Annotated in this window: 123 protein-coding genes, 1 tRNA gene and 1 other RNA gene (2 of these 125 cut by a window edge); 64 read left to right on the top strand and 61 right to left on the bottom strand. The window is 69.7% G+C overall.

The genetic code is table 11. The features are described from left to right. From BUE16_RS11935 to BUE16_RS11925, 3 genes are all read left to right on the top strand, one after another. On the top strand, positions 1 to 64 hold the 3' portion of the coding sequence (locus BUE16_RS11935) for an HVO_2753 family zinc finger protein (protein ID WP_073309961.1). The gene continues 122 nt to the left of window position 1, outside the view; only the last 64 of its 186 coding nucleotides appear in the window; the start codon falls outside the window, past its left edge; it ends in the stop codon at positions 62 to 64. 2 nt (positions 65 to 66) lie between these two features. Continuing rightward, entirely contained in the window at positions 67 to 333 is a 267-nt protein-coding gene (locus BUE16_RS11930) for an elongation factor 1-beta (protein ID WP_073309959.1), read from the top strand. 187 nt (positions 334 to 520) lie between these two features. After that, positions 521 to 967, top strand: a complete 447-nt coding sequence (locus BUE16_RS11925; RefSeq protein ID WP_200778429.1) for a universal stress protein — start codon at positions 521 to 523, stop codon at positions 965 to 967. A gap of 63 nt (positions 968 to 1,030) precedes the next feature. Here BUE16_RS11925 and BUE16_RS11920 read toward each other — a convergent pair whose 3' ends face one another. From BUE16_RS11920 to BUE16_RS11890, 6 genes are all read right to left on the bottom strand, one after another. Further along, a complete protein-coding gene (locus tag BUE16_RS11920; protein WP_073309957.1) occupies positions 1,031 to 2,047 on the bottom strand; it encodes a biotin--[acetyl-CoA-carboxylase] ligase in 1,017 nt (338 codons plus the stop codon). After that, positions 2,044 to 2,496 (bottom strand): universal stress protein, encoded by a 453-nt coding sequence (locus tag BUE16_RS11915; protein ID WP_073309955.1) that lies wholly within the window; start codon positions 2,494 to 2,496, stop codon positions 2,044 to 2,046. The genes BUE16_RS11920 and BUE16_RS11915 overlap by 4 nt, the downstream gene beginning before the upstream one ends. 65 nt (positions 2,497 to 2,561) lie before the next feature. Next, positions 2,562 to 4,043, bottom strand: a complete 1,482-nt coding sequence (locus BUE16_RS11910) for a bifunctional metallophosphatase/5'-nucleotidase (RefSeq protein ID WP_073309953.1) — start codon at positions 4,041 to 4,043, stop codon at positions 2,562 to 2,564. Positions 4,044 to 4,132: 89 nt separating this feature from the next. Continuing rightward, positions 4,133 to 5,848 carry a YcaO-like family protein gene (locus tag BUE16_RS11905; protein ID WP_073309951.1) on the bottom strand — a complete coding sequence of 572 codons (1,716 nt, stop codon included), beginning with the start codon at positions 5,846 to 5,848 and terminating at the stop codon, positions 4,133 to 4,135. A 106-nt stretch (positions 5,849 to 5,954) separates the two neighbouring features. After that, the gene (gene tbsP, locus BUE16_RS11900; protein WP_073309949.1) at positions 5,955 to 6,773 is read right to left on the bottom strand and encodes a transcriptional regulator TbsP; all 819 of its coding nucleotides are present in this window, start codon (positions 6,771 to 6,773) and stop codon (positions 5,955 to 5,957) included. Between the two features lie 366 nt (positions 6,774 to 7,139). Next, positions 7,140 to 9,215, bottom strand: a complete 2,076-nt coding sequence (locus tag BUE16_RS11890) for a hypothetical protein (protein ID WP_073309945.1) — start codon at positions 9,213 to 9,215, stop codon at positions 7,140 to 7,142. Between the two features lie 141 nt (positions 9,216 to 9,356). Here BUE16_RS11890 and glyA point away from each other — a divergent pair, with 141 nt between their 5' ends. The 3 genes from glyA (at position 9,357) to BUE16_RS11875 (ending at position 12,657) form a co-directional block, all read left to right on the top strand. Continuing rightward, a complete protein-coding gene (glyA, locus tag BUE16_RS11885) occupies positions 9,357 to 10,604 on the top strand; it encodes a serine hydroxymethyltransferase (protein WP_073309943.1) in 1,248 nt (415 codons plus the stop codon). Between the two features lie 120 nt (positions 10,605 to 10,724). Continuing rightward, complete coding sequence (locus BUE16_RS11880) at positions 10,725 to 11,609, top strand: tetrahydrofolate dehydrogenase/cyclohydrolase catalytic domain-containing protein (protein ID WP_073309942.1); 885 nt, start codon at positions 10,725 to 10,727, stop codon at positions 11,607 to 11,609. Positions 11,610 to 11,694: 85 nt separating this feature from the next. Further along, the gene (locus BUE16_RS11875) at positions 11,695 to 12,657 is read left to right on the top strand and encodes an alpha/beta hydrolase (RefSeq protein WP_073309939.1); all 963 of its coding nucleotides are present in this window, start codon (positions 11,695 to 11,697) and stop codon (positions 12,655 to 12,657) included. Between the two features lie 28 nt (positions 12,658 to 12,685). Here BUE16_RS11875 and BUE16_RS11870 read toward each other — a convergent pair whose 3' ends face one another. After that, complete coding sequence (locus tag BUE16_RS11870) at positions 12,686 to 13,465, bottom strand: DUF7117 family protein (protein ID WP_073309937.1); 780 nt, start codon at positions 13,463 to 13,465, stop codon at positions 12,686 to 12,688. 142 nt (positions 13,466 to 13,607) lie between these two features. Between BUE16_RS11870 and BUE16_RS11865 the strand changes: the two genes are divergently transcribed. From BUE16_RS11865 to BUE16_RS11855, 3 genes are all read left to right on the top strand, one after another. After that, entirely contained in the window at positions 13,608 to 14,015 is a 408-nt protein-coding gene (locus BUE16_RS11865; RefSeq protein WP_200778428.1) for a VOC family protein, read from the top strand. A 121-nt stretch (positions 14,016 to 14,136) separates the two neighbouring features. Continuing rightward, positions 14,137 to 15,078 carry a DUF1028 domain-containing protein gene (locus BUE16_RS11860; protein ID WP_073309933.1) on the top strand — a complete coding sequence of 314 codons (942 nt, stop codon included), beginning with the start codon at positions 14,137 to 14,139 and terminating at the stop codon, positions 15,076 to 15,078. Between the two features lie 5 nt (positions 15,079 to 15,083). Beyond that, entirely contained in the window at positions 15,084 to 15,461 is a 378-nt protein-coding gene (locus BUE16_RS11855) for a hypothetical protein (protein WP_073309930.1), read from the top strand. A gap of 89 nt (positions 15,462 to 15,550) precedes the next feature. Here BUE16_RS11855 and BUE16_RS11850 read toward each other — a convergent pair whose 3' ends face one another. After that, the gene (locus BUE16_RS11850) at positions 15,551 to 16,057 is read right to left on the bottom strand and encodes an adenylyltransferase/cytidyltransferase family protein (RefSeq protein WP_079991625.1); all 507 of its coding nucleotides are present in this window, start codon (positions 16,055 to 16,057) and stop codon (positions 15,551 to 15,553) included. After that, on the bottom strand, positions 16,050 to 16,538 hold the full coding sequence (locus BUE16_RS11845; RefSeq protein WP_073309928.1) for a Mov34/MPN/PAD-1 family protein: 489 nt from the start codon (positions 16,536 to 16,538) through the stop codon (positions 16,050 to 16,052). Before BUE16_RS11845 ends, BUE16_RS11850 begins: the two co-directional genes overlap by 8 nt. 138 nt (positions 16,539 to 16,676) lie before the next feature. On the opposite strand from BUE16_RS11845, the gene BUE16_RS11840 reads away from it, so the two are divergent. Continuing rightward, positions 16,677 to 18,593, top strand: coding sequence for a DHH family phosphoesterase (locus BUE16_RS11840; protein ID WP_073309926.1), 1,917 nt, complete (start codon positions 16,677 to 16,679; stop codon positions 18,591 to 18,593). A gap of 39 nt (positions 18,594 to 18,632) precedes the next feature. Here BUE16_RS11840 and BUE16_RS11835 read toward each other — a convergent pair whose 3' ends face one another. Beyond that, positions 18,633 to 20,369 (bottom strand): phospholipase D-like domain-containing protein, encoded by a 1,737-nt coding sequence (locus BUE16_RS11835; RefSeq protein WP_073309925.1) that lies wholly within the window; start codon positions 20,367 to 20,369, stop codon positions 18,633 to 18,635. Positions 20,370 to 20,472: 103 nt separating this feature from the next. On the opposite strand from BUE16_RS11835, the gene BUE16_RS11830 reads away from it, so the two are divergent. Next, positions 20,473 to 20,712, top strand: a complete 240-nt coding sequence (locus BUE16_RS11830; protein WP_073309922.1) for a hypothetical protein — start codon at positions 20,473 to 20,475, stop codon at positions 20,710 to 20,712. A 43-nt stretch (positions 20,713 to 20,755) separates the two neighbouring features. Here the strand turns inward: BUE16_RS11830 and BUE16_RS11825 are convergent, their stop codons facing one another. After that, positions 20,756 to 22,069 (bottom strand): HEAT repeat domain-containing protein, encoded by a 1,314-nt coding sequence (locus tag BUE16_RS11825; RefSeq protein WP_073309920.1) that lies wholly within the window; start codon positions 22,067 to 22,069, stop codon positions 20,756 to 20,758. A 130-nt stretch (positions 22,070 to 22,199) separates the two neighbouring features. Between BUE16_RS11825 and BUE16_RS11820 the strand changes: the two genes are divergently transcribed. Together BUE16_RS11820 and dpsA are read left to right on the top strand one after the other, a co-directional pair. Further along, the gene (locus BUE16_RS11820) at positions 22,200 to 23,033 is read left to right on the top strand and encodes a carbon-nitrogen hydrolase family protein (protein ID WP_073309918.1); all 834 of its coding nucleotides are present in this window, start codon (positions 22,200 to 22,202) and stop codon (positions 23,031 to 23,033) included. A 69-nt stretch (positions 23,034 to 23,102) separates the two neighbouring features. Continuing rightward, a complete protein-coding gene (gene dpsA / locus BUE16_RS11815; protein WP_073309916.1) occupies positions 23,103 to 23,651 on the top strand; it encodes a DNA starvation/stationary phase protection protein DpsA in 549 nt (182 codons plus the stop codon). A 117-nt stretch (positions 23,652 to 23,768) separates the two neighbouring features. Here dpsA and BUE16_RS16725 read toward each other — a convergent pair whose 3' ends face one another. After that, positions 23,769 to 23,942: a hypothetical protein gene (locus BUE16_RS16725; protein WP_159435762.1), complete on the bottom strand. Its 174-nt coding sequence runs from the start codon at positions 23,940 to 23,942 to the stop codon at positions 23,769 to 23,771. An 82-nt stretch (positions 23,943 to 24,024) separates the two neighbouring features. After that, positions 24,025 to 24,864 carry a hypothetical protein gene (locus BUE16_RS11810; protein WP_073309914.1) on the bottom strand — a complete coding sequence of 280 codons (840 nt, stop codon included), beginning with the start codon at positions 24,862 to 24,864 and terminating at the stop codon, positions 24,025 to 24,027. A gap of 184 nt (positions 24,865 to 25,048) precedes the next feature. On the opposite strand from BUE16_RS11810, the gene BUE16_RS11805 reads away from it, so the two are divergent. Continuing rightward, entirely contained in the window at positions 25,049 to 26,146 is a 1,098-nt protein-coding gene (locus BUE16_RS11805; RefSeq protein WP_073309912.1) for an NADH:flavin oxidoreductase/NADH oxidase, read from the top strand. A gap of 81 nt (positions 26,147 to 26,227) precedes the next feature. After that, on the top strand, positions 26,228 to 27,190 hold the full coding sequence (locus BUE16_RS11800; protein WP_073309909.1) for a DUF7547 family protein: 963 nt from the start codon (positions 26,228 to 26,230) through the stop codon (positions 27,188 to 27,190). A 10-nt stretch (positions 27,191 to 27,200) separates the two neighbouring features. Here the strand turns inward: BUE16_RS11800 and BUE16_RS11795 are convergent, their stop codons facing one another. The 3 genes from BUE16_RS11795 to BUE16_RS11785 are packed head-to-tail and all read right to left on the bottom strand — an operon-like array spanning position 27,201 to position 29,176. Further along, entirely contained in the window at positions 27,201 to 27,596 is a 396-nt protein-coding gene (locus BUE16_RS11795; protein WP_073309907.1) for a hypothetical protein, read from the bottom strand. Between the two features lie 6 nt (positions 27,597 to 27,602). Beyond that, positions 27,603 to 28,022, bottom strand: a complete 420-nt coding sequence (locus tag BUE16_RS11790) for a PhlB family protein (RefSeq protein ID WP_073309904.1) — start codon at positions 28,020 to 28,022, stop codon at positions 27,603 to 27,605. After that, positions 28,019 to 29,176, bottom strand: a complete 1,158-nt coding sequence (locus BUE16_RS11785; protein ID WP_073309902.1) for a thiolase family protein — start codon at positions 29,174 to 29,176, stop codon at positions 28,019 to 28,021. Before BUE16_RS11785 ends, BUE16_RS11790 begins: the two co-directional genes overlap by 4 nt. 154 nt (positions 29,177 to 29,330) lie before the next feature. On the opposite strand from BUE16_RS11785, the gene BUE16_RS11780 reads away from it, so the two are divergent. The 3 genes from BUE16_RS11780 (at position 29,331) to BUE16_RS11770 (ending at position 30,517) form a co-directional block, all read left to right on the top strand. Beyond that, positions 29,331 to 29,744: a DUF7548 family protein gene (locus BUE16_RS11780; RefSeq protein WP_073309899.1), complete on the top strand. Its 414-nt coding sequence runs from the start codon at positions 29,331 to 29,333 to the stop codon at positions 29,742 to 29,744. A 74-nt stretch (positions 29,745 to 29,818) separates the two neighbouring features. Continuing rightward, positions 29,819 to 30,133, top strand: an RNA gene (ffs, locus tag BUE16_RS11775) — signal recognition particle sRNA. A 111-nt stretch (positions 30,134 to 30,244) separates the two neighbouring features. After that, positions 30,245 to 30,517, top strand: coding sequence for a DUF7111 family protein (locus tag BUE16_RS11770; protein ID WP_073310071.1), 273 nt, complete (start codon positions 30,245 to 30,247; stop codon positions 30,515 to 30,517). A gap of 49 nt (positions 30,518 to 30,566) precedes the next feature. On the opposite strand, the gene BUE16_RS11765 is transcribed toward BUE16_RS11770, so the two are convergent. After that, complete coding sequence (locus BUE16_RS11765) at positions 30,567 to 31,955, bottom strand: NAD(P)/FAD-dependent oxidoreductase (protein ID WP_073309897.1); 1,389 nt, start codon at positions 31,953 to 31,955, stop codon at positions 30,567 to 30,569. Between the two features lie 153 nt (positions 31,956 to 32,108). Here BUE16_RS11765 and BUE16_RS11760 point away from each other — a divergent pair, with 153 nt between their 5' ends. Then, a complete protein-coding gene (locus BUE16_RS11760; RefSeq protein ID WP_073309895.1) occupies positions 32,109 to 33,134 on the top strand; it encodes a zinc-dependent metalloprotease in 1,026 nt (341 codons plus the stop codon). Positions 33,135 to 33,160: 26 nt separating this feature from the next. Here BUE16_RS11760 and BUE16_RS11755 read toward each other — a convergent pair whose 3' ends face one another. Further along, positions 33,161 to 33,382 (bottom strand): hypothetical protein, encoded by a 222-nt coding sequence (locus tag BUE16_RS11755; RefSeq protein ID WP_073309893.1) that lies wholly within the window; start codon positions 33,380 to 33,382, stop codon positions 33,161 to 33,163. Continuing rightward, complete coding sequence (locus BUE16_RS11750) at positions 33,382 to 33,774, bottom strand: nuclear transport factor 2 family protein (RefSeq protein WP_073309891.1); 393 nt, start codon at positions 33,772 to 33,774, stop codon at positions 33,382 to 33,384. Before BUE16_RS11750 ends, BUE16_RS11755 begins: the two co-directional genes overlap by 1 nt. 102 nt (positions 33,775 to 33,876) lie before the next feature. Here BUE16_RS11750 and BUE16_RS11745 point away from each other — a divergent pair, with 102 nt between their 5' ends. Then, positions 33,877 to 34,275 carry a hypothetical protein gene (locus BUE16_RS11745; protein ID WP_073309889.1) on the top strand — a complete coding sequence of 133 codons (399 nt, stop codon included), beginning with the start codon at positions 33,877 to 33,879 and terminating at the stop codon, positions 34,273 to 34,275. 193 nt (positions 34,276 to 34,468) lie between these two features. Here BUE16_RS11745 and BUE16_RS11740 read toward each other — a convergent pair whose 3' ends face one another. The 4 genes from BUE16_RS11740 to BUE16_RS11725 all read right to left on the bottom strand — a co-directional run bounded on the left by BUE16_RS11740 (position 34,469) and on the right by BUE16_RS11725 (position 39,034). Beyond that, positions 34,469 to 35,986, bottom strand: coding sequence for an RtcB family protein (locus BUE16_RS11740; RefSeq protein WP_073309887.1), 1,518 nt, complete (start codon positions 35,984 to 35,986; stop codon positions 34,469 to 34,471). Between the two features lie 80 nt (positions 35,987 to 36,066). After that, positions 36,067 to 37,236, bottom strand: a complete 1,170-nt coding sequence (locus tag BUE16_RS11735; RefSeq protein WP_073309885.1) for a DoxX family protein — start codon at positions 37,234 to 37,236, stop codon at positions 36,067 to 36,069. A 74-nt stretch (positions 37,237 to 37,310) separates the two neighbouring features. Beyond that, positions 37,311 to 37,775, bottom strand: a complete 465-nt coding sequence (locus tag BUE16_RS11730; RefSeq protein ID WP_073309883.1) for an archease — start codon at positions 37,773 to 37,775, stop codon at positions 37,311 to 37,313. A gap of 35 nt (positions 37,776 to 37,810) precedes the next feature. Continuing rightward, positions 37,811 to 39,034 (bottom strand): DUF502 domain-containing protein, encoded by a 1,224-nt coding sequence (locus BUE16_RS11725; protein ID WP_073309881.1) that lies wholly within the window; start codon positions 39,032 to 39,034, stop codon positions 37,811 to 37,813. Positions 39,035 to 39,163: 129 nt separating this feature from the next. Between BUE16_RS11725 and BUE16_RS11720 the strand changes: the two genes are divergently transcribed. Next, positions 39,164 to 39,637, top strand: coding sequence for a GNAT family N-acetyltransferase (locus tag BUE16_RS11720; protein WP_073309879.1), 474 nt, complete (start codon positions 39,164 to 39,166; stop codon positions 39,635 to 39,637). 246 nt (positions 39,638 to 39,883) lie between these two features. Here the strand turns inward: BUE16_RS11720 and BUE16_RS11715 are convergent, their stop codons facing one another. Continuing rightward, positions 39,884 to 40,996, bottom strand: a complete 1,113-nt coding sequence (locus BUE16_RS11715; RefSeq protein WP_073309877.1) for a pyridoxal-phosphate-dependent aminotransferase family protein — start codon at positions 40,994 to 40,996, stop codon at positions 39,884 to 39,886. Between the two features lie 170 nt (positions 40,997 to 41,166). On the opposite strand from BUE16_RS11715, the gene BUE16_RS11710 reads away from it, so the two are divergent. After that, a complete protein-coding gene (locus BUE16_RS11710; RefSeq protein ID WP_079991623.1) occupies positions 41,167 to 42,384 on the top strand; it encodes a cystathionine gamma-synthase in 1,218 nt (405 codons plus the stop codon). Between the two features lie 215 nt (positions 42,385 to 42,599). After that, complete coding sequence (gene asd / locus BUE16_RS11705) at positions 42,600 to 43,640, top strand: aspartate-semialdehyde dehydrogenase (protein ID WP_073309876.1); 1,041 nt, start codon at positions 42,600 to 42,602, stop codon at positions 43,638 to 43,640. Positions 43,641 to 43,703: 63 nt separating this feature from the next. On the opposite strand, the gene BUE16_RS11700 is transcribed toward asd, so the two are convergent. The 3 genes from BUE16_RS11700 to BUE16_RS11690 all read right to left on the bottom strand — a co-directional run bounded on the left by BUE16_RS11700 (position 43,704) and on the right by BUE16_RS11690 (position 44,610). Then, entirely contained in the window at positions 43,704 to 43,883 is a 180-nt protein-coding gene (locus BUE16_RS11700) for a hypothetical protein (RefSeq protein WP_073309875.1), read from the bottom strand. A 92-nt stretch (positions 43,884 to 43,975) separates the two neighbouring features. Then, the gene (locus BUE16_RS11695) at positions 43,976 to 44,317 is read right to left on the bottom strand and encodes a hypothetical protein (protein WP_073309874.1); all 342 of its coding nucleotides are present in this window, start codon (positions 44,315 to 44,317) and stop codon (positions 43,976 to 43,978) included. A 113-nt stretch (positions 44,318 to 44,430) separates the two neighbouring features. Beyond that, complete coding sequence (locus BUE16_RS11690; RefSeq protein WP_073309873.1) at positions 44,431 to 44,610, bottom strand: hypothetical protein; 180 nt, start codon at positions 44,608 to 44,610, stop codon at positions 44,431 to 44,433. 88 nt (positions 44,611 to 44,698) lie between these two features. Here BUE16_RS11690 and BUE16_RS11685 point away from each other — a divergent pair, with 88 nt between their 5' ends. Beyond that, positions 44,699 to 45,304: a CFI-box-CTERM domain-containing protein gene (locus BUE16_RS11685; protein WP_073309872.1), complete on the top strand. Its 606-nt coding sequence runs from the start codon at positions 44,699 to 44,701 to the stop codon at positions 45,302 to 45,304. A gap of 9 nt (positions 45,305 to 45,313) precedes the next feature. On the opposite strand, the gene BUE16_RS11680 is transcribed toward BUE16_RS11685, so the two are convergent. The 4 genes from BUE16_RS11680 to BUE16_RS11665 all read right to left on the bottom strand — a co-directional run bounded on the left by BUE16_RS11680 (position 45,314) and on the right by BUE16_RS11665 (position 51,407). Beyond that, positions 45,314 to 45,886 (bottom strand): hypothetical protein, encoded by a 573-nt coding sequence (locus tag BUE16_RS11680; protein WP_073309871.1) that lies wholly within the window; start codon positions 45,884 to 45,886, stop codon positions 45,314 to 45,316. Further along, positions 45,883 to 46,374, bottom strand: coding sequence for a hypothetical protein (locus BUE16_RS11675; protein ID WP_073309870.1), 492 nt, complete (start codon positions 46,372 to 46,374; stop codon positions 45,883 to 45,885). Before BUE16_RS11675 ends, BUE16_RS11680 begins: the two co-directional genes overlap by 4 nt. Before the next feature lie 128 nt (positions 46,375 to 46,502). Then, positions 46,503 to 48,224, bottom strand: a complete 1,722-nt coding sequence (locus BUE16_RS11670) for an Nramp family divalent metal transporter (RefSeq protein ID WP_143165428.1) — start codon at positions 48,222 to 48,224, stop codon at positions 46,503 to 46,505. 144 nt (positions 48,225 to 48,368) lie between these two features. Beyond that, entirely contained in the window at positions 48,369 to 51,407 is a 3,039-nt protein-coding gene (locus BUE16_RS11665) for an FAD-binding and (Fe-S)-binding domain-containing protein (protein WP_073309869.1), read from the bottom strand. Between the two features lie 172 nt (positions 51,408 to 51,579). On the opposite strand from BUE16_RS11665, the gene BUE16_RS11660 reads away from it, so the two are divergent. From BUE16_RS11660 to BUE16_RS11625, 8 genes are all read left to right on the top strand, one after another. Beyond that, the gene (locus BUE16_RS11660) at positions 51,580 to 51,951 is read left to right on the top strand and encodes a VOC family protein (protein WP_073309868.1); all 372 of its coding nucleotides are present in this window, start codon (positions 51,580 to 51,582) and stop codon (positions 51,949 to 51,951) included. 96 nt (positions 51,952 to 52,047) lie between these two features. Beyond that, positions 52,048 to 53,352, top strand: a complete 1,305-nt coding sequence (gene aceB, locus BUE16_RS11655; RefSeq protein WP_073309866.1) for a malate synthase AceB — start codon at positions 52,048 to 52,050, stop codon at positions 53,350 to 53,352. Positions 53,353 to 53,471: 119 nt separating this feature from the next. Then, the gene (locus BUE16_RS11650; protein ID WP_073309864.1) at positions 53,472 to 54,188 is read left to right on the top strand and encodes a fumarylacetoacetate hydrolase family protein; all 717 of its coding nucleotides are present in this window, start codon (positions 53,472 to 53,474) and stop codon (positions 54,186 to 54,188) included. Positions 54,189 to 54,272: 84 nt separating this feature from the next. Further along, complete coding sequence (locus BUE16_RS11645) at positions 54,273 to 55,235, top strand: D-2-hydroxyacid dehydrogenase (RefSeq protein ID WP_073309862.1); 963 nt, start codon at positions 54,273 to 54,275, stop codon at positions 55,233 to 55,235. 63 nt (positions 55,236 to 55,298) lie between these two features. After that, positions 55,299 to 55,829, top strand: a complete 531-nt coding sequence (locus tag BUE16_RS11640) for a helix-turn-helix domain-containing protein (protein ID WP_073309860.1) — start codon at positions 55,299 to 55,301, stop codon at positions 55,827 to 55,829. Positions 55,830 to 55,991: 162 nt separating this feature from the next. Further along, positions 55,992 to 57,209, top strand: coding sequence for an alanine--tRNA ligase-related protein (locus tag BUE16_RS11635; protein ID WP_073309857.1), 1,218 nt, complete (start codon positions 55,992 to 55,994; stop codon positions 57,207 to 57,209). 123 nt (positions 57,210 to 57,332) lie between these two features. Further along, positions 57,333 to 58,496, top strand: coding sequence for an acyl-CoA dehydrogenase family protein (locus BUE16_RS11630; RefSeq protein WP_073309855.1), 1,164 nt, complete (start codon positions 57,333 to 57,335; stop codon positions 58,494 to 58,496). Between the two features lie 4 nt (positions 58,497 to 58,500). Continuing rightward, on the top strand, positions 58,501 to 59,028 hold the full coding sequence (locus BUE16_RS11625) for an HAD family hydrolase (protein ID WP_073309853.1): 528 nt from the start codon (positions 58,501 to 58,503) through the stop codon (positions 59,026 to 59,028). Positions 59,029 to 59,095: 67 nt separating this feature from the next. Here BUE16_RS11625 and BUE16_RS11620 read toward each other — a convergent pair whose 3' ends face one another. Continuing rightward, the gene (locus BUE16_RS11620) at positions 59,096 to 59,332 is read right to left on the bottom strand and encodes a DUF5822 domain-containing protein (RefSeq protein ID WP_073309851.1); all 237 of its coding nucleotides are present in this window, start codon (positions 59,330 to 59,332) and stop codon (positions 59,096 to 59,098) included. 126 nt (positions 59,333 to 59,458) lie between these two features. On the opposite strand from BUE16_RS11620, the gene panB reads away from it, so the two are divergent. Then, positions 59,459 to 60,271 (top strand): 3-methyl-2-oxobutanoate hydroxymethyltransferase, encoded by an 813-nt coding sequence (gene panB / locus BUE16_RS11615; RefSeq protein ID WP_073309849.1) that lies wholly within the window; start codon positions 59,459 to 59,461, stop codon positions 60,269 to 60,271. A gap of 172 nt (positions 60,272 to 60,443) precedes the next feature. Here the strand turns inward: panB and BUE16_RS11610 are convergent, their stop codons facing one another. Then, positions 60,444 to 61,235, bottom strand: a complete 792-nt coding sequence (locus BUE16_RS11610; protein ID WP_073309847.1) for an alpha/beta fold hydrolase — start codon at positions 61,233 to 61,235, stop codon at positions 60,444 to 60,446. 170 nt (positions 61,236 to 61,405) lie between these two features. On the opposite strand from BUE16_RS11610, the gene BUE16_RS11605 reads away from it, so the two are divergent. From BUE16_RS11605 to BUE16_RS11595, 3 genes are all read left to right on the top strand, one after another. After that, the gene (locus BUE16_RS11605; protein WP_073309845.1) at positions 61,406 to 61,660 is read left to right on the top strand and encodes a DUF7127 family protein; all 255 of its coding nucleotides are present in this window, start codon (positions 61,406 to 61,408) and stop codon (positions 61,658 to 61,660) included. Beyond that, entirely contained in the window at positions 61,657 to 63,918 is a 2,262-nt protein-coding gene (locus tag BUE16_RS11600) for a CDC48 family AAA ATPase (RefSeq protein ID WP_073309843.1), read from the top strand. Before BUE16_RS11605 ends, BUE16_RS11600 begins: the two co-directional genes overlap by 4 nt. 327 nt (positions 63,919 to 64,245) lie before the next feature. Continuing rightward, positions 64,246 to 65,265: a sensor histidine kinase gene (locus BUE16_RS11595; RefSeq protein WP_073309841.1), complete on the top strand. Its 1,020-nt coding sequence runs from the start codon at positions 64,246 to 64,248 to the stop codon at positions 65,263 to 65,265. A 140-nt stretch (positions 65,266 to 65,405) separates the two neighbouring features. On the opposite strand, the gene BUE16_RS11590 is transcribed toward BUE16_RS11595, so the two are convergent. Both BUE16_RS11590 and BUE16_RS11585 read right to left on the bottom strand, forming a co-directional pair. Further along, positions 65,406 to 65,714: a hypothetical protein gene (locus tag BUE16_RS11590; protein WP_073309839.1), complete on the bottom strand. Its 309-nt coding sequence runs from the start codon at positions 65,712 to 65,714 to the stop codon at positions 65,406 to 65,408. Between the two features lie 115 nt (positions 65,715 to 65,829). Further along, positions 65,830 to 66,903 (bottom strand): Mrp/NBP35 family ATP-binding protein, encoded by a 1,074-nt coding sequence (locus tag BUE16_RS11585; protein ID WP_073309837.1) that lies wholly within the window; start codon positions 66,901 to 66,903, stop codon positions 65,830 to 65,832. 171 nt (positions 66,904 to 67,074) lie between these two features. Between BUE16_RS11585 and moaA the strand changes: the two genes are divergently transcribed. The 18 genes from moaA to BUE16_RS11495 all read left to right on the top strand — a co-directional run bounded on the left by moaA (position 67,075) and on the right by BUE16_RS11495 (position 83,347). Continuing rightward, complete coding sequence (gene moaA, locus BUE16_RS11580; protein WP_073309834.1) at positions 67,075 to 68,085, top strand: GTP 3',8-cyclase MoaA; 1,011 nt, start codon at positions 67,075 to 67,077, stop codon at positions 68,083 to 68,085. A gap of 56 nt (positions 68,086 to 68,141) precedes the next feature. After that, positions 68,142 to 68,819 carry a hypothetical protein gene (locus tag BUE16_RS11575; RefSeq protein ID WP_073309832.1) on the top strand — a complete coding sequence of 226 codons (678 nt, stop codon included), beginning with the start codon at positions 68,142 to 68,144 and terminating at the stop codon, positions 68,817 to 68,819. A gap of 96 nt (positions 68,820 to 68,915) precedes the next feature. Next, positions 68,916 to 69,209: a 50S ribosomal protein L21e gene (locus BUE16_RS11570; protein ID WP_073309830.1), complete on the top strand. Its 294-nt coding sequence runs from the start codon at positions 68,916 to 68,918 to the stop codon at positions 69,207 to 69,209. Between the two features lie 5 nt (positions 69,210 to 69,214). After that, positions 69,215 to 69,571, top strand: a complete 357-nt coding sequence (locus tag BUE16_RS11565; protein WP_073309828.1) for an RNA polymerase Rpb4 family protein — start codon at positions 69,215 to 69,217, stop codon at positions 69,569 to 69,571. 115 nt (positions 69,572 to 69,686) lie between these two features. Continuing rightward, entirely contained in the window at positions 69,687 to 70,376 is a 690-nt protein-coding gene (locus tag BUE16_RS11560) for a DUF655 domain-containing protein (protein ID WP_073309826.1), read from the top strand. A 70-nt stretch (positions 70,377 to 70,446) separates the two neighbouring features. Beyond that, a complete protein-coding gene (locus tag BUE16_RS11555) occupies positions 70,447 to 71,307 on the top strand; it encodes a 16S ribosomal RNA methyltransferase A (RefSeq protein ID WP_073309824.1) in 861 nt (286 codons plus the stop codon). 23 nt (positions 71,308 to 71,330) lie between these two features. Beyond that, on the top strand, positions 71,331 to 72,554 hold the full coding sequence (locus BUE16_RS11550; protein WP_143165427.1) for a mechanosensitive ion channel family protein: 1,224 nt from the start codon (positions 71,331 to 71,333) through the stop codon (positions 72,552 to 72,554). After that, positions 72,547 to 73,188 (top strand): HemK2/MTQ2 family protein methyltransferase, encoded by a 642-nt coding sequence (locus tag BUE16_RS11545; RefSeq protein ID WP_073310065.1) that lies wholly within the window; start codon positions 72,547 to 72,549, stop codon positions 73,186 to 73,188. Before BUE16_RS11550 ends, BUE16_RS11545 begins: the two co-directional genes overlap by 8 nt. Before the next feature lie 59 nt (positions 73,189 to 73,247). Beyond that, a complete protein-coding gene (locus tag BUE16_RS11540; protein ID WP_073309822.1) occupies positions 73,248 to 74,276 on the top strand; it encodes a 5-methyltetrahydropteroyltriglutamate--homocysteine methyltransferase in 1,029 nt (342 codons plus the stop codon). Next, the gene (locus BUE16_RS11535; protein WP_073309820.1) at positions 74,273 to 75,355 is read left to right on the top strand and encodes a methionine synthase; all 1,083 of its coding nucleotides are present in this window, start codon (positions 74,273 to 74,275) and stop codon (positions 75,353 to 75,355) included. The genes BUE16_RS11540 and BUE16_RS11535 overlap by 4 nt, the downstream gene beginning before the upstream one ends. A 182-nt stretch (positions 75,356 to 75,537) precedes the next feature. Next, positions 75,538 to 75,975 carry a dCTP deaminase/dUTPase family protein gene (locus BUE16_RS11530; protein WP_073309818.1) on the top strand — a complete coding sequence of 146 codons (438 nt, stop codon included), beginning with the start codon at positions 75,538 to 75,540 and terminating at the stop codon, positions 75,973 to 75,975. A 67-nt stretch (positions 75,976 to 76,042) separates the two neighbouring features. Then, positions 76,043 to 76,780 (top strand): enoyl-CoA hydratase/isomerase family protein, encoded by a 738-nt coding sequence (locus BUE16_RS11525; protein ID WP_073309817.1) that lies wholly within the window; start codon positions 76,043 to 76,045, stop codon positions 76,778 to 76,780. A gap of 125 nt (positions 76,781 to 76,905) precedes the next feature. After that, on the top strand, positions 76,906 to 77,916 hold the full coding sequence (locus BUE16_RS11520) for a ribose 1,5-bisphosphate isomerase (protein ID WP_073309815.1): 1,011 nt from the start codon (positions 76,906 to 76,908) through the stop codon (positions 77,914 to 77,916). A 71-nt stretch (positions 77,917 to 77,987) separates the two neighbouring features. Continuing rightward, positions 77,988 to 78,899, top strand: a complete 912-nt coding sequence (locus tag BUE16_RS11515; RefSeq protein WP_073310064.1) for a carbohydrate kinase family protein — start codon at positions 77,988 to 77,990, stop codon at positions 78,897 to 78,899. Positions 78,900 to 78,984: 85 nt separating this feature from the next. Beyond that, positions 78,985 to 80,529 carry an acyl-CoA carboxylase subunit beta gene (locus tag BUE16_RS11510; RefSeq protein ID WP_073310061.1) on the top strand — a complete coding sequence of 515 codons (1,545 nt, stop codon included), beginning with the start codon at positions 78,985 to 78,987 and terminating at the stop codon, positions 80,527 to 80,529. A gap of 1 nt (position 80,530) precedes the next feature. After that, on the top strand, positions 80,531 to 80,806 hold the full coding sequence (locus BUE16_RS11505; protein ID WP_073309813.1) for an acc operon protein: 276 nt from the start codon (positions 80,531 to 80,533) through the stop codon (positions 80,804 to 80,806). 163 nt (positions 80,807 to 80,969) lie between these two features. Beyond that, a complete protein-coding gene (locus BUE16_RS11500) occupies positions 80,970 to 82,835 on the top strand; it encodes an acetyl-CoA carboxylase biotin carboxylase subunit (protein ID WP_073309811.1) in 1,866 nt (621 codons plus the stop codon). A gap of 140 nt (positions 82,836 to 82,975) precedes the next feature. Continuing rightward, positions 82,976 to 83,347, top strand: coding sequence for a nuclear transport factor 2 family protein (locus tag BUE16_RS11495; RefSeq protein ID WP_073309808.1), 372 nt, complete (start codon positions 82,976 to 82,978; stop codon positions 83,345 to 83,347). Positions 83,348 to 83,392: 45 nt separating this feature from the next. Here BUE16_RS11495 and BUE16_RS11490 read toward each other — a convergent pair whose 3' ends face one another. From BUE16_RS11490 to cofD, 6 genes are all read right to left on the bottom strand, one after another. Beyond that, entirely contained in the window at positions 83,393 to 84,496 is a 1,104-nt protein-coding gene (locus BUE16_RS11490) for a DUF63 family protein (RefSeq protein WP_073309805.1), read from the bottom strand. 96 nt (positions 84,497 to 84,592) lie between these two features. Further along, the gene (locus BUE16_RS11485) at positions 84,593 to 84,787 is read right to left on the bottom strand and encodes a 30S ribosomal protein S17e (protein WP_073309803.1); all 195 of its coding nucleotides are present in this window, start codon (positions 84,785 to 84,787) and stop codon (positions 84,593 to 84,595) included. 64 nt (positions 84,788 to 84,851) lie between these two features. Next, positions 84,852 to 85,628: a DUF447 domain-containing protein gene (locus tag BUE16_RS11480; protein WP_073309801.1), complete on the bottom strand. Its 777-nt coding sequence runs from the start codon at positions 85,626 to 85,628 to the stop codon at positions 84,852 to 84,854. Continuing rightward, on the bottom strand, positions 85,625 to 86,518 hold the full coding sequence (locus BUE16_RS11475; RefSeq protein WP_073309799.1) for a triphosphoribosyl-dephospho-CoA synthase: 894 nt from the start codon (positions 86,516 to 86,518) through the stop codon (positions 85,625 to 85,627). The genes BUE16_RS11480 and BUE16_RS11475 overlap by 4 nt, the downstream gene beginning before the upstream one ends. After that, complete coding sequence (locus tag BUE16_RS11470; protein ID WP_073310059.1) at positions 86,515 to 87,348, bottom strand: tRNA-dihydrouridine synthase; 834 nt, start codon at positions 87,346 to 87,348, stop codon at positions 86,515 to 86,517. The genes BUE16_RS11475 and BUE16_RS11470 overlap by 4 nt, the downstream gene beginning before the upstream one ends. A gap of 11 nt (positions 87,349 to 87,359) precedes the next feature. Then, positions 87,360 to 88,352 (bottom strand): 2-phospho-L-lactate transferase, encoded by a 993-nt coding sequence (gene cofD / locus BUE16_RS11465; RefSeq protein ID WP_073309797.1) that lies wholly within the window; start codon positions 88,350 to 88,352, stop codon positions 87,360 to 87,362. A 109-nt stretch (positions 88,353 to 88,461) separates the two neighbouring features. Here cofD and BUE16_RS11460 point away from each other — a divergent pair, with 109 nt between their 5' ends. Beyond that, entirely contained in the window at positions 88,462 to 88,962 is a 501-nt protein-coding gene (locus tag BUE16_RS11460; RefSeq protein ID WP_073309795.1) for a gamma carbonic anhydrase family protein, read from the top strand. A 14-nt stretch (positions 88,963 to 88,976) separates the two neighbouring features. Here the strand turns inward: BUE16_RS11460 and BUE16_RS16420 are convergent, their stop codons facing one another. From BUE16_RS16420 to BUE16_RS11435, 6 genes are all read right to left on the bottom strand, one after another. Further along, positions 88,977 to 89,189, bottom strand: a complete 213-nt coding sequence (locus tag BUE16_RS16420; RefSeq protein WP_143165426.1) for a hypothetical protein — start codon at positions 89,187 to 89,189, stop codon at positions 88,977 to 88,979. Positions 89,190 to 89,353: 164 nt separating this feature from the next. Then, the gene (gene ndk / locus BUE16_RS11455; RefSeq protein ID WP_073309793.1) at positions 89,354 to 89,830 is read right to left on the bottom strand and encodes a nucleoside-diphosphate kinase; all 477 of its coding nucleotides are present in this window, start codon (positions 89,828 to 89,830) and stop codon (positions 89,354 to 89,356) included. Continuing rightward, a complete protein-coding gene (locus tag BUE16_RS11450; protein ID WP_073309791.1) occupies positions 89,827 to 90,003 on the bottom strand; it encodes a 50S ribosomal protein L24e in 177 nt (58 codons plus the stop codon). Before BUE16_RS11450 ends, ndk begins: the two co-directional genes overlap by 4 nt. A 4-nt stretch (positions 90,004 to 90,007) precedes the next feature. Continuing rightward, a complete protein-coding gene (locus BUE16_RS11445) occupies positions 90,008 to 90,232 on the bottom strand; it encodes a 30S ribosomal protein S28e (protein WP_073309789.1) in 225 nt (74 codons plus the stop codon). Positions 90,233 to 90,238: 6 nt separating this feature from the next. Next, positions 90,239 to 90,601 (bottom strand): 50S ribosomal protein L7Ae, encoded by a 363-nt coding sequence (gene rpl7ae / locus BUE16_RS11440; protein ID WP_073309787.1) that lies wholly within the window; start codon positions 90,599 to 90,601, stop codon positions 90,239 to 90,241. Between the two features lie 227 nt (positions 90,602 to 90,828). Further along, the gene (locus BUE16_RS11435; protein WP_073309785.1) at positions 90,829 to 91,503 is read right to left on the bottom strand and encodes a cyclase family protein; all 675 of its coding nucleotides are present in this window, start codon (positions 91,501 to 91,503) and stop codon (positions 90,829 to 90,831) included. Between the two features lie 86 nt (positions 91,504 to 91,589). Here BUE16_RS11435 and BUE16_RS16990 point away from each other — a divergent pair, with 86 nt between their 5' ends. Then, positions 91,590 to 91,754 carry a hypothetical protein gene (locus BUE16_RS16990; RefSeq protein ID WP_200778426.1) on the top strand — a complete coding sequence of 55 codons (165 nt, stop codon included), beginning with the start codon at positions 91,590 to 91,592 and terminating at the stop codon, positions 91,752 to 91,754. A gap of 1 nt (position 91,755) precedes the next feature. On the opposite strand, the gene BUE16_RS11430 is transcribed toward BUE16_RS16990, so the two are convergent. Together BUE16_RS11430 and BUE16_RS11425 are read right to left on the bottom strand one after the other, a co-directional pair. Continuing rightward, on the bottom strand, positions 91,756 to 92,463 hold the full coding sequence (locus BUE16_RS11430) for a GNAT family N-acetyltransferase (protein WP_079991619.1): 708 nt from the start codon (positions 92,461 to 92,463) through the stop codon (positions 91,756 to 91,758). Between the two features lie 173 nt (positions 92,464 to 92,636). Next, positions 92,637 to 92,966, bottom strand: coding sequence for a 4Fe-4S dicluster domain-containing protein (locus tag BUE16_RS11425; protein WP_073309781.1), 330 nt, complete (start codon positions 92,964 to 92,966; stop codon positions 92,637 to 92,639). 100 nt (positions 92,967 to 93,066) lie between these two features. Here BUE16_RS11425 and tmcA point away from each other — a divergent pair, with 100 nt between their 5' ends. Together tmcA and BUE16_RS11415 are read left to right on the top strand one after the other, a co-directional pair. Next, positions 93,067 to 95,427: a tRNA(Met) cytidine acetyltransferase TmcA gene (gene tmcA, locus BUE16_RS11420; RefSeq protein WP_073309779.1), complete on the top strand. Its 2,361-nt coding sequence runs from the start codon at positions 93,067 to 93,069 to the stop codon at positions 95,425 to 95,427. Between the two features lie 75 nt (positions 95,428 to 95,502). Beyond that, positions 95,503 to 95,994 carry a DUF456 domain-containing protein gene (locus BUE16_RS11415; RefSeq protein ID WP_073309777.1) on the top strand — a complete coding sequence of 164 codons (492 nt, stop codon included), beginning with the start codon at positions 95,503 to 95,505 and terminating at the stop codon, positions 95,992 to 95,994. A gap of 37 nt (positions 95,995 to 96,031) precedes the next feature. Here the strand turns inward: BUE16_RS11415 and BUE16_RS11410 are convergent, their stop codons facing one another. From BUE16_RS11410 to BUE16_RS11375, 8 genes are all read right to left on the bottom strand, one after another. After that, positions 96,032 to 96,877, bottom strand: coding sequence for a BKACE family enzyme (locus BUE16_RS11410; RefSeq protein ID WP_073309775.1), 846 nt, complete (start codon positions 96,875 to 96,877; stop codon positions 96,032 to 96,034). After that, a complete protein-coding gene (locus tag BUE16_RS11405; protein ID WP_073309773.1) occupies positions 96,874 to 97,068 on the bottom strand; it encodes a hypothetical protein in 195 nt (64 codons plus the stop codon). The genes BUE16_RS11410 and BUE16_RS11405 overlap by 4 nt, the downstream gene beginning before the upstream one ends. A gap of 98 nt (positions 97,069 to 97,166) precedes the next feature. After that, positions 97,167 to 97,568, bottom strand: coding sequence for a hotdog domain-containing protein (locus BUE16_RS11400; protein WP_073309771.1), 402 nt, complete (start codon positions 97,566 to 97,568; stop codon positions 97,167 to 97,169). A gap of 109 nt (positions 97,569 to 97,677) precedes the next feature. Next, positions 97,678 to 98,733: an amidohydrolase family protein gene (locus BUE16_RS11395; RefSeq protein ID WP_073309769.1), complete on the bottom strand. Its 1,056-nt coding sequence runs from the start codon at positions 98,731 to 98,733 to the stop codon at positions 97,678 to 97,680. Further along, positions 98,730 to 99,977 (bottom strand): HD domain-containing protein, encoded by a 1,248-nt coding sequence (locus tag BUE16_RS11390; protein WP_073309767.1) that lies wholly within the window; start codon positions 99,975 to 99,977, stop codon positions 98,730 to 98,732. The genes BUE16_RS11395 and BUE16_RS11390 overlap by 4 nt, the downstream gene beginning before the upstream one ends. Positions 99,978 to 100,077: 100 nt before the next feature. After that, positions 100,078 to 101,253 carry an HD domain-containing protein gene (locus BUE16_RS11385; protein ID WP_073309765.1) on the bottom strand — a complete coding sequence of 392 codons (1,176 nt, stop codon included), beginning with the start codon at positions 101,251 to 101,253 and terminating at the stop codon, positions 100,078 to 100,080. A 77-nt stretch (positions 101,254 to 101,330) separates the two neighbouring features. Continuing rightward, on the bottom strand, positions 101,331 to 101,780 hold the full coding sequence (locus BUE16_RS11380) for an Lrp/AsnC family transcriptional regulator (protein ID WP_073309763.1): 450 nt from the start codon (positions 101,778 to 101,780) through the stop codon (positions 101,331 to 101,333). A 68-nt stretch (positions 101,781 to 101,848) separates the two neighbouring features. Further along, a complete protein-coding gene (locus BUE16_RS11375) occupies positions 101,849 to 102,667 on the bottom strand; it encodes an inositol monophosphatase family protein (RefSeq protein ID WP_073309761.1) in 819 nt (272 codons plus the stop codon). A 180-nt stretch (positions 102,668 to 102,847) separates the two neighbouring features. Between BUE16_RS11375 and BUE16_RS11370 the strand changes: the two genes are divergently transcribed. Then, positions 102,848 to 103,162: a hypothetical protein gene (locus BUE16_RS11370; protein ID WP_079991618.1), complete on the top strand. Its 315-nt coding sequence runs from the start codon at positions 102,848 to 102,850 to the stop codon at positions 103,160 to 103,162. Between the two features lie 127 nt (positions 103,163 to 103,289). After that, on the top strand, positions 103,290 to 103,541 hold the full coding sequence (locus tag BUE16_RS11365) for a hypothetical protein (protein ID WP_073309759.1): 252 nt from the start codon (positions 103,290 to 103,292) through the stop codon (positions 103,539 to 103,541). A gap of 111 nt (positions 103,542 to 103,652) precedes the next feature. Here BUE16_RS11365 and BUE16_RS16985 read toward each other — a convergent pair whose 3' ends face one another. From BUE16_RS16985 to BUE16_RS11350, 3 genes are all read right to left on the bottom strand, one after another. Then, on the bottom strand, positions 103,653 to 103,826 hold the full coding sequence (locus BUE16_RS16985; RefSeq protein ID WP_200778425.1) for a hypothetical protein: 174 nt from the start codon (positions 103,824 to 103,826) through the stop codon (positions 103,653 to 103,655). Positions 103,827 to 104,265: 439 nt separating this feature from the next. Then, positions 104,266 to 104,349: transfer RNA gene (locus BUE16_RS11355), tRNA-Leu, on the bottom strand. A gap of 86 nt (positions 104,350 to 104,435) precedes the next feature. Continuing rightward, positions 104,436 to 104,717, bottom strand: coding sequence for a hypothetical protein (locus BUE16_RS11350; RefSeq protein WP_143165425.1), 282 nt, complete (start codon positions 104,715 to 104,717; stop codon positions 104,436 to 104,438). 120 nt (positions 104,718 to 104,837) lie between these two features. Between BUE16_RS11350 and BUE16_RS11345 the strand changes: the two genes are divergently transcribed. The 3 genes from BUE16_RS11345 to BUE16_RS11335 all read left to right on the top strand — a co-directional run bounded on the left by BUE16_RS11345 (position 104,838) and on the right by BUE16_RS11335 (position 107,485). Then, complete coding sequence (locus tag BUE16_RS11345; RefSeq protein WP_073309753.1) at positions 104,838 to 105,323, top strand: DUF309 domain-containing protein; 486 nt, start codon at positions 104,838 to 104,840, stop codon at positions 105,321 to 105,323. Positions 105,324 to 105,410: 87 nt separating this feature from the next. Continuing rightward, the gene (locus BUE16_RS11340; protein WP_073309751.1) at positions 105,411 to 106,547 is read left to right on the top strand and encodes a M42 family metallopeptidase; all 1,137 of its coding nucleotides are present in this window, start codon (positions 105,411 to 105,413) and stop codon (positions 106,545 to 106,547) included. Between the two features lie 53 nt (positions 106,548 to 106,600). Further along, positions 106,601 to 107,485: a M14 family metallopeptidase gene (locus BUE16_RS11335; RefSeq protein WP_073309749.1), complete on the top strand. Its 885-nt coding sequence runs from the start codon at positions 106,601 to 106,603 to the stop codon at positions 107,483 to 107,485. A gap of 45 nt (positions 107,486 to 107,530) precedes the next feature. On the opposite strand, the gene BUE16_RS11330 is transcribed toward BUE16_RS11335, so the two are convergent. Then, positions 107,531 to 107,806 carry a hypothetical protein gene (locus BUE16_RS11330; protein ID WP_073309747.1) on the bottom strand — a complete coding sequence of 92 codons (276 nt, stop codon included), beginning with the start codon at positions 107,804 to 107,806 and terminating at the stop codon, positions 107,531 to 107,533. Between the two features lie 161 nt (positions 107,807 to 107,967). Between BUE16_RS11330 and BUE16_RS11325 the strand changes: the two genes are divergently transcribed. Continuing rightward, positions 107,968 to 108,438: the start of a zinc-binding metallopeptidase family protein gene (locus BUE16_RS11325; protein ID WP_073309744.1), read on the top strand. It continues 594 nt past the right edge of the window; the window shows 471 of its 1,065 coding nt (coding positions 1-471); its start codon is at positions 107,968 to 107,970; its stop codon lies off the right edge, out of view.

The following is a 108,438-nucleotide window of genomic DNA, read 5'->3' as shown; positions in this document are numbered from 1 at the left end:
CGCCAAGTGCCGCAAGCAGAGCAACCTCTTCGAGTGTCCCGACTGCGGCTTCCGGGGGCCCTGACGATGGGGAAGGTCGCCGCGAAGATGAAGGTCATGCCGAACAGCCCCGAGATCGACCTCGACGATCTCCAGCAGAAGCTGGAGGAGTCGCTCCCGCAGGGCGCCGAGATCCGCAACGTCGAGCGCGACGACGTCGCGTTCGGTCTCGTCGCGCTCCTCCCGATGGTGGTCGTCCCCGACGACGCGGGCGGCACCGAGGCCGTCGAGGAGGCGTTCTCGGGCGTCGAGGGCGTCGAGAGCGTGAAGGTCGAGGAAGTCGGCCGACTGTAGTCGCGGACGCAGGTTCTCGGGCCGGCTTCGGCCCCCGTTTCTGTGTTCCACTCCTCCGCCAGCGACGGCCCGGAGCGCCGGAGGGGTCCCATTCGCGTTACGAATCGAAACACGAAACCGCGAGACGCCGACCCGATCGTGCGAAGGCTTAATGCGACCCCGGCGTCTGGGTACGTCAGACAGTCACATGGGGATGTACGATCGGATCCTCGTTCCGACGGACGGCTCCGACGGCGTCGAGCGTGCGGTCCGCCACGCGGTCGACCTCGCGGTCCAGCACGGGGCGACCGTCCACGCGCTGTATGTCGTCAACTCCGCCTCCTACGCCGGGATGCCGATGGAGTCGAGTTGGGAGGGGATCGACGAGATGCTCCGGGGCGACGCCGAGGACGCCGTCTCGCTGGTCGAAGCGCTCGGCGACGACTACGAGGTGCCCGTCGAGACGGCGGTGATCGACGGCTCGCCGAGCGCCGAGATCGTCCGCTACGCGGAGGCGAACGACTGCGACCTGATCGTGATGGGCACCCACGGCCGCGGCGGTATCGACCGCCTGCTGCTCGGGAGCGTCGCCGAAAAGGTCGTCCGCGGATCGAGCGTGCCGGTGCTCACGGTTCGGGTCACCGACGCGACGTAGCACGCACCCGCTGCGTCGGCGCCGCGGCTGCGGAGACGGCCGCGGGGTGACGACTGCGACGCCTCAGCGGGTGACCGGCCGCAGGTGTTCGCAGTCGCCCGCGGTCACTCGTGTGGTCTCCTCACCCGTGTCAACGAGGAGCGCGCCGGGGAACTCGATCCCGATCGCCTCGCCCTCGACGACGCCGCTGGGCGTCTCCACTCTGACGCGCTGGCCGACGGTGTCGGCGTGCTCCTCCCACGCCGACACCGCCCCGCGGAGGTCGTCGCGGAGGTCGTCGAACTCCTCGAGGACCCGCTGGACGAGCAGGCGACGGTCGACCGGCTCGCCGCGCTCGGCGAGGAGGCTCGTCGCGTCGGCCGACGGGGGGAGGTCGTCGGGGCGGATGTTCGCGTTGAGGCCGGTGCCGATCGCGAGCCACGAGACGCGGTCGGCCTCCCCCTCCATCTCGGTGAGGATCCCGCAGAGCTTCCGGCCGCCGCGCTCGGTATCTTCGGCGCTGTCGGGCGCGTCGCCGCCGACGAGCACGTCGTTGGGCCACTTGATCCGCGCGTCGACGCCGGCCTCTCGACAGGCTTGCGTCACCGCGACCGCCATCGCGAGCGTGTACGCCGGCGCGTGCGCCGGCGGCACGTCGGGACGCACGAGCAGCGACAGCCAGATCCCGCCCGGCGGCGAACACCACTCGCGGTCGAGCCGGCCGCGCCCGCTCGTCTGCTCGTCGGCGACGACCGCGATGTCGTCGGCGCCCGCGGCCGCGAGGTCGCGAGCGCGGTCGTTCGTAGACGCCACGCTGTCGTGGTACTCGACGGCGAACGGGGCGTCGAGACCGAACGCGATCGCCTCGGCGGAGTACCCGGACGCGTCGGCCAAGACGTAGCCGTCGTCGGTGCTCTCGACGACGAGGCCGGCATCGCGCAGCGCCTCGACGTGGTTCCAGACGGCCGCGCGCGAGACGCCGAGCCGTTCGGCCAACGCCGGCCCGGAGACCGGCCCGTCGGCAAGCGCGTCGAGGAGCGCGCGGCGGGTCGTCGGAACGCCGACTGAGCCGCCGTCCCGGTCGCGGTCCTCCCCCGTCACGGCTCGGTGCGTCCGCCGTCCGCGGACGCGAGTTCGGTCGATGTCCCGTTCGCTCGAACCGTGATGACCGTCGCGTTGAGCTTGCCCTTCAGGTACGTCTCGATGTCGGGATCGGAGAACAGCTTCTGGAGCGTTCGCCGCCAGCGGCTTGCCTGCTTGGCGCCGATGACGACCACGTCGGCCTCCTCGGCGGCGACTTCGTCGAGGATCGTCTCCTCGACGAGAAAGCCCCGGCGGACGACGTACCGGACGCTCGGCAGTCGGCCGAACTCGCGCTGGACCGCGCGCTTGAGATCGGTTCGGGTGACTTCCCGGCCGTCCTGGTACAGATCGACGTGGAGGACGGTCAACTCGGCGTCGCGCTCGTCGGCGATGCGGATCGCCTCCGATAGCGTCGCCTTCGAGTGTTTCGAGAGCGGGTATCGCACCGGCACGACGACCAACGTCATTGTCGTCGGGACGCGCCGGCGCGTGTAAACACTTCCTCTTGGCGCGCCGCTGGTCGCCGCGGCGATTACTCGTCGCCGACGGGGTCGCCGGCGCCGGCCGTCGCGTCGGTTGGGGCGTTCTCGGAGGAGTCGCCGGGCGTCGCTTCCCGAGCGTCGCCGGTGGCGACGCGCCGGATCCGTCCGTCGATCTCGGGGGCGACCCCGTGTTCGCGCACGTACTCGGCCAGCACCTCGTGTTGGATCCCGTGCTCGCCGGCGCGGTGGCGCTCCTCGATAGTCGGGAACTCGTGGTCGGAGTGGAGCAGGTACCCCGGCGTCGCGACGCGGTACAGCCGGTCCGGATCGATCGCGTCGCCGCCGACGCTCGCGTCGACGAGCTCCTCGCGCTCGTCGTCCCAGACGACGCGCGCGCCGCTGAGGTGGCCGTGCCACCAGTCGTCCTCGCCGAAGTCGACCACGGAGGCGGACATCTCGGCGAACGCCGCGCGGAGCTCCGCCCCCGTGAGCTCGACGACGACGACCGGCTCCTCGAACGGCAGCACCGACAGCAGGTCCGCGAGCGTTACGTCGCCGACCAGGTCGTCGCCCAGCCGGAGCCCGCCGGCGTTCTGCAGGCCCACGTCGGCGTCCGCGGCCCACCGGTAGGCGTCGGCGACGAGGTTGCCGAGGCGACACTCGCCGCCGTGGACCGTCTCGTCGGTGCGGACGATCGGCTCGTCGACGCGGCCGACGACCTCGTCGAGGCCCGCCGCAGTGATGCGCTCGCGCAGTCCGTCCGCGAGGCGATCGTCGACCGGCGCGTCGGCGGGGCTGTGACGCCGCACGCTCGCGCCGTCGTCGTCGAGTGTCACCTCAAGCACGGTCTCGCCGTTGACGCCCGGGCGGGTGCACAGCACCCCGTCCACTTCCTCTGCGCGCTCGCTGTGGATATGCCCGCCGAGCACGAGGTCGACGCCGTCGACGCGCGCGAGGTCGTCGTCGCCGCCGCCGAGGTGGGAGACGGCGACGACGTAGTCGATACCCTCGCCGTCGGCGCCGTCGCCCCCGACCGAGGCTTCCATCGCGGCGACCGCATCGCGGGCGGCCTCGTACGGGTCGGTGAACGTCATCTCGGCGGCCGAGGGGTTCAGCGAGTCCGTGTTCGGGTCGGTGACGCCGAGGAAGCCGACGCGGTCGCCGTCGACGCGCTCGACGGTCCACGGGACGACGCCCTCGGCCTCGCCGAACGGCTCGCCCGACTCGTCGCGGACGTTCGCCGAGACCCACGTCTGCGGGGAGTCGGCGACGATCGCGCGGGTCGCGTCGGTGCCGAAATCGAAGTCGTGGTTGCCGAACGTCTCCACGTCGGTGCCGACGGCGCCGAAGAAGTCGACCGCCTGCCGGCCCTTCGACACCGTCGCCGCGACCCCCGGTGAGGTGTTGTCGCCGGACCCGACGACCGCGGCGTCGGCGCCGTCGAGGTCGGAGATCAGGCCAGCGAGTCGACCCGCCCGCTCGGGGTCGTCGTAGACGTTCTCAATGTCGGAGTAGTGGACGAACCGGGGCATTCGAGTGGGTGAGTGGTGTGCGGTGGCAGGCAAGAACGCTCCGGGTTGGGTCGACCGTCGCGGGAGGCTGGCGGCTCGCCGTCCCCTCGCTACGGGAATGGGTGGTACGCCTTCTCCGGCTCCGGTTCAAAGCCCATCGACGACGAGACCGCCGCCAGCCGGTCGCCGAAGAACGGCTCGCCGGTGAACAGCGGCTGCGCCTCCGGGACGAGCACGCGCACGCCCTCGAAACCGAGCGCGGCCACGTCGCGGGTGGTGAGGCGCGCGGCGTACGCGTTGAGGCCGGCGGTCGAGAGCCGGTCGACGAGGGCCTCGACCTCGGTGACGCCGTCGAGTTCCGCGTCGTCGTCGGTCACGTCGGCCGCGGGGAGCGTCACCTCGGGGGAGACGAACTCCCGGACGCGCTCGGGGAAGTCGGCGTACGAGCCGATGGCGCCCTCCTCGTCGCTCGCCCGCTCGGGCCCCATCGCTCGCAGCTCCATCCAGTTTTGCAGCGCCTCAGCGAGCGCGCTCCGGGCGGCCGCCGCGGCGTCGAGGTCGGCGGCCGACCCCATCGCGAACCGCGGCCACTCGCCCGTCTCGGCGTCGCGGTGGACCGCAGCGCCGACGACCGGCACGTCCACGTCCTGCGTGAGCAGCAGCGTCGTCACGGAGAGGTCCTCGGCGTGCGCCCGCTTGTGCAGCGTCTCGAACCGCTCGTCGTCGACGGTCAGCCCCATCGGATCGAACGTCGAGTACCACGACAGCATCGAGGCGTCGCGCTCGACCGCCTCGTACAGCCCCGACAGCAATGCCTCGGCCGTCGAGTTTCCCAGCCCGAGCCCCGTCGTGATCGCCGGTGCGAACCGCTCCTCGGGGGGCGGGAACACGACGAACGCCGCCGGCAGCGACGCCGACTCGCGGGTCGCCAGATCGATCCCGGGGACCCACGAGATGTGGTCGTCCGGCTCGGGCGTCTCGGCGCCGTCGGGGCGCACGAACCGGTCAACCGGCACCGCGTCGACGACGCCGGCGGTCGGCGCCGACCTGAACGACGACGCGCGGTAGGTGCCCGCGCAGTAGCGTTCGAGCCCCTCGCCGATCGCCTTCGCGTACGCGGCGTCCCAGTCGGCGGCGACGCCGGCGGCGAACTCGGCGCAGCGGGCGTCGGCGAACGCCGCGGTGTCGGTCGTCCGCGCGATGTAGTACGGCGCCGGCATCGACTCGCGCTCGCCCACGTCGGTGACGACTCCGAGCCGATCGTCGACCGCGCGGTCCATCCGGTCGACGGCGTCGTCGAGGTCGACCGGCTCCGCGGGCGCGCAGATCTCGAACCCCGTCGGCGCGGCGCCGCAGTCGCACCCCGGCGATGGCAGGAACGTCCGCTCGGGCCCGTCCACCTCGGTGACGGTGCCGGCCACGTCGGCGCCGGAGAGGTGTTGGATGGCGCGCCGGCCCGCCAGGGCTCCTGCGAACCGGACGGCGCTGCGGGTGCCCTGCGGCGTCGCATCCGTCGAGGGGACGTTGGCCCGCACCCGGTCGCGCAGGCAGTCGTAACAGCCGCTGTCGGCGGAGAAGACGGTGACCGCGGCGTCGAGCCCCTCGATCGCGCGCCCGCCGATCCCGCCGACCTCGACGGCGACCCAGTCGTCGACGAGCCGCGTGGCGGTGCGGAAGGCGTCGTCGCCGGTGGTGCCCACGACGACGGCGAAGTCGAAGCCGTCCAGGAGGCCGGCCTCCACCTCCATCACGTTCGCCTCGATGTCGGCGAAGGCGCCCCGAAGCGGCTCGACCGCGGGGTCGGGACCGACGATGGCGATGTCCATGCCCCGCTCGTGGAGTGAGTCGCACAAAAAGGTGGCCGGTCGCCGCGGCGTGGCCCGGAGTGCGGCTCGTACGACGGCGCCGGATGCGGGGGTCCGGAGTCGGCGCTCAGTTCAGCAGCCGGTGGGCGACGCTGGCGAGTTCGTCGATGTCGGCCTCGCGCAGGCGGTCGTCGCCCAGCTTCAGGCGCAGGCGCGGGCGGCCAACGTCGATCGGTACCTTCTCGGTGTCGATGAGGCCCAGATCCTCCAGGTGGGTCTTCGTCCGCGAGAACGTCGCCTTGGAGGCGATCCCGATGTCCTCTCCCCACTTGCTGATGTCGTACAACAGCACGTCGTTTTTCGCGGCGACGAGCAGCGAGATCGTCACCTCGTCGAGGCCGTCGCCGTCCCCGCGGGCGGTCTCCAGCGACGCGAGCACGGCGTCGAAGTCGGCGCGGACCGGCTCGCCGATGTCCTCATCGAGCGTCGAGCGGACCCGAGACAGCGCCGGCGTGCGGAGGTTGAACGCCGTCGCGTCCGCCCACCGGCCGTGGTATGTCTCGTAGGCGTCTGCGGCGAAGGAGTCGTCGTCGGCCGCGAGCGCAGCGACATGCTCGTCTGCGGTGACGATCGCATACAGCTCGTCTTCCCCGACCACGAGCGTGTTGTCCGCGCTGGCTTCGATCTCCCGCAGGGTCATCGTCCCGGCGTCGATCAGGTCCGCGGCCTCGCCGGCGATGAGGAAGTCGTCCATCACGTCTTTGAGGAGGCGGCCGTCGGCGAGGACGTTGAGCGTCGGAAGCTCCCCCTCGTAGTCGGCGCCGACATCGATCAGCGACTCGACGACCGCCGCGTTGGGGTCGACAATTACCAGCTCGCCGGTCGACCGTTCGAACAACGCCCGGAGTACGTCATCCACGGATCGCTTGAACACATTTGTGGTCATGACTAGTTACTGCATCGCCAGAGAGCTATTTAATACTAACGGGAAAATCGGGGAATCAAGCCTGCTACGGAAAGAATACGGGAAAATATAGAGCATATAAAAGACGGGGTGGATGTTAACTTCTGACATGGATATAATCGTAATATGTCACGAATCGCGAACCTGAGTCGCACGGTGGGGTCGGTGGTGACGACCGCTCTCACCCGTCACCCGCGGACGGTGGTGACCGCCGGGCTGGCGGTTGTGCTATTCTTGTCGTCGGATACCGCGGGGGCCGCCGAAATCGGCGCGGGATCCACGTCGGTCGGCGACGTGTCGGGCGGTCCCTGACGGTCGCTCCCGGCTCCCGTTTCAGGCAGCGCCGACTTATCGGTCACCGAATTCGGCCGCGAGCGCGTCCGACCAGCGGAGCGACCCGTCGAACAACACGGGGTTGTCCGCGTACGAGAGGAACTCGGCCAGCTCCGCGCGATCGACGGTGAACGCCGTCGTCGCCCCGAGCAGGTGCGTCTCGTCGCTGTCCTGGAGATACGGGCGGAAGAATCCTCCGGTCATCCAGGGCGCGCCCATTGAAACGGTCACGTCGAAGCGACCGTCGTTGCGGCGCGTCACCGCCACGTCGGTGCCGACGATGTCCTCCGACTGCGTCAGGACGTGCGTCCCGTCGCCGACCACGGCGTAGTCCTTCCCGGTCATGATCTGCCGCCGCGATTTGTCGAGCGCGCGCTCCATGCAGTAGCCGTTGACGAGCAGTCGGGCGAACATCGTCCCCACGGTGGCCGCCTGACTGTCGAGCACCTCGTTGAATGTGACCGCGCCCGCGACGCTCCCCTTTCGGATGAGTTCGATCCCCTCGTGAAAGGAGCCGCAGGCGTTCAGGAAGAACGTCTGCGCGTTCGACGCCGAGAGGCTCGACGCCGAGAGGTAGCCGTCGGCACACCGGAGTCCCTCGCGCTCGCAGTGACCGATGTAATGGACGAGGTCCGTCCGCGACTCGAACACGGTCGCGAGTTCGTCGACGGTGAGGTGCTCTTCGAGCGTGACGTCTAGATAGAGTGCGGCGGCGCGCTCGCGGTAGTGGTCGGCGACCTCGTCGTGCTCCTCGCGCATGTCGCCGTCGTTCAGAATGGCGACGATCGAGATCGGCTCTCCAGGGGCGTCGAGGTACAGCGACCGGTTCTCGTACGCCTCGGGGACGGTCTTGAACGCGTCGATAGGCACGCCGTCGGCGAGCCAGCCGTGGGTACGTGCGGGTCCGAGCGACGGCTGTACCAACTCGACCGACGCCACGTCGCCGGCGTCGCGCCGGTAGAACGCAGACAGCGAAGTGTCCAGCCACTCGGTCTCGTCCAGTCCGGTCGACTCCGCGACCCGAACGTGCGGGACGTTCGCGAGGAGGTACGACAGCGTCGGCGCGTGCTCGTACCGCGGGTCGATCGACATCGACAGGTGCCACTCGGGGAATCGGTCGGCGACGGCGTCGAACGGCGCCGCGAGGTAGGCGTCCACCCGCTCGGCCGGCGGTGCGGTGTACAGCGCCTCCGCGTCGAGTCCGAGGTCGTCGATCGCCGACGCGACAGAGAGGCCTGACCCGTGGGGACCCGCTTCCCGCACGACGCAGTCCAGATAGAACACCCGTTCGAGCAGCGAGGTCACCTCGTCTTGCAACGTTGGAAGCCGGTCGAGCGTACGCGTCGTCTCGGGGGTCTCGATCCGCGGCGGCCCGTCGGCACTCACAGCGACCTCGGCGCCGACGTAGTGTGCCAGCGGCGACACCACGAACAGGGAGGCGAGATCGGGGGGTACGACGACGCGCGCGTCGGAGTCGCCGCGGGCGTCGCGCACCGACTCCGGGATCGACACGGACTCGCCGAACGCGATGCGCGGCGGCCGACCGCGCATGCTGTTGAACGACCGGTCTGCGGTCGCGGTACGGTGGCCCGCGGGGAACGCCGACAGCGCGGCGGCGACGCCCGTCGGCGTCCGCGGCACCGTCACGGTCCCGGGGTCGTCGCGGACGCCGCCGCCGAACCCGATCTCGACCGCCGTCTCGCCAGGGAAGCGAACGCGGAGTCGCTCGTACCCTGGCTTTTCGATCGCCGCCGGGCCGTCGAAGCGGACGTACGCGTCGACGCGGCTGTCGACGCGGAGGACGTACGAGCCCTGCGGGAGCGACAACGGGCCGGTCCCGCTGCCGAGGTCGAACAACTCGCCGGTGTCGATGTCGCGCGCCGGGGCGTAGACGGGCGGGAACCCGAGCGACCGCGCCGACCCGGCCACCGTCGCGTCCGGCTCCCACGTGTCGCCGAGCCCGAGCGCGCCGATCCCGGCGTCCAGCGACGGGGCCGCCGCGCAGTCGGCCCACTCCTCCGCGCGGACGGTCAAAGACTGCTTGGCGGCGTCGACCGCGCGGAGCCCATCATCGGTTCGTTCTACCTGCATTCGAACTGCTCGCACGTCGGAAGTGGCCCCATTTAGCCTTATCGTCGCCGTCGCTGTCGTCATCCCCGTCTCCGTGCCGTCGGCGGCGGCGGTCCATGCGCGTACGCATGGCTTTTTGTGACCGCTGACCGGACCCAAGGTATGGAGTATTCCGAGGTCCGCGAGACCGACCCCGCGGTCGCAGACGCCCTGGAGGGCGAGGTTCGCCGCCAGCAGGACACCCTGGCCATGATCGCCTCCGAAAACCACGTCTCCGAGGCCGTACTGGAGGCGCAAGGTAGCGCGCTCACGAACAAGTACGCCGAGGGCTACCCCGGCAAGCGCTACTACGCGGGCTGTGAGTTCGCGGACGACGTGGAGGAACTCGCCATCGAGCGTGCGACGGAACTGTGGGGGGCCGAGCACGTCAACGTCCAGCCCCACTCGGGCACGCAGGCGAACATGGCGGTCTACCTCGCGACGCTGGAGCCGGGCGATAAGATCCTCTCGCTGGAGTTGGAGCACGGGGGGCACCTCAGCCACGGCCACCCGGCGAACTTCACGGGCCAGCTGTTCGAGGTCGAGCAGTACGACGTCGACACCGAGACAGGCTACATCGACTACGAGGCGCTCGCCGAACAGGCCGACGAGTTCGACCCCGACATCATCGTCTCCGGGTACTCGGCGTACCCGCGGGAGGTCGAGTGGGAGCGCATCCAGGCGGTCGCCGATGCGGTCGACGCCTACCACCTCGCTGACATCGCCCACATCACCGGGCTCGTCGCCGCCGGTGTCCACGACTCGCCCGTCGGCGTCGCCGACTTCGTCACCGGCTCGACGCACAAGACGATCCGCGCGGGCCGCGGCGGGATCGTCATGTGCGGCGAGGAGCACGCCGGCGACATCGACGCGGCGGTCTTCCCCGGCGGGCAGGGCGGCCCCCTCATGCACAACATCGCGGGCAAGGCCGTTGGCTTCGGAGAGGCGCTGGACCCGGCGTTCGACGAGTACGCACAGCAGGTGGTCGACAACGCCGAGGCGCTCGCGGAGTCGTTCGCGGACAACGGGCTGGAGGTCGTCTCCGGCGGTACCGACACCCACCTCGTCCTCGTCGACCTGCGCGAATCCCACCCCGACACCTCCGGCGGCGACGCCGAGGAGGCGCTCGCCGAGGCCGGCATCGTCCTCAACGCGAACACCGTCCCCGGCGAGACGCGCTCGCCGTTCGACCCCTCGGGTATCCGCGCGGGCACCCCGGCGCTCACCACCCGCGGCTTCGACGAGGCGGCCCTCCGGGAGGTCGGCGACCTCATCTACCGCGTCGTCGACAACGTCGGTGACGAATCGGTGATCGCGGAGGTCCGAGAGCGCGTCGGCGAACTCACCGACGCGCACCCGCTGTACGAGTAGGTCCCGCCGTCGATCCGGCCGGCCTTCGAATATCCACGTTTGTGCTGTTTTCTAGCACTAGAACGCGGCTGTTGTGCACGAATCCGAGGATACTTACGCCTCGCCGTTCCCTCATCGACCATGACCGATATCGACGGGAACGCCGTCGCCGCGGAGATCCGGTCCGGCGTCGCAGACTGCGTGGAGACGCTGCAGGCCGAGGGCGTCGACCCCGCGCTCGCGACCGTGCTGATGAGCGACGACCCGGCCAGCGAGACGTACGTCTCGATGAAGCAGAACGACTGCGAGGAGGTCGGGATGCGGGGCATCCACGTCGACGTCGACAACGACGCACCCGCCGAGGAGCTGTACGACACCATCGACGACCTCAACGCCGACGACGGGGTCCACGGCATCCTCGTCCAGATGCCCGTCGTCGACCACGTCGACACCCGACGTGTCCTCCGTTCGGTCAACCCCGCGAAGGACGTGGACGGCTTCCACCCGGAGAACGTGGGTCGCCTCGTCGCCGGCAACCCGCGATTCAAGCCCTGCACGCCTCACGGCATCCAGCGCCTGCTCGCGTCGGCGGACGTGGACCCTGAGGGGAAGGAGGCGGTCGTCGTTGGGCGCTCCGACATCGTCGGCAAGCCCATGGCGAACCTCCTGTTCGGCCGCGGCGAGGGCGGCAACGCCACGACCACGGTGTGTCACTCCCGGACCGACGACCTCGCCAGCCACACCCGGCGCGCGGACATCGTCGTCGCCGCCGCCGGCATCCCGGAGTTCATCACCGCCGACATGGTGAGCGAGGGCGCGACCGTCATCGACGTGGGGATCAACCGCATCGAGCGCGACGGGGAGTCGACCCTCGTCGGAGACGTGGACTACGACGAGGTGCACGAGAAGGCCGGCGCGATCACTCCCGTTCCCGGCGGGGTCGGCCCGATGACACGCGCGATGCTGCTGTACAACACGGTGAAGGCCGCGAGCGAACAGCACGGCGTCGAGATCGAACTGCCCTGATCGGGGCTCGGTCGCGCTCCGTTCTCGCCGTTTCCGACCGATCTCCGGCAACCGATTTATTCTCCGGTCCTCGGTACCGTCCCACATGGACCGCGACGAGGATCTCGACCCCGAGGCGAGGGAGCTGTTGGAGACGATGGACGACGCGGACGTCCCGGACCTGCACGACCTCTCTCCGCGGGAGGCCCGCGAGTTCTTCTCCGACTGGCGCGGCGAGCCGACGAACGTCCCGAATCTGGCGACGGTCACGGACCGCACAGTTGCCGGGTATGGCGACGGGCCGGAGGTCCCGATCAGGGTGTACACGCCCGAGGGCGAGGGGCCGTTCCCGGTGCTCGTCTACTTCCACGGCGGCGGCTGGGTGATCGGCTCGCTCGACACGGTCGACGGGATCTGCCGGGTGCTCGTCGATGAGGCGGACTGCGTCGTCGTCTCGGTCGACTACCGGCTCGCTCCGGAACACCCGTTTCCCGCGGGGTTGGAGGGCGCGATCGCGGCGACCGAGTGGGTCGCGGACGATCCCGAGGCGGTGGACGGGGACGGTAGACTCGCCGTCGGCGGCGACAGCGCGGGCGGCAACCTCGCGGCGGCGGTCGCCCTGCACGCCCGTGAGACGGGCGGCCCGGTCATCGACCACCAGACGCTCCTCTATCCGGTCGTGGACCCGACCGGCGACTGGCCGTCCTACGAGGAGAACGTTGAGGGCTACTACCTCGAACGGGAGGACATCGACTACTTCCGGCGACACTACTGGCGGAGCGACCTCGAACTCGCGAACTCGTACGCGTGCCCGTTGGCGGCGTGCAGCCACGCCGATCTCCCGTCGGCAACGGTCGTCACTTGCGGGTTCGACCCGCTGCGCGACGAGGGGGTCGCCTACGCCGAGGCGCTCGCGGACGCCGGCGTCCCCGTCGACCACCTCCACTACCCGTCGCTGATCCACGGCGTCGCAGGGATGCTCGGCGAACTCGGTGTGAGTGCGGCCCGCGAGGTACTGGCGGACACGGCCGCGGCGCTCCGCGAGGGGTTCGACCGGAGCGACGGGTGAGGCGAGCGGTCGGCCCCGCAGTGCGGCCTCACTCGGTGTCTTCGAGGCGTTCTCGGGCGCTCGCCAGCGCCTCCGGGTCGTCGGCGATGAGGTACCGACCCAACTCCACAGCGGCGGCGACGAGCGCGTCCGCCTCCGCGGGTGCCACGTCGCCATCCAGCGCATCCACCCGCTTCGCGCGGTCGCGGATCGCGCCGAGCGTCCGGCTCGCCTCGGGATCTGGGTGCTCATCGAGGTACGTCGACACGTCGGTTCGATACTCGAGCACCGCCTCGACGGCGGCGAGGCCGCGCGCCTCGTGCATCCGCGGGGGCACCTCGCTCGCGTCCGGGCGCTCGCCCGTGTCGGCCGCCCGCAGGAGGCTGGTGAGGTACCACTCCTCGTCGTCGGTGACGCCGGGGCTTGCACCCTCTGGGGAGCGGTCTCCGTCGCGGATCGTCGCGTCCGCGCGGCCGCCGCCGGGACCGGCGAGGCGACCGTACACGTCGGCGGCGTGGCGCAGCTCGGCGGCCGCGAGGTACGCGTCGTCCAGCGGCGCGAGGTCGCCGCCGCGGATGAATCCCCGCTTGCGGAGGTAGCTGCGGCACTCGGCTTTGATCTCGTCGACGAGGTCCGCGAGCGGGGTGTCGTCGAGGCGGACGAGCACCGGATTCAGATCCAACTCCGCGGGCGCGTCGGTGTGTCTGCGGCGCTCGCCGGTCCCGACGCTCCGGAGACTTCCGCAGTCGGGGCAGGCGACGCTGCCCGTCTCGAAGTACGACCAGCGAGTCCCGCACTCCGTGCACTCTCGTTCGCCGCGGACTTCCATGGCCCCACGTATCGGGGGTACAGTGAAAAACGCCTCGTCGCCGCCGGGGCGGGCACGTCGCCACCCCGGATCGGCCTCGGGGTCTCGGGACCGAACTCGGGCAGCCGGTACAGCCTTGGTCGGGGGCGACGACGGGCCGGTCGTGACTCCGAATTCGTTCTTCCACGTGGCGCTGAAGGCCGACGACGTCGACGCGACGGCGGCGTTCTACGAGGAGGCGCTCGACGGGACCGTCATCGAGCGCGGCCACGCCGACGACGGAGAGGGCGCGACCGCGGTCGAACACGTCGCCCTCGAGGTGGCCGACAAGCGCGTGTACGTCTTCGACCGGGCGCCCTACGAGGCGACCGGCGACGTGGAGTCGATGCCGAACGGGCTGCTCCACTTCGGCTTCGTCGTCGACGACGTGGATGCCGCCCGCGAGGCGATAGACGCCGTCGGTGCCGGCGTCGACTGGGTGATGGGTCCCGAGCGCTTCGGCGACCTCCGGATCGCGTTCCTCGCCGATCCCGCCGGGACCATCGTCGAGCTGATCGAACACGTGTCATGAGCGTCTCTCCGCCGCTTCGCGCGTGGAACTCCCCCCAGTGGGAGACGCAACCGTCCTCGGATATGCCCTCGTCTGGGGCACCCCGGCATGCTTTTGCCGTCGCCGCCGCAGGTGCCATCGAATGACGTTCTCCATTGCAGCGCGCGACCCCGAGACGGACGCGGTCGGGGTCGCGGTCCAGTCGAAGTTCGTCTCCGTCGGCGCCGTCGTGCCGTTCGTCGCTGCGGACGCGGGCGCGGTCGCAACCCAGAGCTTCGCCAACGTGGCGTACGGCCCGGACGGGCTCGATCTCCTCCGGGAGGGGCACACCGCCGCCGAGGCGATCGAGGCGCTCACCGACGCCGACGACGAGGCCCCACAGCGACAGATCGGGGTCATCGGGCTCGACGGCGAGCCGGCGGCGTTCACCGGCGAGGAGTGTTTCGAGGTCGCCGGCGACCGGCAGGGGACGGACTACACGGTTCAGGGGAACATCCTCGAGAACGAGGCGACGCTTGACGCGATGGCCGAGGCGTTCGAGGTGAGTGAGGGAGGACTCCCGGACCGGCTCATCGCGGCGCTGCACGCGGGTAACGACGCCGGCGGCGACTCCCGCGGCGAACAGTCGGCCGCCCTGTACGTCGCCAAGCCGGAGGGCGGCTACGGCGATCGCACCGACCGCTGGGTCGACGTTCGCGTCGACGACCACGAGTGTCCCATCGACGAGCTAGAGCGGGTGTTCAAACTGTACGACGTGACGCTGCTCGCCCGCGAGGAGCCCGACGATCCCGCGGCGCTGTCCGGCGACGCGGCACTGGCGGTGTCGGGGACGCTCGCGGATCTGGGGTTCCTCGACGCGGAGCCGGGCACCTCGTTCGGGGAGGACGAGCGGGCCGCGCTCGAGGACTTCCGCGGCATGAACAACTTCGAGAACCACTCGCTGACGGTCATCGAGGACGCCCTCGCGCGGGGGTGGGAGGAGGCGGCCGCGGACGACCGCGGTGCCGCCGGGAACGATGAGGACGGCGAATCACGGATGGTCGACGCCATCTGGTACGGACTTCAGCGCTACGACCGCCTGTAATCCCCGTGTCCGTCCCCGTTCTCGTCGCCGTGGACGCCGTCGCTGTCGCGGTCGCCCCGAACGCGCAGCTTCCGGCGTTCCAGCTGCTCACCGTCGTGCTCGCGTTCGTCGGCGCCGGCGTCGCGCTCGCGGCGGGGGTCGGTCTCGTCGCCGTCTACGTCCGCCTCGGCGACGGCGTCGACGCCGCGGTCACGCGGCGGGCGTTCGGACTGTGGGCCGCGGGCGCGCTCCTCCTCGCCGCTGGCACCCCGGCCGTGTTCCGTGCGTCGCTGTCGGCGGCGCCGACGCTGCGCGCGCTCGCGCTCGTTGCCGTCGCGGTCGGCGCCCTCGCCGTCGGCGCCGCGCCGATGTACCTCTGGCAGGCGACGCTCTCGGACGCCTGAAATCGCCGGTCTCGGCGTCGGCTTCCTTCGGATTTCTCCGGTTCGGCCGGCGTTGCCCGCGCCGCTGGCGGGACTTCTCCGGGTCCGAACTATTCCGGTCCAGAGTGCGACCGCCGCCCGCGCTCGCGCAGCAGTTTGTCGATGATATCGCCCGTCGAGAGGAGTTCTCCCTCGTAGCGCGGCTCGCGGGCGGTCGCGCGCGTCACCTCGGCGTCGATGCCCTCGGCCGCGAGCGCGTCGGCGATGGCGGACTCGTCGTGGTGCTGGTCGAACCCAAGGACGATCACGTCCGGTCCGATCTCGCGGACCGGCACGAACAGGTCCTCCGGGTGCCCGAGGTGCGCCTCGTCGACGACCTCCAGCGCGCCGATCATGTCCCGACGCTGTCGGTCGGGGCACACGGGCTTCGACTTGTGGGTGACGTTGTCCCGGCGAGCCACGATGACGTGGAGCTCGTCGCCGCGTGCGGCCGCGTCCTTGAGGTAATGGAGGTGTCCGGGGTGGAGGATGTCGAAGGTGCCCTGCGCGAGCGCGATCCGCGGGGAGTCGGCGCCGTCCTCGCCGTCGTGCCGGCTCCCGTTGGTCCCCTCACTCATCGTACAACTCCGCGTCGATGTCCGTCTGGTCGAAGTCGAAGAACGCCTCGTCCTCGGGCAGCGCCACGTCGATCACATCGAGGTCGCGGGGGTCTCCGTCGGAGTCGAACGCCCGCCAGCAGTCGCGCTCGTAGGGCGCACCGACGATGATGTGCACGTCGCCGGCGTGAAACGTCGCACGGTCCGCGTCGGAGGGTCGGAGGACGCCGTTGGGGTGGGAGTGGATCGAGCCGACGGCCCGCGAGGAGTTCGGCTTCATGTGTTCGCGGACGGTCGCGGACTCCGGCGTCGAGGTCGTGCCGGGGATGACGAGCACGTCGGTGATGACCTGTCCCGACCGGTTGAGGCCGAGGTCGCGCGCGTCGGTCGCTCGGAGGAAGCCCATGTACTCGTTCGGATGGGTGTCCCGGGAGGCCTCGAGCGCGAACGCGAGGGTGTCGGCCGCGATGCCGAGCAGTTCGCTCGACCGGAACAGTCGCATTGTCAGATCTCCGGTCGGGCGTCAACTAAGCGTGTCGATGGGAGCGCCGTGGCGGGCGACTCAGGGCTGCCGTCGTCGGATGCCCGCCGCTGGAGCGATACTACAACCCTTAACACCCGCCGTCACCCACCTGTCGGTATGAGTGATTCCGCCGCCGGTGACTCCGGCGAGAACGGGGAGGGGGATTCTCGACCCGTGGTCTACGATCTTGATCCCGCCTGTACGCTCGCCGACGTGGACGTGGGCGCGCGCTACCGCGCGGAGGTCAACGGCGTGGTCGACTACGGTGTCTTCGTCGACATCTCCGAGAACGTGTCAGGCCTGCTCCACGAGTCGAATCTCGACGGCGAGGCGTTCGCTGTCGGCGACGAGGTGGTGGTCGTGCTCGAAGAACTGAAGGAGAACAGAGACGTGTCGTTCGACCTCGCGGCCGTCGGTCTCGCCGATGCGAACGTTCTTTCGGTCGAACACGAGCCCGAGATCACCACGATCGCTGACGCCACGGTCGGCGACGCCGTGACCATCGAAGGGACGATCACCCAGATCAAACAGACCGGCGGCCCGACGATCTTCCACGTCGCCGACGAGTCGGCCGTGCTCGCGGCGGCGGCCTTCGCGGAGGCCGGCGTGCGCGCGCACCCCGCGGTCGAGATCGGCGATGTCGTCCGCGTCTCCGGCACCGTCGAAACCCACGACGGCGCCAATCAGCTCGAAGTCGACGATATCGCCGTGCTCGACGGGGAAACCGCGGCCGCGGCGCGCGAACGCCTCGACGAGGCGATGCGCGAGCGCGCCGAGCCCGAGGCGGTCGAGCCGCTCGTCGACTGGCCGGCGTTCGAGAAACTCCGTCCCGGACTCGAGGACCTCGCGCGCACGCTCCGCCGGACGGTGCTCGAGGGCCGACCGATCCGCATCCGACACCACGCTGACGGCGACGGCATGTGCGCGGCGATCCCGGTCCAACTGGCGCTCGAGAACTACATCGAGGAGGTCCACGAGGGCGACGACGCCGCGCGCCACACGCTCAAGCGCCTCCCGAGCAAGGCCCCCTTCTACGAGATGGAAGACGTGACTCGGGACCTCAACTTCGCGCTTGAGGCGCGCGCCCGTCACGGGCAGAAGCTCCCGTTCCTCCTCATGCTCGACAACGGGTCGACCGAAGAGGACGTGCCCGCCTACAAGAACCTCGCACACTACGACGTGCCGATAGCAGTCGTCGACCACCACCACCCGGATCCCGACGCGGTGAACGACCTGCTCGACGCCCACGTCAACCCCTACCTCCACGACGAAGACTACCGAATCACGACGGGCATGATGTGCGTCGAACTCGCGCGGCTCATCGATCCGACCATTACCGACGAGCTCCGGCACGTCCCTGCGGTCGCGGGGCTGTCAGATCGCTCGAAGGCGGAGGTCATGGACGAGTTCGTCGACCTCGCGGAGACCGCCGGGTACGACCGCACGGACATCGAAGACATCGGCGAGGCGCTCGACTACGCCGCCCACTGGCTGCGCTACAGCGAGGGGAAGACCCTCGTGAGCGACGTGCTCAACGTCGGCAGCGACGACGACAGTCGCCACCGCGAGCTCGTCGAGTTCCTCTCGACGCGCGCCGAGCGCGACGTTGCGGAACAACTTGACGCCGTCGAACCGCACGTCGAACACGAGCGACTCCACTCCGACGCACACCTCTACCGCATCGACCTGGAGAACTTCGCAAAGCGCTTCACCTACCCCGCCCCAGGGAAGACGACCGGTGAACTCCACGACCGGAAGGTACGCGCGACCGGCGAGCCGGTCATCACGATCGGGTACGGCCCGGACTTCGCCGTCCTGCGCTCGGACGGCGTTCGCCTCGACATCCCGCAGATGGTCACCGAGCTGAACGAGGAGGTCGGCGGCGGCGGCGTCTCCGGCGGCGGACACCTCGTCGTCGGCTCCATCAAATTCGTCGAGGGGCGCCGCGAGGACGTGATCGACGCGCTCGTCGAGAAGATGGCCGACGCCGAACTTGACGAGGAGCTGTCGACGACGGTCGAACTCGACGACTGACGACGCGAGGCGGACCGGCTTCAGCCGCCGCGTCGATCCTCACCCGATCGGTCCGCGTCGACCCTCCGAGGCGTCGTCGAACGACAGTCGCCGTCGGACGAACAGCACCGCGCCGGCCACCGCACCGACGGCGCCGATGGCGAAGCCGGGCGGGAGGTCGCCCGAACCGCCGGTTCCCGCGCGCCAGTCGGCCGCGAAGGTCCCGCGGTAGTAGTCGGCGACGTCCTCCCCCTCCAGGGCGATGACGACCTCGCGGTTCTCGCGCGCACTCGTCGGGTTCCAGTTGAGCGACCCGACCAGCGCCACGTCGTCAGCGACGACACCCTTCGCGTGGATCTTCCCGTAACGGCCGGCCGGTTCGGCGACGCGCGCCTCTAGGGGGACGCCGGCGTCGGCCGCCCAGCTGTTCAGCGAGGCCGCCAGCGCGGCGTTCTCGTCGGCGACGTACCAGGCGTTCGAGAGAAGCAGCCGCACGCGAACGCCGCGGCGGGCGGCGCGGCGAAGCGACGCCACCATCGGTCCTCGTTCGACGGTGGGCTGAATCACGTCGACGGTCGCCTCGGCGTCGTCGACGACCTCCACGACCGCCGCCCGCGCGTTCCCCGGCGCGGTGAGCAGGCGGACGCGCTTGACGTGAACGTCCGCGGGTGCGTGACGGGCGGGGTACGACCCGGTCGCCGGGTCGACCTCCTCGAACGGCCTCCCGGTTCGGTACCGGCTCCACGGGACGGCGTCACGCCACCCTGCGTCCGCGCGAAACAGGTCGGCGAGGGCGTCGGCCGCCCGCGGCGAGCGAAGCTCCACACCCCACCCACGGCTGTCGGCGCCGCCGGTACCGCTCGGCTTCCAGTTCTCAGTGAGCACGACCGCAGTGTCGTCGGCGACCGCGTACTTCGCGTGGTGATACCGGAACCGCGCGTGCGGCCCCGCCAGCACGCGAACGTCGATGCCCGCCGCGGCCAGCGAGTCGAGCAGTGCTGCTTGACGCGCGGAGACCCCGCCGACGGGACCGCCTTCGAGGAGCACGCGGACCGTGGCGCCGCGCTCGCGAGCGGCGATCAACTCGCGAGCGACGCGCCGTGAGCCGAACGTGTACCCGGCCAGAAGGACCCGCTCGTCGGCGCTTCGGATCGTCGTGAGCGGCGCCGCCGGCGTGTCGGGCAGCACGAACGCCGTCGCGTCCGCCGATCCGAGCGCCAACGGGTCGCGGTGAGCGAGTCCGACCGGGCGCCACCGCGATCCCCCCACGTCGTCGCCGCCGGCGGCTCGCTCCCACCGCTCGCCTTCGGGCGCGCGGCCGTACTCGACGGCGTCGACGACCGACCCGTTCTCCCCGCCGCGCCTGAGTACGACCCGCTCGCCGGCGTTCGACAGCCGGAGGCCGCGGGGGACGACGCGCCCCGCCGGCGGTGCGACCAGCGCCTCGGGGTCGGCGGTCGCGACGACCGGGCCGGCCCGCCGCTGTTCGATCGCAACGGCGCCTTCCCCGTCGCCGACGCTCCAATTCCCCGGCGGAAGCGACAGGAGGAGGTACTCGCCGGCGTCGTCCGTGGCGACCGGGTTCGCGAGGAGCGCGACGATCCGCGGTGCGGTGGCCCCGGTGGCTTCCCTCGCCGTGTCCGCGGTTGCCCCGGTGTCCGTGTCCGCGGTGGCCCCCGCTCGCGTCGCGTTCGTCGCCGGCTTCGGGTCCTCGACGGCCGCCGTAGCCACCGCCGCGGGCGTCGCCGCCGCGACGAGCACGAGAACGGACGCGACGACACCCAGGAACCGTTGCACGTGGGGCGCTGGTGCCGGTATCGCACTTCAATTCTCGCCTCATCGAGGCGCGCCCGCGGACGGCATTCGGTGCGTTTTTGCTCCGACGACGGCGGGTGACGGTATGGTCACCATCGCCGAGGGAGTCAGGCTCACAGGCGCCGCACTTGGGGCCGTCGGCGGCGCACTCGTTGCACTGGAGTTCTTCCAGGTTCCGTCGTACGTCACCTACGAGGAGGAGTGGGACAGCTACGATATCGACATCGCGCCCGCGACGGTCACCGAACATACGAACCTCGGGCGCGTCGGCGGGCTGCTCGTCTCGCTGGGATTCACGCTGCTGTTCATCGGGGAACTGTTGTAGCAGTCGGCTGCGAAACGCGCCAGCGGCACCGTGGCGAGCGCGCCTACGCGGCGACTTCCTCGCCATCGTCGGCGACGGCGAGCGCGTCTCGGGCCTTTTGTGCCTCCGTCTGCACGATGAACGCCCGGTCGTCGTCGAACTCGGCAGCCGCCTCCAGGGCAGCCTCGGTGCCGATCTGGCGCAGCGCCCACAGGGCGGCCGCGCGGACGTTGTCGCTGTCGTCGTCGGCCGCGGCGTCAGCCAGCGGGTCGACGGCGCGGGCGTCGCCGATGAGCCCGAGCGCGCGGGCGGCGTACGGCCGGACCTCGTCGTTCTCCATGGCGAGCTTGTTCGCGAGCGGCTGGACGGCGTCCTCGTGACCGATCTCGCCGAGCGCCTTGAACGTCACCTTCTGGAGGGTTGGATTCGAGTCGGAGTCGACGTACTCGACGAGCGTCTCGACGGCGTCCGTTGCTGCCATCTTGCCGAGCGCGCGGATCGCGGGCTGGTCGCGTTTCTGTGCGCGCTGATGCATCGCCTCGAAGGCGCCCCGGTCACCCATGCGCGTGAGCGCGTCCAGGCAGTGCTCTTCCATGAACTCCGACTGCAGCGAGTCCAACGCGAGCAGCACCATCTCGACGTTCCCCCGCTGTTCGTGCTCTTTCAGCGCCGACAGCTCCGGCGGGAAGTCCTTGTAGTGCCCGAGCACGTCGTAGAAGCCCTGCGCCTGGAGCTGTTCGTGGGTCTCGAGGTCGTCCCACTCTTCTGCGTCGTCGACGCCCGTCTCCAGCGCGTCGGTCGCCTCCAGCAGCGCGGCGATCGTCTCGGCATCCTCGTCGGGGTCGAGACCCGCGTCCTCGATGGCCGCGACCGCATCGTCGAGCGCGTCGGCGAGGCTCTCGGGGTCGTCGTCGCCTGCGCGGTTCAGGTCGGTATCGAGCGTGTCGGTCACCGCGGCGAAGAAGTCGTCGACGACGCCGGGGAGGGTAGCCTCGCCCGAGTCGGTCCACCGCGTGTCGGCGATTCTCGCCCGCGCGGACTCGATGTCGTCGACCGTGTCGGAGGCGTACGGGCCGCGCTGCTCCTCGAGGTCGTCGCGCTGATCGGACAGGCGCGACTCCACCTCCTCGCGCGGGTCCACCGCGTCCTCGTCGTCCTCGTCCGGTTCCGGGAGGTCGGCCCGCTCCAGGTCCGCCTCGATCCCGTCAAGATCTGCTTCGACCTCGTCGAGGTCGCCCTCGGTCTCGGCGGCATCGAGCGCCTCGGCGGTCTCGTCCAGCCTGGCGTCCAGGTCCTCGGCGGACACCTCGGGGACGAGTTCCGTCTCCTCGGCGTCCTCGGGGTCGCCTGACTCCTCGGCCGGGTCGTCGTCGCTCATGGCCGACGATGGGTGTGTCGGCTACAAGGGCGTTTCCATATTCCGGGCCGGACCGGACGCGGGCGGAACGCGGACGGCCCGTGGGAGGAGGACCGCCGTCGTTTTGCGGCCGGGGGACGAGTGGTTCGGCGTGCCAACCGTCGCCGTCCCCCAGCTGTCGGTCGCCGATCTGGACCCCGCGACGAACCTCGACGCCGTCACCGAGCGCGTCGCCGCCCTGCCGGACCGCGTCGATGTCGCGGTGTTCCCGGAGTACGCGCTGACGGGCTTCGTCGCCGACGAGCGCGCCTGCGATGCCGCGCTTGAGCGCGACGGGCCGGAACTCGACCGGGTCCGGTCGGTCGCGGCCGCACACGACCTCGCGGTCGTCGCGGGCTACCTCGAACGCGGTGCGGGCGACGACCGGCTGTACAACGCCCTCGCGTACGTCGCCCCCGACAGCGACACGACTGTCTATCGAAAGCGACACCTCTGGGCTGGCGAGGCCGACGTGGTGACCGCCGGCGACGAGCGGGTCGTCGTCGAGACGCCCGCGGGGTCGACTGGGCTCGTCACCTGCTACGACCTGAACTTCGTCGGCGACAGCGCAGCGTTCGCCGCCGAGCGGGTCGACGCGCTGTTCGTCGCCGGCGCGTGGCCGGCGGCCCACTCCGAGAACTGGCGGCTCCTCCTGCGTGCCCGCGCGCTCGACGGCGTTCGCTGGGTCGTCGGTGCGGGTCGGACCGGCGCGCGCAACGTGCCGGACGCCCCGCTGACGGAGTACGCTGGGCGGTCCGCGGTGGTCCGCCCCGACGGGCACGTCGCGGCGGCGCTCAGCCGCGGCGAGCGCGACCTCGTCGCCGATCTGGACCCCGCGGTGCTCGCCGAGCAACGGGAGTTCATCCCGGTCCTCGAAGCGACCGAGAACGACGGTTCGACCCGTCGGAACTCCCGTCCCGGTTCGAGAAACAAGAACGGTGTTTAGGTATTCCAAAAGAAATCTTGTCGTGAGGTGGGGTTTTATGTGTCTGGCGAGCGTACGTTTGGGTACAGTATGAGTACGCAAAAGCGTGTGCTGAAGTCCGCGGGCGATGTCGAGGGAAGCGAAGCGCTTCGGATGGACGCCGACAAGGCAGCGCAGATCATCGACGCGCTCAACACAGACCTCGCGGCGACGTACGTCCTGTACCACCAGCTCCGCAAGCACCACTGGAACGTGGAGGGCGCCGAGTTCCGCGACCTGCACCTCTTCCTCGGCGACGCGGCAGAGAACGCGGAAGCGTTCGCCGACGAGCTCGCCGAACGCGTGCAGGCGCTCGGCGGCGTCCCGCACGCGTCCATGACGACGCTGCAGGCAGAGGCGCCCATCGAGCCCGAAGACGAGGACGTCTACGACATCCGCACGTCGCTGGCGAATGACATGGAGCTGTACGGCGAGATCATCGAGACGCTGCGCGAGCACGTCGAACTCGCCGACGGTCTCGGTGACCCCGCGACCGGCGAGATCCTCCGCGAGAACATCGTGCAGGTCGAGGAGGACGCCCACCACATCGAGCACTACCTCGAGGACGACACCCTCGTCACCGAGGGAACGATGCAGTAAGCCGGGACGCGACGGACACCAAGGTCGATTCACGGTCGATCCGTTCTTTTCGAACCGCCGCGTCAATAGCTGCGGGTATCGATCAGAGACCCCCAGAACCCGCACCGACCCCAGTGCTCACCGCTCCAGATCGACCGTCAGGTCCGTCGAGATCCACCCGTCCGCGTTGCCGTTCTCGGTGAAGACCGTTCGGTCGGGACACGTCCGGAGGGCGGCCACCGGGGCTTCCGAAGTGAAATCGGGCTCGGACGACGCCTCGTCGTTCCGCTCCGCGAGCACATCGTGAGTCATTACCGTTCTCTCGTGGACCCGTCGACATATAGGTTTTGGATGGCCTAAACAGTAGGCCGACCTAAACCGCCGGCGCGGTCGGTCACTCGTCGCGACCGATCCCGCACCCGGATATGGTGTCGCACTCGACGCCGCGCTCCTCCAGTGCGTCGACGACTGCATTCATCCCGATCGCGTCGCTGGCGATGTGACCGGTGACGACGAGAGTCTTCCCCGTGTCGCCGAACTCCTCGCGCAGGTCGGCGGTGTCGCCGGCGCCGACGTGGATGTAGAGGACGGTGTCGACGCCGTGCTCGAAGTACGCGCGGGCGACCGAGGCGCCCCCGTTCGTCCCGCCGGCGTGGTGGACCGCCACCTCGCCGAGGTCGTTGTCCGGGTCGCCGACACGGAGGCGCACGTCGGTCTCGGCGGCGTGGAGCTCCGGGATGTCGCTCAGGGCGTCGACGAACTCGCCGGCGGTCGCGTCGTCCGCGAGCCCGTCGGCGACCTCGCGGAACACCCGGCGGCCGTACTCGTCGGGCGCGAGGTGGGTGTTGAGGTACGGCTGGTCGAGCAGCTCCGCGACGCTGGGGTCATGTCGGTAGTTGCTGGAGTGGCCGCCGTGGTCCATCCGCGAGCGCAGGTCCGCGACCGCCTCCTCGGCGACCGACTCGGGGACGCCGTGGTCCGTCATGAACTCGACTTGCGTGTCGAGCACCTCGGGGAAGTCGAGGCGGGCGCTCATCCCCGTCGGGTGGTGCGCGAGCGCCAGGTCGTACCCGCGGTCGTGGGCCAACTGGATCTCGGGCGATTCGAGGTCGATGCCCACGAGCGCGGACTCGATGTCCTCGCCGGGGACATAGACGGTGCTGTCGGCGGGGGGCTCGTCCCAGTCGACGAGGTCGAGACTGATCTGCATGATCTCCTCGGTCGAGAGTCCCATACGCGCCCCTGTCGAAGCAGGGGTGAAAAGCCGCAGGAACCGGAAGCCTGCGCGGGGCCTCATGTCCGCATGCGGGGACCCGGACCGCCGTCGGCATCGGTCGACGCCGCCCCGTCGCCGACCGGTAGTGGCAATCCCCGCTGTCGCCGCCAGCCGTTTGTACCGCCCCGGTCGTACCGAGGACATGGTCGATCACCTGTTCTCCCCGCTCACGCTGCGCGACACGGAGGTTCCGAACCGCGCGTTCGTCTCGCCGATGTGCCAGTACTCGGCGACCGAGGGGCTGCCCTCGGACTGGCACCTCGTCCACCTCGGCTCGCGCGCCGTCGGCGGGGCGGGCCTCGTGATGGCCGAGGCGACCGCCGTCTCGCCCGAAGGCCGCATCACGCCGCAGGACACCGGGATCTGGACCGACGAACAGGCCGACGAGTGGGCTCGGATCGCCGAGTTCGTCGCCTCGCAGGGGTCGGTCCCGGCGATCCAGTTGGCCCACGCCGGCCGGAAGGCCTCGACGCATCGCCCCTGGGACGGTGGCGACCCTGTCTCCCTCGAGGAGGGGGGCTGGGAGGTGGACGCGCCGTCGGGACCGTACCCTCGCGACGGCGACGAACACCCGACGAACAGCCTCTCGTCGGCGGAGATCGACGGCGTGATCGAGGACTTCCGGGTGGCCGCCGAGCGCGCGCTCGACGCCGGCTTCGAGGTCGCCGAAGTGCACGCCGCTCACGGCTACCTGCTGCACGAGTTCTGCTCGCCGGTCGCGAACGACCGCGACGACGAGTACGGTGGCTCCTTCGAGAACCGCACGCGCCTCGTGCGCGAGGTGACCGAGGCGGTCCGCGAGGTGTGGCCCGACGACAAGCCCGTGTTCGTGCGCATCTCCGCGACCGACTGGATCGACAACCGCGAGTCGTGGGACGTGGAGCAGTCGGCGCGGCTCGCCCCGCTGCTGGCCGAGGCCGGCGCCGACCTCCTCGACGTGAGTTCGGGCGGCATCTCGCCCGCACAGGAGGTGCCGTACGCCGGGCCGAGCTACCAGCTCCCGTACGCGGAGACTATCCGCGAGCACGTCGCCGAGGTCGGCGCCGACCTCGCCGTCGCCGCCGTCGGCGGCATCACGGAGCCCACGCAGGCCGAGGAGATCGTCGCCAATGGCCGCGCCGACGCCGTGCTCATGGCACGCGAGTTCCTCCGCTCGCCGTACTGGCCGCTGCACGCGGCCGACGAACTCGACGAGGAGGTCGAGTGGCCGGTGCAGTACCGGCGCGCGAAGCCGCGCTGAGCGGCCGCGATACCCAGTCGTTCCCGACCGCGTCCGTCAGCGTGTGAACTCTTTTGCCGGGACGCAACAAAGAGCTCCGCTATGAGCCAGTCCTCCCGCGGTCGCGACGACGACGACCTCGAGACGCTCGTCTCCGAGTTGGAGGCGACGCTCTCGGACCTCCGCGCCGAACTCGTCGAGCGCGAGCGCGCGGAGCGACGCACGGACGAGCGGGGCGAATCGGGCGAACGGTCGACCGCCACCCGCTGGGAGCGCCGTGATCGCGGTCGGCGCCCGCCGCGTCCCCCGTCTCCGGGGGAGCTGTTCCGGTTCACGAGCGACTACACCATCCCGACGGTCGTGGCGCTCCTCGAAGCGACGATCGAGGCGCTGGAGCTCCTCCGGGGCGTGATCGACCTCGCCGCGCCCGGCGAGGCGACGGATCGTCGTCGCCCGCGCGGCTCTCGACGCGGGCGTCGTGACCCTCGCGACCTCGCCCGCTCCGTGTTGTCGGACGCGGTCGCCGGGGGCGTCAGCTCCGCGACCGACCGGGCGGCCACCGACGCGGCGGACGCGCTGGAGCGCCTCCGCGAGACGCTCTCGGAGGCGGACATTCCCGAGGACGAGGAGAGTCGCGATCTGGTCGCCGACGCGCGCGAGTTGAGCGCGGAGTTGGAGCGTTGGGTCCGCCAGTCCCGCGAAGCGGTCGACCGGGAGCGCGCGCGGGAACGACGCGCGGACCGCGGAGACGACGATGGAGCCGCGCTCGACGATGGAACCGCGGTCGACGACGGTCCCGTCAGCATCGAGGTCGGCGAGCCCGGCGAGCCCGGCGACCCCCGAGGGGGCGGCGACCGCCCCGCTGCCGACCACGAGACGAGCGCCGCGACCGAACCGGCCGCCGAAGACGAGGGCGCCGCCCCCGAGGTCGACGTGGACGCGGAGTTGGAGTCGATCAAGCGGGAGGTCGGGAGGCAAAACGAGGGGGACGGAGACGACACCAACGGTACCGAAGCCGCCGGCGACGGCGACGGTGACGACGCGGGCGACGGCCGGGCGGTCTGATTCGTCCCGGTCAGGCGTCGTCGGGCCGGTTCGCGTACAGTTCGACTACACCACCGGCGAGGCCGAGGAGGACGACCGCCGGCCAGCCGAGCAGCAGCCATCCGAGCGGGGTCGGACCGACCGGACTCGGCGTCGTCGCAGGCGCAACGTACCGTAGCCAGGTCGCAAGCGCGGCGCCCAGGAACGCGACCGTGGGTACCGCCGTCGGCGCGACGAGCCCGCGGGCCGCGCGCGCCCACCCGGCGACGGCGCCCGTGACGACCGCGCCGACGACCAAGTACGCGGCGGTCCCCGGGGCCGGGTCGGTCACGTCGAACAGCGCCAGCGCGCCCCTGACAGCGAGCAGCGAGACGGTGGCCCCGACGCCGACGGCGGTTCGCGTGCCGAGTCGCGAGGCCTCGGACACGGGCCGCTACTCCACCGGGCGGAACCGGAAGCCGTCCCACTCCTGGCTGTCCGGGTGGCGGATGCCCGCCTCGGGGTCCCGGAGCTTTTCGCAGTACACCGGTTCGACCTCGTCGCCGATGTCGATGTCGCCGGTCGTCGCCTGGCCGATGGCGCGGACGGGCTCGCCGTCCACGTCGAACTCGACGACCGCGACGTGGTTCGGCTCGCGCACACCCGGCGGCGTCGCCGTCGACGTGGTCCAGGTGATCACCTCGGCGGTGTGCTCGCTGAGATCGACCGTCCCGACCGGCGCCTCGCCGCCCGGGCCGACCGGGTGGGCCGGATAGGTGATCGAGCCGTCCGGGTAGCGAGCGGCCTCGAAGGCCGGGGCGTCGTCGCCGGCAGTGCCGACGGCGTCCTCGTCGAGAGTCGCGTCGTCGCTCATGCGTCCACCTCCTCGAGGATCGCGGTGGTAACGCAGTTCCCGAACCCGCCCACGTTGCACGCGAGCCCCACGTCGGCCTCGACCTGCCGCTTTCCGGCCTCGCCGCGCAGCTGCTGAACGATTTCGTACGCCTGCGCGACGCCGGAGGCGCCCAGCGGGTGCCCCTTCGACTTCAGGCCCCCGGAGGTGTTGATCGGCAGCTCGCCGTCGCGCTCGGTGCGGCCCTCCTCGACGGCCTTCCAGCCCTCGCCCTTCTCGGCGAACCCGAGGTCCTCGAACTGGAGGAACTCGAGGATCGTGAACATGTCGTGGAGCTCTGCCACGTCTACGTCGTCCGGGGACAGGTTGGCCATCTCGTACGCTTGCTCGCTCGATGCGACGACGCCACGCATCGTCGTCGGGTCCGCGCGCTCGTGGACGACGTGGGTATCGGTCGCTCCGCCGATGCCCGAGACGCGGATGTACTCGTCGGCGTGCTCCTCGGCGACGGAGACGGGACAGAACATGAGCGCCGCCGAGCCGTCCGTGATCGGACAGAAGTCGTACAGCCGCAGCGGGTCCGCCACGATCGGGGAGTCGAGCACGGTGTCGAGGTCGACCTCCTTGCGGAACTGGGCGTGTGGGTTGTCGACGCCGTTCTTGTGGTTCTTCACGGCGACTCTCCCGAGGCTCTCGCGCGGTGCGTCGTACGTGTCGAGGTACAGGCGCGCGGTGAGGCCGGCGAAGCTGGGGAGCGTGAGGCCGTGTTTGTACTCGCAGGGGTGGGTGAGCGAGGCGATCACATCGGTCGCCTCCGCGGTCGTCTTGTGGGTCATCTTCTCGCCGCCGACGAGCAGCGTCATGTCGGAGGCGCCCGAGGCGACGGATTGCCACGCGGCGTAGATGCCCGCGCCGCCCGAGGAGGAGGTCTGGTCGATGCGGGCGGTGTAGGCCGGTACCGCCTGCAGGTCGTGCGCGAGCGCGTTCGGCACGCCCGTCTGTCCCTCGAATTCGCCGCTGGCCATGTTCGAGACGTACAGGTGCTCGACGGCGTCCGCAGCGACGCTGGCGTCGTCGAGACACGCCTGTCCGGCCTCCGCCAGCAGCTCTCGTATCCACGCGTCGCGCTGCCCGAACTGGGTCATAGACGCGCCGATGATCGCAACGTCTTCCATACTGGTCCGTCCGCGGGGGAGCACTTCGGCGTTCCCCTTCGGCCGACACGGCGCGGAGCCCGCACTCGTCGCGGCTTCCCGGCCGCCGGCAACCTCACCCACGCGGCGGCCGGAACGCTGGCCGTTAAGTACGGCCCGGCCGGTATCCGACCGTATGAACCTCGCCGAGTCCGCGCCGGTCACGGGCGTCGCCGCCTGCATCGCGCTGCTTCTCGTGTTGGCCGCGCCGTTCGTCCTCATCGCCGACACCGGAACGGGGCTGAACGTCTACTACGCTTCGGGCAGCGTCGGCGCCGCGGGCGTGGCGTTCCTCGCGGTGCTGCTGGTCGTCGTCTTCCTCTCCGGGCGACAGAAGCGGCGCCCCGCCGACACCGTCGCCGGCGTCGCGCTCGTCGCCGGCGTCGGGCTGCTCGCGCTCGCGCTCGCGTGGGCGCTCGCGGTCGACGTGCAGAACCTCTACTCGTTCCCGCAGTCGGCGACGTGGATCCTCTGGCACCGCTGGCTCGTCGTCGGCGTCGCCGCGCTCGTCCCGCTCAGTGCGGGCGCGTTCGCCAGAGCCGTCGTGTAACCGCCGGCTGTCGATTCCGACCGCCCGACGGCGGACCGGACCGCAAGGCCCTTAAGTCACACCGAGCTATCTCGGAATGGACTAGGTCGGGCAGTTAGGCCCTGCTCGTCTCCCGCAATAGAGTCTTCAGCGGGGACCGAACGCCGGAGGCGTCCGGGGCGCCCACCGCGGGCCTCGGAAGCTGACGGAGAAGCCTCGTCCGCCGGGGACGACGGTCCGCCGGGACGCACCCGCAGGGGTGCACTCCCACGGTTCGCCGGTGGCACCGGGCCAGGCGCGGAAGCGAGCAGCCCACCGCCGGACGTCCGTCGCTCGTCGGGTCGCGGGGCGGAGTCAGCGACCGGGATTCCCCTCGGTGGAACTCCCGGGCAACTCCGGCCCGTCCGCTATTCATCTCGTATTTCGACCTCGCGAGCGACACCGCTCACAGTCGGGCCGTCGGAGACGGCGTCGCGGGCCGGGACCGCAACCACCGAGTACCTCCCGTCCGATGGTCACGCATGAGCAGCGGAGAGGCCGACGGCACCACCGCGATGTACGAGGAGACGGAAACCGAGCGCCTGCTGACGTTCGAGCGCGACGGCCGCCGCGCGGCGGTGGCGCAGAATTTGGAGGGGTACGCGATGTTGAAGTTGCGCGACGGCGGCGCCGCCGGCGACGAACTGGAGCGCTACTACGGCTTCGACATGGCGCTGGACCACGTCGCGGAGCTGCTGGGCGTCGCGGTCACCGACCTCCCGGTGCCCGAGGACGCCGAGGACATGGGGATGTAGGCCGGTCCGGAACAGCGGCGCAGCCGCGGCGAGCGACGCCGTCCGCGGCTCAATAGGCGTACTTGTCTTCGGTCAGCTGGACGTACTGGCCGTCGCGGTTCCGCCATTTGATCCACTGGTACCGCAAGAGGAGTTTCGTCGCGCCCCAGCCGGCGCCGAACGTCTGCTCGAACATCCCGAACCCCTTCTCGGGGGCGAGCATCTCCCGGCCGATCCGGAACGTGTCGTCCCAGTCGTCCGGGCCGTAGTCGCGACACAGCTCCGCGAGCGCGACGTTGCGCAGCACCTCGTCGCCGATCGCCTCCTTCCAGCGGTCGTTGTATGCGGACACGTCTCCCGCGGCGGCCAGCTCGCCGGCGATGGCGCCGGTTCGGACGGCGACGTGGTCGCCCCCCTCGTGGAACGCGCTGGTGGTACCCATCGCCCCACCGGTCACGCAGACGCCGGCGTCGACGGGGCTGTCGATCGGGTTCGTCGAGGAGATGGGGTACGTCTCCGTGCCGTTCGTCTTGCCGGCGTCCTCAACGATTGGGAAGTCCGCCTCGATGTCGTACTCGTCGCCCCACTCGCGCTCGAGGATCCGCCGGACGTACTCGCCTCCGGAGGGGACGCGCTCGTCGTCCTCGCGGATGAGCGCGTACTCGTCGCGGTCGTCCACCTCGTCGAGGTCCATCCCGATGGGCATCGTCAGCCCGACGCGACAGACCCGGTCGGCGTTGGGGAACACCCACGGGTAGGCCGTGTGACCGGGCATGACACCCCACCAGAACGTGATGGCGCCGTCGACTTCGTCGTACACCTCCCGCGGGAACTTCCGGTACTCCTGGTAGGCAATGTGGTTGGTCTCCGTCGAGGCGAGCAGCTCGGAGGCCTTCCGTCCGTCGGGAAGGAACCGGTCGAGCACGCGGTTCGTCACCGTGCGCTGGGGGCCGTCCGCGAGCACGAGGAAGTCCGCGCCGATCTGCTCGCCGCCGGCCACCGAGAGCACGTGGCGGGCGTCGTCGCCGCCCGCGGAGCGGTCGGTGTCGACGTCCCGCACGGAGGCCCCGACGCGGTACTCGGCGCCGGCCTCCTCCGCCCGGTCGCGCATGAAGTCGTCGAAGCGCGCGCGGTGCATCGTGTAGCCGAACCCGTCGTAGCTCGATTCGATCCCGGTCGAGCGGAGCGTACAGGCTTCGTTCGGGCCGACGAACTCGGCGCGGTCCAGTTCGTCTTGGAGGACGCCCTCGGGGAACTCGTCGGGGTGGATCCCCATGATGTCCACCCAGTAGTCCAAGATCCCGGCGGCGTCCGTCGAGTCCGGGCCGAGCCCCTCCCGGTCCGCGCGGGGGACGCCCTTCTCTAGGACGACGGCGTCGGCCCCGCGGGAGGCGGCGGCGTGGGCGGCGGCCGACCCCGCCGGTCCGCCGCCGACGATGGCGACGTCGACTCGTTGCATGCTCCGATCGGGCCGCGGATCGCTCTTAAATCGTCCGAACCGGACCAGCGAGGGATCGTCTCCGCCGGACCGGTGGGGGATCGTCCCCGACCCCGTCGCGGGCGCGTCCGGGACCGGGGGAAGGCCTATGCCGTCGGCTGGCCGAGTATCGGTATGGATCTCTCACGGAGCGTCCGCGCGATCGCCGACGCGGCGGACGCCCCGGGCGGCGTCATCGACTGGGACGCCGTCGCGGAGGCGGCGAAAGGTGGCTGCGAACCGGGCGACCTGCGGATGGAGCCCGCCGAACGCGCGGCGTTCGCGGACGACGTTCGCGCGGCCCGCGACGGGCTGCGGGCGGCCTCGGGCGTCGAGTTCGATCTCCCCGACAGCATCGAAGTACAGCACCGACATCACTGGATCGACGCGAACGTCGAGACCTTCTGTCGGGTGCTCCGCCCGTTGGAGGAGACCGCGACCGGCGAGGGCGTCGTTCCAGGCGTCGCTCGGTCGCTGAACACGGGGACCATGGCAGTGACGATGGCGTTTCTCGCGCGGAACGTCCTCGGGCAGTACGACCCCCTCCTCCTGGCGGAGGCCGACGCCGACGATCACGGCCTGTACTTCGTTCGGCCGAACATCCGGCAGGCGGCGGTCGACCTGAGCGTCGGCTACCCCCGCTTTCGCCGCTGGATCGCCTTCCACGAAGTCGCCCACGCCGCCGAGTTCGCGGCCGCGCCGTGGCTACCGGGATACCTCGAAGGCCGACTCGAAGCCGGGATCGAAGATGGGGTCGGGTCGCTCTCCGACGACTCGTCACTTCTCGATCTGGCCCGCGGCGGGGGCGCCGGGGAAATCTCCACCGCCAGCGACGCGTTCGCCGACCTCAACACGGCGATGACGGCCGTCGAGGGGTACGCCGAACTCCTGATGGACCGGGCGTTCGACGACGAGTACGACGACCTGCGGGCCAAACTCGACGCGCGTCGCCAGGACGGCGACCCGATCACCGATCTGTTCAAGCGACTGCTCGGCTTCGGGATGAAGCGCCGACAGTACGAGCGGGGCGCGGCGTTCTTCAGGGCGGTCGCCGACCGGAGGGACCTCCGCACCGCCTCGCTGGTGTGGGAGTCCCCCGAGCACCTCCCGCGCAACGCGGAACTCGACGATCCCGACGCGTGGATCCGACGGGTGGTGTGACACCGGGCGCCGCGATCCGGCCGATCTTACCGCTTCGGCGAGAACTCCCCCAGCGTCCGCACGACGAACCACGTCAACGCCGCTCCAATGACGAGCGAGGCGCCGACGGCCGCCGCGATCTGTACCGGCGTCGGGTCCGCCTGCAACGACACCAGCCCCCCAGAGACGCCGATGAGGAGGACCATCCCGATCTTGAGCCGACGGTTCGTCTCATCGCGCTCCTCCTTCGTGATGCTCGGACCGACCATCAGCGATCGGCGTCCCCTGCGAGGTCGCTCGCGGCCGAGACGTGCAGGCCTGCGAACGCCCACCCGTCGTCGGTCGGGAGGAGCGTTCCACTCCAGCGCGTCTCGAATGAGTGCTCGGCGAACGCCTCGGCGTCGTACCACGTGAGCGACACCGCGTCGCTGACGGCGGCGGCTTCATCGCGCTTGACGACCCGGAGGTCGTGGCTCTCGACAGTCCACTCCTCGGTCGTCCGGGTCTGCTCGCGGAGGCCCTTCGCGACCTCGGCGTACCCCACCAGACGCTCGCTGATTCCTACCTTCACAGTCGCGGGCGATTCGACAAAAAACGGCGCGAGCGCCTCGCCCGCGCGGAGGGCGTCGTAGTACGCCCCGACCGTCTCCTCGGGTGACATCGACTACCGACTCGGGGGCCGGGGGCTTGAAATCCGCGTTCGGTCGTCGACGAACGCCCCGGTCGCCGACGGAGGCAAGTGCCGTCGCCCCGTCGGTCGAGTATGGGTTACCCGGTCACGTACTACTGTCCGCACTGCGGCACGCTCGTCGAGTTGGAGCGCGACGGCTACCTCTCGGACAAGGCGGTCACGCCGTATCCATTCGAGGGCTGGGAGTACGTCGACCCGGACGAGGCGTTCGAGGACGGCGCCGCCGACGGCGTCGCGTTCGTCTGCGGCGAGTCGCCGCCGGTGGTTCCGGACACCGATGCCGTCGAGAGCGACGATGAGGGCTGCGGCGAGCGATTCTACCTCTCGTTCGTGCGCTTCGAGGACGGGCGCGAGATCGACCCGCGCCGAGCCGATACCGACGGCGAGCGCGTCGAACTGGCCGAGGGGGGCGGGGCCAGGGGACCGCGCGGTCCCGACGGTCCCTCCGGGCCGACGGGCGGGTTCTACTGAGCGGCCGTCGCACCCGTCCACGGTCGCCGCCGCGGGGGCAACACGAACGTTCTTCAGCGATGACGGGACCACTCTCGCCGTGTCCTGACGACGGACGCGGCGCGTCCGCGGGTGTGCGACGCAGCGCGCCGCGAGCGGACGCCGCGTCGCCTGTTCGCCAGAACCACCTCACAGCGGCAGCAGCGGCGCCCGCTCACCCCTTGATGTTGCAGACGGGGAAGGTCCGCGCCACCTTGTCCCCGATGCCGAGCGCGTCGCTCACGCGGACGACCTCGTCGATGTCCTTGTACACGCCGGGCGCCTCCTCGGCGACCGTCGCGCCGGACTGCGCCTTCACGTAGATGTGGTCCTGATCGCGGAGTTCGTTCTGGACTGTCTCCCCCCAGTACTCCTGTTTCGCGGCGGTTCGGCTCATCACGCGCCCGGCGCCGTGGGCCGTCGAGCCGAAGGTCTGCGAGAGCGACTCGTCGCCGCCAACGAGCACGTAGCTGCCGGCGCCCATGCTCCCGGGAATGATGACCGGCTGTCCCACGTCGCGGTAGGCGGCCGGGACCTCCTCGCGGCCGGCCGGGAACGCGCGCGTGGCGCCCTTGCGGTGGACGTACAGCTCTCGCGCCTCGTGAGCGATAGCGTCCTCCGCCGGGACCGCGTCGCCGTCGGCGTCGACGCCGACCTCGTGGACCTCCTTTTTGGCGATGTTGTGGGCCACGTCGTAGAGCAGTTCCATCTCCAGCTCGTCGGCGTCCGCGCGGAACACCCGCTCGAACACGCGGCGCGTCCGGTGGGTGATGAGCTGTCGGTTCACCCACGCGAAGTTGATCGCCGCACACATCGCGCCGTAGTACTCGTCGGCCAGCTCCGAGCCGGCGGGCGCCGCCGCGAGCTCCTTGTCGGGGAGCCGATCGAGCAGATCGCCGTGCCGCTGTTCGATCTTCCGGAGATAGTCGGTGCACACCTGGTGGCCGAGCCCGCGCGAGCCGCAGTGGATCAACACGACGATCTGGTCCTCCTTCAGGCCGAACGAGTCGGCGACGGCCTCGTCGAACACGTCCGTGACGCGCTGGACCTCGAGGAAGTGGTTCCCCGAGCCGAGGCTCCCGAGCTGGTTCCGGCCTCGGTCCTTCGCCTTCTGGGAGACGAACTCGGGGCGCGCGTCGGGCCGACGACCCTCGTCCTCGCAGTGTGCGAGGTCGTCCTCGGTGGCGTACCCCTCCTCGAGCGCCCACTCCATCCCGCGTTCGAGTACCGCCTCGACGGTGTCGGCGTCGCCCTCGACGATCCCGCCGCCGCCGAGCCCCGAGGGGACGTTCGCGAAGAGGCTCTCGACGAGTTCCTCCTCGCTGCCCCGAAGGTCATCGTACGTGAGGTTCGTCCGCAACATCCGGACGCCGCAGTTGATGTCGTAGCCGACCGCTCCCGGCGAGATACAGCCGTCCCCCGCGTCGGTCGCGCCGACGCCGCCGACCGGGAAGCCGTACCCTTGGTGACCGTCGGGCATGCACGCGGCGTACGTCGTGATCCCCGGGAGGTGTGTCGCGTTTCGGAGCTGTTGGAGCGTCTTATCGTCGCTGATCTGTTCGAGGAGCGCGTCGCTCGCGAGCACGCGAGCGGGGGCGTTCATTCCCCCCTCTTTCGGGATCTCCCAGACGAACTCGCGGACCTTCCGGAGCTCGATGCCGTCGTACTCGCGGGTCTCTGGCGTGTCGGTCATGTGCGTAGCTCCCGTTGGCGGACGGAATAGCGTTACTACCGGTCGGTGTCGCCGGCAGTCGACGGACCGACGGGTCCGAGCTACCGGCGGTTGGCGTCCCCCGGGCTGCCGCCGGACGCACCGGAGGGGTTGGATGCGGCGCTTCGAACCGCGTCTGCACCCATCTCGGGCGCTCCGAGTTCGTTCGGGGTCCTGAACACCGCGGTGTCGATCGAGAACGGTCCGGCCCCGGTGACGAGCAGCACCGACACGAGCCCGAACAGCGAGATGTGCGCGAGCACCGGGTCGTCGGGCAAGCCGAACAGCGTCGTGGTGAACACGACGAACGCCGCCGCGGAGCTCGCGCGCGTGAATAGTCCGACCACGAGCAGGCCCCCAAGGAACAGCTCGGTCGCCGCGGCGCCGAGCACCCACAGCTCCGGGGGTACCGGCACCAGCGTCGACAGCCCGTACTGCTCGACGACCGCCAGCGCCTGCTTCGGCGCGAGCAGCTTCTCGGCGAGCGCGAGGTACATGAAGACGATTCCCATGCCGACACGAACAATCGTCGGGACGAACTGCCGATACGGGTCGAGGCGCTCCCCGACCGGAACGGCGATTCGTCGGTAAAACGGGTCGAACTGAGAGTACACCGTCTCGTCGTTCGCGGCCAGTCTCGCGATGACGTGATCGGCGCTCGGGCGACCGCCGCCGACAAGGACGATCGCGAGCAGGCCGGCGACGTACTCGAACGCGAAAAACAGCGACGGGTGCACCGGGAGCAACGCGACGTACGACACCAGGGCGATCCCGGCGACGAACCGCGTCGCCAGCCCGAACAGCAGCGCGAAGCCGACGGCGACGCCGAACAGTCTGATCGGGACCGCAGTATCGGCCGCTGTCACGAGCGGCGTGAACAGATAGCCCGCGAACCCCGCACCGACCATCGGGAGGCCAATACTGAGACGGAGCAGCCACGGCAACAAGTCGGTATAATCGGCAAGCGCGCGACGGATCGCGGCCACGTCGGATCGGAGCGGGCGGAGCCAGAGGTATCCGGCCATCGTCCCGATGACCGCGACGCCGCCGCCGCCCAGCGCGGCGACGACGACGGGCTCGGACAGCGCGGCCGTCAGGAAGGCGATCGGATCGCCACCGTTCGTGTCCGTGACGTACTCCACGTGTGCGGCGCCGACCTCCGAGAACCCCACGATGAGTCCGATGAGGGCGGCGACGTGTCCGACGACGGTGTACCGAGAGTGTAGTCGCATCGCCGTGTGTAGCAAGCGCCGGCTGGTAAGTCCTGTGACCAATTCACACGCTCCGGACGATCACGCGTCGGCGATCACACGTCGAACACGACGTACGCGCGCCAGCCGCCGTCCGTCTCCGCGAGCTCCATCTCGGAGTACGTTACGGCCTTCACGTCCCGGGCAACGACATCCGCCAGTGGGATGCCGCGAGCGCTCGCTTCGACGAGCCACCCGTCGCCGTCGGATCGGACGGTCGCGCGGTGGTCGGAAGGTAACACGGCGCGCACGTCCCGCTCGTAGATGCACTGGTCGAGGTAGTCGAACAACGCGGCCTCGGGCGACTCCGCCCGGACGCGCAGGTCGAACCGGTCGCCTCCGTCGGGTATCTCCTCGCACATGGCCGCCGTCAGCCCGTCCGCGACGGCGGCGAAGACGCCGCCCAGCGAGTCGGCGGTCGCGGCGACGGCCACGTCGGCGGTGTGGTCGCGCAGTTCGAAGCGACCGCTCGCGTCGGAGTCGGCGGTATCGGGCGCATCCCGCTGTGTGTCGTCGCTCACGGCTCGGATCGCGGTTCGCGCTCCCGGCTGTTAACCTACTCGGCGTCGTCGTTCTCTTGGCGGCCGTCTCGTGGGCCGCCGGCGCCCGCGCGCTCGGCACTATCGGGCACGTCGGACCCGCCGTCGTCTCGCCCCGGTCGCCCGACCGAGGATCGTCCCTCGGTCCCCTCGCGCGCGTCGGCCGGTCGGTCGGCGTCGCGTTCCGGCACACGCTCAGTCTCGTCCGATTCGACCTCGTAGCGACCGGCCTCGCATGCCGGCGTCGACGTTGCCTCCGTGCCGCCGTACAGCGAGTACGGTTGGCGGTCGTCCGCACCCGGCCCGTCGGCGACTTCGTCGTCGGGCGGGTCGCGCTGCGCGCGCGTCCGCCGGGCCACGTCCGTCGGCGTCTCCGACCGCGCCGGGTCGACTTGTCGGTCCCACGCCTCGTCTCGCTCGGCCTCGACCGGGTCGTCGCGGCGGACGTCGGGCGAGTTGGCCTCGGGGTCGAGCTGTTGGTCCGCGTACTCGACTCGCGAGAGGCTCCGGAGCTGTTCCTCCGAGAGGCCGCCGCCGTCGGCATCGGCGCCGTCCGCCACCGCGACGCCGCTGGTGACGACCGCGCGGATCCCCTCCTCGACGGTCATCTCCACGTCCATCACCCGGTCTGTCGGCACGTGAACGAGGTGTCCGCCCATCACCGGGTTGGGCGCTAACGGCAGGAACAGCGTCTGCATCCGATCGTGGCCGGTGGGTTCGCGGAGCGCCTCGGGCGTCTCAGTCGTGAGGAACCCGAGCGTGTACGCCCCCTCGTGGGGGAACTCGACCAGCTTCACGTCGCGGAAGTTCTGGGCGTCCTCGTTGAGCATCACGTCCGACATCTGCCGGAACGACTCGTAGACGGACCCGATCCCGGGGACGTGCGCGACGGCGGCGTCGAAGTAGTCGACGGCGATTGCCCCGTACCGCGTCGCGTTGATCAGCAACCCGACCGCTAGGATGGTCGACGCGAGCACGACCGGCGTGAGCAGTTCGATCAGCGCCTCCTTCGTGACCGAGAGCCTGACGCCCGACAGGGTGAACGCGTACCGAGCCTCGGGACTGAGATCGAGCACCAGCGTGGAGAACAGGTCGAGATACTCGTAGACGTAGCGACCGGCGACCGCGAGCACGATGAGCGAGAGCAACAACGGGACGACGACGGCCACTCCGGTGACGAACGCGCTTCGGAACGCCCTGACGACCGACCCGGTCAGCTCGTCGGGCGACCACTTCGACATTGCACATTCGAACGAACGTGGGAAGTAAAATGGTGCGGGATCCCGGTGAGCGCCCGTCGAGAACGACTGTGCGGCGACGAGCGCCGCCGACGGTGGAATTAAATGCGCTTCAGCAGTAGAGACATCAGCGTGAGTGTCAACGTCGAAAAGCGCATGGATCCCCCGGGGAACGCCGACAACGCGGCGGCCGCCTGGGCGCTGAAAGAGGAGATACGCGAGCGCGAGGGCGTCCTCAAGCAGCGGCGCGGCTTCTTCATGAACGCTTACAAGCGCGCCGCCTGCCACCTGCTTTTCGAGGACGACGAGCTCGTCGGCTTCGCCGCCACGCGACGCGACGGCTACATCCTGTTTCTGGCCGTCGCACCGTGGGTTCGGGGACGCGGCTACGGTGAGCGGCTCGTCGCCGAGGTCGCCGAGGAGAACCGTTCGGTGTCGTGTCACGCGCGGACGACGAACGAGGCGGCGCTGGCGTTCTACGAGCATATCGGCTTTCAGACCGTCCGCCGGATCGAGAACTACTACGAGGACGGCGGCGACGCGTTCTACCTGAAGCTGGGCGACGATTCCTCGCTCACCGACCGGCTCTCGAAGTTCCTCCGGTAGCGGTTTGTACCGCCGGGCGCTAGCTGCGGGTGCGCGCCTTCAGTCCCCGCCCCAGTAGACCCGCTAGGGTGCGATGACGGTGCGGAGAACCCGGGCGCGCGACACACGGCCCGCCGCGAGCCGCGATCGCGGACGCCCGGCACGAGGGTTTACCGGCCGACGCGGCACGCCGCCACGGGATGACGCCGGCTCGTTAGTGTTCCGGGCGACACGTCGCCAATCGATGAGCCGGACGGCCGTCCGGACCTACAGCCCGGCCACGTCCTCGATGGCGTCGGTCAGCGCCCGGATTGACTCCACGTCGTGCTCGCCCATGTGGCCGATGCGGAACGTCTCCTCGCCGAGTTGCGAGCCGTAGCCGTTCGAGAACACCATGTCGTACTCCTCGCTCACCTGCTCGATTGTCCCGGCCACGTCGATGCCCTGCGTGTTCTCAATGCACGCGACCGTCTGCGACTCGTACCCCTTCTCGGGGAACATGCCGAAGTGTTCGTCCGCCCACTCGCGGGTGTACTCGGCCATCTCTCGGTGTCGGGCGTTGCGCCCCTCGTGGCCCTCCTCCAGCATGTACTTCATCTGCTTTCGGTACGCGAGCATGATCGGTATCGCTGGCGTCGAGTGGGTCTGCCCCTTCCGGTCGTAGTAGTCGAGCGCGCGCTGGAAGCCGCCGTACCACGACGCCGACTCCTTCCCCACCTCGCGCTCATACGCCTCGTCGCTGACGATGCACACCGCCAGCCCGGGCGGCATCGCGAACGCCTTCTGCGTCGACGCGAAGATCACGTCGATGCCGTGGGCGTCGATGTCGACGTAGTCGCCGCCCAGCGCCGACACCGCGTCGACGACGAAGTACGTGTCCGGGTACTCGGCGGTCACGTCGCCGATCTCCTCGATCGGGTTGCGCACGCCGGTCGAACTCTCGTTCATCACAGTCGCGACCACGTCGTAGTGTTTGTCGGTCGCTTCGAGGTGCTCGCGGATGTCCTCGGGCTTGATCGCCTCCCCCCACTCGTACTCCAGTCGGTCCACGTTCTTGCCGAGTCGCTCGGCGACGTTGGCGTGGCGCTCGCTGAAGCTCCCGCACGTCGGCACGAGGATGTTCTCGTCGACGAGGTTCAGCGTTGAGGCCTCCCAGAACTCGGTCCCGGAGCCGGTGAGGATCATCACCTCGTTGTCGGTGCCGAGAAACTCCTTCGTGTCCTCGACGATGGTCGTGTACAGATCCGTCATCCGGTCCATCCGGTGGCCGAACATCGGCTGGGCCATCTCCTCGATCACGTCCTCGCAGACCTCGGTCGGGCCGGGGATGTACAGCGTCTTCTCGGGGTAATCGTTCGTGTACTCGCGTTTCTCGGTCACGAAATCACCTGATATCGATTCCTCCGGGACCGGGCGGCAAGGTGTTTGTGATTCCCCCAACGGTGGTGCCCGCCGCGGCCGGCAGCCGACGGAGCGAACAGAGGTGGGGAACGCCGGCACTCTCCGCCCGAATGGCAAGAATCACACCGACCGGTACCGTCGAGCCGGGTATGACCGACCGCAGCGACCACGGCGACGGCGACCCCGACGCGACCGACACCGACGCGGACGGACCGCAGTTCCGCATCGAGACGACCGCGATCCACGCCGGCCAGCAGCCGGAACCCGAGACCGGCGCGCTGATGACTCCCATCTACGCCAACTCCACGTACGAGCAGGACGGCCCCGGCGACCACCGCGGCTACGAGTACAGCCGCACCGGCAACCCAACGCGCACCGATCTAGAGGCGAACCTCGCGGCGCTGGAGGACGGCGAGTTCGGCCGCGCGTTCTCCTCGGGCATGGGCGCGATCAACACCGTGCTGAATCTGCTCTCCGCGGGCGACCACGTCGTGACCGGCGACGACGTGTACGGCGGCACCCACCGGATCTTCACGCAGGTGTACGAGGAGTACGATCTGGAGTTCGACTTCGTCGACACCACCGACCACGACGCCGTCCGCGACGCGATGCGCGAGGAGACTGAACTCCTGTGGGTCGAGACGCCGACGAACCCCCTCATGCGGGTGAACGACATTGCGGCCCTCGCGGACATCGCCCACGAGCACGGCGCGCTGTGTGCCGTCGACAACACGTTCGCGACGCCGTACCTCCAGCGCCCATTGGAACACGGCGCCGACATCGTGAGCCACTCGCTGACGAAGTACCTCGGCGGTCACTCGGACGTGGTCGGCGGCGCGCTGGTCACCGACGACGCCGACCTCGATGAGCGCATCGGCTTCTACCAGAACTCCGTGGGCGCGACGCCGTCGCCGTTCGACTGCTTCCTCGTCCTCCGGGGGACGAAGACGCTGCCCGTGCGGATGGACCGACACTGCGACAACGCCCGCGACCTGGCGGCGTGGCTCGACGACCACGACGCCGTCTCGCGGGTGTACTACCCCGGTCTCGACTCCCACCCGCAGCACGACCTGGCGAGCGATCAGATGGACGACTTCGGCGGCATGCTCTCGTTCGAGTTCGACGGCACGCTGGAGCAGGCGAGCACCGTCGTCGAGGAGACGGCGGTGTTCACGCTCGCGGAGAGCCTCGGCGGTGTCGAGAGCCTCATCGAGCAACCCGCAGCGATGACGCACGCCGCGATCCCGAAGGCGGAGCGCGAGGCCGCCGGCCTCACCGACGGGCTCATCCGCGTCTCCGTCGGCGTGGAGCACATCGACGACATGACGGCGGACCTCCAAGCGGCGTTCGACGCGGCGCTGGAGTAGTCGCGCTCGCAGCACCGACCCGCGGTTTCGGGCCCCCGTCCGTACCGGCCGGACGGGTCGCCGCGGACGGGCGACGATCCGTTGGCGACGAAGGCCGCGCGTCGACGGACTCTCGGCGACCCCCGGGTGTTCCCGACGGACCGCGACCGCGGCAACTCTCGCCGCTCCCACCCGTATCCGAAGCGTCTTATTCGCCTGTGACACAGGGGCACACAATGACGCATCGAGTCGGCATCCTCGGCGCCACCGGCGCTGTGGGCCAACGGTTCATCCAACTGCTCGACGGCCACCCGCAGTTCGAGATCGCCTGTCTGACCGCCAGCGAGTCGTCCGCCGGCAAGCCGTACCGCGAGGCGGCCAAGTGGCGCCTGGACTCGGCCATTCCGGAGGCCGTCCGCGACACCACCGTCCGCTCAACCGACCCCGCGGCGATCCCCGACGACGTGGATCTGCTGTTCTCGTCGCTCCCCTCGGGGGTCGCCGCCGAGATCGAGCCGGACCTGTGTGAGGCGGGCTACGTCGTCTCCTCGAACTCCTCGAACGATCGGATGGCCGAGGACGTGCCGCTCACAATCCCCGAGATCAACCCCGACCACCTCGACCTGATCGAGGTCCAGCGCGACGAACGCGGCTGGGACGGCGCGCTGGTGAAGAATCCGAACTGCTCGACGATCACGATGGTGCCGACGCTTTCGGCGCTCGACGAGTTCGGCCTGGAGCGGGCGCAGGTATCGACGCTGCAGGCGGTGTCGGGCGCGGGCTACTCGGGCGTCACCTCGATGGAGATCATCGACAACGCGATCCCCCACATCGGCGGCGAGGAGGAGAAGATGGAGACCGAGAGCAGGAAGCTCCTCGGGTCGTTTGACGGCGCCGAACTCAGCCTCCATCCCGCGGAGGTCGCCGCCTCGTGCAACCGGATCCCGACGATCGACGGCCACCTGGAGAACGTCTTCGCCGAACTCGCCGACGACCCGTGCTCCGAGGAGGTCGCCGCGGCGATGGAGTCGTTCCCGAGCGCCGACCTCCCCTCCGCTCCGGACCAGCTCATCCACGTGTTCGGTGACGACCAACCCGAGCGCCCGCAGCCCCGGATGGACCGCATGCGCGGCGACGGAATGCAGATCGTCGCCGGCGGCGTCCAGTCGACGCCCGCGGGTGTGAAGTACAATTGCCTCGCGCACAACACGATCCGCGGCGCCGCCGGTGCGTCGCTGCTCAACGGCGAGCTGCTCGCGAACGACGGCTGGATCTGAGTCGGGCCGCGAGGAGCAGGCGGAAGAGAGCGGGGGACCGGTTTGGGTCCGTCTCCGTCGGGCTCAGCGGAGCACCGCCCGATCGGAGAGGCGAATGTACGCGAACACCGCGAGCGGGACGAGCAGCGCGATTGCCGGGATGTAGACGCCCGCGGCGACGAACTTCATCACGACCAGCACCGCGGCGACGAGGATCGTCCGGTGGAGCACCGTTCCGAGGATCTGGTTCACCGGGTCGCCCATGGATCGACTTCGGCACGTAGTCGGGTAAGCGCGTCGGCGTATCGGTCGCGTCGACGGTCGAGCCGTGAGATACCGACCGAAGCGCCGTCGCGCTATTCCCGCCAGGCGACCGTGAGCCCGACGGCGATCAGGACGGCGCCGACGCCGACGAGCACGAGCTCGACGCCGCCGGACGGGTCCGCAGCCCCCGCAGCCCCCGACGCGCCTGTCGCGGCGTCGGCGGTCCGGGGGTCGGTGAGGAGCAACAGCGCCTTGTCCTGCGGGAGGACCCCAGGATAGGTGGCGTCGGCGGGCGCCTGGAAGAACCGGATCAGCGACGGGCTCGATTCGGCCGAGCCCGCAACCGCCCCGAGCGACAGCCCGAGGCCGGCGGCGATCACCCCAAGGAGGGCGATATCGAGCCCGTTGCCGATGAACGTCTCACGGACGCGCACGGCCGTACTGTCGGTCGCGTCATAGATACGTCTTGTCCCCGATCGGTGCCCGGACACGGCGACTCGGACCGTACGAGCCCCGACCCGTCGCCGAGCCGTTCACCGCGTCCGCGTCACTGCATGAGCCACGCGTCGGTGAATGTGAGGTACGCGAGGAACGCCAGCGGGAGCAACAGGCCCCCGGCGGCGACGAAGAGCCCCTCCACGAGCAGCTTCAGGACGATTGCGACCACCGAGGCCACGATGGTCGTGTTGAGGATATTCGCGCTCAGGACATCCGTGTACACGTTCACGGGCCGGCTAGACAGCCGATACCGAAAAAGAGCGCGTGAGAACCGCTGTGACGGGAGATTTTTCATGAGGGATGCGGAAGCGTGGGGCATGACAGACCGGACGGTCGACGACGGGTCGGACGGCCCGCATCCGGAGGCCGAGCAGGCGGTGGGCGACGGCCGAACGAAGTACGTCGAGGTGGTGACGGTCGGCGGCGACCGCCACGAGCACGGCGACTCGTACGTCCGCGAGGACGCGGGGGCGTTCTACGTCTCGGCGGACTCGGGATTCCCGCCGGCGAGGACGGAGGTGTATCATAAAAAGGACCTCGCGCGCGTGAGCATCGAACAGCACCACAGCGCCTGCTTCGTCACGACCGCGGTCGCAGGCGAGGAGGAGACGCTCGCGGCGCTGCGTGGGTTCCGCGACGGGTCGCTCCGGCCGTCACCGGTCGGTCGGCCGCTCGTCGCGGTGTACGAGGCAGTGAGCCCGCCGATCGCCGACACACTGGCGGCCCACCCCGACGCCCGCACCGCGCGGGTCGTTCGCCGGCTCGTCCGTGCGTGTGCGGCGCTCGCGCGCCGCCGCGAACGGGCCGGCCCGGTCGTCACCGCCGCGCTTTCCGTGCTGCTCACGGCGCTGTACGTCGTCGGGGTCGCGATCGCCGCGGCCGGCCACCTCGCGACGGCGGTCGCGGAATGCGTGGGGAACTGACCGCCCCGCTCAGTCGAAGAACCGCTTGAGGCTCTCGCGGGGACGGTAGCCGAGGCCGGCCTCCAGTTCGACGGCGAACCCCCGCTCGTCCCCGAGCGCTCCGAGTTCGCGGACGAACTCGTCGGGGTCGAACTCCTCGTCGTGGATCCGGTAGGCGTTGTTTGTCCCGTCGACGGCGTACACGCCGACGCGCGGGTTGCCGAGCCGGCCGCCGTCGTTCACGACGACCCGCTCGATCGAGTCGTACGAGAGCCACGTCACCGAGCGGGAGCGCGCGAGCACCTCGTCGACGCCGTACCGATCGAACAGATCCCGCATCGCCGTCGCCTCCCGCTTGTGCTTCTTCGCGCCGAGGCCGAACAGCGGCGTGATGAGCCCGTACTCCGCGAGGTGAACTCCGTCGGACGCGAAGAACAGCTCCGCGAGCTGCAGGGGGAACGAGCCGGTCATCCCGAAGTGGACGTGCACGTCTACCTCGATCCCCGACTCCATCTCCGGCGCCCCGTCGGGCGCCGCCGCGTCGGGGCTCCCGTCCGTCCCCGCGTCCGAGTCGGGGTCGACCGGCTCCCCGGGGGCGCTCATTGCGCACCCCCGTCGGTCTCGGGCCCGCCGCCGGCCGCGCCGTCGCGATCGTACGCGAGGTACGCGAACAGGTACGAGCCGCCGACGAACAGCAGCCCGCCGAGTACCGACATCTCGAGTGCGACGTAGACGCCTGCTGCCAGCCCGATGACGGCCGCCGCGACCGCCACCCGGGTTCGCAGCGGATACCCGGCGGAGTCGCCGGATCCAGAGGTGCTCCCTCCGGTATCGCCGCCCGTACCGCCCCCGTCGCCGCCGTCGGTCTCGACGAGGAGTTCGGAGACGTACGTCGCGACCATGAACGAGACGACCGAGACGGTGAGGGCCGCCCGCACGGACTCAGGGAGCGTCACCCCCGCGAGTTCGCGCAGCGCGAGCGGGAACCCGATCACTGCGAGGCCGCCGAGGTAGATCGCCATTCGGTACGCCACGAGCATGCCCCCAAGCTCCTCAAGCGGGCTGTCCACGGTGTGGGTGTCGTCGGTCATCGATATGTGATGTCGGGTGTCTGGTTCGGGATCGCCGGCGTTCGGCGCGTCGGGACGGGGTGCCGTGTCGGTCGTCCGCGTGTGGTGCGAAAAAACGGTCGGTCGATCGGTCGACGCGAGCGGCGGGCTCAGGCGAGCAGGCCGTTCGCCTCGTCCGCGTTGTCGACGGTGTCGCTCGACTCCATCTTCCCCTGCGCCGAGCGGTACATGGTGTACACCTGTACCACGAGCGCGAGCAGCCAGAGCACGTAGCCGCCGGCGCCGCTGCCGACAACTCCGACGGTCGTCTCGAACGTCGTCAGGCCGAACCGGCTGACAAGCTGGCTGCTGATCAGCAGGACGCTGAAGAAGCCGAAGAAACCCGTCGCCCACCACATCGCGACGACGCGCGCCCACCCGGGCTGGGTGTGCTCGGGGAGCCGCGTCGTGTTGAGGATGGTCGTGAGGGCGTTGTACGGCCACATCATCACGCCGGCGATCGCCGCGCCGAGCACGAGCAGGATCCACGGCTGCGAGAGCTGCAGCGCGATGATCCCGATCCCCCACAGGGTGAACAGCGTGAGGAGGCCGACGAAGACCCGGTTGAGGTCCCAGCCCGCCTTCCGTCCGTACATCTCGAAGATGATGTCGACGCTGTTGCGGACGAACGCCTCGAGGATCGCGTACTGTGTCGAGAACAGCGCGATGAAGATGACCACGTACAGCAACGCCGCGCTGAACGGGCCGACCGCCGGGATCACGTCCATGAGCCACATGTTGATAGCCCCGTTCTCCGTGCCGGCAGCGAACTCGGCGGTGATGGTCATCGCGATCGTCGCGACAACGAGCAGCCCGACGACGAACGTCAGGAAGTGCTCCTGCTGGGTGATCTTCCACCACGCCTTCCAGCGGCGCAGGTTCGTCCGGGTCGGCTCGAAGGTGTACCCGTCTTTGTGGACGGTCTCGATTTCGCCCTCGCCGGTCTGCAGCGGATTGAGGATGCGCCCCTGGTAGGTCGACATCCCGTACCCTTTCTCTCGTGACCAGACGCCCTGTGCGAGGTTGATGTACCCGCCGGCACCGGCGTACGCCAGCCCGCCGAGGAACACCGCGATGTCCATGTCCTGCGGGAGCGCGCCGAAGTTGAGCGCGCCGCCGGGGACGTTCGCCAGCTGGCCGGCCGAGCCGACGATGAAGATGAGCAGCACCGCGCCGACGATGGCGAGCACCATCAGCGCGAGCTGTGCCTTCTCGATGATGTTGTAGATGATCGGGCCCGCCTGGTAGGACAGCCAGATCAGGACCATCAGCCCGATGCCGATCATCGCCCAGTTATCCGTGCCCAAGCCGAGCCCCGCGGCCACGACCTTCGCCGAGCCCGCGGCCCATCCCGGCCAGCCGAGGTGGATGAACCCCGCCACGAGGAAGAACCACGGCCAGAAGGAGTGGATCCGCTCGTAGGCGCGGAAGATGCTCTCCCCGGTTGCCATCGTCCACCGCTGCAGTTCCGTGTTGATGAAGAACTGGGTGATAACCCCGACCCAGAAGGCCCAGTAGAGCCCCCAGCCGTTCTGGGCGATCAGGGTCGGCCAGAACATCGTCTCCCCGCTGCCGAGGGAGGCGCCGAGCATGATCGCGCTCGGCCCCACGATGTGTGATACCTTCGGAACCTTCGGGAGATCGGTGACCCGGTAGTTCCCGCCCTTGTCGGTCTTCGGGTACTCCGACGTCTCTGGCGCCTCGGGAAGACTCTCGTAGTCGATGTCTCGATACACCGTATCGCGGTACTCTTCGCCCTCCTCCGCCGACGCGTACACCTCATCGCTGGCGTCGGCGACACCGCCGTCCGTGCGTGGTTCGTCAGGATCCATGGTGTGCGTTGTGCTTCTTTGCTACGTGTTTTCGCATGTCACGATCCGTGGTACCGTGCCACATCTTACACGAACCGACATGTTCGATTATGTAATATAAGGTTAACGGCCAAAATGGCCGGTATCGGCGGCTCCGATTCCGCCCTAGTCGGCCAGCGCCTCAGCCACCTTCTCGATCGGGTGCGGCGGCTGTTCGCTGTCGGCGTCGCGGTCGCCTAGCTGCGACCGACAGGAGGCGCCGGGTGCGGTGACGGCTTCCGCGGGACTCTCGTCGACCGCGTCGAACAGCAGCGATCCGATCGCCTTCGAGAGCTCGTAGTGTTCGGCCTCGTAGCCGAAACTCCCGGCCATTCCACAGCAGGTGGTGTCCAGCGGGTCGACCGCGTAGCCCGCGCGCCGGAGTACGCCGACCGCGTGGTGGTCTTTGTTCAGCGACTTCTGGTTGCAGTGACCGTGGTAGGCGATCGCCTCGCCGGCTTCGGGCGGCTCCCTGAACTCGATCGCCTCATCGAGTCGGGCCGTGTCGACGTACTCTAACACGCCGTAGCTGGCCGCCGACACGGCCTCGACGGCGTCGCCGTCGAGGAGGTCGAGGTACTCGTCTTGGAACATCACGGCATCGGACGGCTCGACGAACACGACGCTGTACCCCTCCTTGACGAGGGGTTCGAGCCGCTCGACGTTCTCGGCGGCGCGCTCGCGCGCCTTCCCCAGGAACCCGCTCGAGAAGGCGGCTCGACCCGACGCGGCGAGGTCGTCGGGGACGCGAACGTGGACGCTCGCCGCCTCCAGCACCTCGACGGCGGCCATCCCCGCGCCTGGCATGCTGTAGTTCGTGTAGGTGTCCGGGAACAGGACGACCCGCGCGTCAGCCTCCGCGGCGCTCACCGCGGCGCCGCCGCGACGCTCCCACCGTTTCCGGAACGTGTCGCGCGTGAAGGTGGGAAGCTCGCGGTCGCTGGCGATCCCGAGCGTCTTCTCCATCACCGTCCGCGCGCCGGGCAGCTTCGTCGCCGCGTTGGCGACGGGCGCGAGCGCACTGCCGATCCGGCTGGCCGCGTCGATGTCCGCGAAGACGCGCTCGCGGATGCCCGCACCTTCCTCCTCGTGGTGCTCGTGTTTCACCTCCGCTTTCAGCTTCGCCAGGTCGACGCCGGTCGGGCAGTCCGACATGCAGCCCTTGCAGCCGACGCACAGCCCCAGAACCTCCTCTTGAAACCGGTCGGAGTGGATCTCGTCTTCGGACAGCTCCCCCGAGATGGCCGCCCGGAGCATGTTGGCTCGGCCGCGGGTTGCTTGGATCTCCTCTCCCGACGCGCGGTACGTCGGGCACATCACGTCGCCCTCGGTCTCCCGGCAGGTGCCGCAGCCGTTGCACAGTTCGACGAGGTGCGAGAAGCCGCCCTCGTCGTCGAAGTCGATCGCGGTCTGCGGCTCGATCGACCGGTAGTCGGCGCCGTAGCGGAGGTTCTCGCGCATGTCCGTGTCGGCTGCGGACTCAGGATAGCCGCGCTCCTCGGCGGTCTCGCCGTCGACGTAGACCACCTTTCCGGGGTTCATCCGCCACTCGGGGTCGAACGCCGACTTCAGTTCCTGGAACGCGCTCCACAGGGCTTCCCCGTACATTTTGGGGTTAAATTCGGTTCGCGCGAGCCCGTCGCCGTGCTCGCCGGAGAACGCCCCGAAGTGGTCGAGGACGAGGTCGGTCACGTCGTCGGTGATCGAGTGCATCTTCTCGATCCCCTCGCCCTCCTTCAGATTCAGGATCGGCCGGATGTGCAGCGTTCCCGACCCCGCGTGCGCGAAGTACGCCGCGGACGTGTCGTGGTCGTCGAGCACATCCTCGAACTCTTGGACGTACTCGGCTAGCTCCTCGGGCGGCACCGTCGCGTCCTCGATGAACGGGTACGGCTTCGGGTCGCCCTCCAGGCTCATCAGCAGGGGGATGGCCGCCTTCCGGAGCTTCCAGAGCTGCTCCTGTTCCTCCTCGCTGTACGCCTCCAGCACGTCGAAGGCGGCGCCGTCGGTCACGAACTCCTCGGTCGTGTCAGCCATCGCGCCCTCGAAGTCGTCCACCAACTCAGAGTCCCACTCCAGCATCAGCGCGGCCGACGCGCCGTCGGGGATCGGCTCCTCGTACTGGGCGTACTCCGTCGACTCGCGGGCGAGCCGGAACACCTCGTCGTCCATCAACTCCACCGCGCTCACGGGGTACTCCAGTGCGACGGGCACCGCCTCCATCGCGTCGACGAGGTCGTCGAAACAGTACAGCGCCAGCGCGGTCTCCTCGGGCTTCGTCACGAGCGAGACGGTCGCCTCGACGATGGTGCCGAGCGTGCCCTCGGCGCCGACGAACAGCTTCGAGAGGTTGATGACCTCCTCCCCGTCGTCGGTCTCGTAGATCACCTTGTGGAGGTTGTACCCCGACACCGACCGCTTCAGGCTCGGGTACTTCTCGTCGATCTCCTCGCGGTTCTCGTCCACGAGCCCCTCGACGGTGCGGTACAGTTCGGCCTCGATACCCCCGCCGTCGAGTATCTCCTCGTGCTCGTCGGAGCCGAGAACGACCTCACGGGTGTGGATCCGGGTTCCGTCCGCGAGCACGACGTCCAACTCCTCGGTGTAGGCGTCGGTGATCCCGTATCGCACCGAGTGGGCGCCCGTGGAGTTGTTCCCGATGCCGCCGACGACGGTCGCGCGCCCGGACGATGCCGGATCGGGCGCGAACTTCAGACCGTCCTCCGCCAGCCGCGCGTCGAGGTGGTCCTGCACGACGCCCGGCTGAACGGTCGCCTCCTGCGCCGCCGGGTCGACATCGACGATGTCGTTCATGTGTTTCGTGGTGTCGAGAACGACACACCCCGGCCCGACGGTCTGGCCCGCCAGCGACGATCCCGTCCCGCGCGGGATCACCGGGACCCCGTGCTCGGCGGCGACCTCGTGAGCCGCGATCACGTCGTCGGCGTCGCGCGGGCAGACGACGCCCGCGGGTCTCGCGCTGTAGATGGAGCCGTCGGTCGCGTACAGCACCTGCGCGTACTCGTCGAACTGGACCTCGCCGTCGACGCGGTCCCGCAGATCGGACGCCAGATCGGCGTACTCCTGCACGTCCGGCCGATCGTGTCCCAGCGAGGCGGCGGATGTCTCCCATCGGTCGTTGGCCCCCGGGTCGTGCGTTGCCATAGGAGAACTCAAGGAACAATCGTGTAAAAGATCTTTGTCAACATTTGCCACCCGGCGGTGCGACTCGGTCGTCGAACGGCCGGCCGTTCAGATCCAGCGACGCTCGGCTTGCACCGACGCCCGGGTTGCGCCGACGCGAACGATTATGTCCGTGGGTGCGCGGGTGTCGCTCATGGCGTTCATTCACGTCTGTCTCAACGTCGCCGACGCCGAGCGCGCGGCCGACTGGTACGCAGAGAACCTCGGGTTCGAGCGCTCGTGGGAGTTCACGACGCCCGACGGCGACACGAGAAACCTCTACGTCGCCGACGAGAACGGGATCGAGCTCCAGCTGTCCGACACCGAGGGCGACGACGAGTTCGAGGAGGGAACCGCTTACGACCACTTCGCGGTGAAGGTGGACGATGTCGACGCCGCGTTCGAGCGCATCGACGACCACGGCGTCGTCTCGGAGCCGGCCGACCAGCCCGCCGCGGGCGCGAGAACGGCGTTCCTGAAGGATCCGGACGGGCACACCGTCGAACTGGTTCAGCCGCTGGAGTGAGGTGACTCGGGCACCCTCGGGGGAGTCCTCCGTGGGCAATACTGTGTCTGGGACTAACGTTTATCACACTACCACGAGAGGGTGAGACCTGCATACATGAGCGTACAACGGAATTACGAACGAGAGTTCGTTCGAACGTTCTTTACGTCGCCGACGGCCGTTCAAGACGAGGACGACTCCGCCAAGATGATCCGCAGCGCCGCACAGCTCCGCGGCATCCAGGCGCCCGACGTGTGGGTGCCGGACAACGAGGACGCGACCGCGCCCTCGATGCGCGACGAGGGCGTCCAGAACATCATCGAGGTGGTCAGCGAGCACGGCGCCGACTTCCCCGGCGAGGTCCACCCCCGGGTCGTCTGGCACCGCGACGACGCCGAGAAGCGGCTGACCGGCTTCGAGTACATGCGCGAGATCGCCGACCCTGAAAACGGCGCAGTCGGCGACATCGACGGCTTCGTTATCCCGGAGGTCGGCGACATCGACGACTGGAAGAAGGCCGACGAGGCCTTCCAGCAGATCGAGGCGGAGCACGGACTGGAGGAGGGAAGCCTCTCGATGTCGGTGATCGTCGAGTCCGGCGAGGCCGAGATCGCACTGAACCGCATCCGCGACGAGATGGGCAAGCCCTCGAACACGCTGGAGCGCATGTTCATGCTCGTCGACGGCGAGGTCGACTACACGAAGGACATGCGCGCGATGACGCCGACGGGCGAGCTGCCGGAGTGGCCCGAACTCCGCCACAACACCTCAAAGGGCGCAAGCGCCGCGGGCCTGATCGCCGTCGACGGTCCGTACGACAACATCCGCGACGTGGAGGGGTACAGAGACCGGATGGAGGCGAACCGCGCGAAGGGGATGACCGGCATCTGGTCGCTCACCCCGAAGCAGGTCGAGGTCGCGAACAAGGCCCCGCTCCCGCCGAAGACCGGCACGTGGCTGTTGGAGGTCGGGGGCGATGAGGTCGAACTCGCCAGCAAGGACGGCCGTGAGGTGTACGACGGCGACGACGTGGCGTTGTCGGAGTCGGGCGGCTCGTACGTGCTCGCGATCGACGGCGACGAGCACGAGCTGACCGAGGACGAGCTCCGCGAGGAGCTGCTCGATCGCACTTCCTACGTGCCGAGCATGGACGACATCGTCGAGTCGATGGAGGAGTTCGAGGCCGCCAAGGAGGCCGGCAAGGGCGCCATCGCGATGACGCAGTCGGCGACGCTCGCCATCGACGGCGTCGAGGTCGACCTCAGCAAGGACCGCATGTGGGACGAGGCGACCTACCAGGCCGCACAGACGCCGATCACGCTGTTCCAGGACGTGCACGAGCACCGGCCTGACCAGCACGAGGCGCTCGAAGAGATCTACGGCGCCGACGTGGTCGAGCGCGCGACGCAGGTCGGGAACTGAGCGGCGCGACCGCCCCGAAGCGTGGCCCTCGCGGCCTCGTCGAACCGCCGTTGGCCGTCGGTGACCCCGCCGTCGCCGCGACGACAACGCTTTTTCGCCGTCCGCCGCCCACTCGACGCATGCGACTCGCACGTGCCCGCACCGACGACGGAGTCCGTGAGGGAGAGTACCGCGACGGAGCGCTCGTCACCGACGACGCCGAGTACAAGCTTGAGGAGGCGGACCTGCTCGCGCCCTGCGACCCGGACGCCCTGTTTTGCGTCGGCCGGAACTTCGCTGCGACGCTCGACCAGATGGACTACGAACGCCCCGAGGAGCCGGACTTCTTCATCAAGCCGCCTCACTCGGTCGTCGGCCACCACGACCCGATCCCGTATCCCGAGTGGACCGAGGAACTCACCTACGCGGGCGAGCTCGTCGCCGTCATCGACGAGCCGTGTTCCGACCTCGCGCCCGCGGAGGTCCCCGATGCCGTCCGCGGGTACACGGTCATGAACGACGTGGACGCACTCGACCAGCAGGGGCGGACCGCGCGCAAGGCGTTCACCGCCTCCGGGCCGCTGGGACCGTGGATCGAGACCGATGCGGACCCGACGGACATGGACATGTACACTGATGTTGCCGGCGAGCGGCGTCAGGAGGCGAACACCGAGCTGATGCTGTTCGACCCCCACGAGGTGGTCTCGTATCTCTCGAAGCGCTTCGAGTTCCGCGCGGGCGACTGCGTCGCGTTCGGCTCGCCGGCGAACCCCGGACTCGTCGAGCCGGGCGACACCGTCGAGATCACCTACGAGGGCGTCGGAACGCTCGTCAACGAGGTCGTCGCCGGCGACTGATCCCCGTTCTTTCGGTTCCCACGGTCGCCGCGCGGGCGGTCCGCTGTCGGCGCGATTAAGTCGGGGCCGGTCGTGGCGGCGCGCATGCGCATCGTCGTCACCCGACAGAAGATCCACGGGCACCCGGCGTCGGAGTACGTTGACCTACTCCGTGAGCGGCTCCCCGACCACGAGGTCGTTCTCGCGGACACGCCCCAGGAGGAACGCGAACAGATCCGAACCGCAGATGTGGTTACCGGCGAGGGCGCCGCCGTGGAGGAGCACCTCGACGAGGCGGCGTCGCTTCGCCTCTTTGCGGGCGTGTACGCCGGCGTCGGGCATCTCGATCTCGACGCCTTCGAGGAGGCCGGCGTCGCCGTCACGAACGCCTCGGGCGTCCACGCGCCGAACATCTCGGAGTACGTGATCGGCGCGCTCGTCTCGCTCGCGCGCGACTTCCGCCGGGCGACCCGCCAGCAGGACCGCCGCGAGTGGCGCGCGTACCCCACGCACGAGCTGTACGACTCCACGGTGACGGTCGTCGGACTGGGCGCAATCGGGACCGCCGTCGTCGAGCGACTGGAGCCGTTCGGCGTCGAGACCCTGGGCGTTCGATACACGCCCGAGAAAGGCGGCCCCGCGGACGAGGTGGTCGGCTTCGACGACCTCCACGAGGTGCTGGCGCGCACCGACCACCTCGCGCTCGCGTGCCCACTGACCGACACGACCGAGGGTCTGATCGACCGCGAGGCGCTGCGGACGCTCCCGCCGCACGCGACGCTCGTGAATATCGCCCGCGGGCCCGTCGTCGACACCGACGACCTGGTGTACGCGCTGCGGTGGAACCAGATCCGCGGGGCGTTCCTCGACGTGACTGACCCCGAGCCGCTCCCCGAGGACCACCCGCTGTGGGGACTCGACGACGCCCGGATCACCCCGCACAACGCGGGACATACGCCGCGGTACTTCGAACGGGTCGCAGACATCCTCGCGGGCAACGTCGAGCGAATCGCGGATGTCGAGGCCGCCGACGGCGACGGTCCCGAGTTGGAGAACCGCGTCGTCTGATCCGGGTTCCCGTCGTTCGCAGACGGAACACGGTTTTATCCCTCGGCGGACGTAGCAGGGGGCATGGCGAAGTACTCCACCGGCAGCGGCGGTGGCGGCGGCTCCGGCGACGCGTGCGAACTGTGCGGCCGCGAGGACACCAGCCTGTCCGAAGCGAACGTCGCCGGCGCGCGGCTGTCGGTCTGTTCCGACTGTGCGCCCCACGACGACAGTGCCCGCAGTGGCGGCTCCAGTCGAACCGGCGGGAGCGGCGGCGGCCGCGGCGGCGGCGACGAGCCGAACCGGAAAAAGCGCGCGGCCCAGAACGTCGCGAAGGCCATGGACGCCTCCACCGGCGACTCGCGTCACTGGGAGGAGGAGGGAACCGACTACGAGGAGGACCGGCTCCCGTACCTCGTGAAGGGATACGGCGAGACCGTCACTGAGGCGCGTCAGGACGCGGGAATGACCGCCGAGGACCTCGCGGCCGAGGTCGGCGTCGACGCCGAGCAGATCCATGCCGTCGAGGACGGACGGGCGGCCCGCGGCGGCGTCGGCGGGTCGACGGTTCGCGGTATCGAGCAGGCGCTCGACGTGACCCTCGTCGACGAGTAGAGCGAGGCCGACCGCAGGGAGGCCTCGGACCACGGCGGAGCGGCCCTGTGCCGCTCCGCCCACGAAGGGAGCAGGACCCCGGATCACATCAGTCGCGAACCGAGCAGTGATCGATGCTGCCGCGGGCACATGCTTTTTCGCCCCCGGCGGCGACCACCGGCCATGAGCGACTCGCTCGCGCCGGCCCAGCCCGAGGTTCGGGAGTTCAAGACGACGGTCGAATCGATCGACGGACGCGACGTGACGTTGCCCGAGACGTACTTCTACCCCGAAGGCGGCGGCCAGCCCGCCGACCGCGGCACGCTCGGCGGCGTCACGCTCGACGACGTACAGTCCCGGGGGGAGGCGGTCGTCCACACCCTCGCGGAATCGCCCGCGTTCGAGGCCGGCGACACGGTCGCGGGCGTCGTCGACGACGACTTCCGGACGTACTGCATGCGCGCCCACACTGCGAGCCACGTGCTCTACGGAGCGGGGAGGAGACTCCTCGAGGACCTGGGTTACGGGGGGTTCGGAATAACCGACGAGAAGGTCCGCGTCGACTTCGAGACCTCCACCGACATCGACGACGACGTGCTCGTCGATCTCGAACGGCTCGTGAACCGCGCCGTCTGGGACTCCCGTCCGGTCTCGTGGGAGACACGCGCAGTCGAGGACGCCCGCGCCGACGGTGCAGTCGCGTTCAACGACAAGACCGAGGCGGACGTGATGGCGGACGCCGATTCGGTCCGCGTCGTCACCGTCGAGGGCTGGGACGAGGCCGCCTGCGGCGGAACCCACGTCTCGGACACCCGCGAGATCGGGCCGGTGACGGTGCTCGACCGCTCGAACCCCGGCGAGGGCCTCACACGCGTCGAGTTCGCCGTCGGCCCCGTCGCTATCGACCGGCGATCCGAGACGCACCGCGAACTCCGTGCCGCCGCCCGGGAGGCGGGCGTCGGCGTCGACGGCGTCGCCGACGCGGTGTCGCGGCTTGCCGGCGAGCGCGACGACCTCGCGGACGACCTCGCGTCGCTCCGGGAGGAGGTGCTCGTGGGGCGCGTCCGCGAGCTCCCGGCGGTCGAGCGCGACGGCAATGAGTGGCGGATCGGCGTCATCGAGGGGTTCAACGCGAACGCGGTCGGCGAGGCCGCGCAGTCGACCGTCGGCGACGCGGCGGACGCGCCCGACGCGCCCGACGTGGTCGCCGCGGTCGGCGGGGGGCCGGCGCCGTTCGTCGTCGTCGCCGCCGCCGGCGCCGTCGACGCCGGCGAGGTGGTCGACCGCGTCACGGACGAGTTCGGCGGCGGTGGTGGCGGCGCGCCGGCGTTCGCGCAGGGTGGTGGACTCGACGCGGAGCCCGGAACGGTCGTCGAGTTCCTCGGATCGACGGACGGGTAGCCCGCCGGCCTCGGCTGTCGGGGGGCGAACCTCCGCCTCCGTCCAGGTCGCCCGCTCCGTTCCGGTCGCCTCGCCGAACCATCAGTCAGACACGCTTAACCCCCGTGCGCCGAAGCCACGGACATGGCACACGCGAACGCGGACGCGTACGCGCACTCCCCGTCGATGCTGGACGACGAGGAGCGTGCGATCCGCGAGGTGGTGCGCGAGTTCGCGGTCGAGGAGCTGCGTCCCGGCGCCCGGGAGGCAGACGAGACCGAGACCTTCCCCGAGGCGGCGTGGGACGAGCTGGCCGACCTCGATCTGACCGGGTTGACGGTGCCCGAGGCGTACGGCGGCTTCGACGCAGACCGGTCGACGTACGCGGTCGTGAACGAGGAACTCGCGTACGGCCACCTCGCGGTCGCGACCGCCCTCTCGGTCCACTGCCTCGCGACCTCCTGCATCGCGACCTTCGGCTCGAAAGCGGTGAAAGACGAATGGCTCCCCGAGATGGTCGACGGCCGTCCGGTCGGCGCCTTCTGTCTCTCGGAACCCGGCGCGGGGTCGAACCCGGCGGAGCTGACCACGACCGCCGAACGGGACGGCGACGAGTACGTCCTGAACGGCGAGAAGCAGTGGATCACGAACGGAGCCCGCGCGGGCGTCTACATCGTCTTCGCGAAGACTGACCCCGACGACGACGGCTCGATCACGCAGTTCCTTGTCCCCGCGGACTTCGACGGGGTCGAGGTCGGCAAGAAGGAGGAGAAGCTCGGCCTGCGCGCCTCCGACACGGTCGGGATGCAGTTCTCGGACGTTCGCGTCCCCGAGAAGTATCGACTCACCGAGGAAGGGAAGGGCCTCTCTGCGGCCTTCGAGACGCTCACCGGCGGTCGGATCGCGATCGCCGCGCAGGCGGTCGGGCTCGCGCAGGCCGCCTTCGACGAGGCCCGCGAGTACGCCCACGACCGCGAGCAGTTCGACGCGCCGATCGCCGAGATCGAGGCGGTCCGCAACACGTTCGCGGAGATGGGGACGAAGATCCAGGCCTCGCGCCTGCTCGTCCGCGAGGCCGCTCGCCAGTCCGACGCCGGGGAGGACCCGCGGCTCGCGGCGTCGATGGCGAAGTACTTCGCCAGCGAGTCGGCCGTCGACGTGACCAACGAGGCGGTACAGATCCACGGCGGCTACGGCTACATGAGTGAGTTCGACGTAGAGCGATTCTACCGCGATTCGAAGATCACGACCATCTACGAGGGGACGACCGAGATCCAGAAGACGATCATCGCCCGGGAGCTGCTGTAGGCCGATGACCGACGACTACGCCGAGTACGACGCCGTCGTCTTCGACCTCGACGGCACGCTCGTCAACCTCGCGGTCGACTGGGACGCCGCCGCCAGCGACGCGATCGAACTGTTCGAGCGCAACGGCCACGACGCCGCCGGGGCGGACCTGTGGGGGCTGTTGGAGCGCGCGGACGAGGCCGGCCTCCGGCCGGAGCTGGAGGCGCTGCTCGCGGACCACGAGACGCGCGGCGCCGCGGCGTCGACGCGACTCCCGCACGCCGACCACCTCCCGCTGTCGGTGCCGACGGGCGTCTGTTCGCTCAACTGCGAGGCGGCGTGCCGAACGGCGCTGGACCGCCACGACCTGGCCGGGCACGTCGGCGCGGTCGTCGGTCGCGACTCCGTCGGGACGTACAAGCCCGACCCCGACCCCCTGGTCGCGACGCTGCGGAACCTGGGCGCGGAGACGGAGCGAGCGCTGTTCGTCGGCGACTCCGACCGAGATGCAGTGACCGCCGACCGGGCTAGCGTCGACTTTCGGTGGGTCTGACTTGGGCGGATATGGGTTTCCGGTGGGTCTGACCCCCCGGTCGGGCCGCGCGGGGCCGTCGACGCGACTATTCAGCCCGGACGTTCTTTTCGTAGTAGTAGGCCGCCAGCGCCGTCAGGATCCAGATCACGGCGCCGACGCGGACGGCGAAGCCGGCGCGCGCACCCCACGTGGGAAGCGTCACGAACACGGAGAGCGAAGCGACGAGCGCGGATCCGGCGGTCACCGTGAGGACGAACGTCATCTGCATCACCCAGCCGTAGTCGACGCCTTCCGGGTCGGTGGTTTCGACGCGCTCGGGCACGCCGGAACGTTCGTGGCGAGTCGGTAAGCCGTGTCGATTCCCGCAGCGGTCTGTCGACGCTCCCCGAGGAAGCCCGCACGGGTCGAGACCACACGCATTAATCGGGGCGCCATCGATCCTCCGGGCATGGTAACCACGCGGGACATCAGAGACCGGGCAGACGACGAGCCCATCACGATGCTGACGGCGTACGACGCGCCGACCGCGGCCGTCGTCGACGAGGCCGGAATCGACGTGGTGCTCGTCGGCGACTCGATGGGTAACGCCGTGCTCGGGCACGACTCGACGCTTCCGGTCACGCTCGAGGAGGTGCAAAGCCGGACCGCAGCCGTCGCTCGCGCGACCGACGACGCGCTCGTCGTGGCCGACATGCCGTTCCTCTCGTTCGGCGTCGACGAGGCGGAAGGCATCGAGAACGCGGGCCGCATGCTGAAAGAGGCGGACGCCGACGCCGTGAAGATCGAATCCGGACCGCACACGGTCGAGCTGACGCGGCGGCTCACCGAACTCGGTATCCCCGTGATGGCACACCTAGGGCTGACGCCTCAACACGTGAACCAACTCGGCGGCTATCAGCGACAGGGAACCGACCCAGCGGCTGCAGAGCAGATGCTGGAACTGGCGCGCGAGCACGAGGACGCCGGCGCGTTCTCGCTCGTGCTCGAGCACGTACCCGCGAACCTCGCCGCGCAGGTGACCGAGGCGCTCGACATCCCGACGATCGGCATCGGCGCCGGCCCGGACACGAACGGGCAGGTGCTCGTGATCACGGACGTGCTCGGGCTCGACGAGTGGTCGCCGCCGTTCTCGAAACAGTACGCGGACCTGCGCGGAGAGATGGCGTCGGCCGTCGAGGCGTACAAACGGGAGGTCGAGCGCGGCGACTTCCCGGCCGACGAGCACAGCCACGTCGAGGACGACGTGGACGGCGTGTACTGATGGGCACCGCTCGGCGTTGTGAGGGCTGACAGGCGACTCGCGCCGCTCCCGGGTCGGTGAGTCGCGCACCCGCTGGGCGACCCGGGCTGCTCAGTTGACCACGGCGTCACTGGTATCGGCTTCGGCTGTGAACGTTCGCACGGTACTCGGGACGAGCGAACGGCGACGGCGCCTACAGGTCGTCGAGAAACGCCTCGACGGCATCGTTGAACGCGGCCGACTGTTCGACCATCGCCAAATGCGCGGCGCCGTCGAGTACCGTCAGGTCGCACACGGGGATCTCCTCGGCGAGGTACTCGTGGTAGCGCGGCGGCGTGAGTCCGTCGTGTTCGCCGACCACGGCGAGCGCTGGTGCAGGTATCTCGTCGAGCCGGTCTCGCACGTCGAACTCATGGCAGGTTCGGAAGTCCCGCTCGACGACCGCGCGACCGGCGTCGCGCATCGCCGCGCGAGACCGGTCGAGCACGTCCTTGTCGGCGTCGTGGAACAGTCGGTCTGGCTGGTGCAGGAACTCGATAGCGCGCTCGAAGTCGTCGCCCAGCCACACGAGCAGGTCGTCGAGCACGGTCAGCTTCGCGCCCGTTCCAGTCAGGACAAGCCCGTCGAGCGGGAGGTCGCGTTCGAGTGCGACCCACATCGCGACGGCGCCGCCGAGGGAGTTCCCGACGAGGACAGATGCGTCGGTCGCCTCGGCGACTGCGACGATGTCGTCCGCGTAGGCTTCGAGCGCCTCCGGACCGGGCTCAGCGTTGATGTCGTCGCTGGCGCCGTGCCCGCTGAGATCGAGCGACGTGACGGGTGTCCGTCGCGCGAGGTTCGACTGTGCTGACCACACGTCGCCCGTTCCACCGCTGCCGTGGACGCACAAGAGTCCGGGGCCGGTTGCCCCCCCGCCACGGGTCCGATACGCAGTCTCCCGGCCGTGATGATAGACGGTGTTCACGTCCGAACGTCCCTCGTTCATACCCGAACGTCTCTCGGGCGTGGTGATAAATCGGGCGGGGCGACGCCGCGCTATCCGACGGCCGAAACGATGACCCACAATCCAACCACATCCTCACGTCCCCGACGCAGTACTCCGATCCATCGGCGAAATCTTTTAATATCTTGAACGATTACATAGAGTTAGGATATATGAACCAACGCAACTCCGTCGACCGGCGCGAACGGTTCCTCCGCCGGTACGACTACGACGACGAGACCGTCATCGCGGCAGATCTGAACGCTGCCGACGAGGACGTGACCGTCGACACGGTCGACGGGACCGCGATCGTCGTGATCGGCCGCGATGGCGACCGCGATAACGAGGAGTTCGAGTTCGAGCTCCCCGGCCCGGCCGCAAGTGTTGACATCGAGAACGGCGTACTCACGATCGGGATCAGCGCATGAAGCTCACGGTCAAACCCCTGAAACAGAAGGACGCCGGACGGCGCCTAGCGGCGATCGACCGCGTTGCCGCCGACGAGCTCGGACTCTCCGGCGGCGACTACATCCGCATCGACGGTGACTCGACCGGCATCGCACGCGTGTGGCCGGGATACCCCGAGGACGACGACACGGGCGTCATCCGCATCGACGGCCAGCTCCGCCAAGAGGCCGGCGTCGGTATCGACGACCGCGTGACCGTCGAGCCCGCGGATGTCGAGCCCGCCGATCGGATCACGATCGCCCTCCCACAGCAGTTCGGAGTCCGCGGCAACATCGGCTCGATCATCCGCGACAAGCTCTCGGGCCAGCCGGTCACCCAAGGACAGACGATCCGATTCCCGCTGGGGCTGGGGCTGATGGGCGGCGGCTCGCAGGCCGTCCCGCTCAAGATCGCCTCCACCGAGCCCGCCGGAACGGTCGTCATCACTGACTCCACGGAGGTCGAGATCTCCGAGAAGCCGGCCGAACAGATCACCGAGGATGCGGCCGCGGCCGGCGCCGAGACGCCGGACGTGGCATACGAAGACATCGGAGGGCTCGATGACGAACTGGAACAGGTCCGCGAGATGATCGAGCTGCCGATGCGCCACCCGGAGCTGTTCAAGCGCCTCGGCATCGAGCCGCCGAAGGGCGTGCTCCTCCACGGCCCGCCGGGGACTGGCAAGACGCTGATCGCGAAGGCCGTCGCCAACGAGATCGACGCCCACTTTCAGACGCTCTCGGGCCCCGAGATCATGTCGAAGTACTACGGGGAGTCCGAAGAGCAGCTCCGCGAGGTGTTCGAGGAGGCCGCCGAGAACGCCCCCGCGATCATCTTCATGGACGAGCTGGACTCCATCGCCCCCAAGCGCGAGGAGGCCGGCGGCGACGTGGAGCGCCGGGTCGTGGCCCAACTCCTCTCGCTGATGGACGGGCTCGAAGAGCGCGGCGAGGTCGTCGTCATCGGCGCGACCAACCGCGTCGACGCCATCGACCCGGCGCTGCGCCGCGGGGGACGCTTCGACCGCGAGATCGAAGTCGGCGTCCCGGACCGCGACGGGCGCAAGGAGATCCTCCAGGTCCACACGCGGAACATGCCGCTGTCGGACGATGTCGACATCGACGAGTACGCCGAGACGACCCACGGATTCGTCGGCGCCGACCTCGAGAGCCTCGCGAAGGAGGCCGGGATGAACGCGCTCCGGCGCATCCGCCCGCAGATTGACTTGGAGGAAGACGAGATCGACGCCGAGGTGCTGGAGTCGATCCAGGTCACCGGGACCGACATGAAGGAGGCGTTGAAGGGGATCGAACCCTCGGCGCTTCGGGAGGTGTTCGTCGAGGTCCCGGACGTAACCTGGGACGACGTGGGTGGTCTCGAGGGCACCAAGGACCGCCTCCGCGAGACGATCCAGTGGCCCCTCGACTACCCCGAGGTGTTCGAGGCCATGGACATGGAGTCCGCGAAGGGCGTGCTCATGTACGGTCCGCCCGGAACGGGCAAGACCCTGCTCGCGAAGGCCGTCGCCAACGAGTCCGAGTCCAACTTCATCTCGGTGAAGGGGCCGGAGCTGTTGAACAAGTTCGTCGGGGAGTCCGAGAAGGGCGTCCGCGAGGTGTTCAGCAAGGCCCGCGAGAACGCGCCGACCATCATCTTCTTCGATGAGATCGACGCGATCGCGACCGAGCGCGGCCGTAACTCGGGCGACTCCGGCGTCTCCGAACGCGTCGTCTCCCAGCTGCTGACGGAGCTCGACGGCCTGGAGACGCTGGAGGACGTTGTCGTCATCGCGACGACGAACCGTCCGGACCTGATCGACAGCGCGCTGCTGCGGCCGGGGCGTCTGGACCGTCACGTCCACGTACCCGTCCCCGACGAGGGAGGCCGCCGCCGGATCTTCGAGGTCCACACCCAGCACAAGCCGCTGGCCGACGACGTGGATCTCGACACCCTCGCGCGCAGGACCGACGGCTACGTCGGCGCCGACATCGAGGCCGTCTGCCGCGAGGCGTCGATGAACGCCTCCCGGGAGTTCATCCAGTCGGTGTCGCCGGAGGAGGTCGACGACTCCGTCGGCAACGTCCGCGTCACGATGGCGCACTTCGAGCAGGCGCTCGACGAGGTGAACCCCTCGGTCACCGCCGAGACGAAAGAGCGCTACGAGGAGATCGAACAGCGGTTCCAGAGCAGCGAGCCCCGCGAAGAGGGCGAAGGCGAGTTGGGTCGCACGTTCCAATAGAACCGCTTTTCTGACGGGGGGTTTCCTCGCTCGCCCCGCTCGCTGCGGGAACTCCCCGTTGAAAACCCGTTCATGCCAAAACCGCCGCTTGCTCTGGCCTCACGGCCCTCGCTCGCGGTACTGACGCTAGTGACTTCAGCACTGCCCCGCTGCGTTAGGGTACTTTTCGCACCACTGCCGGAACTGCGGCCTACATCGGAACGACATCGCTCGTCGCGCCCACAGGACTCACCAAGGGAGCGATCTCTGATAGATATAGGTGAAGCCCTCATCGATCGGTGCGGACCTACCAAAGAGTAAGTAACCAGCCGACAGAGAAGTCGACATATGAGCGACGGCGACTCGATACCGGATGATCTCTCCTCCGAGTTTTTCCAGCAGATAGTCGAGGCAGTCGGCGTCGGCGTCGGGATATACGGACAAGACGGTCGGTATCTCTACGTGAACGACTCTTACGCTGAGCTGTTCTCAGTCACGCCGGCCGATCTGGTCGGAGTACCGATTTGGGAGGTCGCACCCGAGGTCGACCCCGACACGTTCGACGCGTACTGGGGCTCATTCGCTGACGGTGACACACGGCAGGCGGAGACTATCCATGAGTACAGTGGGAACCGCGTGCCCGTGGCAACGGTCACGACGCAGCGAACGATTGACGGGGTGCCGTACCACTTTGGGACGATCAAAGACAGTACTGAACGCAAGGCGCAGGAGCGTGAAATTCAACAGCAGAACGAACGTCTGGAGAATTTCGCCGGGCTCGTCTCGCACGACCTTCGGAATCCGCTCAACGTCGCGCAGGGCTATGTCGATATGCTACAGGCAGACGCCAACTGCGATGAGCTAACTCTCGTTGACAACGCGCTTGAGCGGATGGATTCGCTGGTGTCTGAGCTGTTACAGCTCGCACGGACGAACACACTGGTCGGGGAGACAGACCCAGTGTCGTTGTTCGACACCGTGACGAAAGCCTGGGACTCAGTCGCAACGATCGACGCCGACCTGCGGTTGGCAGGCTCCGATACGCAGATACTTGCGGATGAGTCCCGATTACGGGAATTGTTCGAGAACTTATTTCGAAATGCTATCGAACACGCCGGGGCAGATGTAGAGGTAACCGTCGAAGCACAGTCGGACGGCTTCTCAGTCGTCGATGATGGACCTGGAATTCCACCCGAAGAGCGTGATCGAGTTTTTGAGACCGGGTTCACGACGAACCCGGGCGGGACGGGATTGGGGTTGAATATTGTTCAGCAGATTGTTACCGGCCACGATTGGGAGATACAGGTTACCGAGAGTATCTCGGGGGGCGCACGATTTGCGATTACCGGCGTCAAGAGGGTAGATTAGTACGTGGTAGTGCTACATGCGCGACTCGGCTCTTCCACGGTGTTCGAAACGGGATCCGAATCGCCAGAGTTCAGTCCGGTCAATTCGTAGCAGAATCCTATCAGAAGTTCCGTCTCGACTACGCTGTTGAATGACGTCCCCTACTCCCGCTTCAATCCGCCCCGCTCCTTGATCTGCATGATACGCCGGACGTTCAGATAGATCTCCTCGGGAGAGGTGTCCTCGTCGGGATCGTACAGATCCGAGACGCGATAGAGGATCGCCGAGAGCTGTTTCGATTCACCGGAGTCGCCGTAGACGTCCTCGGCGATCGTGCGGAGAAACTCCCTCGTCTCCGCGTCGGCGACGAACTCCTCCTTAGAGTCCGGGGCGAGCTGCCAGTCGGGGTCGTCCTCCTGAATGGCCTCCGGGAGTTCGTCGGCGTCCGCGTCTCCGTCCTCGTCGCTCATACCCCGGGTTCGGCGGGCCCGCGGCTAATCACTTTCCGACTCCGTCAGACACTCCGGAAAACTGGTGTGGTCGCCACGGGGCCGTCGAGGGTCACCGCGGGGTTGCCGTCCCGAATTACTGCGTCGGAGAGTTCTGCTGTGCGCGCCGGCTCACTTTCCGGCGCTGGACGACGCCGACGTTGTTGGCCACGTTCTCGGTGACGATCTTGAACGCGTCGCCGACCTCGCCGGGTTCGTCGCTGAGGACGACCGGCTCGCCGCCGTCGCCGCCGGCGCGAACCGACGGGTCGAGCGGGATCCCCCCGAGGAACGGGAGGTCGTTGTCCGCGGCGAACTGCTTGCCGCCGCCCTTGCCGAAGATCTCGTGCTCGGAGCCGCAGTCCGGGCAGACGAACCCGGACATGTTCTCGACGATGCCGAGCACGTTCGTGTCGTGCTTGCCGAACATGCGCAGCCCCTTGTTGGCGTCGTCGAGCGCGACCTCCTCGGGCGTCGTGACGATGACTGCGCCCGTGAGCGGCAGCGTTTGGAGGATCGTGAGCTGCGTGTCGCCGGTGCCCGGCGGGAGGTCAAGCACGAGGTAGTCGAGCGCGCCCCACTCCACGTCCTCGACCAGTTGGGTGAGCAGCTTGTGGACCATCGGCCCGCGCCAGATAACGGGGTCATCCTCGCCGACGAGGAACGCCATGCTCATCAGCTTCATCCCGTACTTCTGGGGCGGGATGATCGTGTCCTGGTCGGTCGCGTGGGGCGCCTCGTCGGCGTCGACCATCCGCGGCACGTTCGGCCCGTAGATGTCCGCGTCGAACAGGCCGACGCGCGCGCCGAGCTGTGAGAGTCCGGCCGCGAGGTTCACCGCGACCGTCGACTTCCCGACGCCGCCCTTCCCGGAGGCGACGGCGATGACGTTCTTCACGTTCGGGAGCACCTCCTCGCTCGCCGAGAGGTCCGACTCGACGTTCGCGGAGATGTCGAGCGCGTAGTCGGTGTCCGCGAGCGCGTCGCGAACCCCCTCAGCGATCTCGGTCTCGTGGGGGGCGTACGGTGCGCCGAGCGCCAGCGACACCCGGATCACGCCGTCCTCGTCGTCGACCTGTACTGCGTTCACCAGGCCGAGCGAGACGATGTCATCCCCGAGGTCGGGATCCTCGACGCCCTCGAGACGCTCGCGTACGGCGGCTTCATCCATGGCTTGCCGTCGGCGAGCGCTCCGAATAAGGGTTTCCCACGGGGAAGTCCGTCGGCCGCCGAGTGCGATCGTTGTCTCTAATCGGATACGTCGGAAGTAACTATAATTAGTTACTATTCCTCCCGATCGTCCCATACGTTCAAGTACGCGCGAACGAAGGATGCTAACATAATGCCGACACCGCTGGTCGACGACTTCGGGCGGGAGGTGACCGGGGTGCGCGTCTCGCTCACGGACCGCTGTAACTTCGACTGCGTCTACTGCCACAACGAGGGGCTGGGGGACACGCGCGGCCCCATGGACCCGCAGGACGACGAGATGTCCACCGACGACGTGGTCCGCTTCCTGGAGGTCGCCGCCGACTTCGGCGTCGACGCAGTGAAGTTCACCGGGGGAGAGCCGATGCTTCGCGACGATCTCGAGGAGATCATCCGGCGCACGCCCGACTCGATGGAGACCTCGATGACGACGAACGGGACGTTCCTGCCCGGCCGCGCGGAGGATCTCGTTGACGCGGGGCTCGATCGCGTCAACGTCTCGCAGGACGCGCTCGACCCCGAGGCGTTCGCCGAGATCACCAAATCTGGCGCCTACGAGCAGGTCTTGGAGGGGGTCCGCTGCGCGGTCGACGCGGGACTCGCTCCGGTGAAGCTGAACATGGTCGTGTTCGAGCACACCGCCGGCTACGTCGAGGGGATGGTCGAGCACGTCGCCGAAAACGACGGCCTCCAGCTCCAGCTCATCGAGTACATGCCCGAGCTGACCGGCCGTCCGGAGTGGAACATCGACATCCAGCGGGTCCACGACTGGCTGTCGGAGATCGCCGTCCGCGTCGAGCACCGCGAGATGCACGACCGCAAGCGCTACTACGTGGGCGACGCTGACGCAGCGTCCGCGGCGTCGCCGGACGCCGCGGGCCTCGGCATGGTGGAGATCGTCGACCCGGTGGAGAACGACGACTTCTGCGCCAACTGCGGGCGCGTCCGCGTCACCCACGAGGGGTACCTCAAGGGCTGTCTCAACCGCAACGACGACCTCAAGTCGATGGGCGAGATGACGACCCCCGAGATCCGCGAGGCGTTCCGCGAGGTCGTCTCCGACCGCGTCCCGTACTACGGCGAGTACCTCGTCGAGAACGACCGCGGCGAGTGGGAGATCAACGAAGAGTACATCGGCGCCTGAGCGCGGCCTTCGCGGGAACCGGCATCGCTTTTTCCGCCACCGTCCTCGCTGTCACCGTGCTTTCCACCGCGTTGCTCGTCGGCGGCGCCTTCGGCGTCCGCCACGCGTTCGAGGCCGATCACGTCGCCGCCGTCGCCGCACTCGTCGGCGAAACCGACCAGCCGGGATCGACCGGCGTCGCGTGGGGGCTTGGCCACGCTGTGCCGGTCGTCGCCCTCGGGGGTGGGTTTCTCGCGCTCGGCGTGGGCGTTCCTGAGCGCGTCGCCCTCGCGTTCGAAGCGGTCGTCGCGCTCGTGCTCGTGGTGCTCGGCCTCCGGGCGGTCGTCGGGGCGCCGTCACTGGGACGCGCACTCGTCGGGCACGTTCACGGCGGCGAGAGCGACGACGGCGGTTCGACAGCCCGCCACGGTCACCTCCACGTGTTCGGCCGGGCGGTCGGCCTGACCCACTCGCACGCCGATCGCGAATCGTTCAGCGTCGGGGTGATCCACGGATTCGCGGGCAGCGGCGGCGTGGTCGTCGCCCTCGCGACGAGCGCCGAGTCCACGATCGACGGCGCGGGATTCCTCGCCGGATTCGCCGTCTCGACGATCATGGCGATGGGAGTCGCCTCGTGGGGACTCGACCGCGCGGCGGGGTACGCCGACGCCGTGCGCGTGGTCGGCGGCCTCGCGAGCGTCACCGTCGGCGTGCTCCTGTTCGCTGAGGTCACGGGGGTCGGCGTCTTCGTGTAGTCCACGGCGGCGGAGGGCCCGCCGTGTGACTCCGCCGCATCCGAGCCGCGGAACGCACCATTTATACCCGCGACAAGAGAAGACGTGTGCACGACTATGCCGAGTTCGAACGGACCCCTTCACAGCACGCGCGGAAAGCTCTCGAACGACCCCCGTGACCGCGGTACCTCACCGCCCCAGCGCGCGATCGCCGAGTTCGATGACGGCCAGAAGGTCCACCTCAAGCTGGACCCCTCGGTCACCGACGGCCGCTTCCACCCGCGCTTCAACGGACACACCGGCACCGTCATCGGCAAGCAGGGTGCCGCGTTCAAAGTCGAGATCGTCGACGGCGGCAAGGCCAAGACGATTCTCGCCAAGCCCGCCCACCTGAAGGCCCAGACCGAGTAGACCCGATGACGATCTTCAAGGAGAAGCTGAGCGAGGAGTACCTCACCGTCTCCCAGGCAAAGGAGCTGCTCAGCGCAGTCGAGGCCGATCGCGCCACCGACGAGGACCGCGAGATGCGCTACGAGCTGGCGCGCGCGGTCGACCACGTCAATCGGTTCGCGTTCCTCGACGCCGACGATTCGCTCGAACTCGTCGAGGAGCTGCTGGAGTTGGAGAAGGTCGACGAGGCCCAGGCGTACAAGCTCGCCGACCTCCTCCCGCGCGACCGGACGGAGGTCCGCGCGGTGTACGCACAGGAGCGGTACGCGCTCGACGGCGACGAACTCGACGAGATCCTCAACGTCGTCGCGAAGTACGCGTAACTCTTCGCGACGCCCCGTCACGTCGACTCGGCGGCTCGCTCGGTTTTCTTGTCGCCCCGCAGTCGTCGGCACGCGGCGACGACCTTTTATCACCTCCGCCGACCTATCGGCGGGCATGAACGACGATCGCGACTCGGGAGCCGCGAGTGACCCCCCCGGCAGCGCGGCGGAGGCCGACGACAGCGCCGCCGATTCGGACGCACAGCGCGACGACTCCGCGGACGCCGCCGCCGACGAAGGGGTGTACGCGTTCGTCCTCGAGTACCTCCCGCACGGGCGCGCGGACGACGACCGCCCGCAGCACCGGCGGCCGGCGGTGGCGTACGGGCTTGGCGAGCGCGACTTCCGGCTGTTCGAGTTCGAGCTGACCGACGACGCCGAGTTCACCATCGACGACCGCGTCGAGATCGAACCCGAGACGGCCGCCGGGATCAAGCGCGCCCGTCAGGTCGACTACGACGACCTCAACCGCGGCGCCCGCCAGGAACTGGAGTACGTGGTCGCGGACATTGTCGAGGAGAACGAGCGGCGGTTCGTCGACTTCTACAACGACGCCGAGCCGATCACCCTCCGGCTCCACCAGCTCAATCTCCTCCCAGGGATCGGCAAGAAGCTGCGCAACAACATCCTGGAGGCTCGCAAGCGCGGGCCGTTCGAGTCGTTCGCGGACCTGAGCGAGCGCGTCTCCGGGCTCCACGACCCGAAGGAGACACTCGTTGAGCGCGTGATGGAGGAACTGCGCGACGACGATCTGAAGTACCGGATCTTCGTCGGCGTCGACGCGCCGACGGCGAACAAGTCCTGAGCCGGTCGCTCGTCTCGACCGGTCGGATCGAATGGACGGATTTACCGCCCGCGACGGTCAACGGGGGGCAATGACCGACGCTACCCCGGAGTTCCGCGACCCCGACGACCTCCGGCGGCGCGCCGGGGTCCGCGGCGACCCCGACCGTGACCAGCACTTCCTCGTGGACGACCGCGTGCTCGACAGGCTCCCGTCGTACCTTCCCGAGGAGGCCGACCGCTCGCACGTCCTCGAGATCGGCGGCGGTACGGGCGCGCTCACCGACCGCTTGCTGGCCGCAGCCGACCGGGTGACGGTCGTCGAGCGCGACCGCGACCTCGCGGCGTTCCTCCGCGAGGAGTTCGCCGACGAGATCGAGGGGGGCCGACTCGAGATCCTCGCTGGTGACGCCCTCGAAGTCGACCTCCCGCCGTTCACCGCCTCCGTCTCGAACCTGCCGTACGGCGTCTCCTCGGAGATTTCGTTCCGGCTGCTCCCGCTCGGGCGGCCGCTCGTGTTGATGTTCCAGGCTGAGTTCGCCGACCGGATGGTCGCCGAGTCGGGGACCGCCGAGTACGGTCGGCTCTCGGTCTCGGCCCGGCACTACGCCGACGTGCAGGTCGTCGAGCGGATCCCGCCCGAGGCGTTCGACCCGCAGCCGCGCGTCGAGAGCGCGGTCGTCCGCTGCGCGCCGCGCGCGCCCGACTACGAGGTCGACGACGAGGCGTTCTTCCTGCGGTTCGTGAAGGCGCTGTTCACGCAACGCCGGAAGACGGTGCGCAACGCGATCCGCAACACGGCCCACATCTCGGGGATCGCGGACGCCGACGCGGTCGTGGCAGCGACTGACGAGGACGTGCTCTCGCGGCGTCCGGGAGAGCTTTCCCCTGCATCGTTTGCGGCGCTGGCGCAGGTGGCGCGAGGCGCGAGCGACATCGGCCCGGGACAGTGACGCAACACGGAACGACAACGCCGGTGGGCGGCACCGAAACTGCGAGCGTCCCCGGCGGCGACGCCGCGGCGTCGGCCGCGACCGACCTCGTCTCGTGGATCCAGTCGGCGGTCCCGACGACCGGCGCACAGATCGCGGCCACGGTGTTCGCGATGGCGGCGCTGGTCGCGCTCCTCGTCGGGATCCGGCGGATGGGCCCTCTCCTCAAGGATCGATTCGACAACAGGGACCTCGCGATCGAATCGCTCCAAGCCGCCGCGGTCGCCACGGCGGTCATCGGGTTCGGGCTGTTCGTGGTGGTCGTCTGGCGGGGCGTGTCGCTGCTCGACACCGCGGTCCCCGCCGAGGTGTTCTCCGGCCGGAACGTCGCTCGGGCGGTGTTGACAATCGGCGTTCTGGGGGGCGCCACGCTGATCACCCGCCTGACGAAGCGGACGATCCGGAAGGTCGGAACGGAGCGAAGCGCGCTGTCGGACCACCAAAGCGAGATCGCCCACCACATCGTTCAGGTCGCGGTGTACGCGGTCTCGCTGGTCGTCGTGTTCGCCGTCTGGGGGGTCAACCCCGGCAGTCTCCTCGTCGGCGCCGGCTTCGCGGGCATCGTTCTCGGGCTCGCCGCGCGCCAGACGCTCGGGGCGGTGCTGGCCGGGTTCGTCGTCCTGTTCTCCCGGCCGTTCGAGCTGGGCGACTGGGTCGTCATCGGCGATCAGGAGGGGATCGTCACCGACATCACGATCGTCAACACCCGGATCCGGACGTTCGACGACGAGTACGTGATGATCCCGAACGACATCGTCACCAACACCGACGTGCTCAACCGGTCCCGAAAGGGCCGCCTCCGCCTGAACGTCGATGTCGGCGTCGACTACGACGCCGACTTGGAGGAGGCGATCGAGATCGCCGAGGAGGCGATGCGCGATCACAACCTCGTGTTGTCGCCGCCGGAGCCCCACGCTGTGCTCACGGGCTTCGACGACTCCGCGATCGGGATGCGCCTGCGGTTTTACATCAGCAACCCAAGCGCCCGGAAGATGTGGAAGGCCCGCACTCGGGTGACGCTGGCGGTGAAGCAGGCGTTCGATGACGCCGGCATCAAGATCCCGTTCCCGCAGCGGGAGCTGTCCGGGCGCCCCGACAGCGACGAACTCGGGGCCGCCGACGGCGAGACCCCCCGTGGGGAGACGAGCGACGGCGCTCCGTCGGGCGCGGGGGACGACGGCGCATCCGCCCGAGGCGACGATGCCTGAGGCGCCCGAGGGCGGCGACGCTCACGAGGCGGACACGACGGAGACCCGCGACGCGCTCGCCGAGCGGAGGGGGCTGGACGCGCCCGTGTACGCTCCCGCGGAGGACTCCGGGCTGCTCGCCGGGGCGGCCGTCGAGCACGCCCGCGGCGTCACGCTCGAAGTCGGCACCGGCTCGGGCTGGGTCGCCGACCGCGTCCGGACGGAGGGTGACGCGACGCGCGTGATCGGGAGCGACGTGAACCCGCACGCGTGCGAGCGAGCGCACGACCGCGGCGTCGAGGCCATCCGGGGCGACCTCCTCGGGCCGTTCCGCGACGGCGCGCTCGACACCGTCCTGTTCAATCCGCCGTACCTCCCGACCGACCCCGACAACGAGTGGGACGACTGGCAGGAGGTGGCGCTGTCGGGCGGCGAGTCCGGCCGCGACCTCATCGAGCCGTTCCTCGACGACCTGGCGCGCGCGCTCGCGCCGGACGGCGTCGCGCTCCTGCTCGTCTCCTCGCTTGCGGGGTTCGCGGACGTAGTTGAGTACGCCGTCGCTCGCGGCCTCCACGCGGAGACCGTTGCCGAGGAGTCGTACCCCTTCGAGACGCTCTCGATCCTCGCGTTGCGACACCGAACCGACAGAGAATAACTCTCAGACATTCATCTGAACAAGAAGTATTATGGGTCGGAATTTCGTAGCTACTGTCGATGATCGATGTAGTCGCCACCACGCCGGGGCTGTATCCGCTCCCGGACTGGGCGAAAGACGACCTCTCCGACCTGAAGGGCCACCAGAAACACGACCTCATCGACGGCGACGAGGACGCCGCCGTCGCGGATGCGTACGCCGACGTGCGCGCCGATTTCGTCGCCGACCAGCGCGACGCCGGCCTCGACCGTATCGTCGAGGGCCAGGGCCGCTGGGACGACATGCTCGCGCACCCGCTGACGGTTCAAGAGGCCGTCGAGACGGGTGGCATCGTCCGCTACTACGACAACAACAACTTCTACCGCGACCCGCGCGTCGTCGCCGACCTCGACGCCTCCGGCGACGTGGCCGCGGAGCTGGACGCCGCCGCGGACCTGCTCGACGACGGCGACGCGCTGCAGGCGGTCCTGCCAGGGCCGTACACGCTCGCCGACCTGGCGACCGACGATCACTACGGCGACGAGGCCGAGTTCCTCGACGCCGTCGGCGACTTCCTCGCGGGCGAGGTCGAGGCGTTCCCCGCCCATGAGACGCTGTTCCTGCTGGAGCCCTCCTACGTGACGAACGCACCGGGTGAAGACCTGAACGAACTCGCGAGCAAGGCGATCGACCGCGTCGCCGGCGCGACGGACGCCGACGTGGTCGTCCAGACGTACTGGGAGGCGTTCGAGGAGACGGCGTACGCCCACCTCATGGACGCGGACGTCGACGCCGTCGGCTTCGACTTCGTCGCCGCCGACCGCGAGGCGAACCTGGAGTGCATCAACGAGCTCGGCACGGCAGACGACATCGCGCTCGGCCTCGTCGACGGGCAGAACACGCTCGTGGAGGACCCCGAGACGGTCGCCGAGCGTGTCGAGTGGGTCCACGACCAGATCCCCGCCCAGGCGTTCGACACCACCTACGTGACGCCCAACACCGAGACGTTCTACCTGCCTGTGAACAAGCACCAGGCGAAGCTCTCTGTGCTCGCTGAGGCGGCCGAGATCGCCGCTGCCGACGCCGCGGAGACGGAGGTGGAGGCATGAGCCGGAACCCCGAGAACCGCGAGCAGTTCCGCCCGGAGAGTCACGAGAGCGATCACTTCCTGCTGACGACCGTCGTCGGCTCGTACCCGAAGCCCAAGTGGCTGAACCGTGCGCGCGATCACTTCGAGGACGACGAGCACTCCTTCGGCGAGACGGAATGGGCCGAGGCGACCGACGACGCCTGTCGCGTCATCACCCACGAGCACGAGCGCGCCGGCCTCGACACCGTCGTCGACGGCGAGATGCGCCGCGAGGAGATGGTCGAGTTCTTCGCCGAGCGCATCGACGGCTACGAGTTCAACGGCCCGGTGAAAGTGTGGGGCCACAACTACTTCGACAAGCCGTCGGTCGTCGAGGGCGTCGAGTACGACGAGCCGTGGCTCGTCGACGAGTTCGAGTTCGTCGACGACGTCGCCGAGCGACCCGTGAAGGTGCCGATCACGGGCCCGTACACGCTCGCGAACTGGGCGTTCAACGAGGCGTACGACGACGACGAGGCGCTGGCGTACGACCTCGCGGACCTCGTCAACGAGGAGATCGAGAAGCTCGTCGAGGCGGGCGCCCGCTACATCCAGATCGACGAGCCCGCGCTGGCGACGACGCCGGACGACCACGCCATCGTCGGCGAGTGCCTGGAGCGCATCGTCAGCGATATCGACGACGAGGTCCGCATCGGCCTCCACGTCTGCTACGGCGACTACTCGCGCGTCTACCCCGAGATCAACGACTACCCGATCGACGAGTTCGACGTGGAGCTGTGCAACGACGACTACGAGCAGATCGACACGTTCGCCGACGGGAACTTCGCGCCGGACCTCGCGCTCGGGGTCGTCGACGCCCATGTCGCCGAGGTGGAGCCCGTCGCGGAGATCAAGGAGAACATTTTGCAGGGGCTGAAGGTGGTCCCGCCCGAGAAGCTCACGATCAGCCCCGACTGCGGGCTGAAGCTCCTGCCCCGGGAGGCCGCCTACACGAAGATGGAGAACATGGTGCAGGCCGCCCGGGAAGTCGAGGCGGAACTGGACGCCGGCGAGATCGACGTGCCGGCGGTCGAGGACGCCGCGCCCGCCGACGACTGAGGCGAGCCGGCGAAGCCGGCTCGGCGGGCCGACGGCGAAGTCCTCTGGCCGAGCCGCCACGTACGGGGCGAGACGCGAGCGAAGCGAGCGTCTCGGTGGACCGCCGCCCCGCTCGCGGGCGAGCCGCCCAGGAACGACGCGTCGCCGCCGCGCTCTTGCCCCCGGCGGCACAACCGACGTGCATGACGCTCGCCGACAGGCTCGACGGGATCGTCCACGAGGAGACGCAGGTCCGCGGGGACGGCGACCGGGTCGACCTGACGCTCGCCGGCGTCCACGAGGTCGACGTTCCCGGCGCCGTCGACTTCAGCGGGGGCGAACTCGTCGACGCCTCGCTCGCGGCGATCGACCCCGAGAAGCGCGACCAGGACGACGACTACGGCTGGTGGGACCTCGCGGCCGGCACGTACGTGATCACGCTGAACGAGTCGCTGGCGGGGGACGACCCGGTCACGCTACAGCCGAGAACCGGACTCGTCGCGCGCGGCGCCACCCATCCGTCTCTCCGGACGGCGTCGCTCCCGGCGCTCCCCCTCACGGTGAGCCGAACCGTCGACGGCGACGGCGTCGGGATCCGGCTCAAGGAGAACGCGCGCGTCTCGACGGTCCGGACGGAGTGAGTCGCGGCGACGGCGCGGGACCCGCTCGGCCCGCTCGTTTATCATCTCCCTGGCGGAACGCGACGGCGTGATCCGCTACGACCTGACGGGTGAGGTGGCGACGGTGACGTTCGACCGCCCGGAGAAACGGAACGCGCTGACGCTGGAGGGCCTCGCCGAGTTCCGCGACGCGCTCGACCGCGGCGCCGAGGAGGCGCGCGCCGTCGTGCTCCGCGGGGCCGGCGACGCCTTCTGCGCGGGCGACGACATCGCCTCGGTCGCGGGGCTCGGCGACGAGGTGGCGCCGGCGACGCTGGCGACCCGGCTGTACGACGCGCTGTTCGGCCCCGAGCGGGTCGAGGTCCCGGTGATCGCGGCCGTGGACGGCCCGGCGTACGGCGGCGGGTTCGAGATCGTCGCCGCCGCCGACCTCGCGGTCGCGACCGCGGACGCGACGTTCGCGCTCCCGGAGGCGAGCATCGGCGCCTACCCGCCGTACGCCGTCGCGCGCGTCGGCGAGGCGTGCGGCCGCAAGCGGCTGCTCGAACTCGCGCTCACCGGCGATCCGGTCGACGCCGGGACCGCCGCGGAGTGGGGGCTGTTGAACCGGGTCGTCGGCGAGGGGGACTTCGACGACGCCGTCTCGGACCTGACGGAGGCGGTCTGTGCGGCGCCCGCGCCGGCGGTCGCGCTGGTGAAGCGCTACGTCCGCGCCGCCGCCGCCGACCCCGACGAGCGCGCGCGGCTGGTCGAGGGGTTCTCCGCGGTCGCCGACGAGCCCGAGTGCCTCGCGGCCGCCGAGCGCTTCCTCTCGGGGTCGACCTGAGCGGGGCGGGAGCGCGGTCGGGGCGGCGGATCGCCGGCCGGCCGCGTGCCTGCCGGCGCGTTCCGGGCAGGGCGGCGCACGACGACCCCGACAACTGATAACCCGGCGCCCCGAACGGGGCGGTCATGACGGACGACCCCCCGCTGGCGGACGCGGTCGACGACACCGCCGCCGACATCGCGACGATGGAGATCCGGGGCGCCGCCACCATCGCGGCCGCGGCCGCGGACGCGCTCGCCGCGCAGGCGCGCGAGACGGCCGCCGACACGCCCGCCGCGTACCGGCGCGCGATGCGCCACGCGGGCCGCCGGCTGTACGACACCCGCCCGACGGCCGTGTCGCTCCCGAACGCCCTCCGCTACACCCTCGGGCGGATGGAGGGCGACGACGTGGAGGCGCTCCGCGAGTCGGTGCTGGCGGCGACGACCGCGTTCACCGACCGACTGGACCGGGCCCAGAACGACCTCGGTCGCGTGGGCGCCAACCGGCTCCGCGACGGCGACACGGTGATGACCCACTGCCACTCGACGGACGCACTCGCGTGCGTCGAGCACGCCGTCGACCAGGGGAAGGAGGTCTCGGCGATCGTCAAGGAGACGCGCCCGCGCAACCAGGGCCACATCACTGCGGCGGAACTGCGCGGGATGGGCGTCGACGTGACGCTCGTGGTCGACTCGGCGGCGCGGCGGTACCTCGACGACGCCGATCACGTGCTCGTGGGCGCCGACTCTATCGCCGCCGACGGCGGCGTCGTCAACAAGATCGGCACCTCCGGGCTCGCGGTCAACGCCCGCGAGCGGGGCGTCCCGATCATGGTCGCCGCCCAGACGATCAAGCTCCACCCCGACACGCTCACCGGCCACACCGTCGAGATCGAGATGCGCGACGAGGCGGAGGTGATCGACGCGAGCGCCCGCGAGGAGATCGGCGAGATCACCGTCGAGAACCCCGCTTTCGACGTGACGCCGCCGCGGTACGTCGACGCCATCGTCACCGAGTCAGGGCAATTCCCGCCCGAGAGCATCGTCACGCTGATGCGGGAGCTGTTCGGCGAGAGCGCCGACCGGCCGTGGGAGGCGCCCGACGGGACGAACGCGGACTCGGCGGACACGGACGCGACGGAGCCGACCACATGAGCGGGGGCGACGGCGACCGCGAGGCGAGCGGCCGCACGGGCGACGGCGACGCGCCGACCGGCGGTTCGAGCATGCTGTGCGTCGGCCACGTCAACTGGGACGTGACGCTGATCGTCGACCGGCTCCCGGCACCCGACGGCGAGGTAAAGATCCAGCGGCGCCACCAGGCCGGCGGCGGCAGCGCGGCCAACGTCGCGGCCGTCCTTGCGGGGCTCGAGTGCGACGCCTCCCTGTTCGGCTCCGTCGGCGACGATGGGTCCGGCGCGCTCGCGGGACGCGAGCTGTCGCGGGCGGGCGTCCGAACCCGCCTCGTGGAGGCGGACGGCGAGACGGCGGTGAAGTACCTGATCGTCGACGCCGACGGCGAGGTGATGGTGCTGTCGAACCGAGGAGCCAACGAGGCGTTCACCGCCGAAGATCTCCCGCCGGACGCGCTGACCGCAGACACCGATCACCTGCACCTGACGAACCAGCCGCCGGTGGTCGCGGCCGCGCTGGCCGAGCGCGCGCGCGAGGTCGACGCGACCGTGAGCGTCGCGCCGGGCCGGCAGTTCGCCGAGCGCGACTTCACCGACGCGCTCTCCCGTGCCGACCTGGTGTTCACCAACCGCCGGGAAGCGGCGGCGCTGCTGGCGGAGGACGACGACGGCGCGACGAGCTACGGCGCGCTCCGGGGGGACACGACGCTGGTCGTCACTCACGGGGGCGACGGCTCGGAGGTCCACGACCGCGCGACCGGGCGGACGCACACCCACGACGGCTTCGACGCGGACGTGGTCGACACGACAGGCGCGGGCGACGCCTTCGCCGCGGGCTTTCTCGCGGCGCGGCTCGGCGGAGCAGGGCTGGAGCGGGCGCTGGCGGTCGCGAACGCCTGCGGCGCGATCGCCGCGGGCGAGGTCGGTGCGCGCGTCGAGATCACGTGGGATCGGATCGGGGCGGTGCTCGACGACGCCGGTCGTGGCGACCCCGAGGGAGCGTAGCCTGTTACGGAACCCCTAAGGGCCGCCTCGCCGCACCCTCCACCCAACGAATGACCGCTGCGACTCGAGGTGACCGGCCGTGACGATGGAAGATCGCATCGACGAGCTCCGCGAGAAGCGCGCGAAGGCCGAGAAGGGCGGCGGCGAGGACCGGATCGAACGCCAACACGAGAAGGGGAAGATGACGGCGCGCGAGCGCATCGACTACTTCCTCGACGACGACACGTTCCACGAGTTCGACCAGTTCCGGACCCACGACACCCACGCGTTCGGGATGGAGGAAAAACAGATCCCGGGCGACGGCGTCGTCACCGGCTACGGCGAGGTGAACGGTCGCAAGACGTTCGTCTTCGCCCACGATTTCACCGTCTTCGGCGGCTCGCTCGGCGAGGTGTTCGCCGAGAAGGTGTGCAAGGTGATGGACAAGGCGATGGACGTGGGCGCGCCGGTCGTCGGCCTCAACGACTCCGCGGGCGCGCGGATCCAGGAGGGGGTGGGATCGCTCGCGGGGTACGCGGAGATCTTCCGGCGCAACACCGAAGCCTCCGGCGTCATCCCGCAGCTGTCGGGCATCATGGGCCCGTGTGCCGGCGGTGCGGTGTACTCGCCCGCGATCACCGACTTCGTCTTCATGGTGAAAGAGACGAGCCACATGTTCATCACCGGCCCGGAGGTCATCAAGACCGTCACGGGCGAGGAGGTGAGCTTCGAGGAGCTCGGCGGCGCCCAGACCCACGCCTCCACGTCGGGGGTCGCGCACTTCGCGGAAGACTCCGAGGAGGAGGCGCTCGACCACATGCGCCGCCTGCTGTCGTACCTCCCGCAGAACAACGTCGAGGACCCGCCCCGCGTCGATCCGTGGGACGACCCCGACCGCCGCGATGAGGAGCTGACCGAGATCGTCCCCGACGAGCCGCGCAAGCCGTACGACATCACGAACGTCGTCGACCGCGTCGTCGACGAGGGCTCGTTCTTCGAGACGCACGCGGACTTCGCGAAGAACATCGTCACCGGGTTCGCCCGCCTTGACGGCCACTCGATCGGCGTCGTCGCGAACCAGCCGCGCGTGAACGCCGGGACGCTCGACATCGAGTCCTCCGAGAAGGGCGCGCGCTTCGTCCGCTTCTGTGACGCGTTCAACGTCCCGATCGTCACGTTCGTCGACGTGCCCGGCTTCATGCCCGGCACCGACCAGGAGCACAACGGGATCATCCGCCACGGCGCGAAGCTGCTGTACGCCTACTCGGAGGCGACGGTTCCCCTCTTGACCGTCATCACGCGGAAGGCCTACGGCGGCGCCTACGACGTGATGGCCTCCAAGCACATCGGCGGCGACGTGAACTACGCGTGGCCGACTGCCGAGATCGCCGTGATGGGGCCGAAGGGCGCGGTGAGTATCCTCTACGACGACGAACTGGAGGACGCCGACGACCCCGAACAGAAGCGCCAGGAGTTGATCGACGAGTACCGCGAGGAGTTCGCCAACCCCTACACGGCCGCCGACAAGGGCTTCCTCGACGACGTGCTCGAACCGACGGAGACGCGCCCGCGGCTCATCGACGACCTGGAGATGCTGCTGTCGAAGCGCGAGTCGCTCCCGGACAAGAAGCACGGCAACATCCCGATCTGAGATGGCCGACGACGAACCCCCGGTCGCCGAGCGACTGACGCTCCCGGACGACGCCGACGACGAGGAGGCCGCGGCGATCCTCGCGGCCGTCGGCGCGCACGTCCGCGACTCGGAGGCGGTCGCGGCGGCCGCCGCCGCGGACGGCGAGGAGACGTGGGACGGCAAGCGCTGGGCGTTCGCGGGCCGCCTCGACGCCCTGGGCGGTCGCGGCGCGCGCGTGCCCCGCGAGGCTCCCACCGACGAATGGACGGCCAGCGGACGGACCAAGCGGTTCTGAACCGGCGACGATCCGTCTAGATACCGCCCGGTGTGCCACGCCTCGCGCCCCCACGCTCGTACTCGGATTCGAGTAGCCGTTTCGCGAGCAACGGCCGCTCTCACCCAGCGGCGATCCCGAACCGACGGTTTGAGTAGACGGCCTGCGGAAGCACCTCGCAAGAATGACCGAAACTCAGGCGTTCGACAAGGTGCTCGTCGCCAACCGCGGGGAGATCGCGGTGCGCGTGATGCGCGCCTGTGCGGAGCTCGGCATCGACACCGTCGCGGTGTACTCGGAGGCCGACAAACACGGCGGCCACGTCCGCTACGCCGACGAGGCGTACAACGTCGGCCCCGCCCGCGCGGCCGACTCCTATCTCGACCAGGACGCGATCGTCGAGGCCGCCCGGAAGGCCGGCGCCGACGCGATCCACCCCGGCTACGGCTTCCTCGCGGAGAACGCCGACTTCGCCGCGAAGGTCGGCGACGCCGAGGGCATCACGTGGGTCGGCCCGGACGCCGAGGCGATGGAGTCGCTCGGCGAGAAGACGAAGGCCCGGACGATCATGTCCGATGCCGACGTGCCTATCGTCCCCGGAACGACTGACCCCGTCACCGACCCCGAGGAGGTCACCGACTTCGGCGACGAGCACGGCTATCCCGTCGCAATCAAGGCAGAAGGCGGCGGCGGCGGCCGCGGGATGAAAGTCGTCGAGTCGGCCGACGAGGCCGCCGACCAGCTCGAATCGGCGAAACGCGAGGGCGAGGCGTACTTCTCGAACGACTCCGTCTACCTCGAGCGCTATCTGGAGAATCCCCGCCACATCGAGGTGCAGATCGTCGCCGACCACCACGGCAACGTCCGGCACCTCGGCGAGCGCGACTGCTCGCTCCAGCGGCGCCACCAGAAGGTCATCGAGGAGGGGCCGTCGCCGGCGCTGTCGGACGACCTCCGCGAGCAGATCGGCGAGGCGGCCCGCCGCGGCGTCCGCGCGGCCGACTACACGAACGCCGGCACCGTCGAGTTCCTCGTCGAGGAGGATATCGACCGCGAGGGCGGCGAGCCGCTCGGCCCGGACGCGAACTTCTACTTCCTCGAAGTCAACACCCGGATCCAGGTCGAACACACCGTCACCGAGGAGCTGACGGGCATCGACATCGTGAAAGCGCAGCTGCGCGTCGCGATGGGCGAGGAGATCGGGTTCTCACAGGACGATGTGGAATTGGAGGGGCACGCCATGGAGTTCCGCATCAACGCCGAGAACGCCGCCAACGACTTCGCGCCCGCCAACCAGGGCAGCCTGGAGACGTACGACCCGCCGGGCGGCATCGGCGTCCGCATGGACGACGCGCTCCGCCAAGGCGACGACATCGTGACGGACTACGACTCGATGATCGCGAAGCTGATCGTCCACGGGAGCGACCGTACGGAGTGTCTCGCCCGCTCGCGGCGCGCGCTCGCCGAGTACGACATCGAGGGAGTCGTCACGATCGTCCCGTTCCACCGGCTGATGCTCACCGACGAGACGTTCGTCGATGGTAAACACACCACCAAGTACCTCGACGAAGAGATCGACCGTTCGCGCTTCGCCGAGGCACAAGAGCGGTGGGGAACCGGCGACGCGGACCTGGACGGCGCCGACGACGATGAGGAGTCGACCGAGCGCGAGTTCACCGTCGAGGTGAACGGCAAGCGCTTCGAGGTGAGCCTGGAGGAGCGCGGTGCGCCCGCCATCTCGACCCCCAACGCTGGGGGCGGTGGCTCCGGCCGGATGGAGCGCCCCGACGTGGCCGAGGCGGACGACGGCGGCGAGGAGGTCGTCGTCGAGGGCGACGGCGAGGCGGTCGCCGCCGAGATGCAGGGGACCATCCTCTCGGTCGACGTGAGCGAGGGCGACGAGGTCGCCGCCGGCGACGTGGTGTGCGTGCTGGAAGCGATGAAGATGGAGAACGACGTGGTCGCCGACAAGGGCGGCGTCGTGAGCCAGGTGCTCGTTGACGAGGGCGATTCCGTCGACATGGGCGACGTGCTCGTCGTCCTGGAGTAGTCGGCGGAGTCCGCGGCGCCTCGTTCGATCCGTCGACTCGCCGCGCGCCGCCGAGGCCGTTTTGAGTTCCTGACAACCAACCGGCGATTTTCTGACGATACGAAATTCCCCGTCGCTGTCGATCGGTGATCTGATCCCGCATGGCTTCCACCAGTCTATCGGCCACCACCGAGTCAGTGCTCGACCACCATCTGGACGCGTTCATGGACCAGAACATGGACGAGATGCTGGCGGATTACACGGACGACTCCGTCGTCATCACGAACACGAGCGGAACGTTCCGCGGCCTCGACGAGATCCGGACGCTGTTCGAGGGCCTGTTCGCGGAGTTCGGACAGGGCGACGTCGAGTTCCAGTTGGACACGCGGGTCGTCGAGGGCGACATCGCGTACATCGTCTGGCACGCCGAGACGCCGGACAACAGCTACGAGTTCGCGACCGACACGTTCCACGTCCACGACGGGGCAATCTCGACGCAGACGCTCGGGGCGGTCGTGACCTCGAAGCGCTGACCGGCCGCGTCGGAGCGACCCCCTCGCGTTCGTGTTCGCCCGCGCTCAGATACCGAACGTCGCGCGCAGCATGTCGCGCGTCCCTGGCCCCATCCCCACGGCCGTCACCGCGATGAGCAGCAGCACGGCATACCGCGGGGACTCGGCGAACAGCTCTTCCTCGAAGACGGCGAGCACGAACACGGCGGCGACGAGCTTCACGACGAGGAACGGCCACGCGGCGCCGGCGGCGTCGACGATGAACTGGTTCACCGGGTGCTTGGGGACGAGATTCGGCCCTGCGCCGAGCGCGATCATGTAGTCGAGGCCGACAACGTTCGCAACGCCGTCGAGGGCGTGGGCCGCGAGGACGACGACCCCCGCGGTCCCGGTGCCCGAGTGGACCCACGGGATCCACGCCTTCGTCGCGTACCACGTCGCCGCCGTCGAGATCGCGGTTCCGGCGAGAATGACGGCGATCACCTGCGGGTAGAAGGTGACCGGATTCCCCGGCGTCGCCGCGAGCGCGACGAGGAACCCGACGGTGACGACGTTGAACGCGATCCCGGCGAGGAGGATCGGGCGCTCTATCCCGTCGAGCGTCCCGCGGCGGCTCAGCCAGACCACTGCGACCACGACCACGAGCGTGAGCGCGAAGACGGTGAAGTAGATTATCGGACTGATGAGCAGCGTATTCCACGGATATGGGAACAGCGCATCCGCCATCGCGTTGTCGGCGTCCTCGACGACGCGCAGCGCCCCCCCGAAGACGAAAAACGGGACGAGCGCGAGGAAGAAGTCGGTCGTCCGCGCGATATCGAGGCGCCGGAGCAGCAGCACGACGCCTGCGAGCGCGACCAGGAGGATCGCGACGTAGCCGGCCTCCGACACGAGCGTGTAGCCGGGGTAGGCGACGGGTTCGGCCGCGGCCGCACACTCCGTACTCGAGTAGAGGTACTCGACGGTGCTCCCGGGTCGGATCGCACACACCGCGGAGTTGGCGTCCGCCTGCACCGGGCCCCAGAAGTAGTGCCAGATGAACCCGTCGTACACCGCCTCCGGGAACGCGAGCGCGGCCGCGACGATCGCGAGCGTGGCCGCCAAGACGGCCGCGAGGTACGCCCGCTCGGGGGACGTACCGAGCCGCTCAGCGAGCGAGGAACTCGACATACCCGCACGCGACGGCCCGCGTCGTTCAAGCTGTCGGTTGCGGGCGCCGGCGCGACCGCTCGCGGGGTGCGGCTCGCGCGAGAATCGAGGTCCCGATTACGCCGAGGCCGCGCTGCTGGCCTTCTTGCGGGTGATGTAGCCGGCGATGCGGTTGCGGACGCCCTTCGACTCGACGTTCGTCAGCTGCTCGACGTGCTCCTTGTTCGTCTCGAAGTCGGTGTTGAACGACTGCGGGTACTTCTCCAAGAGCAGCGTCGCCAGCTGCTTGACGTACTTCGGTTTGATCGCCATGCCCAACGGTACAGGAAACGCGAACTAAAAGCGTTCGTTCCGGGGCGACGGCGTCGCTGGGCCGCTAGTCGCCGACGCGCGCGTCGCCGTCCTTGCCCCCGTCCCCGTTGCCGTCGCTGTCCCCATCGCCGTCGCTGTCCCCACCGCCGTCGCCGTTGCTATCGCCGTCCCCGTCCCGGTCCTCCCACGCGCTCGCCTCGCGCAGTCGCTGGAACGCCTCGCGCTCGGCGGGGCCGCCGCAGCGGTCGACCACGTCCGCGAAGTACCGCAGCCGCGCGAGCAACGCCTCGGTGTCGTACGCCGGCACGTCCACCCGAGAGGCGGCGACCGTGGCGTCGATCACGGCGCCGAACCCGCGGTTGATCGTCCGCACCGCCGTCCGCTCGACGGCGGCGTCGCTCACGTGTAGGTGCCAGTCGACCCACTCGGTGCCGCCGCGCTCGCCGGCGTTGACGCGCTCGGCGGTCACCTCCGCCCACGCGTCCGCCGAGTCGAGCATCGGCTCCGGCTCCTCGCGGACCGTCGCCGCGGCGTCGACGAAGTCCCGCGGGTCGGCGACGAACTGGACGACGCCGCCGCCGCGTTCGGCGAAGTTCCGTCGGGTTCGCGTGCGCCCCCACGTCCGCGCCCGCACCGGCGCGTCGGCGGGTCGACTGTCGTGCTCGGGAGCGTGGAGACCGAGCGCGGCGAGGTTCCACAGCCCGTTCGGGCCGAGCGTCGCGACCACCGACTCGGTGACGCCCGCGAGGTCGACGGGCCAGTCGGTCGCCGCGTCACCGTCGCCGTCGCCCCCGAAGGAGGTGTCGCCCCCGTCGACTGCGTCGCGGTCGGGGTCGCTCACACCGCCACCCCGCGTTCGAGCGCGACGAACAGCGCCGCGGCGGTGATGTCGGCCGTGGTTCCGGGGTTGACCCCGCGCTCGGCCAGTTCGTCGGCCCATGCTGCCGCCTCGTCGAGCGAGTCAATCTCCGCCGCGCGCTCGCGGACTTCGCGGGCGACTTCGGGGCCGTGTTGCGTCCGCACGAGCGTGTCGTCGGCCTCTGCGAGCAGGTCGAGGAACGCCCGGGCCGCGCGGTCGGCGATCGGCCCGTCGTCGCGGGCGATCGCCTCGGCCGCGCGGAACGTCCGCGGGAACCCCTCGACCCACTCGCGGGCGTTCGCGTCGCCGGGGGTTCCCCGCTCGTCGATCGGTTCGGCCGACTCCGCCATCACGTCGAACAGCGTCGCCTCGCGCTCGCGCAGCGCCGGCACCGCGTCGGCGCCGCGGCGCACGTCGAGCGCGTCCATCCCCGCCGGCGGGTCCGCGACCGCCACGTCGACGTGTTCGAACGCGCGGTAGAAGCCGGCGGCGTCGGCGACGGTCGTCGCCTCGCAGACCGCGGCGACGCCCTCCGGCGCGAGCGGACGGTCGTCTGCGGCGGCCGCGCGCACGAGCGGCGTCAAGAGGAGAAGACAGCCGAACTGCGTGTTTCCGCCCGACTGCTCGCTCATGCCGGCGACGGCCGTCTCGAACGCCTCCCCGATCGGGTCGCCCGCGGCCGCGCGCTCCAGCCCCGGCCGGGCGCCGACCGCGCCCGCGAGGAAGTGCTCGAACCGGAGGTCCGCGAGGTCGCGCGCGCGGTCGACGTTGCCGGGCTTCGGCGTCCCCGCCACCTCCAACAGCAGGGCGAGTTCGGCGTCGGCCGCGGGGCCGCGCCGCGAGGCGTCCGCGGCGCTCGGTCGGTCGGTCACCGCGGCACCTCCGGCCGTTCGGCATTGGTCCCGGCGGCCGCCGCGTCTGCAGTCCACTCGTCGACCGCCGCCCGCACCCGCCGGAGCACGCGCTCGTCGTCGCTCGGGCGGCCGACGCTCACCGCGTCGGCGCCCGACGCGAGGTACTCGCGGACGGTTTCTCGGTCGCGGACGCCGTTGTTCGCGATCACGACGAGTTCGGGCGCCGCGTCCTTGACCGCTCCCACGACGGCCTCCGAGTCCATCGCGTCCACGTGGACGGCGTCCGCACCGGCGTCGGCGACCGCGCGAGCCGTGTCGGCGAGGTCGACGCCGTCGACTTCCGCCCGGACCTTCACGCTCACGTCGGCGCCCGCCCGCGCCGCCGCGGCGACGTACGTCGCGAGGCGGTCGGTGTCGGCCAAGAGGGCCTCGCCGCAGCCGGCGGCACACAGTTCCGCCTGCCGGCAGTGGGCGTTCACCTCAAGGATCGCGTTTCGCTCGGCGCACACCGCGGCCGCCTCGCGGATCGCCGCCGCGCTCGTCGCGCGGACGTTCACGCCGGCGCGGAGGTCGGCGTCCGACTCGGCGAGCACATCGAGCTGCTCGGCGATCCACGCCAGCGGGTCCGCCGGACGGAACTCCGCGCGATCCCGATCGGCGACCATCCTCCGGACGGCCGCGCGGCTCTCGGCGTCGAGTGCGATGCCGCCGAGGAACGCCGCGCCGACGGACGGGGCGCCGGCGAGCGCCCAGTCGGCGTCCGACTCCCCGGACAGGCTCGCGAGCGCGAGCGGCGGGTCGACCCCGAGGTCGGCCGCTGTCGCCGGGCTCCCGTCCGCCCGCGTCACTGCTCGGTCGCTCACCCGACCACCTCCAGCGCCTCCCGACAGGCTTCGGCGACGCGCTCGGCGTCGTTCGCGCCGTCGATCCGCGTGTCGGTTCGGACGACCGGTCGGTCGAGGTCGGTGCCGTCCGCGTCGTCGAGCACGAACGCGTCGGCGAACGGGTAGGACTCGGCGACGCCGGCGGTGCTGGGCTCGCGGCCGACGCCGCGCATGAGGTCGGCAGCGGGGCCGGAGAACACCCGGTCCTCGACGAAGGGAGAGACGGCGACGACGGTCGTCTCTGCCAGCGCCTCGCGGACGCCGTCGAGCGCGAGCATCGGCCCGATGCTCGTGACCGGGTTCGAGGGACCGATGATCACCCCGTCGCGCATCGCCGCGCGGACCGCATCGGTCGCGGTCGCGGCGTCGCTCCCGCGGAACTCCACGCCCTCGACCGCGGGACCGCCGCGGTTCGCAACCCAGTACTCCTGGAAGTGCATCGACCCGTCCTCCGTGTGGACGATCGTGGCGACGGGATCGTCGCTCATCGGGACCAGATCGACGCCGAGGCCGAAGGCGTCCGCGAGCGTCCGGGTCACCTCGGTGAGGGACTGGCCTTCGTCGATGAGCGAGGTGCGGGTGACGTGGACCGCCCGGTCACGGTCGCCGATCTCCATGAACTCCGCGACGCCGGAGAATCGGCGCCAGCGAGCGATATCGCGGCCGGCGGTCTGCGCCTCGTCCGAGAGGTAGCGCGGGCCGTCATCGAGTCCGGCGGCGTCGGCGAGGCGCGCGAGTTCCGCGTGCGTCTCGGTCGTGTCGTCTTCGATCCCCCACCACCGCTCGCGGTCGAGGACGCCGCCAGCGGAGAAGAGAACGGTGTCCACGTCGGGACAGACGAGGTGGCCGCCGATCTCCACGTCGTCACCGGTGTTGCCGACGACGGTGGTGGACTCGGGGGCGAAGACGTCGGCGGCACCGTCGAGGAGCTTCGGCGTGCCGGTGCCGCCTGCGAGGAACGTGACCATGTGCGCGCTTGCACGCCGGCGGGCTTGTATGCTGTCGTTACAGCCGGGGCAGGGCGTTCACGACCGCCGACGCCACAGATTCAAGCGCCGGGGGGCCGCATCGACTCGTATGATCAGATCGTTCGACGGAATCGAGCCGACGATCGCCGACTCGGCGTACGTCGACGAGGCGTCCGTCGTCATCGGCGACGTGGAACTGGCCGACGGCGCAAGCGTCTGGCCGAACGCGACGCTTCGGGGCGACCACGGGCGCATCGTCGTCGGGCGCGAGTCGAACGTCCAAGATGGCGCGGTGCTCCACGAGGACGCCGTTTTGGAGCCGGAAGTGACCGTCGGCCACAACGCCATCGTGCACGCCGCCACGGTCGCCGAGGCTGCCCTCGTCGGCATGAACGCGGTCGTCCTCGACGACGCCCACGTCGGCGAGGAGGCGGTCGTCGCCGCCGGCGCCGTCGTCACCGAGGGGACCGAGGTGCCGCCGCGAACGCTGGTCGCCGGCGTCCCGGCCGAGCCGAAGACGGAACTCGAGGAATCGCCGACGCGGGCGGCCGCTGCACACTACACGGCGCTGGCCGACCGATACGAGGAGACCGACGAACGGATCGACTGACGAGCGCCGGACGACTACTCGTCGTCGGCTCTCGCGCCCGGCTCTCGCCTCTCGATGCGCGCGTCACGACGGCCGGCGAGGAACTCCAGCGGCGCCCCCACGACGACGAGGAGCGACACCCACCGCGTCAGCGAGACGTGCCAGTCGCTGGCCTCCAGATCCTCTGAATTCTCGAACCCCGCGAGCAAGTCGGTCCGCGTAGTCGAGAGTGCGTTCCGGGAAGACAAACCCGGCGAGAGCGAACACGACCGTCGTGAGTGAGGACGCAGTACGTTTCACGGGGATGTACGTGTCTGCCTCCGAAACCGGCGTGGTCACGTCGAGACGCGTTGCTCACGAACCGCGGCATCAAAAGAATCGACTCGCAGAAGACGAAGACGACGGGTCGCGCTCAGTTGGCGTCCTCGTACACCCACTCGGCGGTGTCGAGGTCCCAGTCGACGAGCTCCTCGTCGTCGAAGAACAGCGCGATCTCTCGCTCGTTGGCGCCCTCGTCCTCGTGGTCGGAGCCGTGGATGACGTTGTGGCCGAGGTCGAGCCCGAAGTCGCCGCGGATCGTGCCCGGGGCGGAGTCGGCGGGGTCGGTCTCGCCCATCATCTTCCGAACCTGGCGGGTGGCGTCCGCGCCCTCCCAGACCATCGCGAAGACCGGTCCGGAGGTGATGAACTCGACAAGCCCCTCGAAGAAGGGCTTGCCCTCGTGCTCGCCGTAGTGCTCGTGGGCCAGCTCCTCGTCGATCTGCATGAACTTCGCGCCGACGAGCTTCAGGCCGCGCTGCTCGAACCGGGAGACGACATCCCCGATGAGGCCGCGCTGGACGCCGTCGGGCTTGACCATCACGAACGTGCGCTCGTCTCGGTCGCTCATTCCTGGCCCTCCGCCGTCCACTCGAGGTCGCGGGCCTCGCGACCCAGGTCCGCGTTCTTTTCGCACTTCGCCGAACAGAAGTGCGTGACGCTGCCGTCGACGCCCACGAACATCGTGCCCGTACCGGGCTCGATGTCGGCGCCGCAGTAGTCGCAGTCTCGTTGCTGGGGCATTGGCTTACTGACCTCCGATGGAGTCGGCGTCGCGCTGAGTCTCGCGCAGCTGGAGGATGTCCCCCATCCGAACGGGACCCAGGACGTTCCGCGTGATGATGCGGCCCTGGTTTTCGCCCTCCTGGATGCGGCACTTGACCTGCATGGCCTCGCCGTGCATCCCGGTCTTGCCGACGATCTCGACGACCTCGGCAGACGTGGAGCCGCTCTCTTGCTCTTCAGCGGACATGGTGGGTTACCGCAGTTCCTCGACCTTACCCGCGATGTCCTCGACGTCCTCCTCGGCGTCGCCGGCTTCGGTGACGGCGGCGGCCGCGGAGCCGACTTCGAGGCCGGCGGCGTGGCCGACATCGTCCTGCGTCTCGATGAAGACGTAGGCGATGCCCTTCTCCTCGCAGAGTTCGGGGAGGTGCATGACGATCTCTTCGGGCTCGACGTCCTCGGCGATGTACACGAGCTTGGCGTTGCCGCGCTCGACCGCCTTGGTCGTCTCGTTGGTTCCTTTCTTCACGATGCCGGTGTCGCGGGCGACCTCGAGCGCGTCGAGGCTTCGCTCCGCGAGATCCGCAGGGGTCTCGTAGTCGACGTAGACTGACATTGTTGTGTGGCTTCCCGCTCGGTGGCTCGACACCTCCGCCGGTCATAAGTCCCTGACGACGGAGCGGGTCACGACCCCGAGCAGGTCGTACTGACTGTGTACTCGGGACGGCTGTATAAACGTGTTCAATGCTTCGCGCCCGTGTGAGGGCCAACCACGACACCTCCCTGCATGTGCGATCGGGGGACAGCGGCGGCCTCGATGTCCGCTCGATGCCCCCGAGCCGGTTACTCGGCGACCGCCCGCACGGGCGCGCCGTCGCCGTCGACGCGGAGCGGATACGCGCGGAGCGTGAACCGTTCGGGGAGGTCCCCAGAGAGGTCCAGATTCTCGACGATGAACGCCCCGGCCCCGAGGAGTTCGTGATGCGCGGGCGTCCCCTCGGGCTCGTCGTCTTCCGCCCGCTCCGTCGGCGTCGGGTCGGGGTTGATTGTGTCGAGTCCGACGGCGCAGTCGAGGTCGGCGACGTGGCGCGCGGCCTCGGGCGTGAGGTATGGGTGATCGAAGTAGCGTTCGTCGCCCCAGTGGTCACCCCATCCGGTTCGAAAGACGAGCATGTCCGCGTCCGGGGCGTCGTCCGGGAGCATCCTCGGTTCGATGGCCTCTCGCGTGTCGAGCCCGCGACCCTGATCTCGGTCGCGGTCGGTGGTTCCGTCCGTGAAGTCGACGAGCCGCGCGTCGAAGCGGAAGGCCGCGATCTCGTACTCGTCGAGCGTCGCCCCCTCGGGCTCCATGTGCGCCGGCGCGTCGATGTGCGTCCCGACGTGTGTCGTGAACGAGAGATGCGTGACGCGGTAGCCGTCGGACGCCATCGTCGCGCTCGCCTCGGCGGAGACGCCCGGATCACCCGGATACACCGGCATCCCGGGCTCGATTCGGCGCGAAAGGTCTACGGGCTCCATGCTGGAAGGCCGGGGGCCGAGTCCCTGAACGTGGCGAACTCGATCGCCGGTAGAGTAAATCCGTAGGAGGACCGATCCGGATCGAGATGGGCGAGTGCGCCGAGGACGACTGTGAGAGCGCGTCAGCGGTTCGCCTCCACGTGCCGTGGGCCGCAGACCGCGAGGTGTGCGTCGCTCACGCGCGGACGCTCGTCCAGCGCGACGGCGTCGTCGCGGAGCCGTTACCCGAGCACGAGGCCGAGTGGCCCTGATTCAGACGAGCGCCTTGGCCATCAGCAGTTCGTCCACGTACTCCCCGTCGATCTTGTAGTGGTCCTCGCGGACGGCCTCCTGCTCCCAGCCGTGTGCCACGAGGAACTCGGCGGCGTCCCCGTTTGTCGCGGGCACACTGTTGTACAGTTTCTCGAAGCCGTTGTCCGCCGCCCACGACTCGCCGCGCTCCAACAGCGTCGACCCGATCCCCTTGCCCCGGTACTCCGGGAGCAGCCCGACGGTCAAGACCGCCGTGTGGCTCAGCTTCTCCGCCTCCGGGAGGTCGAGGTGAACCCACCCGATGACTTCCTCCTCGACGGTCGCGACGAAGAACAGCCGCGACTGGAGTTCGTTGTGTCGCAAGACGACCTGGTCGTGCTCGATGATGTCCGCGACCGTCTCCGCCTCGATGTACACTCCCTCGCCCGCAACCTCACGGATCGCTCCGACCAGTCCGCCGAGGTCTCGCTGGGCGGCCATGCGAACGGTGTACTGGAACCCGTTCGCCCGGTGGTCGCTCGCGTCGGCCTCCTCGTAGGCGACGCTCAAGCGGTCCTCCTCCCAGGTGAGGTATCCGTCCCGGACCAGCACCGTCGCGTGGTGCCCCGCTCCAGGTGGCCGTCCTCGTCGAACGAGACCTTCCCCTCGCGGAAGTCGGGAACCCCCTTCGTCAGTACAATCGTGTTCATTGGTACCACTCACCGACATAATGTCATCCGTACGGGATATAACGTTTCCTCCCGCCGACGGCCCGGATCGGGTGGTCGCTGGAGGGTTCAGGCAGCCGCGGCGCTCACCGTGGTCCGGTGTCGTCCGGACCCGTCGTCGTCGTCAGTCGGACCGGACACCTCGCTCGATCCCGGTCGTACAGGCGCTCAGGCTCAGAGGCGACCCGCCCGGCCGGCGTCCACGTCGATAGCGTCCACGGGACAGACGTCGACGCAGATCATACAGTCGATGCACTGGTCCTCGTTGGCCGGATCGGCTTTAAGTTCGCTCTCCGGGTGACCGGGGGCGTCGACCCACTCGAACACGTCGACCGGACAGTCCTCCAGACACGCGCCGTCGGCCAGACAGATGTCGAAGTCGACGGCAACGTGCGTGCCGTGGATGCCCAGTTTCTCGGGCTCCTCGACTGGTCCCCACACCGCGTGGCCCTCGTGGTCGTCGACCTGCTCGCGGTTCTCCTCGAAGCTCGGATCAATGGGCATTGCTACCGATTGACATTATTGCATGAGAACTTAAACGTGGGTGTCGGCACCGACGCCGCCGACGGAAAGACCCAATCCCGGCCGCCGGAAATCGGGGGGTATGAACCTCGCGGCCCTCGCAGCGCGCCTCCGCGCGGAGGCGAACCGGACGAACCAGCGACGTCTGCTCGTGCTCCACGGCGAGCGCGTCGACTGCCTTGACGCCGCCTTCACCGCTATCGAAGCCGCCGGGATCGCCGACGACGAGACGACGCTGCTGTCGACGCGCGAGGGGTTCCGGTTCGAGCGCCACCGTCCCAAACACGCCTCGCGACTGCTCGGGACGACCTGTGAGGCCGTGATCCTCGACGCGTTCGCGGAGTTCTCGCCCAACGCCGTCGGCCAGTCCGTCGGCGCCGTCGACGGCGGCGGTTTGTACGTCCTGCTCGCGCCGCCGCTCGACGAGTGGCCGGACCGCCGTGACGGCTTCGACGAGTCGCTCGCGGTGCCGCCGTTCGGCCTCGACGACGTGTCGGGACGCTTCCGGACTCGACTCGTCGACACGCTCCGAACCCACCCGGGCGTCGCGATCGTTGCGGTCAGCCCCGACAACGATGACGACGACACCAGCCGCAGCGACGGCGACACCAGCCGCAGCGACGGCGACGCCGACGCGGCCCCGGAGGACGACACCACCGACGAGATCGAACGCCACGGGCTGACCGGCGACGAGGCGCCGCCGCCAGAGCCGGAACCGACAACGCCCACGAGCCCCGGGTTCCCCGCCGCCGCCTACGAGTCGTGTCTCACTCGCGACCAGTCGCGCGCGCTCTCGTCGCTGGAGCGGCTTCGCACGCCGGGCTCGGCCGTTGTCGTCGAGGCGGACCGCGGACGAGGGAAGTCGAGCGCTGCCGGCCTCGCCGCGGCGTCGTTCGCGGCCGCCGGCCGCGACGTACTCGTCACTGCCCCATCGTTCGCCGGCGCGAGCGCGCTGTTCGAGCGTGCCCGCGCCCTGCTCGCGAAGGTCGACGTGCCGCTGACGGTCGACGAGGAACGACGGATCGAGGTCGGGTCGTCGGAGATCGGATCGTCCGAGGACACGACCGGCCGAGGGCGGATCCGCTATCTCCCGCCGGCGGAGGCGGCCGACGCCGCCGGCGACGTGGACGTCGCGATCGCTGACGAGGCCGCCGCACTTCCGGTGCGCCTGCTCGCGGATCTGCTCGACGCCCCGGCGGCGGCGTTCGTCACGACCGTCCACGGCTACGAGGGCGCCGGGCGCGGGTTCTCCGTTCGCTTCCGCGACCGTCTCCACGAGTCGGACCGGCGCGTGACCGACGTGCGGATGGACGACCCGATCCGCTACGCCCGCGGCGACCCGGTCGAGGGCTGGGCGTTTCGCGCGCTCATGCTCGACGCCCGCCCGCCAGTCGAGGCAGCGATCGCCGACGCGAACCCCGAGACCGTCGACTACCGCGCCGTCGGCTCGGACGACCTGCTCGCGGACGAGCACCTGCTCTCGGAGGCGTTCGGGCTGCTCGTGCTCGCGCACTACCGAACCGAGCCGGACGACCTCGCTCGCCTGCTCGACGCGCCGAACCTCTCGCTGCGGGCGCTGACACGTGACGGACACGTCGTCTCGGTCGCGCTGCTCGCCCGCGAGGGGGGGCTCGACGCGGCGACTCGGGAGGCGATGTACGACGGGGAGCGCGTCCGGGGCAACATGCTCCCGGACGTGCTGACGAGTCAACTTCGTGACCCCGAGGCGGCCGCGCCGACGGGGCTGCGGGTCATGCGCATCGCGACTCACCACGCCGTGCGGCGTCGCGGGCTCGGCTCGAAGCTGCTCGGCGAGATCGCCGAGGAGGTCGACAACGACGTGGACTACCTCGGCACCGGGTTCGGCGCGACGCCCGAACTGCTCGACTTCTGGCGGGAGAGCTGCTACCGGACGGTTCACCTCGCAACCACGCGAAACGCCGCCAGCGGCGAGCACTCGGCGCTCATGGTGAATCCGACGAGCGACGACGGACGGGCGCTCGCGCGTCGACACGCCCGTTGGTTCCGCGAGCGTATCGGTGCCGTCCTCTCGGATGCGCTGCGGGATCTCGACCCGGACGTCGTCCGCGCCGCGCTGTCCGCCTGCGCGGCGGGCGGCGACGCGGTCGTGGACATCTCCGAGTACGAGTGGCGCCTGACTGTCGCCGCGGCGTACGGGCCCGGCCTCGCGGACGCGGCGCCGCGGCCGTTCCGACGGCTCGCGCTCGCACACCTGATCGATCGCGAGGCGGATCTCGGCGCCCGCGAGGAGCGCCTGCTGGTCCGGAAGGTGCTGCAGGCGCGCCAGTGGGAGCGCGTCGCCGACGAACTCGGCTACGTCTCGACCGCCGAGTGCATGCGGAGCCTCGGCCGGGCGCTCCAGCCCCTGGTGGACCGCTACGGCGACGAAGCGGCGTTCGCCGAGCGAGACCGGTACAAGTAGTGCGACCGGTACGACCAGCGCAGGGCGGTCGAGGGCTTGCGGGAACTTATCCCCGCCGACCGCCAGTCATGATCCATGGTCGACCTCGTCACGCTCGTCGCCGTCGCGCTGCTCGTCGCCGGCGTCGCCGGGAGCGTCGTGCCGCTGGTGCCGGCGGGGCCGCTCTCGGTCGCCGGGGTCCTCGTCTACTACTTCCTCGCGCCGGCGTCGGCGCCCTCGGTGGGGCTCGGCTGGGTCATCGTGTTCGCGCTCGTCGGGCTGGTCGCGTTCGCCGTCGAGCACCTCGGCGGCGCGCTCGCCTCGAAGGCCGGGGGAGCCGAGACGACGACGATGGTGCTCGCGGGCGTCGCATCGCTCGCGCTGTTGTTCGTGCTCGGTCCGCTCGGCATCGTCGTCGGCACCGCCGTCGCCGTGTTGGGCGCCGAACTGTACGCCGGCAAGGAGCCGGCGGCAGCCGTCCGAGCCGCCGGCTACACGGTCGCCGGCTTGCTCGCCTCGTCGGTCGCCCAACTCGTGTTGACGCTGTCGATCCTCGTCGGGTTCGTCGCGGTCGTGTTTGTCATCTGATCTGTCATTCCCTTACGTCTCGCCCCTCCCTTCCCAGTCAGCGTCGCGACTCGACGCCGAGCATGTCGCGCGCTTGTGCCGGCGACGCGATTGGGCGACCGAGTTCGTTGGCGATCCGGACCGCCCGCGCGACGAGCGCCTCGTTGGTCGCCAGCTCGCCTTTTCGAAGGTAGCTGTTGTCCTCGAGTCCGACACGGACGTGTCCGCCGAGGATCAGCGACTGCGTCGTGAGCGGGAGCTGATGCGGCCCGAACCCGATGACGTTGAACTCCCCGCTCGCCGGAAGCTGGTCGACCATCCGCTGGAGGTTCGCGGGCGAGGGCGGCGCGAGCGTCCCCGGCCCGAAGATGAGGTTCAGGTACGGCGGCTCGTCGAGGTCGTCGAAGATCCGGAACGCCTCGTTGAGATGGCCGTTGTTGAACACTTCCAGCTCCGGCTTGATCCCCCGTTCGCGCATCTCGGTGTGCAGGCCGTTGATGGTGTCGCGGGTGTTCTCGCTCGTGAGCCGTCGCCCCCGGTTCATCGGCCCCATGTCGAGGCTCGCCATCTCGGGAGCCGGATCCGTCCGCAGCGGCTCCGCGCGCAGGGCGTCGGGCGCGGCGGTGCCGCCCGTCGAGTGTTGGACGATCACGTCCTCGGTCGCGTCGCGGACGGCGTCGGTGACTTCCTGAAATCGCTCGGTGGAGAACGCGCGCTCGCCGTTGTCGCGGCGGGCGTGCAGGTGGACGACCGCCGCGCCGGCCTCCTCGACCGCCGCGGCCGCCTCGGCGATCTCTGTCGGAGTCTCCGGGAGGTCTGGGTGCGCCTCCTTCCCCTGAATGCCGCCCGTGAGCGCCGCCGTGATCACGACCGGTTTGCCGTCGAGGTACTCCTCGTAGGTCATTCGTCCCAGTCCAGTCCCGCGTGCTCGCGGAAGATCTCGCAGTCGGATTCCGGGTCCAGTCCGTAGCGCTCGTTGCAGATGTCGGCGTGCACCGGCTGGACGAACTCGTCGGCGACCGTACAGAAGGCGCGGGCGGTGTCGAACGCCCGATCGCCGTCCGACTCGCGGTACTCGAGGTGTGGACAGGCCATACGCGATGCACGGCGCCCGGTGTCATCAAAGCGAGCGTCGGTGACGCCGGCGTAACCGGGCAGCCCCCCACGACTCGAACCGGTATCGGCCCGGTCGCTCAGCCCAACACGACGCCCTCGAATCCGCCGGTGAGCACGACCTCGTCGCCGTCGCAGTGACAGACGACGTCCGCCTCGACGGCCGCGCGGTCCCCGTCACCGTCGCCGTCGCGGTCGACGGTCTCGACGGTGACCTCGCAGACGATCCGCTGGCCGGTGTAGACGGGTCGGTGGAAGTCGAACGTCATCGTCCGCGCGAGCACGTCGAGGTCGCCGCCGATCTTCGTCGGCATCGTCGCCGTCAACAGTCCGTGGACGAGCAGATGGCCGTCCTCGTCCGGCATCTCGTGGTGCTCGCCGCGGTCCTCCGAGAGGTCGGCGAACGCCTCCACCTCCTCGACGGTGAACGTTCGCTCGTATCGCAGCGTCGCCCCCGGTGACGGCAGGTCGTCGAGATCCATGCTCGCCGCATCGGCGCCCCAGGGTTTGGGCGTGTCGCTGCGTTCACCGAGTCGCCGCGATCTCCGAGTCGCCCGCGCCTGCCGACGGTGGAGGCTGCGTGCGTCGGCGCTACGGCACGACCGTCTTCACGTCCCCCTCGCCGGCGCGACGCACGACCGCGCGGACGGGGTCGCGGACGCCGGCGAGGTTGTCGGTGTCGCCGTCGAGCACCAGCAGGCGTGCGGGGCGACCCTCCGCCAGCACGCCGCAGTCGAGCCCGGCGACCGCAGCCCCGTTAACGGTCGCCATCCGCAGCACCTCGACGGCCGAGGCGTCGGTGAGCTTCGCCGCGAACGCCATTTCGCGGAACATCGAGGGGCTGTTGAGCATCACGTTGTCCGTCCCGAGCGCGACGGTGGTCCGGTCGAGCAGTTTCCGAAGCGGCGCCACGCCGACGCCGGTGACGAGGTTCGAGCGCGGACAGACGACGACCGGCCACTCGGCGTCCGCGAGTCGGTCGAGGTGGGTCTCCTCGGGGTGAACCATGTGGACGAGATGGTCGGGGTCGAGGTCCATCGCGGCGTCGATGTCCAGCGGGTCCCGCTCGCCGGCGTGGATGCCGAACAGCTTGCCAGCCCGGCGGGTGGCGTTGCGCTCGGCCTCGAAGTCGGCGTCGCGGGCGCCGCTGGCACCGAAGCCGGCGGCGAACGGGTGCTCCATCGCGTCGACCGTCTCGCGGCCGAGCACGACCGACTCGATCGCGAGTTCGTCGACTGCGGCCTCGATTGCCTCGACGCCGTCGACGCCGCCCTCGCGGAACTCCACGTGGGCGGTCGTCCCCGTCGCGTGCATGTACTGCAGCGAGCGGCGCATCGCGGCCACCTTCTCGTCCGTGTCCGTACTCCGCAGAATGCGGTGCTTCAGGCCGTCCGGCGGCGCGACGAGCTCGTCGAGGTCGAGGCCCCGGCCGGCCTCCTTCGCGACCGAGTCGCCGAGGTGCGTGTGGGCGTTGACGAACGCCGGGCAGACGATGTCGTCGCTTGCGACCGACGTTTCCTCGACCGCCGCGATCGTTCCGTCCTCGACGACGAGTCGTCCCTCGACGGCCTCGAAGTCGCGACCGACGAGGATCGTTCCCTCGTAGGTGGCGGTTTCCGCGTCGCCTCCGGCTTCGGCTCCGCTCATTCGCCTGCCCCCGCGGGGTCCGCCCCGAACTCGTCGAGCGTCGCGTGGACGCGCTGGCGCACGTCAGACACCAGTGTCCCATCGATGTCCAATCCGAGCACGTCGACGGCGGCCGTTCCCACCCGGTCGGTCGCGTCGGCGACGGTGTACACGCCCATGCGCCACTGCTGTTTCCGGGCGGTGCGCAGTGCGGTCACGAGCGGGGAGTGGTCGCCCAAGCGTCGGACTTCGGCGCCGACGAGCACCTCTGAGGTCGACTCCGTCATCGACGGTTCGGCCGGCACGTCGAGCACCACGTCCGCGGGCGACACCTCCGCGCGTGCGGCGATATCTGCCTCGAGCTCGCGGATCGCCTCGTGGTCCGCCTCGCGTAGCGATTCCGGCGTGTCGTCGTACTCGGCCCAGACGGCGCGCTTGAACAGGTCGCGCCGATCGTAGCGGTCGGCGAAGGTCTCGGTCTCCGGGGTCATCCGCAGTGCGGCGATCAGGTCGTGGTCGTCCATCCGACGGACGCGCTCGGCGGAGATGTCGGGCGTCGCGAGCAGCCGCTCGGTCGCCCGCCGGAGCATCGCCTTCGAGATGCGCGCGACGGGATGGGCGTACACGGTCGGGGTCATCAGCGCGCGCGCCATCAACAGCGACTCGGCGGTCTGGACGTTCCCCTCGTCGAGCACGAGGTCGCCGTCGGCGAACGTCAGCTCGCGGACGAGGCGCTCGTGGTCGATGGTGCCGTAGGGGACGCCGGTGTGGTGGGCGTCGCGCACCAGGTAGTCCATCCGGTCAACGTCGAGTTCGCCGGAAACAAGCTGGCCGTACTGCCCCTTGCCAGCGATGAGGCCCGCGATCCGCTCGGGGTCGAGGTCGTGGTCGAGGAGGACCTCGCCGACCTCGGTGTCGACGAGCAGGTCCGTCACGTCGTCGTGGTACAGTCCGGTGTGGCGGTGGATCAACTCCTCAACGTTGTGCGAGAACGGCGCGTGGCCGATGTCGTGCAGCAGCGCGGCAGCGCGGACGCGCTCCGCCTCGACGCCCTCGACGCCCAGCGAATCGAGCGCGCGGTCGGCGAGGTGGTAGACGCCCAGCGAGTGCTCGAATCGGGTGTGGTTCGCAGAAGGGTACACCAGCTTCACGGTCCCGAGTTGGGCGACCCGCCGGAGCCGCTGGACCGGCCCCGTATCGAGGAGGTCCTCGGCGACACCGTCCACGGAGATGTGATCGTGGACCGAGTCCTTGATCGTCGTCATTGCGCCGAGGTTCGCCGGCATCGTTCATAAACTGTGGGCGATGACGGACGGCGCCACTGGAGCGGGACTGGCCCGAAGTTTCGACTGGTCGGGGTCGGCGTCAGTCCCGGATCGACCCGGCCCGCACGCCGAGCACGTCCTCGGCAGCGGCGGCGACGGCGTCGGTATGCTCGGCGGGCGCGTACACGCCCATGCGCCAGCCGGCGCGCTGGGCCGCCCGCAGCCCTGAGACCAACTCGGACGCGTCCTCCAGCCGCTGCGGGACCCCGTCGACGACGACGCGGCTGCCGGCCTCGGTGAACGTCGGTCGGCCGGGCACCTCGACGATCACCTCGCGGTCGTCGACGCCGGCGAGGGCAGCGATCTCGCGCTCGGCGTCGCGCTCGCCCTCGTGGTCGAGGTCGACAACGTCAGCCGGCGTCGCCGCCAGGTCCGCCCAGATCGCCCGCTTGTAGAGGTTGCGGTACTCGATGCGCTCCCCGAGGTCGGGAACGTGCTCGCGAAGCGCGACCAGCAGGTCGTGGTCTGCCATCCGGCGGAACCGCTCCACGTCGATGCCGGCGTCTGATTCGAGCAGGCGCTCGGAGGCGCGCTCTAACATCGCGCCGGCGACGCGCGAGACGTGGTGGCGGTAGACGGTCGCGTCCATGAGTGCCCGCGCGAGCAGCAGGGACTCGGCGGTCTGGACGTTCCCTTCCGCGAGCACGAGCGTGCCGTCCTGGTACTGGAGCTCGCGAACGAGCCGCTCGTGGTCGATCGTGCCGTACGGAACGCCGGTGTGGTGGGCGTCGCGCACGAGGTAGTCCATCCGGTCCACATCGAGTTCCCCTGAGACCAGTTGGCCCAACTCCCCTTCCCCCCGAACGATCGCGGCGACGCGGTCGACCGAGAGCCCGTGATCGCGGAGCACGGCGCCGGCATCGGTGTCGCCGAGGAAGTCGCCGAGTTCGTCGTGGTCGACGCCTGTGCGCCGCCGGATCACTTCCTCCGTCTGGTGACCGTACGGCCCGTGTCCGGTGTCGTGGAGCAGCGCGGCCGCCGTGAGGTGTCGTGCGCGATCGCCGTCGACGCCGAGGTACTCCAGCGCTCGCGAGGCGAGGTGGTAGACGCCCAGCGAGTGCTCGAAGCGGGTGTGGGAGGCGGAGGGGTAGACGAGGCGAACGGTGGAGAGCTGCTTGATGTGGCGAAGTCGCTGGAGGGTCCGCGTGTCGAGGAGATCCCCGGCGACGGGGTCGAGGGTGATGTAGTCGTGGACGCTGTCCTTGATCGCCTTCATCATGGATCGATGGCGCGGGTGGCTCGTGTAGTGCTGTCGGTGTGGGTCTGCGGCGGCGCCGGGCGACCCGGACCCGCTCAGATCGGCACGCCGGCCTCTTCGTAGTCGGTCCCGAGGATCACCATCGTCTGCGACCTGTCGAAGCCGTCCATCGTCGCGATCTGGCCGAACATTAGATCGCGCAGGTCGTCGGTCGACTCGGCGTACACGCGCATCATCACGTCGTACTCGCCGGTGGTCAGGTGGACCTCGCGGACGCCCTCGACCGCGCGAAGCGTCTCCAGCGCCTCTTCCTCGTGGCCCTGCTGCACCCGCAGGCCGACGAACGCCGAGACGCCGTAGCCGAGCGCCTTCGGGTCGACCTCCGCGCGGTAGCCTCGCAGCACGCCAGCCTCCTCCATGCGCGAGACGCGGTCGTGGACCGTCGCGCTCGACATGTCGATCCGGCGCGCGACCTCGCTGAACGGCGTCCGCGCGTCCTCCTGTAAGATCCGGAGGATCTCGCGGTCGGTGTCGTCGAGCTCCATAGCGGCTTCTGCCGCCTCGGCACCTTTGCGGTTTGGGTTCCCGTGACGCGCGCCGTCGGACCGACTCCCTACTCCTCGGCGACCGAGCGAACAGCCCGCGCGGCCGCGAGCGCCTCCCCGTGAACGCCGCCGTTCGAGGCGACCAGCCCGCTCGAATCGTGGCTCCAATGGTCGCCGTCGAGGTCGGTCACCGTGCCGCCGGCGACGCGGACCATGTGGACGCCGGCGACGGTGTCCCAGGGGTTGCAGTCGACGTTCGTGATCGTCGCGTCGAGCGCGCCCTCCGCGACCATCGCGAGCGTCACCTGCGCCGAGCCGAACCGGCGCATGTCGCCGAAACGCTCGACGATCTCGGCGCACGCGCGGGCGTACTCGTCGCGGGCGTCGAAGTCCCACCAGACGGTCGGCGTCGCCGCCGCAGTCTCGGGGTCCGCCCGATCGCTGACCGACACCCGCGTTCCGTTCCGGGAGGTCGCCTCCCCGTCAGCGGCGTACACGTCGTCCATCGCGGGCAGGACGGTGGCGGCCGCCACCGGCTCACCGTCGACGACGGCGGCCACGGCCGTCGCGAACGCGCGGATGTCGCGGACGTAGTTGTTCGTCCCGTCGATGGGATCGATCACCCACGCGGCGCCCGACTCCGGCACCGCCTTCAGTTCGTCCTCCTCCTCGCCGACGATCGCGTCGTCGGGGAAGTCCTCGCGGACCCGTTCGATGACGGCGCGCTGGCCCGCCCGGTCGGCCTCCGTCACTACGTCCGTCTTGCCGTCCTTGTGCTCGATGTCGATGCCGTCGCGGAACCAGTCGCCCGCGACGGCCGCGCCCGCCCGCGCGGCCGCCTCGGCGACCGCCGCCCGGTCGGCGCCGTCGCGTTCCTGCGCTGTCATGCGCCACCGCTCGACATCCAGCCCCGAATAGCCGTCGGTTCCTGGCGGCGTTGGCCCGGCGCCGTCGTCCGCGCAGACGGCCCGGCTCCGACACTCGCGCGCGCCACGAGTGCCGCGAGTGCCGCGGGTGCCCGTCGGCTCCCGCGGGAGTTTACTCCCCGGGGCAACAACGCCCCGTCCGTGCCCGACGACGAGGACGACGCCACCGACCCCACCGGCCTTCCGGCGCCAGCGGCGCCCGACGACCACCCCGCAGACGTCGAGTCGGCGCTGACGCACCTGGTCAAATCGGCCCGCGACGCCGTCCGCGAGGGGCGTCCAGACGAGGCCGTCGCCGCCGTCGACACGGCCCGGACGGTCGCCCGGAATAAGCTCCCCGACGGCGCCTGGGCGGAACGGATCGTCCACGGCTGTGATCGCGTCGCCGACCTCGCGGCCGACGACCCGCCGGTCGCCATCGAGTACCTCGACGCGATGCGGCGTCGGCTGCCGTAATCGACTACTCGAACTCGAGTAGCTCGATCGCTCGATCCGTCGATATCGGCCTGGAGCGCCCGCGAAGACTGTTTACTCGAATTCGACTCAGGCCGGATTTAAGTCGGAGTGTGTACACCATTCATCCATGCGCCCAGGCGAGGCGGTCAGACAGATCGAGTACGTCATCGACGCGACGACGACCGACGGCGGCCGACGCTGTGCGGCCGGCTACCGCCCGGCGTTCGAACGCGTCCACGCCGCCGGCACCGGCGACGATGTCGCCGACCTCGCGACCGTGCTCGGTGACGAGGTCCGCGACGGCGCGCGCCCGGACCCCGCGGAGGCCGGCCGCGTCGCAGACGAACTGCTCGGCGTCGCGACCGACGGCGGGGAGTAACGACACCCTCCTCGCCGCGACGGCCGTCGATCGGCCGACGAAACTCGATCCATCCGTTCCTCCACCGCGTCCGCCCACCCCGAGCCGTGCGGCAGCCAGGCTCGATCATCGTCACCGTCGCGCCCGAACCGGGTTCTCGGCGCTGATGAACGGCTCGTCTCCGTCCTCGGCGACGAACGACAGACGCTCACCGTTTCGGCTGACTTCCCACTCCGGCAACTTCGGAACCCCGTGATCGGCGGGGTCGCCGTAGCTGCCCGCGATCACCCACGTCCGCGCAAGCATCGTCGAATGTTCCGCTATCGGTCCATCTTCCGGATCGTTGCGACCACTCTCGCCGCTCGATACCGAGCGTTCGTCTCGGCTCGCTTCCCTCGACATAGAATTTAGGCCAACCTAATCGAATAAGTCGGTTTCGAAGTTTAGGAAGGCCAAAATCAACGGGAGATTCGTCGGTCGGTCCGATCGTCATCCCCCATCTCGTCGCTGTCCTCACGAGACCTCTACAGGAGTGGATCTTGAGCCCGCAGCGAACCCTGCGGCTGTTCGATGTTCTGAATGAGTGTTGCGAGCGAAGAGCGCTCCGAGAGCGTCTTCCGCATCACGGGGCGTAACCCCAGCGATGCGAGGGAAGAGATTTGAACCACGGTCGCAGCGAGTTGCTCCCTGCTTCAAATCCTTCCTCGTGTGCATCTCGCTCGGTCCCCGAGGGACCTCGCTGCGATGCGAGGGAAGGGATTTGAACCCTTGGACCTCTACAGGAGCGGATCTTGAGTCCGCCGCCGTTTCCAGGCTTGGCTACCCTCGCACGCGGATCAGAGGACGGTATCCCAGTGGGTTAATGCTCCGATTTTCGACGGTCGTCGGGGCGTTCTCCGGAGCGCCGTCGACGCCTCACTGGCCGCGCCGGGGTGCGCTCCCGGCCTGCTGCAGTGACATGTACAACACGGTGCTGAACGAGCCCATCAACAGGCCGAACTCGACCCTGTCCGGAGTCCCGCCGTCGCCCGAGAGGAACAACAGGAAACTCGCCGCCGCGGCGGCGAGCGCGACCGCGTACAACACGGCCGGGCGCGCACCCGGGTCGCTCACGACGCTCCACGTCCGGACGAGGTCGCGTCGGCTCCGCCGGCCGACCGCCCGGACCACAGCCACCACTCGTCGCAGTAGTGCCATCGGCTATCGACGCTTCGGCGGCGACGACAGTAAAACCGTTCGCCGGTTCCCGACGGCCGCTCGCAGAGAGCCCCCGTCGCTGGCGATGGTGTTAGGCCGGTCGCGTGCGGACGCGTCGATATGGACGACCACACGCGCGACCTGAGCGTCGCGCCGCCGCTCGGCGACCCGACCGGGTGGCGCGCCGACGAGCGCGTCTGGGAGCACGCTACGCTCCGCCGGGCCACCGAACACGGCGTCCGGCTGTTCAACGCCGGCGACTACCACGAGTCACACGACTGCTTCGAAGACGAGTGGTACAACTACGGCGGCGGCTCCGTCGAGAGCGCCTTCCTCCACGGGATGGTGCAGGTCGCCGCGGGCGCGTACAAGCATGTCGACTTCGAGGACGACGGCGGCATGCGCAGCCTCTTTGAGACCGCGCTGCAGTACCTCCGCGGCATTCCGGGCGACTTCTACGGCGTGAACGTCGACGACGTGCGCGAGACGCTCCGACTCGCGCTCGAGGACCCCGCCGTACTCGACAGCTGGCGGATCGAACTCGACGGCCAGCGGGTGACCGCATACGAGGCGGATTACGAGTACGTCGAGTCGCTGGAGCACTGATCGGGCGCTGCGGTCACGTCACACGTCGTGACCGGCCCGGACCGCCGCGATCCCCGCGTTTTTCGCTTCGCGGACGGATCGGCGACCATGGACGGATTCGACCTTCTCTGCGGACTCACCGAGTCTCACGGCCCCGTCGGCCACGAGACGGAACCGCGCGAACTCGTCGTCCGCGAGCTTCAGCGCACCGCCGACCGCGTCCGGACCGACGCGATGGGAACCGTCGTCGGCACCCTCGAGGGCGACGACGACGCGCCGGAGCTACTCATCGCCGCGCACATGGACGAGATCGGGTTCATCGTGCGCCACGTCGACGAAGAGGGCATCCTCCACGTCAGTTCACTCGGCGGCTGGAACCCGGAGATCCTGCGCTCCGCGCGCGTCCGGATCCACGCGACCGGCGGCGACGGGAGTGAGGGCGAGCGACGCGAGCCCTCGGAGCGAACGGGGAGCGAAGCGACCCGTGGGGGTCCAGTCGACGGCGTCATCGGTGCGATTCCGGCTCACGTCCGTGACACCGAGACCGAGCAGAACATCGATGACGTTGCGATCGACGTGGGTCTCGACGCCGAGGCGGCGCGCGAACGCATCTCCGTCGGCGACACGGTGACGATGCGCGCGCCGACCGAGCGCATGGGCGAGTGCGTGAGCCGAAAGGCGCTCGACGACCGCGCGGGCGTGTGGGCGGTGCTGCGGGCGGCCGAGCGAGCCGACCCCGACGCGACGGTCCACTACGTCGCGACCACCCAGGAGGAGGTCGGCCTCCGCGGGGCAGAGGCGGTCGGCGTCGACCTCGATCCGGACGTCGCCCTCGCGGTCGACGGGACGCTCGAACGGAGCGTCCCAGGCATCGACGCGGCCGACCGCGTAACGACGCTCGGCGCCGGCGTCGCGGTCAAGCGCACGGACGCGACGGTCGTGTCGACGCCCGCGGTCGCCGACCGGCTGGAGGCGCTGGCCGACGATCGCGGCGTCCCGTTCCAGCGCGAGGTCGCCGCGAACATCGGCACCGACGCGGGCGCGCTCCAGACGGCCGTGGGGTCGACGCCGGTCGGCGCCGTCTCGATCCCGGTCCGGTACCATCACTCGACGGTCGAGACGGCCCACGTCGACGACCTTGCGGCGACCGTCGATCTGCTCGTCGCGGCCGCCGAGGCGGGCGCGGGGGGACTGGCACACGAGGGCGACGCGGTCGGAGAGCCGTCTCCACGGTCCGACCCCTGATGCGACGGTGCCGGAACCGCGCCGCTCAAATGCGTCCCCGTTCCAGTGTCGGTATGCAAGTCCACCAGCTCGGAGACGGCGTTCCCGAGGTGGCTGTCGTCGCTGGCATCCACGGCGACGAGCCGTGCGGCCCGCGGGCAGTCGGCCGGCTGCTCGCGGCCGCCCCCGACGTGGTGCGACCCGTGAAGCTGATCGTCGCGAACGAGGAGGCGCTAGAGGCGGGCGTTCGCTACACCGAGGAGGACCTGAACCGCGCGTTCCCCGGCGACCCGAACGGCGACACCCACGAAGCACAGCTCGCACACCACCTCATGAGCGAACTGGAGGGGTGCACGGTGCTCGCGCTCCACTCGACGCAGTCGACGGCCGAGCCGTTCGCCGTCGCCGAGACCGTCGACGAGATCGCCCGTGCCGTCGTGCCGCACCTGTCGGTGACGAAGCTCCTCGAAACGGAGGAGCTCGCGGAGGGACGGCTCATTCAGCACCCCCACACGATCGAGGTCGAGTGCGGGCTCCAGGGGAGCGACGAGGCCGCCGAAAACGGCTACCGGCTGGTCCGTGAGTTCCTCGCGGCGACGGGGTCGCTTCCGACGGCCTCGCCGGCGGCGCTGTCGCCCGAGCGCGCGGCTGACGGCGCGTTCGACGGGGGAGCAAACGCCGCATCCGACGGCGGGACGCCCGCAGGAACGGACGCCGAGTCGGCCATTGAGGTGTTCAAACTCATCGATCCGGTGCCGAAGCCGCCCGCAGGGGAGTACGAGGTGTTCGTCGAGAACTTCTCGGCGGTGCGCGCCGGCGAGCGGTTCGCCGCCGCCGACGGCGAGGAGTTCACCGCCGATACGTCGTTTTACCCCGCCCTGATGTCGCCGTACGGCTACGCCGACCTGTTCGGCTACGCCGCCAACCGCGTCGGCGTTCTCGACGAGCGACGCGCGTAGGCGGCGCGGGCCGAGCGCCGTGAGCGCCGCGGGCTGCGAGACGGCTCAGATCTCGTCGTCTAGTTCCTCCAGCTCCTCGATCGGGTCGAGATCGTCGCTCAGCAGCTTCCTGACGCCGACGCCGAGAATCACGAGCAGCGCAACCGCCGCGAGCGCGCCGCCGACCTTCCCGGCGTTCGATCCGGACGATTCGTCCTCGTCGGTGGCGTCGGCTGCGTCGAGGGCGTCGGCATCGTCGTCGCCCACAGCGGCACCGATCGAGGAGGGGCCGACGTCGATCCCGTCGTGAAAGTGCAACTCGAACAGTGTGATGTCTGCCATGCCAAAGCGATCGCCCGGCGACCTGTTATTGGTTTGGATCGTGGCGCTTCGTCACTGGGTGTCCCGTCGGCTGGGCGTGTCGCTCCGTGCGCGTGCCCGGCGGCGACGACGAAGGTCCGCGCGACCGGCGGGTTCATTTGTGCCCGCGCGCCCCTCTGGGTATGGAATCCGTTCGCAGAGCGTTCCTCGACGACCTGCTCACCACCCCGTCGCCGTCCGGCTTCGAGACCGACGGGCAGCGCGTCTGGGTCGAGTACGTGCGCCGGTTCGCGGACGACGTGTGGACCGACGCCTACGGCAACGCGGTCGCCGTCCACGAGGGCGGCGGCGACGGCCCGGAGATCGCCTTCGCGGGCCACGCCGACGAGATCGGCTTCATGATCCGGCGGATCACCGACGAGGGCTTCGTTCGGCTCACCCGCGTCGGCGGCTCCGACCGGACCGTCTCGAAGGGGCAACACGTCACTGTCCACGCCGCCGAGGGCCCCGTTCAGGGCGTGATCGGTCAGACGGCGATCCACCTCCGCGACCCCGAGAACGACGACATCGAGGATGTCTCCGAGCAGTTCGTCGATATCGGCGCCGACGACGAGGCAGCGGCCAGCGAGTTGGTAGAAGTCGGCGACCCCGTG

Origin of the sequence: Halobaculum gomorrense (genome assembly GCF_900129775.1) — an archaeon.
Taxonomy (GTDB): Archaea; Halobacteriota; Halobacteria; order Halobacteriales; family Haloferacaceae; genus Halobaculum; species Halobaculum gomorrense.
The sequence above is the reverse complement of the archived record's forward strand: the minus strand, read 5'-3'. Positions and strand labels throughout refer to the sequence as shown.

Bases quoted from the DNA above. Each gene is read 5' to 3' on its own strand.
- BUE16_RS11505 (WP_073309813.1), top strand. From the start codon at position 80,531: ATGGCCGACGACGAACCCCCGGTCGCCGAGCGACTGACGCTCCCGGAC.
- BUE16_RS11770 (WP_073310071.1), top strand. From the start codon at position 30,245: ATGAGCAGCGGAGAGGCCGACGGCACCACCGCGATGTACGAGGAGACG.
- BUE16_RS11630 (WP_073309855.1), top strand. From the start codon at position 57,333: ATGGCACACGCGAACGCGGACGCGTACGCGCACTCCCCGTCGATGCTG.
- BUE16_RS11590 (WP_073309839.1), bottom strand. From the start codon at position 65,714: ATGAGCGACGAGGACGGAGACGCGGACGCCGACGAACTCCCGGAGGCC.
- BUE16_RS11785 (WP_073309902.1), bottom strand. From the start codon at position 29,176: ATGGAAGACGTTGCGATCATCGGCGCGTCTATGACCCAGTTCGGGCAG.
- tbsP (WP_073309949.1), bottom strand. From the start codon at position 6,773: ATGACCACAAATGTGTTCAAGCGATCCGTGGATGACGTACTCCGGGCG.
- BUE16_RS11850 (WP_079991625.1), bottom strand. From the start codon at position 16,057: ATGAGTGAGGGGACCAACGGGAGCCGGCACGACGGCGAGGACGGCGCC.
- BUE16_RS11400 (WP_073309771.1), bottom strand. From the start codon at position 97,568: ATGGATCTCGACGACCTGCCGTCACCGGGGGCGACGCTGCGATACGAG.
- dpsA (WP_073309916.1), top strand. From the start codon at position 23,103: ATGAGTACGCAAAAGCGTGTGCTGAAGTCCGCGGGCGATGTCGAGGGA.
- BUE16_RS11700 (WP_073309875.1), bottom strand. From the start codon at position 43,883: ATGGGCGACCCGGTGAACCAGATCCTCGGAACGGTGCTCCACCGGACG.
- BUE16_RS11435 (WP_073309785.1), bottom strand. From the start codon at position 91,503: ATGGAGCCCGTAGACCTTTCGCGCCGAATCGAGCCCGGGATGCCGGTG.
- BUE16_RS11445 (WP_073309789.1), bottom strand. From the start codon at position 90,232: ATGTCCGCTGAAGAGCAAGAGAGCGGCTCCACGTCTGCCGAGGTCGTC.
- BUE16_RS11825 (WP_073309920.1), bottom strand. From the start codon at position 22,069: ATGAGCGACGACGACCCGGCCGAGGAGTCAGGCGACCCCGAGGACGCC.
- BUE16_RS11330 (WP_073309747.1), bottom strand. From the start codon at position 107,806: ATGGCAGACATCACACTGTTCGAGTTGCACTTTCACGACGGGATCGAC.
- BUE16_RS11780 (WP_073309899.1), top strand. From the start codon at position 29,331: ATGAACCTCGCCGAGTCCGCGCCGGTCACGGGCGTCGCCGCCTGCATC.
- BUE16_RS11600 (WP_073309843.1), top strand. From the start codon at position 61,657: ATGAAGCTCACGGTCAAACCCCTGAAACAGAAGGACGCCGGACGGCGC.
- BUE16_RS11585 (WP_073309837.1), bottom strand. From the start codon at position 66,903: ATGGATGAAGCCGCCGTACGCGAGCGTCTCGAGGGCGTCGAGGATCCC.
- BUE16_RS11635 (WP_073309857.1), top strand. From the start codon at position 55,992: ATGAGCGACTCGCTCGCGCCGGCCCAGCCCGAGGTTCGGGAGTTCAAG.
- BUE16_RS11415 (WP_073309777.1), top strand. From the start codon at position 95,503: ATGGTCGACCTCGTCACGCTCGTCGCCGTCGCGCTGCTCGTCGCCGGC.
- ndk (WP_073309793.1), bottom strand. From the start codon at position 89,830: ATGAGCGACCGAGACGAGCGCACGTTCGTGATGGTCAAGCCCGACGGC.
- BUE16_RS11605 (WP_073309845.1), top strand. From the start codon at position 61,406: ATGAACCAACGCAACTCCGTCGACCGGCGCGAACGGTTCCTCCGCCGG.
- BUE16_RS11450 (WP_073309791.1), bottom strand. From the start codon at position 90,003: ATGCCCCAGCAACGAGACTGCGACTACTGCGGCGCCGACATCGAGCCC.
- tmcA (WP_073309779.1), top strand. From the start codon at position 93,067: ATGAACCTCGCGGCCCTCGCAGCGCGCCTCCGCGCGGAGGCGAACCGG.
- BUE16_RS11685 (WP_073309872.1), top strand. From the start codon at position 44,699: ATGACAGACCGGACGGTCGACGACGGGTCGGACGGCCCGCATCCGGAG.
- BUE16_RS11650 (WP_073309864.1), top strand. From the start codon at position 53,472: ATGCGACTCGCACGTGCCCGCACCGACGACGGAGTCCGTGAGGGAGAG.
- BUE16_RS11925 (WP_200778429.1), top strand. From the start codon at position 521: ATGGGGATGTACGATCGGATCCTCGTTCCGACGGACGGCTCCGACGGC.
- BUE16_RS11805 (WP_073309912.1), top strand. From the start codon at position 25,049: ATGGTCGATCACCTGTTCTCCCCGCTCACGCTGCGCGACACGGAGGTT.
- glyA (WP_073309943.1), top strand. From the start codon at position 9,357: ATGGAGTATTCCGAGGTCCGCGAGACCGACCCCGCGGTCGCAGACGCC.
- BUE16_RS11595 (WP_073309841.1), top strand. From the start codon at position 64,246: ATGAGCGACGGCGACTCGATACCGGATGATCTCTCCTCCGAGTTTTTC.
- BUE16_RS11670 (WP_143165428.1), bottom strand. From the start codon at position 48,224: ATGGATCCTGACGAACCACGCACGGACGGCGGTGTCGCCGACGCCAGC.
- BUE16_RS11845 (WP_073309928.1), bottom strand. From the start codon at position 16,538: ATGCGACTGTTCCGGTCGAGCGAACTGCTCGGCATCGCGGCCGACACC.
- BUE16_RS11760 (WP_073309895.1), top strand. From the start codon at position 32,109: ATGGATCTCTCACGGAGCGTCCGCGCGATCGCCGACGCGGCGGACGCC.
- BUE16_RS11560 (WP_073309826.1), top strand. From the start codon at position 69,687: ATGAACGACGATCGCGACTCGGGAGCCGCGAGTGACCCCCCCGGCAGC.
- BUE16_RS11870 (WP_073309937.1), bottom strand. From the start codon at position 13,465: ATGGAAGTCCGCGGCGAACGAGAGTGCACGGAGTGCGGGACTCGCTGG.
- BUE16_RS11810 (WP_073309914.1), bottom strand. From the start codon at position 24,864: ATGGGACTCTCGACCGAGGAGATCATGCAGATCAGTCTCGACCTCGTC.
- BUE16_RS11395 (WP_073309769.1), bottom strand. From the start codon at position 98,733: ATGAGCGGAGCCGAAGCCGGAGGCGACGCGGAAACCGCCACCTACGAG.
- BUE16_RS11830 (WP_073309922.1), top strand. From the start codon at position 20,473: ATGGTCACCATCGCCGAGGGAGTCAGGCTCACAGGCGCCGCACTTGGG.
- BUE16_RS11485 (WP_073309803.1), bottom strand. From the start codon at position 84,787: ATGGCGATCAAACCGAAGTACGTCAAGCAGCTGGCGACGCTGCTCTTG.
- BUE16_RS11610 (WP_073309847.1), bottom strand. From the start codon at position 61,235: ATGAACGAGGGACGTTCGGACGTGAACACCGTCTATCATCACGGCCGG.
- BUE16_RS11555 (WP_073309824.1), top strand. From the start codon at position 70,447: ATGACCGACGCTACCCCGGAGTTCCGCGACCCCGACGACCTCCGGCGG.
- BUE16_RS11750 (WP_073309891.1), bottom strand. From the start codon at position 33,774: ATGTCACCCGAGGAGACGGTCGGGGCGTACTACGACGCCCTCCGCGCG.
- BUE16_RS11875 (WP_073309939.1), top strand. From the start codon at position 11,695: ATGGACCGCGACGAGGATCTCGACCCCGAGGCGAGGGAGCTGTTGGAG.
- BUE16_RS11625 (WP_073309853.1), top strand. From the start codon at position 58,501: ATGACCGACGACTACGCCGAGTACGACGCCGTCGTCTTCGACCTCGAC.
- BUE16_RS11380 (WP_073309763.1), bottom strand. From the start codon at position 101,780: ATGGAGCTCGACGACACCGACCGCGAGATCCTCCGGATCTTACAGGAG.
- BUE16_RS16985 (WP_200778425.1), bottom strand. From the start codon at position 103,826: ATGCTTGCGCGGACGTGGGTGATCGCGGGCAGCTACGGCGACCCCGCC.
- BUE16_RS11660 (WP_073309868.1), top strand. From the start codon at position 51,580: ATGGCGTTCATTCACGTCTGTCTCAACGTCGCCGACGCCGAGCGCGCG.
- BUE16_RS11460 (WP_073309795.1), top strand. From the start codon at position 88,462: ATGATCAGATCGTTCGACGGAATCGAGCCGACGATCGCCGACTCGGCG.
- BUE16_RS11880 (WP_073309942.1), top strand. From the start codon at position 10,725: ATGACCGATATCGACGGGAACGCCGTCGCCGCGGAGATCCGGTCCGGC.
- BUE16_RS11410 (WP_073309775.1), bottom strand. From the start codon at position 96,877: ATGACCTACGAGGAGTACCTCGACGGCAAACCGGTCGTGATCACGGCG.
- BUE16_RS11755 (WP_073309893.1), bottom strand. From the start codon at position 33,382: ATGGTCGGTCCGAGCATCACGAAGGAGGAGCGCGATGAGACGAACCGT.
- BUE16_RS11570 (WP_073309830.1), top strand. From the start codon at position 68,916: ATGCCGAGTTCGAACGGACCCCTTCACAGCACGCGCGGAAAGCTCTCG.
- BUE16_RS11495 (WP_073309808.1), top strand. From the start codon at position 82,976: ATGGCTTCCACCAGTCTATCGGCCACCACCGAGTCAGTGCTCGACCAC.
- aceB (WP_073309866.1), top strand. From the start codon at position 52,048: ATGAGCGTACAACGGAATTACGAACGAGAGTTCGTTCGAACGTTCTTT.
- BUE16_RS11840 (WP_073309926.1), top strand. From the start codon at position 16,677: ATGAGTGATTCCGCCGCCGGTGACTCCGGCGAGAACGGGGAGGGGGAT.
- BUE16_RS11740 (WP_073309887.1), bottom strand. From the start codon at position 35,986: ATGACCGACACGCCAGAGACCCGCGAGTACGACGGCATCGAGCTCCGG.
- BUE16_RS11335 (WP_073309749.1), top strand. From the start codon at position 106,601: ATGCAAGTCCACCAGCTCGGAGACGGCGTTCCCGAGGTGGCTGTCGTC.
- BUE16_RS11905 (WP_073309951.1), bottom strand. From the start codon at position 5,848: ATGGACATCGCCATCGTCGGTCCCGACCCCGCGGTCGAGCCGCTTCGG.
- BUE16_RS11790 (WP_073309904.1), bottom strand. From the start codon at position 28,022: ATGAGCGACGACGCGACTCTCGACGAGGACGCCGTCGGCACTGCCGGC.
- BUE16_RS11490 (WP_073309805.1), bottom strand. From the start codon at position 84,496: ATGTCGAGTTCCTCGCTCGCTGAGCGGCTCGGTACGTCCCCCGAGCGG.
- BUE16_RS11390 (WP_073309767.1), bottom strand. From the start codon at position 99,977: ATGACGACGATCAAGGACTCGGTCCACGATCACATCTCCGTGGACGGT.
- BUE16_RS11385 (WP_073309765.1), bottom strand. From the start codon at position 101,253: ATGAAGGCGATCAAGGACAGCGTCCACGACTACATCACCCTCGACCCC.
- BUE16_RS11340 (WP_073309751.1), top strand. From the start codon at position 105,411: ATGGACGGATTCGACCTTCTCTGCGGACTCACCGAGTCTCACGGCCCC.
- BUE16_RS11375 (WP_073309761.1), bottom strand. From the start codon at position 102,667: ATGACAGCGCAGGAACGCGACGGCGCCGACCGGGCGGCGGTCGCCGAG.
- BUE16_RS11725 (WP_073309881.1), bottom strand. From the start codon at position 39,034: ATGTCGAAGTGGTCGCCCGACGAGCTGACCGGGTCGGTCGTCAGGGCG.
- BUE16_RS11675 (WP_073309870.1), bottom strand. From the start codon at position 46,374: ATGACCGACGACACCCACACCGTGGACAGCCCGCTTGAGGAGCTTGGG.
- BUE16_RS11640 (WP_073309860.1), top strand. From the start codon at position 55,299: ATGGCGAAGTACTCCACCGGCAGCGGCGGTGGCGGCGGCTCCGGCGAC.
- moaA (WP_073309834.1), top strand. From the start codon at position 67,075: ATGCCGACACCGCTGGTCGACGACTTCGGGCGGGAGGTGACCGGGGTG.
- BUE16_RS11665 (WP_073309869.1), bottom strand. From the start codon at position 51,407: ATGGCAACGCACGACCCGGGGGCCAACGACCGATGGGAGACATCCGCC.
- BUE16_RS16990 (WP_200778426.1), top strand. From the start codon at position 91,590: ATGGGCGAGTGCGCCGAGGACGACTGTGAGAGCGCGTCAGCGGTTCGC.
- BUE16_RS11515 (WP_073310064.1), top strand. From the start codon at position 77,988: ATGCTGTGCGTCGGCCACGTCAACTGGGACGTGACGCTGATCGTCGAC.
- BUE16_RS11860 (WP_073309933.1), top strand. From the start codon at position 14,137: ATGACGTTCTCCATTGCAGCGCGCGACCCCGAGACGGACGCGGTCGGG.
- BUE16_RS11425 (WP_073309781.1), bottom strand. From the start codon at position 92,966: ATGCCCATTGATCCGAGCTTCGAGGAGAACCGCGAGCAGGTCGACGAC.
- BUE16_RS11800 (WP_073309909.1), top strand. From the start codon at position 26,228: ATGAGCCAGTCCTCCCGCGGTCGCGACGACGACGACCTCGAGACGCTC.
- BUE16_RS11520 (WP_073309815.1), top strand. From the start codon at position 76,906: ATGACGGACGACCCCCCGCTGGCGGACGCGGTCGACGACACCGCCGCC.
- rpl7ae (WP_073309787.1), bottom strand. From the start codon at position 90,601: ATGTCAGTCTACGTCGACTACGAGACCCCTGCGGATCTCGCGGAGCGA.
- BUE16_RS11540 (WP_073309822.1), top strand. From the start codon at position 73,248: ATGATCGATGTAGTCGCCACCACGCCGGGGCTGTATCCGCTCCCGGAC.
- BUE16_RS11645 (WP_073309862.1), top strand. From the start codon at position 54,273: ATGCGCATCGTCGTCACCCGACAGAAGATCCACGGGCACCCGGCGTCG.
- BUE16_RS11890 (WP_073309945.1), bottom strand. From the start codon at position 9,215: ATGCAGGTAGAACGAACCGATGATGGGCTCCGCGCGGTCGACGCCGCC.
- BUE16_RS11510 (WP_073310061.1), top strand. From the start codon at position 78,985: ATGGAAGATCGCATCGACGAGCTCCGCGAGAAGCGCGCGAAGGCCGAG.
- asd (WP_073309876.1), top strand. From the start codon at position 42,600: ATGACGCATCGAGTCGGCATCCTCGGCGCCACCGGCGCTGTGGGCCAA.
- BUE16_RS11710 (WP_079991623.1), top strand. From the start codon at position 41,167: ATGACCGACCGCAGCGACCACGGCGACGGCGACCCCGACGCGACCGAC.
- panB (WP_073309849.1), top strand. From the start codon at position 59,459: ATGGTAACCACGCGGGACATCAGAGACCGGGCAGACGACGAGCCCATC.
- BUE16_RS16725 (WP_159435762.1), bottom strand. From the start codon at position 23,942: ATGACTCACGATGTGCTCGCGGAGCGGAACGACGAGGCGTCGTCCGAG.
- BUE16_RS11735 (WP_073309885.1), bottom strand. From the start codon at position 37,236: ATGCGACTACACTCTCGGTACACCGTCGTCGGACACGTCGCCGCCCTC.
- BUE16_RS11500 (WP_073309811.1), top strand. From the start codon at position 80,970: ATGACCGAAACTCAGGCGTTCGACAAGGTGCTCGTCGCCAACCGCGGG.
- BUE16_RS11405 (WP_073309773.1), bottom strand. From the start codon at position 97,068: ATGGCCTGTCCACACCTCGAGTACCGCGAGTCGGACGGCGATCGGGCG.
- BUE16_RS11545 (WP_073310065.1), top strand. From the start codon at position 72,547: ATGCCTGAGGCGCCCGAGGGCGGCGACGCTCACGAGGCGGACACGACG.
- BUE16_RS11345 (WP_073309753.1), top strand. From the start codon at position 104,838: ATGGACGACCACACGCGCGACCTGAGCGTCGCGCCGCCGCTCGGCGAC.
- BUE16_RS11535 (WP_073309820.1), top strand. From the start codon at position 74,273: ATGAGCCGGAACCCCGAGAACCGCGAGCAGTTCCGCCCGGAGAGTCAC.
- BUE16_RS11910 (WP_073309953.1), bottom strand. From the start codon at position 4,043: ATGCCCCGGTTCGTCCACTACTCCGACATTGAGAACGTCTACGACGAC.
- BUE16_RS11745 (WP_073309889.1), top strand. From the start codon at position 33,877: ATGGGTTACCCGGTCACGTACTACTGTCCGCACTGCGGCACGCTCGTC.
- BUE16_RS11680 (WP_073309871.1), bottom strand. From the start codon at position 45,886: ATGAGCGCCCCCGGGGAGCCGGTCGACCCCGACTCGGACGCGGGGACG.
- cofD (WP_073309797.1), bottom strand. From the start codon at position 88,352: ATGGTCACGTTCCTCGCAGGCGGCACCGGCACGCCGAAGCTCCTCGAC.
- BUE16_RS11930 (WP_073309959.1), top strand. From the start codon at position 67: ATGGGGAAGGTCGCCGCGAAGATGAAGGTCATGCCGAACAGCCCCGAG.
- BUE16_RS11530 (WP_073309818.1), top strand. From the start codon at position 75,538: ATGACGCTCGCCGACAGGCTCGACGGGATCGTCCACGAGGAGACGCAG.
- BUE16_RS11430 (WP_079991619.1), bottom strand. From the start codon at position 92,463: ATGTCGGTGAGTGGTACCAATGAACACGATTGTACTGACGAAGGGGGT.
- BUE16_RS11915 (WP_073309955.1), bottom strand. From the start codon at position 2,496: ATGACGTTGGTCGTCGTGCCGGTGCGATACCCGCTCTCGAAACACTCG.
- BUE16_RS11350 (WP_143165425.1), bottom strand. From the start codon at position 104,717: ATGGCACTACTGCGACGAGTGGTGGCTGTGGTCCGGGCGGTCGGCCGG.
- BUE16_RS11765 (WP_073309897.1), bottom strand. From the start codon at position 31,955: ATGCAACGAGTCGACGTCGCCATCGTCGGCGGCGGACCGGCGGGGTCG.
- BUE16_RS11565 (WP_073309828.1), top strand. From the start codon at position 69,215: ATGACGATCTTCAAGGAGAAGCTGAGCGAGGAGTACCTCACCGTCTCC.
- BUE16_RS11365 (WP_073309759.1), top strand. From the start codon at position 103,290: ATGCGCCCAGGCGAGGCGGTCAGACAGATCGAGTACGTCATCGACGCG.